At 49.7% G+C, this 89,679-nt stretch carries 86 protein-coding genes and 1 riboswitch; of the genes, 40 read left to right on the forward strand and 46 right to left on the reverse strand.

What is annotated here, in order from left to right; translation table 11 throughout:
* The first annotated feature begins 493 nt into the window (after positions 1-493).
* Complete coding sequence (locus tag ACEN2G_RS08575) at positions 494-961, forward strand: RNA recognition motif domain-containing protein (protein ID WP_442021069.1); 468 nt, start codon at positions 494-496, stop codon at positions 959-961.
* 9 nt (positions 962-970) lie between these two features.
* Here ACEN2G_RS08575 and murI read toward each other — a convergent pair whose 3' ends face one another.
* Both murI and ACEN2G_RS08585 read right to left on the reverse strand, forming a co-directional pair.
* The gene (gene murI, locus ACEN2G_RS08580; protein ID WP_442021070.1) at positions 971-1,786 is read right to left on the reverse strand and encodes a glutamate racemase; all 816 of its coding nucleotides are present in this window, start codon (positions 1,784-1,786) and stop codon (positions 971-973) included.
* A gap of 159 nt (positions 1,787-1,945) precedes the next feature.
* Positions 1,946-3,748, reverse strand: a complete 1,803-nt coding sequence (locus ACEN2G_RS08585) for a TonB-dependent receptor domain-containing protein (protein ID WP_442021071.1) — start codon at positions 3,746-3,748, stop codon at positions 1,946-1,948.
* Positions 3,749-3,784: 36 nt separating this feature from the next.
* A riboswitch (cobalamin riboswitch) is annotated at positions 3,785-3,981 on the reverse strand.
* 188 nt (positions 3,982-4,169) lie between these two features.
* Between ACEN2G_RS08585 and ACEN2G_RS08590 the strand changes: the two genes are divergently transcribed.
* Together ACEN2G_RS08590 and ACEN2G_RS08595 are read left to right on the forward strand one after the other, a co-directional pair.
* On the forward strand, positions 4,170-5,510 hold the full coding sequence (locus ACEN2G_RS08590; protein ID WP_442021072.1) for a sulfite oxidase: 1,341 nt from the start codon (positions 4,170-4,172) through the stop codon (positions 5,508-5,510).
* A gap of 12 nt (positions 5,511-5,522) precedes the next feature.
* Positions 5,523-5,885 carry a hypothetical protein gene (locus ACEN2G_RS08595; RefSeq protein WP_442021073.1) on the forward strand — a complete coding sequence of 121 codons (363 nt, stop codon included), beginning with the start codon at positions 5,523-5,525 and terminating at the stop codon, positions 5,883-5,885.
* Here the strand turns inward: ACEN2G_RS08595 and ACEN2G_RS08600 are convergent.
* On the reverse strand, positions 5,882-6,409 hold the full coding sequence (locus tag ACEN2G_RS08600; RefSeq protein WP_442021074.1) for an ATP--cob(I)alamin adenosyltransferase: 528 nt from the start codon (positions 6,407-6,409) through the stop codon (positions 5,882-5,884). The two genes, ACEN2G_RS08595 and ACEN2G_RS08600, sit on opposite strands and share 4 nt — an antisense overlap.
* A gap of 190 nt (positions 6,410-6,599) precedes the next feature.
* On the opposite strand from ACEN2G_RS08600, the gene trmA reads away from it, so the two are divergent.
* A complete protein-coding gene (gene trmA / locus ACEN2G_RS08605) occupies positions 6,600-7,706 on the forward strand; it encodes a tRNA (uridine(54)-C5)-methyltransferase TrmA (protein ID WP_442021075.1) in 1,107 nt (368 codons plus the stop codon).
* A gap of 116 nt (positions 7,707-7,822) precedes the next feature.
* On the opposite strand, the gene ACEN2G_RS08610 is transcribed toward trmA, so the two are convergent.
* Both ACEN2G_RS08610 and rpmE read right to left on the reverse strand, forming a co-directional pair.
* Positions 7,823-9,067 (reverse strand): malic enzyme-like NAD(P)-binding protein, encoded by a 1,245-nt coding sequence (locus ACEN2G_RS08610; protein ID WP_442021076.1) that lies wholly within the window; start codon positions 9,065-9,067, stop codon positions 7,823-7,825.
* 682 nt (positions 9,068-9,749) lie between these two features.
* A complete protein-coding gene (rpmE, locus tag ACEN2G_RS08615) occupies positions 9,750-9,965 on the reverse strand; it encodes a 50S ribosomal protein L31 (RefSeq protein ID WP_442021077.1) in 216 nt (71 codons plus the stop codon).
* 142 nt (positions 9,966-10,107) lie between these two features.
* On the opposite strand from rpmE, the gene priA reads away from it, so the two are divergent.
* The 6 genes from priA to rraA all read left to right on the forward strand — a co-directional run bounded on the left by priA (position 10,108) and on the right by rraA (position 17,600).
* The gene (gene priA, locus ACEN2G_RS08620) at positions 10,108-12,306 is read left to right on the forward strand and encodes a primosomal protein N' (RefSeq protein ID WP_442021078.1); all 2,199 of its coding nucleotides are present in this window, start codon (positions 10,108-10,110) and stop codon (positions 12,304-12,306) included.
* A 266-nt stretch (positions 12,307-12,572) separates the two neighbouring features.
* A complete protein-coding gene (gene argS / locus ACEN2G_RS08625; protein WP_442021079.1) occupies positions 12,573-14,330 on the forward strand; it encodes an arginine--tRNA ligase in 1,758 nt (585 codons plus the stop codon).
* A gap of 3 nt (positions 14,331-14,333) precedes the next feature.
* On the forward strand, positions 14,334-14,936 hold the full coding sequence (locus tag ACEN2G_RS08630; RefSeq protein ID WP_442021080.1) for an SPOR domain-containing protein: 603 nt from the start codon (positions 14,334-14,336) through the stop codon (positions 14,934-14,936).
* An 80-nt stretch (positions 14,937-15,016) separates the two neighbouring features.
* Complete coding sequence (gene hslV / locus ACEN2G_RS08635; RefSeq protein ID WP_442021081.1) at positions 15,017-15,547, forward strand: ATP-dependent protease subunit HslV; 531 nt, start codon at positions 15,017-15,019, stop codon at positions 15,545-15,547.
* Between the two features lie 45 nt (positions 15,548-15,592).
* The gene (hslU, locus tag ACEN2G_RS08640; RefSeq protein WP_442021082.1) at positions 15,593-16,924 is read left to right on the forward strand and encodes an ATP-dependent protease ATPase subunit HslU; all 1,332 of its coding nucleotides are present in this window, start codon (positions 15,593-15,595) and stop codon (positions 16,922-16,924) included.
* A 154-nt stretch (positions 16,925-17,078) separates the two neighbouring features.
* On the forward strand, positions 17,079-17,600 hold the full coding sequence (rraA, locus tag ACEN2G_RS08645) for a ribonuclease E activity regulator RraA (protein WP_442021083.1): 522 nt from the start codon (positions 17,079-17,081) through the stop codon (positions 17,598-17,600).
* 131 nt (positions 17,601-17,731) lie between these two features.
* Here the strand turns inward: rraA and zapB are convergent, their stop codons facing one another.
* From zapB to ACEN2G_RS08730, 17 genes are all read right to left on the reverse strand, one after another.
* Positions 17,732-17,983: a cell division protein ZapB gene (gene zapB, locus ACEN2G_RS08650; RefSeq protein ID WP_442021084.1), complete on the reverse strand. Its 252-nt coding sequence runs from the start codon at positions 17,981-17,983 to the stop codon at positions 17,732-17,734.
* Between the two features lie 156 nt (positions 17,984-18,139).
* Positions 18,140-18,922, reverse strand: coding sequence for a serine O-acetyltransferase (cysE, locus tag ACEN2G_RS08655; RefSeq protein ID WP_442021085.1), 783 nt, complete (start codon positions 18,920-18,922; stop codon positions 18,140-18,142).
* Between the two features lie 33 nt (positions 18,923-18,955).
* Positions 18,956-19,798, reverse strand: coding sequence for a cation diffusion facilitator family transporter (locus ACEN2G_RS08660; protein ID WP_442021149.1), 843 nt, complete (start codon positions 19,796-19,798; stop codon positions 18,956-18,958).
* A gap of 236 nt (positions 19,799-20,034) precedes the next feature.
* The gene (locus ACEN2G_RS08665; RefSeq protein WP_442021086.1) at positions 20,035-20,499 is read right to left on the reverse strand and encodes a tRNA (cytidine(34)-2'-O)-methyltransferase; all 465 of its coding nucleotides are present in this window, start codon (positions 20,497-20,499) and stop codon (positions 20,035-20,037) included.
* 227 nt (positions 20,500-20,726) lie between these two features.
* Positions 20,727-22,082: an MATE family efflux transporter DinF gene (gene dinF, locus ACEN2G_RS08670; RefSeq protein ID WP_442021087.1), complete on the reverse strand. Its 1,356-nt coding sequence runs from the start codon at positions 22,080-22,082 to the stop codon at positions 20,727-20,729.
* Between the two features lie 138 nt (positions 22,083-22,220).
* Complete coding sequence (locus ACEN2G_RS08675) at positions 22,221-22,868, reverse strand: SCO family protein (RefSeq protein ID WP_442021088.1); 648 nt, start codon at positions 22,866-22,868, stop codon at positions 22,221-22,223.
* Positions 22,855-23,820, reverse strand: a complete 966-nt coding sequence (gene cyoE / locus ACEN2G_RS08680; RefSeq protein ID WP_442021089.1) for a heme o synthase — start codon at positions 23,818-23,820, stop codon at positions 22,855-22,857. Before cyoE ends, ACEN2G_RS08675 begins: the two co-directional genes overlap by 14 nt.
* Positions 23,781-24,833, reverse strand: a complete 1,053-nt coding sequence (locus ACEN2G_RS08685) for a COX15/CtaA family protein (RefSeq protein WP_442021090.1) — start codon at positions 24,831-24,833, stop codon at positions 23,781-23,783. The genes cyoE and ACEN2G_RS08685 overlap by 40 nt, the downstream gene beginning before the upstream one ends.
* A gap of 9 nt (positions 24,834-24,842) precedes the next feature.
* Positions 24,843-25,364 (reverse strand): hypothetical protein, encoded by a 522-nt coding sequence (locus ACEN2G_RS08690; RefSeq protein WP_442021091.1) that lies wholly within the window; start codon positions 25,362-25,364, stop codon positions 24,843-24,845.
* Complete coding sequence (locus ACEN2G_RS08695) at positions 25,354-26,046, reverse strand: SURF1 family protein (RefSeq protein ID WP_442021092.1); 693 nt, start codon at positions 26,044-26,046, stop codon at positions 25,354-25,356. Before ACEN2G_RS08695 ends, ACEN2G_RS08690 begins: the two co-directional genes overlap by 11 nt.
* Positions 26,047-26,126: 80 nt before the next feature.
* The gene (locus ACEN2G_RS08700; protein ID WP_442021093.1) at positions 26,127-26,996 is read right to left on the reverse strand and encodes a cytochrome c oxidase subunit 3; all 870 of its coding nucleotides are present in this window, start codon (positions 26,994-26,996) and stop codon (positions 26,127-26,129) included.
* 15 nt (positions 26,997-27,011) lie between these two features.
* On the reverse strand, positions 27,012-27,536 hold the full coding sequence (locus ACEN2G_RS08705; RefSeq protein WP_442021094.1) for a cytochrome c oxidase assembly protein: 525 nt from the start codon (positions 27,534-27,536) through the stop codon (positions 27,012-27,014).
* Positions 27,520-29,142: a cytochrome c oxidase subunit I gene (gene ctaD, locus ACEN2G_RS08710; RefSeq protein ID WP_442021095.1), complete on the reverse strand. Its 1,623-nt coding sequence runs from the start codon at positions 29,140-29,142 to the stop codon at positions 27,520-27,522. The genes ACEN2G_RS08705 and ctaD overlap by 17 nt, the downstream gene beginning before the upstream one ends.
* Positions 29,143-29,151: 9 nt before the next feature.
* The gene (gene coxB / locus ACEN2G_RS08715; protein WP_442021096.1) at positions 29,152-30,273 is read right to left on the reverse strand and encodes a cytochrome c oxidase subunit II; all 1,122 of its coding nucleotides are present in this window, start codon (positions 30,271-30,273) and stop codon (positions 29,152-29,154) included.
* A gap of 301 nt (positions 30,274-30,574) precedes the next feature.
* A complete protein-coding gene (gene lexA, locus ACEN2G_RS08720) occupies positions 30,575-31,186 on the reverse strand; it encodes a transcriptional repressor LexA (protein WP_442021097.1) in 612 nt (203 codons plus the stop codon).
* Between the two features lie 132 nt (positions 31,187-31,318).
* Positions 31,319-32,182, reverse strand: coding sequence for a 4-hydroxybenzoate octaprenyltransferase (gene ubiA / locus ACEN2G_RS08725; RefSeq protein WP_442021150.1), 864 nt, complete (start codon positions 32,180-32,182; stop codon positions 31,319-31,321).
* Between the two features lie 34 nt (positions 32,183-32,216).
* Complete coding sequence (locus tag ACEN2G_RS08730; protein ID WP_442021098.1) at positions 32,217-32,762, reverse strand: chorismate--pyruvate lyase family protein; 546 nt, start codon at positions 32,760-32,762, stop codon at positions 32,217-32,219.
* 130 nt (positions 32,763-32,892) lie between these two features.
* Here ACEN2G_RS08730 and ACEN2G_RS08735 point away from each other — a divergent pair, with 130 nt between their 5' ends.
* On the forward strand, positions 32,893-33,288 hold the full coding sequence (locus ACEN2G_RS08735) for a flagellar basal body-associated FliL family protein (RefSeq protein WP_442021099.1): 396 nt from the start codon (positions 32,893-32,895) through the stop codon (positions 33,286-33,288).
* 6 nt (positions 33,289-33,294) lie between these two features.
* On the opposite strand, the gene glpG is transcribed toward ACEN2G_RS08735, so the two are convergent.
* The 10 genes from glpG to ACEN2G_RS08785 all read right to left on the reverse strand — a co-directional run bounded on the left by glpG (position 33,295) and on the right by ACEN2G_RS08785 (position 42,876).
* Entirely contained in the window at positions 33,295-34,128 is an 834-nt protein-coding gene (gene glpG / locus ACEN2G_RS08740) for a rhomboid family intramembrane serine protease GlpG (protein ID WP_442021100.1), read from the reverse strand.
* The gene (gene glpE, locus ACEN2G_RS08745; protein WP_442021101.1) at positions 34,128-34,445 is read right to left on the reverse strand and encodes a thiosulfate sulfurtransferase GlpE; all 318 of its coding nucleotides are present in this window, start codon (positions 34,443-34,445) and stop codon (positions 34,128-34,130) included. The genes glpG and glpE overlap by 1 nt, the downstream gene beginning before the upstream one ends.
* Positions 34,446-34,526: 81 nt before the next feature.
* Positions 34,527-35,231 carry an ABC transporter ATP-binding protein gene (locus ACEN2G_RS08750; RefSeq protein WP_442021102.1) on the reverse strand — a complete coding sequence of 235 codons (705 nt, stop codon included), beginning with the start codon at positions 35,229-35,231 and terminating at the stop codon, positions 34,527-34,529.
* A 102-nt stretch (positions 35,232-35,333) separates the two neighbouring features.
* Positions 35,334-36,098 (reverse strand): high-affinity branched-chain amino acid ABC transporter ATP-binding protein LivG, encoded by a 765-nt coding sequence (gene livG / locus ACEN2G_RS08755; protein WP_442021103.1) that lies wholly within the window; start codon positions 36,096-36,098, stop codon positions 35,334-35,336.
* Complete coding sequence (locus ACEN2G_RS08760; protein WP_442021104.1) at positions 36,095-37,336, reverse strand: high-affinity branched-chain amino acid ABC transporter permease LivM; 1,242 nt, start codon at positions 37,334-37,336, stop codon at positions 36,095-36,097. The genes livG and ACEN2G_RS08760 overlap by 4 nt, the downstream gene beginning before the upstream one ends.
* Positions 37,333-38,256, reverse strand: coding sequence for a high-affinity branched-chain amino acid ABC transporter permease LivH (gene livH, locus ACEN2G_RS08765; RefSeq protein WP_442021105.1), 924 nt, complete (start codon positions 38,254-38,256; stop codon positions 37,333-37,335). Before livH ends, ACEN2G_RS08760 begins: the two co-directional genes overlap by 4 nt.
* Before the next feature lie 148 nt (positions 38,257-38,404).
* Positions 38,405-39,532: a branched-chain amino acid ABC transporter substrate-binding protein gene (locus tag ACEN2G_RS08770; RefSeq protein ID WP_442021106.1), complete on the reverse strand. Its 1,128-nt coding sequence runs from the start codon at positions 39,530-39,532 to the stop codon at positions 38,405-38,407.
* 336 nt (positions 39,533-39,868) lie between these two features.
* Positions 39,869-40,894, reverse strand: coding sequence for an L-threonine 3-dehydrogenase (gene tdh, locus ACEN2G_RS08775; protein ID WP_442021107.1), 1,026 nt, complete (start codon positions 40,892-40,894; stop codon positions 39,869-39,871).
* 9 nt (positions 40,895-40,903) lie between these two features.
* Positions 40,904-42,106 (reverse strand): glycine C-acetyltransferase, encoded by a 1,203-nt coding sequence (locus tag ACEN2G_RS08780; RefSeq protein WP_442021108.1) that lies wholly within the window; start codon positions 42,104-42,106, stop codon positions 40,904-40,906.
* Between the two features lie 95 nt (positions 42,107-42,201).
* Positions 42,202-42,876, reverse strand: a complete 675-nt coding sequence (locus ACEN2G_RS08785) for a TetR/AcrR family transcriptional regulator (protein WP_442021109.1) — start codon at positions 42,874-42,876, stop codon at positions 42,202-42,204.
* Between the two features lie 142 nt (positions 42,877-43,018).
* Here ACEN2G_RS08785 and rfaD point away from each other — a divergent pair, with 142 nt between their 5' ends.
* On the forward strand, positions 43,019-43,972 hold the full coding sequence (rfaD, locus tag ACEN2G_RS08790; RefSeq protein WP_442021110.1) for an ADP-glyceromanno-heptose 6-epimerase: 954 nt from the start codon (positions 43,019-43,021) through the stop codon (positions 43,970-43,972).
* A 166-nt stretch (positions 43,973-44,138) separates the two neighbouring features.
* Complete coding sequence (locus ACEN2G_RS08795; RefSeq protein ID WP_442021111.1) at positions 44,139-45,902, forward strand: polysaccharide deacetylase family protein; 1,764 nt, start codon at positions 44,139-44,141, stop codon at positions 45,900-45,902.
* A 64-nt stretch (positions 45,903-45,966) separates the two neighbouring features.
* Here ACEN2G_RS08795 and ACEN2G_RS08800 read toward each other — a convergent pair whose 3' ends face one another.
* Positions 45,967-47,037: a glycosyltransferase family 9 protein gene (locus tag ACEN2G_RS08800; protein ID WP_442021112.1), complete on the reverse strand. Its 1,071-nt coding sequence runs from the start codon at positions 47,035-47,037 to the stop codon at positions 45,967-45,969.
* A 71-nt stretch (positions 47,038-47,108) separates the two neighbouring features.
* Between ACEN2G_RS08800 and waaF the strand changes: the two genes are divergently transcribed.
* The 3 genes from waaF to waaA are packed head-to-tail and all read left to right on the forward strand — an operon-like array spanning position 47,109 to position 50,444.
* Complete coding sequence (waaF, locus tag ACEN2G_RS08805; RefSeq protein ID WP_442021113.1) at positions 47,109-48,149, forward strand: lipopolysaccharide heptosyltransferase II; 1,041 nt, start codon at positions 47,109-47,111, stop codon at positions 48,147-48,149.
* 1 nt (position 48,150) lies between these two features.
* A complete protein-coding gene (locus tag ACEN2G_RS08810) occupies positions 48,151-49,191 on the forward strand; it encodes a glycosyltransferase family 9 protein (protein WP_442021114.1) in 1,041 nt (346 codons plus the stop codon).
* Positions 49,188-50,444 carry a lipid IV(A) 3-deoxy-D-manno-octulosonic acid transferase gene (waaA, locus tag ACEN2G_RS08815; protein WP_442021115.1) on the forward strand — a complete coding sequence of 419 codons (1,257 nt, stop codon included), beginning with the start codon at positions 49,188-49,190 and terminating at the stop codon, positions 50,442-50,444. Before ACEN2G_RS08810 ends, waaA begins: the two co-directional genes overlap by 4 nt.
* Positions 50,445-50,481: 37 nt before the next feature.
* On the opposite strand, the gene ACEN2G_RS08820 is transcribed toward waaA, so the two are convergent.
* A complete protein-coding gene (locus ACEN2G_RS08820) occupies positions 50,482-51,189 on the reverse strand; it encodes a 3-deoxy-D-manno-octulosonic acid kinase (protein ID WP_442021116.1) in 708 nt (235 codons plus the stop codon).
* Positions 51,190-51,276: 87 nt separating this feature from the next.
* Between ACEN2G_RS08820 and ACEN2G_RS08825 the strand changes: the two genes are divergently transcribed.
* The gene (locus ACEN2G_RS08825) at positions 51,277-52,338 is read left to right on the forward strand and encodes a glycosyltransferase family 9 protein (RefSeq protein WP_442021117.1); all 1,062 of its coding nucleotides are present in this window, start codon (positions 51,277-51,279) and stop codon (positions 52,336-52,338) included.
* A complete protein-coding gene (locus ACEN2G_RS08830; RefSeq protein ID WP_442021118.1) occupies positions 52,338-53,117 on the forward strand; it encodes a glycosyltransferase family 2 protein in 780 nt (259 codons plus the stop codon). Before ACEN2G_RS08825 ends, ACEN2G_RS08830 begins: the two co-directional genes overlap by 1 nt.
* Here ACEN2G_RS08830 and ACEN2G_RS08835 read toward each other — a convergent pair.
* Positions 53,086-54,120 (reverse strand): glycosyltransferase family 9 protein, encoded by a 1,035-nt coding sequence (locus ACEN2G_RS08835; protein WP_442021151.1) that lies wholly within the window; start codon positions 54,118-54,120, stop codon positions 53,086-53,088. The genes ACEN2G_RS08830 and ACEN2G_RS08835 overlap by 32 nt on opposite strands.
* Positions 54,121-54,198: 78 nt before the next feature.
* On the opposite strand from ACEN2G_RS08835, the gene coaD reads away from it, so the two are divergent.
* Entirely contained in the window at positions 54,199-54,681 is a 483-nt protein-coding gene (gene coaD, locus ACEN2G_RS08840; RefSeq protein WP_442021119.1) for a pantetheine-phosphate adenylyltransferase, read from the forward strand.
* A 534-nt stretch (positions 54,682-55,215) separates the two neighbouring features.
* Here coaD and mutM read toward each other — a convergent pair.
* The 4 genes from mutM to radC all read right to left on the reverse strand — a co-directional run bounded on the left by mutM (position 55,216) and on the right by radC (position 57,360).
* Positions 55,216-56,040 carry a bifunctional DNA-formamidopyrimidine glycosylase/DNA-(apurinic or apyrimidinic site) lyase gene (mutM, locus tag ACEN2G_RS08845; protein WP_442021120.1) on the reverse strand — a complete coding sequence of 275 codons (825 nt, stop codon included), beginning with the start codon at positions 56,038-56,040 and terminating at the stop codon, positions 55,216-55,218.
* 93 nt (positions 56,041-56,133) lie between these two features.
* On the reverse strand, positions 56,134-56,301 hold the full coding sequence (gene rpmG / locus ACEN2G_RS08850; RefSeq protein ID WP_071472289.1) for a 50S ribosomal protein L33: 168 nt from the start codon (positions 56,299-56,301) through the stop codon (positions 56,134-56,136).
* Between the two features lie 11 nt (positions 56,302-56,312).
* A complete protein-coding gene (gene rpmB, locus ACEN2G_RS08855; protein ID WP_087036287.1) occupies positions 56,313-56,549 on the reverse strand; it encodes a 50S ribosomal protein L28 in 237 nt (78 codons plus the stop codon).
* 136 nt (positions 56,550-56,685) lie between these two features.
* The gene (gene radC / locus ACEN2G_RS08860) at positions 56,686-57,360 is read right to left on the reverse strand and encodes a RadC family protein (protein ID WP_442021121.1); all 675 of its coding nucleotides are present in this window, start codon (positions 57,358-57,360) and stop codon (positions 56,686-56,688) included.
* Positions 57,361-57,525: 165 nt separating this feature from the next.
* On the opposite strand from radC, the gene coaBC reads away from it, so the two are divergent.
* From coaBC to ACEN2G_RS08890, 6 genes are all read left to right on the forward strand, one after another.
* On the forward strand, positions 57,526-58,767 hold the full coding sequence (gene coaBC, locus ACEN2G_RS08865) for a bifunctional phosphopantothenoylcysteine decarboxylase/phosphopantothenate--cysteine ligase CoaBC (protein WP_442021122.1): 1,242 nt from the start codon (positions 57,526-57,528) through the stop codon (positions 58,765-58,767).
* Positions 58,751-59,209 (forward strand): dUTP diphosphatase, encoded by a 459-nt coding sequence (gene dut / locus ACEN2G_RS08870; RefSeq protein ID WP_442021152.1) that lies wholly within the window; start codon positions 58,751-58,753, stop codon positions 59,207-59,209. Before coaBC ends, dut begins: the two co-directional genes overlap by 17 nt.
* 17 nt (positions 59,210-59,226) lie before the next feature.
* Positions 59,227-59,832, forward strand: a complete 606-nt coding sequence (gene slmA / locus ACEN2G_RS08875) for a nucleoid occlusion factor SlmA (RefSeq protein ID WP_442021123.1) — start codon at positions 59,227-59,229, stop codon at positions 59,830-59,832.
* A 29-nt stretch (positions 59,833-59,861) separates the two neighbouring features.
* Positions 59,862-60,716: a small-conductance mechanosensitive channel MscS gene (gene mscS, locus ACEN2G_RS08880; protein WP_442021124.1), complete on the forward strand. Its 855-nt coding sequence runs from the start codon at positions 59,862-59,864 to the stop codon at positions 60,714-60,716.
* 89 nt (positions 60,717-60,805) lie between these two features.
* Positions 60,806-62,794 (forward strand): LTA synthase family protein, encoded by a 1,989-nt coding sequence (locus ACEN2G_RS08885; RefSeq protein WP_442021125.1) that lies wholly within the window; start codon positions 60,806-60,808, stop codon positions 62,792-62,794.
* A gap of 325 nt (positions 62,795-63,119) precedes the next feature.
* On the forward strand, positions 63,120-64,025 hold the full coding sequence (locus ACEN2G_RS08890) for a chemotaxis protein (protein WP_442021126.1): 906 nt from the start codon (positions 63,120-63,122) through the stop codon (positions 64,023-64,025).
* Positions 64,026-64,155: 130 nt separating this feature from the next.
* Here the strand turns inward: ACEN2G_RS08890 and pyrE are convergent, their stop codons facing one another.
* A complete protein-coding gene (gene pyrE, locus ACEN2G_RS08895; RefSeq protein WP_442021127.1) occupies positions 64,156-64,797 on the reverse strand; it encodes an orotate phosphoribosyltransferase in 642 nt (213 codons plus the stop codon).
* Between the two features lie 189 nt (positions 64,798-64,986).
* Complete coding sequence (gene rph / locus ACEN2G_RS08900; RefSeq protein WP_442021128.1) at positions 64,987-65,709, reverse strand: ribonuclease PH; 723 nt, start codon at positions 65,707-65,709, stop codon at positions 64,987-64,989.
* Positions 65,710-65,890: 181 nt separating this feature from the next.
* Between rph and ACEN2G_RS08905 the strand changes: the two genes are divergently transcribed.
* The 7 genes from ACEN2G_RS08905 (at position 65,891) to murQ (ending at position 74,612) form a co-directional block, all read left to right on the forward strand.
* Entirely contained in the window at positions 65,891-66,754 is an 864-nt protein-coding gene (locus tag ACEN2G_RS08905; RefSeq protein WP_442021129.1) for a YicC/YloC family endoribonuclease, read from the forward strand.
* 694 nt (positions 66,755-67,448) lie between these two features.
* A complete protein-coding gene (gene gmk, locus ACEN2G_RS08910) occupies positions 67,449-68,078 on the forward strand; it encodes a guanylate kinase (protein ID WP_442021130.1) in 630 nt (209 codons plus the stop codon).
* A 48-nt stretch (positions 68,079-68,126) separates the two neighbouring features.
* A complete protein-coding gene (rpoZ, locus tag ACEN2G_RS08915) occupies positions 68,127-68,405 on the forward strand; it encodes a DNA-directed RNA polymerase subunit omega (RefSeq protein ID WP_442021131.1) in 279 nt (92 codons plus the stop codon).
* Between the two features lie 79 nt (positions 68,406-68,484).
* The gene (spoT, locus tag ACEN2G_RS08920; protein ID WP_442021132.1) at positions 68,485-70,602 is read left to right on the forward strand and encodes a bifunctional GTP diphosphokinase/guanosine-3',5'-bis pyrophosphate 3'-pyrophosphohydrolase; all 2,118 of its coding nucleotides are present in this window, start codon (positions 68,485-68,487) and stop codon (positions 70,600-70,602) included.
* 182 nt (positions 70,603-70,784) lie between these two features.
* On the forward strand, positions 70,785-71,849 hold the full coding sequence (locus ACEN2G_RS08925; protein ID WP_442021133.1) for an alpha/beta fold hydrolase: 1,065 nt from the start codon (positions 70,785-70,787) through the stop codon (positions 71,847-71,849).
* A gap of 431 nt (positions 71,850-72,280) precedes the next feature.
* Complete coding sequence (locus tag ACEN2G_RS08930; protein WP_442021134.1) at positions 72,281-73,417, forward strand: anhydro-N-acetylmuramic acid kinase; 1,137 nt, start codon at positions 72,281-72,283, stop codon at positions 73,415-73,417.
* A 259-nt stretch (positions 73,418-73,676) separates the two neighbouring features.
* On the forward strand, positions 73,677-74,612 hold the full coding sequence (murQ, locus tag ACEN2G_RS08935; RefSeq protein ID WP_442021135.1) for an N-acetylmuramic acid 6-phosphate etherase: 936 nt from the start codon (positions 73,677-73,679) through the stop codon (positions 74,610-74,612).
* 45 nt (positions 74,613-74,657) lie between these two features.
* Here the strand turns inward: murQ and ACEN2G_RS08940 are convergent, their stop codons facing one another.
* Positions 74,658-74,990: a hypothetical protein gene (locus tag ACEN2G_RS08940; protein WP_442021136.1), complete on the reverse strand. Its 333-nt coding sequence runs from the start codon at positions 74,988-74,990 to the stop codon at positions 74,658-74,660.
* A gap of 190 nt (positions 74,991-75,180) precedes the next feature.
* Between ACEN2G_RS08940 and ACEN2G_RS08945 the strand changes: the two genes are divergently transcribed.
* Positions 75,181-76,068: an aldo/keto reductase gene (locus tag ACEN2G_RS08945; RefSeq protein WP_442021137.1), complete on the forward strand. Its 888-nt coding sequence runs from the start codon at positions 75,181-75,183 to the stop codon at positions 76,066-76,068.
* Positions 76,069-76,333: 265 nt separating this feature from the next.
* Here ACEN2G_RS08945 and ACEN2G_RS08950 read toward each other — a convergent pair whose 3' ends face one another.
* A complete protein-coding gene (locus ACEN2G_RS08950; protein WP_442021138.1) occupies positions 76,334-77,551 on the reverse strand; it encodes an NAD(P)/FAD-dependent oxidoreductase in 1,218 nt (405 codons plus the stop codon).
* Between the two features lie 132 nt (positions 77,552-77,683).
* Here ACEN2G_RS08950 and ACEN2G_RS08955 point away from each other — a divergent pair, with 132 nt between their 5' ends.
* The 3 genes from ACEN2G_RS08955 (at position 77,684) to ACEN2G_RS08965 (ending at position 80,474) form a co-directional block, all read left to right on the forward strand.
* On the forward strand, positions 77,684-78,886 hold the full coding sequence (locus tag ACEN2G_RS08955) for a methyltransferase (RefSeq protein ID WP_442021139.1): 1,203 nt from the start codon (positions 77,684-77,686) through the stop codon (positions 78,884-78,886).
* A gap of 117 nt (positions 78,887-79,003) precedes the next feature.
* The gene (locus tag ACEN2G_RS08960) at positions 79,004-79,792 is read left to right on the forward strand and encodes a potassium channel family protein (protein ID WP_442021140.1); all 789 of its coding nucleotides are present in this window, start codon (positions 79,004-79,006) and stop codon (positions 79,790-79,792) included.
* A gap of 235 nt (positions 79,793-80,027) precedes the next feature.
* Positions 80,028-80,474 (forward strand): universal stress protein, encoded by a 447-nt coding sequence (locus ACEN2G_RS08965; RefSeq protein WP_442021141.1) that lies wholly within the window; start codon positions 80,028-80,030, stop codon positions 80,472-80,474.
* Positions 80,475-80,517: 43 nt separating this feature from the next.
* Here the strand turns inward: ACEN2G_RS08965 and ACEN2G_RS08970 are convergent, their stop codons facing one another.
* Entirely contained in the window at positions 80,518-81,441 is a 924-nt protein-coding gene (locus tag ACEN2G_RS08970) for a LysR family transcriptional regulator (RefSeq protein WP_442021142.1), read from the reverse strand.
* A gap of 760 nt (positions 81,442-82,201) precedes the next feature.
* Between ACEN2G_RS08970 and ACEN2G_RS08975 the strand changes: the two genes are divergently transcribed.
* From ACEN2G_RS08975 to ACEN2G_RS08990, 4 genes are all read left to right on the forward strand, one after another.
* Complete coding sequence (locus ACEN2G_RS08975) at positions 82,202-83,056, forward strand: carboxylate/amino acid/amine transporter (protein WP_442021143.1); 855 nt, start codon at positions 82,202-82,204, stop codon at positions 83,054-83,056.
* Between the two features lie 126 nt (positions 83,057-83,182).
* Positions 83,183-84,157, forward strand: a complete 975-nt coding sequence (acuI, locus tag ACEN2G_RS08980; protein WP_442021144.1) for an acrylyl-CoA reductase (NADPH) — start codon at positions 83,183-83,185, stop codon at positions 84,155-84,157.
* 211 nt (positions 84,158-84,368) lie between these two features.
* Positions 84,369-85,364, forward strand: coding sequence for a CobW family GTP-binding protein (locus ACEN2G_RS08985; RefSeq protein ID WP_442021145.1), 996 nt, complete (start codon positions 84,369-84,371; stop codon positions 85,362-85,364).
* A gap of 141 nt (positions 85,365-85,505) precedes the next feature.
* Positions 85,506-87,458 carry a methyl-accepting chemotaxis protein gene (locus ACEN2G_RS08990; protein ID WP_442021146.1) on the forward strand — a complete coding sequence of 651 codons (1,953 nt, stop codon included), beginning with the start codon at positions 85,506-85,508 and terminating at the stop codon, positions 87,456-87,458.
* Positions 87,459-87,719: 261 nt separating this feature from the next.
* On the opposite strand, the gene ACEN2G_RS08995 is transcribed toward ACEN2G_RS08990, so the two are convergent.
* Both ACEN2G_RS08995 and dps read right to left on the reverse strand, forming a co-directional pair.
* Positions 87,720-88,607, reverse strand: a complete 888-nt coding sequence (locus ACEN2G_RS08995) for an MBL fold metallo-hydrolase (protein WP_442021147.1) — start codon at positions 88,605-88,607, stop codon at positions 87,720-87,722.
* Between the two features lie 172 nt (positions 88,608-88,779).
* Complete coding sequence (gene dps / locus ACEN2G_RS09000; RefSeq protein WP_442021148.1) at positions 88,780-89,271, reverse strand: DNA starvation/stationary phase protection protein Dps; 492 nt, start codon at positions 89,269-89,271, stop codon at positions 88,780-88,782.
* Positions 89,272-89,679 lie beyond the last annotated feature (408 nt).

The following is an 89,679-nucleotide window of genomic DNA, read 5'->3' on the forward strand; positions in this document are numbered from 1 at the left end:
GAGATCTCAGCTTTTGGCGCAAGTCGTTTATGGCAATAAAATGACAATTCACGACTGACTGCTCAAACACCCAGCAACCGCACAACTTACTCACAGAGTTATGCACAAAGCCATAGTTTTAAGCCGTGCGCTTTACGCCATATACGGTAAGAATAATCGTGTGGAGTGAGTCGTAAACAGTAATGTGGGCAGGCTAAGCCAAAGCAATCCTGCTCCGCAAGACCAAAAACTAAGACATTGGGCTATAAAAGACGGTGTTTGTTTTTACACTTGGCAATCGCCGCTGTGCTTTGTTGTATACAAAGTTCCGGCACGGCAGGCAGGATTCGGTCTAGTATCTGCGTCGGAAAGTTATTTTAGATCACAATTATCACGCTTTGCGCTAACAAGCATTACTCCGTAGCTCAATTGAGGCTATGCTGTGATCGGTAGTGGCTAGCGCCCTACCATATTCATACTCTATACATTCATCCACTTTGAGATTGGACTGCCGATGAAGTTATCCCATTATCCTGTTTATATTCAGTCTGCCTTTTATGCAGTTGTATTGGCCGTGCTTGGTTATTTTGTTGTGAGCTGGGCTGCACCTGCGCTTTCTACTGCTAGCTTGTTTGCTATTGGCTTGTTGTTAGGAGGCTTTTTAATTCCCTTGTTGACTCGTCCACCGGTACCGGCGGCTATCCCTACTACTACCTTATATGTCGGTAATCTGCCTTATCGTGCCAACGAGGCTTCGGTACGTGCTTTGTTTGAAGAGTTTGGTCAGGTGTTATCGGTACGCTTAATGAAAGATAAGCACACCGGCAAGCGCCGCGGCTTTGGCTTTGTAGAAATGCCCAGTGACGCAGCACTTGCCGCGCAACAGGCATTGAACGATTCTGAGTTTCAACAGCGCACCTTAAAAGTGCGTGAAGCGAATGAACGTAAAGACGAAGAAGATGAAACCGAGCAATCAGCTTAATCATCTGACTTAAGGCACAAAGCAGTTAAGCTCGCCAAAGCCTTCCTTACTAAAAGCCCTCGCTTGTTGCAGGGCTTTTTTTGTGGCCGCCGTACAAAACAATCGGCCTTGCTGCTGTTTTGTTCTAGCCTGTTGTACATCAGGAAGAGCAAGTAATAAATGACTGACCCGTCGCGCTATAGCGGCTCCCGAATCGATTAGTTTTACCTGAGGTAAACATTGACCAATTTCGGCCGCTAACAGTGGAAAGTGAGTACAGCCCAATACCAAGGTATCGGGTCCCTGCTCGCTCGTCCAAGACGCCAGTATTTGTTGCAGTCTTTGTAGATCAACGGTTTGTCCTGCTAATTTATCTTCCGCCATCGTCACCAATTCGGTAGTACCCAACATAGAGACTTGCAAATCGGCGGCGAAGCTTTGGATAAGCTCGGCCGTATAGGCTCGAGATACGGTACCGGGTGTAGCCAATAATCCGATATGAGCAGGCTTGTCTGTTGTTTGCTGTTGCCTGCTGTATTCAGCGGCGGGTTTGATGGCGGGCACCACGCCCACTACGGGAATAGATAAACATTCACGCAAGGCGGGTAACACATGAGTGCTAGCGGTATTGCAGGCAATAACGGCGATATCTACCGAGTGTTGACTAACGAAAGAGCGAAACAACTCAACCACTCGCGCCACTAAGCACGATTCGCTTAGCTCGCCGTAAGGAAAATAGGCATTATCAAACAGATAGAGATACTGATGGCCGTCAAGGGTGTGGCTGAGTTCACGATACACAGACAAGCCGCCCATGCCGGAGTCAAAGATAAGAATGTTTGCCAACTTTTTGCCCTTCTATATAAGCGGCCCTTGTTGTTTAAAGGCTTACTTTTACTGAGCAAGGAACGCCCTCGCTGTGCAGGCTCACATCATAACGCTAAAGCTAAAAATGAAAAAGCCGACACTAGGCCGGCTTAAGATTGCTGATCAACGCTTAAGAACTTAGAAGCGGTAGTCGGCACCGACATAAAACTCCATGTCGGGTGCGTCGTAACCATCAATTACTTGATAGTCTTTATCGAACAGATTGTTAATCTTACCGTTCAGAGTTAATTGCTGCGTAAGAGGATAACGTGCACCTATGTTCCAGATGGTGTAAGAAAGCAGAGTTACATTACCTACATCGCCACGCTCTCCGACATACAGCACTTGTGCAAATAAGTTGGTATTAAATACATCAACATCGCCGGTCCAACTAGCTTTACGCTTAGCACGGCGAATCAACTGCTTTGCAGTCTTAATGTCTTTAGCATTTGTATAATCGTAGCTAAAGGTGTGGTGCAATAATCCGGTGTCCGCTTTTACTATAAATTCAGCACCTCTAATCAGAGAGTCTGTATTTTCAGTAGAGTTAACATAACCACCGTTATAAACAATAAGGTTATCAATGTTATTGCGATACAGATTGAGCTGCCAATCTAGCACATCATAGTCGCCGGCAAAGCCCAGCTCCCAGTTTTGGGATTCTTCTGGTTGTAATTCTATGCCTTTTTTGGCGTACGCAATATCTCCAAAGCTTGGGGCTTTAAAAGCAGTGCCGTAACTTAGCGTCGTTCTATGTTGTGCTGGCATGGCCAATGATAAAGCGCTCTGCCAAGTACCTTTACTCCCATATTGTTCGTTATCATCAATACGACCAGTTAACTCAAGAGTTAACGGCGACCATGTATGATAAATAGAGGTAAAAACACCAGTGTTGTCACGGCTAGATTGTACAGAACCGGTAGACTTTGAAAGTTGACGCTCTTGTTGCCAGTCCATACCCACTAACGTATAGCCTTGTTCAGAGTAATTATTCTGTACTAAGCCATCTAAGCGAGTAATAGAATTAGCAATATTGCTATATGACTTTGAGTTGCGGCCATCTTTTTTAACCCAATTTTCATTTTCAAATTCACCATAGCTAGCATTTAATTGACCAGCTAATTGCTCATCTTGATAGCTTAATCCGGTATCAACTTGATAGCTTTGAGTTGCGGATGTATCAGAATAGCTACCATCGTAATCGGTCTTGCTTTCCCAGCCGTTAGCGTTAGCGCCCCACGTCCACGCCTGATTTAGCTTATGCTCGATACCTAAGGTTAAATTTTTACTATCGAAACCATCGCGGTCAGTCTCAGTATTTCCTGGTTGAGGCTTTACATCATAACCACGGGTTTCCCGATAGCCGGTGGCCAATTGTAAGCGAGTCTCATCAGTTACCCACTGGTTGATGGATACGTCGCCGGCATAGTAATCATTGCTACCGGTAGTCACGCTCAGTTTGGTGTCGTTAATTGGAGAGCTAGTAATGATGTTAACCACACCACCGATTGCGCTTGAGCCATAAATAGCGGCACGTGGCCCACGAATATATTCGATGCGCTCGACGTTACTCACCGGCAACCGACTGAAATCAAAATTATTATTAACCATTTGCGCCTGAGGACGGCCATTAACCAGCACTAACACGTGGTCGGATTCAGTGCCGCGTACGAATAGACTAGTTGCTTGACCCAAACCGCCACTTTGGGTACCGAACTGCATACCCGGCAGGGTTTCGAGCAAGTCAACTAACGAGCGCGGCTGGCGACGTTCGATGTCGGCTTTGGTGATCACTTCCACAGGTGCGAGTGCACTGGTGAGCGGTTGTTTTACTTTGCTGTAAATGGTGATTTCAGTGGCATCGTCAGCGGGTGTGGCGAATGAATTTTGAGCAAATGCGGCCCATGGCAGCAAAACGGCTACCAACAACTTTTTGGACATGTGTTTCCCTAGTACGCGTAGTAATGGCCGGCTGGCCTTTATGTGATGACTTTGGCAGGTTTTCGGACTTGGAGGCTCGAGCGTTTGCTCACCTAAACGACGGCTTCCCACTCTATTGAGCAGTGCCTGGGTTTCCCCTTGTCGTGTCGTTCCTCGTTACCGCTGCGCGCCAGTTCCGGATTTACACCGGATTCCCGTTTATGCCATTTGGCACCAAAGCGCGGGCATTATAGGGAAAGCCAAGCCAGCTGTATATGCATATACAGTGGAAAAATATGCATGCTTCCTTATAAAAATGAATATGCGCTAGATCTCAAATTTGCTTTATTTACATATTAGCAACATCTGACTATTTGCTACGCTGCTTTAATCTATAGTTATGGCTAACGCTGCCGGTGCATGCGTAGCAAGGAGAGACAAGATGGCAAATGACTCAAAGAATAAAAATGAGCAGCCGAGCCGAGGTTTGCATGAGCTTTACGCAGAAGATCCGATCAAGGCCGATAAACTAGTATGGAATCGAGAAACTGATCAGGGGAGCAGACGTGGCTTTCTTAAGCGTGGTGGCCTATTCGCGATGGCCACCGCCATAGGAGCCAGTATTCCGTTCGCTAAAAATATGCCTGCGGGGCTCATTCCTGCCGCCTTTGCCCAATCTAACGAGCCTTTTGCCATTTCTGGTAAAGAAGGTTTGATTATTCTCAACGATCGGCCACTTAACGCCGAAACACCACCTCATTTATTAGACGATGAAATTACCCCCGCCAAGCATATGTTTGTGCGCAACAATGGACTGCTCCCCGATACCAGCGTGCTGGATCCGGCGAGCTGGACGCTGGAAATTGCCGGTGAGTCCTGTGAGAAACCCACCACCTTTACCTTAGCCGAGCTCAAGTCTCGTTTTAAACACCATAGTTACCAGCTGACGGTAGAATGTGGTGGTAATGGCCGCAGCGAATTCGCCCCTGCTGCCAGTGGCAACCAATGGACCACGGGTGCGGTCGCTAGCCCTAAATTTACGGGGGCAAGGCTGCGCGACGTATTGGAAGCCTGTGGCATTAAAAAGGACGCGGTTTATATCGGATATTATGGCGCAGACTTACACCCGAGTGGCGATGCGAGCAAAGCAGCTATCTCACGGGGCGTACCTATGTCTAAGGCATTAGAAGACGAAACCTTGATTGCGTGGGCCATGAACGACGAGGATCTTCCGGTGTTAAACGGTCATCCTTTACGTTTGGTGTGCGGCGGCTGGCCGGCTTCCACCTCTGGTAAGTGGCTGAAGAAGATAGTGGTCCGCGATAAGATACACGACGGCAACAAGATGGCCGCTCCTTCTTACAGCATGCCCAAATATCCGGTGGCACCCGGCACGCAAGTGCCCGATGAAGACATGGAAATTATTAGCTCCATGCCAGTGAGATCGCTGATCACCTTTCCAAAAACCGGTATCACTCATCAATTAGGCGAGCCTTTAGCTGTGCGTGGCCATGCTTGGGCGGGCGATCTGGAAGTCAGCGACTTTTATGTGTCGATTGATTTTGGTACCACTTGGCAAAAAGCGGAGCTAAGGGCACCGGCTAATCGACTCGCTTGGCAGCATTGGCACAGTGAGCTGACTTTTCCTAAAAAAGGCTATTACGAAGTATGGGCCAGAGCCGTAGACAATGAAGGGCAAGCACAACCCATGGTGGTTCCGGGTTGGAATCCTAAAGGTTATTTAAACAATGCTTGCCACCGTATTGCGGTACAAGTTGTATAAGAGGAGGACATAATGGCACACCCTTTTGCTATGAGTTTATTATTGCTGGGGCTGTCGGCCACTCCTGCTTTGGCCGCAGAGCAAGACCCTCAAACCGGCTTTATTATGGCGCCGGGTTGGGAAACGGTGCGCAATAATTGCATTGCTTGTCATTCGGCCAGTTTGGTCACCCAAAACAGTGGCAGCCGTGAACATTGGCTGTCTTTGATCCGTTGGATGCAGGAGTCTCAAGGATTATGGGCGTTTGATGCGGATACAGAAAAAACAATTCTGGAGTATCTAAGTAGCAATTATGGCCCCAAGCAAGACGCTAGGCGGCCATCGCTACGCGCCGACCAATTACCGGAAAACCCTTACCGCAAGAAACAGTCCTAATAATTAATGCTGATATAAGGCACTTCTTCGACGTTTAGCCGATGCTTGATGGCAACGGTAAGTACAAAGAAAAAGTTAGCCAGTACATTGGCAAATCGGGGCAGGGTTTCATCGAAACTCCTGCCCTCTTGCTCTAAGCGCACCAGCATGCGTACTATTTTTTTACCGGTACAACGGCATAAATGCAGCTGCGGCACGGGAGCCGGCCCTCTGGGGAGTACAAAGCCAGTCACTCGCCCTTCGCTCACTTGCTGATAATAGGTGTAGCGCGCTTTTAACCATTCGATATCTTGCTCGAAGATACCGTTCTTACCCCGTACCGAACCATTAAGATTGTAAATCAACGGCTGTAATTGCTCTAAGTCGGCACGGATATCGGCAAACTGTTCCGACAACATATCGAGCACCACGCCTATATGACAACACAACTCATCGGTGAGGATTTCGTAATCACAGGTGAGCCGGGTTTCATAGATAAAGGGATAACACCATTCACGAAGATCACTCGGTTTAGGGCGGCGCATGTTGGTTCCTTGGTCGGTAAACATAAAAGACTAAAGATTTTTCGCCACTGTATCCACACCTCTTTATTTATGAGGAACATAGAAACATAGCTTTAGTACTGGTTGGCTCGTCCTCTTATCCCATCACTCTTTACCCTTCACCTACGGGTACGTGCTAGAATTTGCGCTTCGTTTTTAAGAGAGGCACATCATGAGCACAGTGGTTAACCCGCACACCTATCAGGCACAGTTGGAGGCTAAAGTTAGCCAGCTGCAGCAGGCGTTTGCGCCTTTTAATCCACCGAGCCTAGATGTGTTCGCTTCAGAACCTGAGCATTATCGGATGCGCGCCGAGTTTCGAGTGTGGCATGAAGATGATGACTTGTATTACATCATGTTTGATCAGGAAACTAAGCAGCGATACCGCGTCGATCAGTTTCCTGCCGCCTCGTTAATCATTAATCAAGCCATGCCATTATTGCTGACGGCGTTAAAGCCGGATGCCGTGCTGCGCCGCAGTTTATTTCAGGTGGATTTTTTATCGTCTTTGAGCGGCGAGCTGGTGATCAGCCTTTTGTATCACCGTCAGTTAGACGATGCTTGGCAGCAAGCCATGCAAGGCGTACGCGAGCAATTACAACAAGCCGGTATTAATGCCAGCATTATTGGCCGAGCCAAGAAACAAAAGCGGGTTCTGGGCCAAGATTATGTGCTGGAGAAACTGCAGGTCGCAGACAAAGAATTAGTTTATCAGCAAGTAGAAAACAGCTTTACCCAGCCTAATGGTCGTATGAATGAGCAGATGCTAAGTTGGGCATTAGCCGTCACCCAAGGCGCCAGCGGCGATTTGCTGGAGTTGTATTGCGGTAACGGGAATTTCTCACTGGCCTTGGCGCCAAACTTTAACCGCGTGCTGGCTACCGAGATTGCCAGCTCCTCGGTGAAGTCGGCGCAATATAATATTGCCGCCAATAACATAGATAACGTGACAATTTTGCGGATGTCGGCGGAAGAGTTTACCCAAGCGATGCGTGGAGTACGCGAGTTTCGCCGTCTGCGCGGCATAGATCTCGGCAGCTACGACTGCAACACTATCTTAGTGGATCCACCACGTTCAGGGCTGGATGAAGAAACCGTGAAGCTGGTGCAAAAATACGACAACATTCTGTATATCTCTTGTAACCCTGAGACCTTGCAGCAGAATTTAGCCGTTTTAAGTCAAACGCACACCATTAGCCGTTTTGCGCTATTTGATCAGTTCCCGTACACCCATCATGTGGAAGCTGGAGTTTATCTTCAAAAGAAGCAGAAAGCTTGAAGCAGTAAGCCGGAAGTAATTGATAGAAACTAAAAAGCACGGCCAAGTGGCCGTGCTTTTTTATTTAGCTTATCGCTTACCGCTTCAGGCTTATAGCTGCCCGAAGGGTATGGAGATTAATCCAGCATGTAGTTTTCTGGCAACTCGATACGAGCTACGCCTGAAGCAACGGCCGCCAGTGCAACGGCACGAGCAACACGTGGCAACAAACGTGGGTCCATTGGCTTAGGAATTACGTAGTCTTTACCGAAGGTCAGACTTTCGTAACCTGAAGCATCTAATACTGCCTGTGGCACTGGCTCTTTAGCTAGACCGCGAATGGCGTCAACGGCGGCAACTTTCATCTCGTCGTTAATCTGTGAAGCACGAACGTCTAATGCGCCACGGAAGATGAACGGGAAGCACAATACGTTGTTTACTTGGTTAGGGTAGTCAGAACGACCGGTACCCATTACCAAATCTTGACGGATTGAGTGTGCCAATTCTGGTTTGATTTCTGGATCTGGGTTAGAACAAGCGAAGATAACTGGCTTGTCGGCCATCATAGCAACGGCTTCAGCTGGTAATACGTCTGGGCCAGAAACACCTACGAATACGTCGGCACCTTCCATTACATCTTCCAGCGTGCGCTTGTCGGTGTTATTCGCGAACAGTGCTTTATATTCGTTCAAGTCATCACGACGAGAGTGAATAACGCCATTACGGTCCAACATATAGATGTTTTCGCGCTGTGCGCCACACTTGATCAGCAGCTGCATACACGCAACGGCTGCAGCACCGGCACCCATACACACAATTTGTGCTTCTTCGATGTTCTTACCCTGCACTTCAAGTGAGTTGATAAGACCGGCTGCGGTAACGATTGCAGTACCGTGTTGGTCATCGTGGAACACAGGAATGTTACAACGCTCAATCAGCGCCTTTTCAATTTCAAAGCACTCAGGTGCCTTGATATCTTCTAGGTTGATACCACCAAAGGTGTCGGCGATCGCCGCCACAACTTGGATGAATTCTTCAGTAGTACGGTGCGTTACTTCGATATCAACAGAGTCGATATTAGCGAAGCGCTTAAACAGTAACGCTTTACCTTCCATTACTGGCTTAGAAGCCAATGGGCCTAAGTTACCCAGACCTAAAATGGCGGTGCCGTTGGTGATAACGGCAACTAAGTTACCTTTACCGGTATATTTGTAAGCGTTTTCTGGATCAGCGGCGATTTCGCGCACTGGCTCAGCCACACCTGGGCTGTAGGCTAAGGCGAGATCCTGAGCGGTTTCTGCCGGCTTACTGATTTCAACAGAGATCTTTCCTGGAGTAGGAAAGGCATGATAATCGAGCGCTTTTTGACGGAAGTCGGACATTCTACGAGTACCCTGATGTGATTGGAGACATTTAAAGGATTTATGTGTGAACAAGTTTATCATAATGTTTATACAATGTGATAGTAATCAACTTATTCGACACGACTAGCACACTTCATTGCTTTATCTGAAAAACGACCAGATACGAACTAGCTATAATGCAGATTGGCCACGGCGATTAGCCCTAGTTTAGCCCTAAGAATTTAGCCATCCGGAAACAGGAATAACGTATTTCCCGTTTCATCCCTGTTTCAACTCTGGCTTCAATCCCACTTTTAATTTCTATTGCTATTCGGTTGGCTACGATCGGCAAATTCACGGTCACCAGCACCTTCATCATTACGCCTTTTTATATTAAAAACCAGTTTCAATCGAGACCTTGTCGACATTTTATTCTGTCACGACTCTCTGGCAGCCTGAACGCAGGCTTTTGCTGATAAGGCTTAAGATTAATTACGATCGGGGATACAGTCATTTAAAGAGAGTATCAACCTAACAATTGGCAAATTTACAGCACAAATATCTACAATGAGATCCATGCTAGAAATTTCATCTGGACACGACAGTGAGTAAATGGTGAGCAGTTAGATTGGATTTAGAGGGGATAGAGACTACTGGGTATAAGTAAAAAAAATCAATAAAAAAGGCGCCCTTAGGCGCCCTATTGCAGCGATAGACTCGCTTACTTCTTGCTAGCCAAAGCACCGAAGCGCTTGGTGAAGCGATCCACACGGCCGCCGCTATCAACCATTTTCTGCTTGCCAGTGTAGAATGGGTGGCAAGCACCGCAAACGTCCAGGTTCAGGCTTTTGCCTAAAGTAGAACCGACTTTGATCTCATTACCGCAAGAACATTTAGCAGTAATTTCGTTGTACTCTGGGTGAATACCTTGTTTCATGGGATAACCTCTGAATTTGTAGGCCGTGTCGCTATCTGATCCTATGCCAGACACCACACGTAACGATTCACGTTTTGTGAAGGGTGCGAATAATATAGTATCGCTTTTTTACAGGCAAGGATAAACGGAGGTTAATTCATCAATGTCGTCATCGACAACACTTGCTTTGCTCAGGATAGTGCTGCCCGTGCCGCTGCGGCGAGAGTTTGATTATCTCTGTCCTTTACCATTACCCGTCCCCGGCTGTCGGGTGGCGGTGCTATTTGGTAACCGTGCCATGACCGGCCTAGTGTTGTCTCATCCCGATGATTCCAGCATAGACATAGCCAAGCTAAAACCCATTACGGCAGTGTTAGACCCAGATCCCTTACTCAACGAGCGCGAGCTAAAATTGCTGGCGTGGGCCGCCCAGTATTATTTATATGCCACCGGCGAAGTGTATTTTCAGGCGCTGCCCACATTACTGCGCAAGGGCGAAGCGGCCACTTATCGCAGTTCCAGTTTCTGGCACTTATTAGATAGCGAGGCCCAAATACCCGCGCGAGCCATTAAGCAACAGCAAGCACTCACGCTGCTACGCCAAGGGCCGTTAAGCGGCGGCGAGTTGCAAGTGCGCGGCGTAACTAGCGCCACCTTAAATACACTGGCGAAAAAGCAGCTGGCTGAAAAACGTGATCAAGTACCACAACCGCAAGATTGGCGAGCAAACCCGTGGCAGATTAGCGAACAAGACAAGCACAGACTCACTACCGAGCAAGCACTCGCGGTTAGCCTTATTCAAAGTGCCCAAGGGTTTAGCCCCTTCTTATTAGAAGGCATTACCGGCTCGGGCAAAACCGAAGTCTATCTGCAAGTAATGGAAGCCGTGCTAAAGGCCGGGCTGCAAGTGTTAGTGCTGGTGCCAGAAATTGGTTTAACGCCGCAAACCATAGCCCGCTTTCAGCAACGCTTTAGCTTGCCAATTTGCACGCTGCATTCGGCCATGAATGAGCGTGAGCGACTCGATGCTTGGTTGTCGTGTCGTGACGGCAGCTGCGCCATCGTCATCGGCACGCGCTCCGCCCTGCTCACGCCCTTTGCCCGTTTGGGGCTAATTATTATCGATGAAGAACACGATACCTCTTTCAAACAGCAAGAAGGGTTTCGCTATCACGCCCGCGACTTAGCGTTGCTGCGAGCCCATCAGCTGGATATTCCTATCGTTCTGGGCTCGGCCACGCCTTGTTTTGAAAGCCTGCACAATGCCGCCTGCGGTAAATATCAGCTATTAACCTTGAGCCAGCGCCCCGGCACCGCCACCGTGGCCGAGCATGTATTGCTAGATAGCAAAAACGTACAGATGCACGCCGGATTATCGCCGCAATTAATTACGCTACTCGGCCAAGAGCTGAGTAAAGGTAATCAGGTGATGCTGTTTTTAAATCGCCGCGGTTATGCCCCCGCACTGCTCTGTCACGGCTGTGGCTGGCTGGCCGACTGTGAACGCTGCGACGCCCACTTCACTTGGCACCAAAAGCCCTCAAGGCTGCATTGCCATCATTGCGATCACCAAAGACCGCTGCCGCCCACCTGCCCCAGCTGTGGTAGCACGCAATTGATGGGCACTGGCCTTGGCACTGAGCAAGTCGAGCAAGCGCTCACTGGTTTGTTTCCGCAATACGGCATTATTCGCATCGATCGCGATAATACGCGACGCAAAGGCAGCTTCGAGCAGCATCTGGAAGGCATTCGCAACGGTCAGTATCAGATCTTGATTGGCACGCAGATGCTGGCCAAGGGTCATCACTTTCCCGATGTGACATTAGTGGCGATGCTAGATGCCGACGGCGCCTTGTTTGCCAGTGACTTTCGCGCCACCGAGCGCTTTGCCCAGCTCTATATTCAGGTGGCGGGCCGCGCCGGCCGTGCCAGTAAGCCGGGCCGCGTGGTGCTGCAAACCCATCAGCCGGATCATGCGCTGTTACAAGACTTGGCTAATCAGGGTTATCGCCATTTTGCCCACAGCGCCTTAAAAGAGCGACAACTGGCAAACTTACCGCCCTTTAGCTTTCAGGCGTTGTTTCGGGCCAGAGCCACGGATGCGCGCCAAGTGCAGACTTTTTTACAACAATTAGTAGCGCAGCTGCAGCCGCATTTACCCGCAACTGTGCTCTGTTTAGGGCCGCTAAGCGCACAAATGGAGCGCAAAGCCGGCGAGTATCGTTATCAGCTGTTATTGCAATCGAGTCAGCGCCGCGAGCTGGCCTCGGCGTGTCGACTAGCGCTGGCCATTATCGACAAGCAGGCCTCGGCCCGTAAGGTGCGCTGGTCATTGGATATAGATCCTGTCGATCTTTTTTAAGCCTAAGCCTATATCTAGCTGTAGAGCATTGATTAAATAACAAATGAATAGCCAACAGCGGCTGACAACGCGAATAAACCCTAATATAAGCTGGCGGTTTTATATGCCATCCGCCACAACCTCTAACGCCAAGATATCTTAAGCGATGATTTTTGCTGGCTATTGCAGGCCTCACTTGGCCTTGGCGGTGGTTTTCTGCCCTCGATTTGCGTAGAATTTCCCATCCGGGTTATCTGTGACCTTGTCTTTAATTTGGTGAATTGATTATGAAAGAACATATTCAGGCTCTACTTGAGCAGACGGTAGCGACGCTACAACAGCAAGGCAAGCTGCCTGCCGATCTCGAACTTCGCGTCCAAGTAGACAGAACCAAAGACAAGAGTCACGGCGACTTGGCCACTAACCTAGCCCTGTTGTTGGCCAAGCCTGCAGGGCAAAACCCGCGCGTTTTAGCCCAACTGTTGGTGGATAACTTGCCTGCCTCTGAGCTGGTGGCCAAGACCGAATTAGCCGGACCTGGCTTTATTAACTTCTTTCTAGATGGCGCTTGGTTAGCCCGCCAGATTGACGCCATGGTGGCGGACGATCGCGCCAATATTCCGGTGACCGAGCATACCCAAACCGTAGTGGTGGATTACTCTGCACCGAACGTGGCCAAAGAAATGCACGTCGGCCATTTACGCTCCAGCGTGATCGGTGATGCTGTGGTGCGCACCTTAGAATTTTTAGGCCACAAGGTGATCCGCGCCAACCACATTGGCGACTGGGGCACTCAGTTCGGCATGTTGATTGCCCACCTAGAAGCGTTGGAAAAAGTGAATCCCGATGTGGCCGACTCAGGCTTGGCGGATTTAGAGCAGTTCTATCGCGAGTCTAAGCAAAAGTACGATGCAGATCCTGAGTTTGCCGAGCGCGCCCGTGGCTACGTGGTGAAGTTACAAGGCGGAGATAGCTATTGCCTTGCCATGTGGCAAAAGCTAGTCAACATCACGCTGCACCACAACCAAGCTATCTATGATCGCCTCAATGTGTCATTGACACCTGAGCATGTGATGGGTGAGAGCATGTACAACCCCATGCTGGCGGACATAGTCGCCGACTTGCAAGCCAAAGGGCTGGCGGTGGAAAGCGAAGGCGCGATAGTGGTGTACTTGGATGAGTACAAGAATAAAGACGGCGATGCTATGGGCGTAATAGTGCGCAAAAAAGATGGTGGCTTCTTGTATACCACCACCGACATCGCCTGCGCCAAATATCGTTATGAGCAGCTGCATGCAGATCGCGTGTTGTACTTTATCGACTCCCGTCAGCATCAGCATCTGATGCAAGCCTGGAGCATAGTGCACAAGGCCGGTTACGTACCTGAGTCGGTGAGCCTAGAGCACCACGCCTTTGGCATGATGCTGGGCAAAGACGGTCGCCCTTTCAAGACGCGCACCGGCGGTACCGTACGCTTGGTAGACTTGCTGGATGAGGCACAAGAAAGAGCCACGGCGTTACTGGCGAAAAGAGACACAGATTTTAGCGAAGACGAAAAAGCCGATATCGCCCGTCGAGTGGCCATGGGTGCCGTGAAGTATGCTGATTTATCGAAAAGCCGCACCACTGACTACATCTTCGACTGGGACAACATGCTGTCTTTTGAGGGCAATACCGCGCCTTATCTTCAGTATGCCTACACTCGCGTGCAGTCTATCTTCCGTAAATCTGGCATCTTGAGCAATGCCAACTTGCAGGGTCAGGTGCTGTTAAATGCACCGGCTGAAGAAGCACTGGCGCAAAAATTGGTGCAGTTTAACGACACCATTAAATCCGTGGCCGATAAAGGCCTGCCGCATTTAATGTGCCTCTATCTTTATGAATTATCTGGCGCCTTTATGAGCTTTTATGAAGCCTGCCCCATTAACAAAGAAGGCGTTACGGTCGAAGAACGTGACAGCCGCCTGCGCTTATGTGCCGCCACCGCTAAGGTGCTGAGTCTGGGCTTATCTTTACTGGGCATCGAAACTTTGGAGCGTATGTGATCCATGGCTAAGGATTACGTACGACGCACTAAACCAAAAAGCAAAACCACGACGCGGGCTAAAAAAAGTACGGGTAGCGGCCGTGGGCGCGCGCCTGCGCCCCGTCGTTTACCTATCTTGCCGGTGCTATTACTGGTGATGGTGGCCAGTGCCTTAGGCTATTTGATCCACATTATTAAGGGTGCCGCCGACCAGCGCCCGGTTACGCCTGCGGCGGTCGTCTCCACCCAAAAAACTGCCTCTGGCGCAGCCAAGCCCAACCCGGCGCCGGTTAACCCTATCGACCAAAAACCGGTCGAGAAGTGGACCTACATCCAGCAGCTGGAAAATAAAGAAGTGGTGGTGAAGTTACCCGAAGCTCAACAATCGACGCAGCGTTATTTGCTGCAGTGTGGCTCTTTTAAATCGGCTGGTCAGGCCGAGCAGGTAAAAGCTAAAATTGCCTTCCAAGGGTTGAGCTCTCAAGTACGCCATTCCAGTGGCAGCGTTTGGTACCGCGTGGTGTTAGGCCCCTACGACAGCCAGCGGGTGGCGGAGCAAGACAAGCACAAGTTGATCAAGGCCAGAGCCGTGGGCGATTGCGCTATCGCAAACTGGCAGGGTTGATCTTAAGGCCCTGCGTCCCCATTTCTGTGTAGATGACATTTTTGCCGCTGTTGCGGCTACACAGTCAAGTGAGGTTTTTAGTGACAACAATCGTTTCAGTCCGCCGTAATGGCAAAGTAGTTATTGGCGGCGATGGCCAAGTTTCCCTTGGTAACACCGTAATGAAGGGCAACGCCCGCAAGGTACATCGCCTCTATAACGGTAAGGTACTGGCAGGCTTTGCCGGCGGCACCGCCGATGCCTTTACTCTGCTGGAACGCTTTGAAGCCAAGCTGCAGGCCCATCAAGGTAACCTTGAGCGCGCTGCCGTGGAGCTAGCCAAAGACTGGCGCACCGATCGCGCGCTGCGCAAATTAGAAGCTCTGTTGGCGGTCGCCGACGCAAAAAACTCCTTTATCATTACTGGTAACGGTGATGTGGTGCAGCCCGAAGATGACCTGATCGCCATCGGCTCAGGCGGTGCCTTTGCGCAGTCTGCTGCCCGCGCCTTATTAGACAACACCGAGTTATCAGCCAAAGACATTGTCGAAAAATCCCTGACTATTGCCGGTAACATCTGCGTCTTCACTAATGGTCATCACACCATAGAAGAGCTGGCTTACGATAACTAATTTACTTAGGCCAGATAACGCTTGGCCCGCATTAAGGATTTGAACATGTCTGACATGACTCCCAGAGAAATCGTACACGAGTTGGACCAGCATATCGTTGGCCAATCTGATGCTAAACGCGCCGTGGCCATTGCGTTGCGCAACCGCTGGCGTCGTATGCAGCTGCCACCTGAGCTGCGCCAAGAGGTCTCGCCAAAAAATATTCTGATGATAGGCCCAACCGGTGTCGGTAAAACCGAAATTGCCCGCCGACTAGCGAGGCTTGCCAATGCGCCTTTTATTAAGGTGGAAGCCACTAAGTTCACCGAGGTGGGTTATGTGGGCAAGGAAGTGGACAGCATCATCCGCGATCTCACCGATATCGCCATGAAGATGACCCGCGAGCAACAGATGAAAAAATATCAGTTCCGCGCCGAAGAAGCGGCAGAAGAGCGGGTATTAGATGCGCTGCTGCCTAACCCGCGTAACAGCCGCGGCGAAGAAGAAAAAGCCGACAACAGCAACAGTCGGCAGATTTTTCGTAAAAAACTGCGCGAAGGTCAGCTCGACGATAAAGAAATTGAAATCGACGTGGCCGCACCGCAGATGGGCGTAGAAATCATGGCGCCGCCGGGCATGGAAGAAATGACCAATCAGCTGCAAGGCATGTTTCAAAACCTCGCCGCCGGCCACACCAGCAAACCGCGCAAGATGAAAATCAAAGAAGCGCTGAAGTTATTGATAGAAGAAGAAGCCGCTAAACAGCTGAATCCGGAAGAGCTAAAAGCACAAGCCATTCATGCGGTCGAAAACCACGGCATCGTCTTTATCGATGAATTCGACAAAATTTGTAAACGCGGTGAAACCTCAGGCCCCGATGTGTCCCGTGAAGGCGTACAGCGTGACTTGCTGCCCTTGATTGAAGGCAGCTCGGTAAACACCAAACACGGCATGGTGCGCACCGATCATATGCTGTTTATCGCCTCTGGCGCCTTTCAGGTGGCCAAGCCGTCGGATCTGATCCCTGAATTGCAGGGGCGCTTGCCAATTCGCGTGGAATTAAGCTCGCTTAATACCGATGACTTTGAGCGCATCTTAACCGAGCCTAATGCTTCACTCACCGAGCAATATAAAGCGCTGCTAGCCACAGAAAATGTGACTATCGACTTTACCAAGGCCGGTATTCGCCGCTTGGCGGAAGCCGCATGGCGGGTGAACGAGCGCACCGAAAATATCGGTGCTCGCCGCTTGCACACTATTATGGAGCGCTTGCTCGACGAGTTGTCGTTTGAGGCTTCTGACAAGTCTGGAGAAAGTATTCTGATCGACGAGCATTATGTGGATCGCTACCTCGAAGACCTAATAGAAGACGAAGATTTGAGCCGTTATATTCTCTAATTTTCAGCACCCAGTTGCGGCTACTACCAGACAATAAGCGGCAACTGCCCTAGGCATTAAGCAAGGAGCGGCGCACTGTCACACGATTGTGATTGAAAACTGCGCACGCCCCTTTATACTTGATGTCACCTTGTTTCCAAATGTGGCTGACTTCATGGAATACAATACTTCAGAATTGTGCGATACCTATATTGATATGGTGGACGTGGTTGAACCCATGTTCTCCAGTTTTGGCGGCCGAAATTCTTTTGGCGGCTCTATCACCACTATCAAGTGTTTCGAGTCTAACGGCTTGATTAGCGAGACCGTAAAAGAAGACGGCCAAGGTCGGGTGCTGCTGATCGACGGTGGCGGTTCTTTACGACGCGCGCTGCTTGATGCAGAGATTGCCGAAACCGCGGCCGAAAATGGCTGGGAAGGCATTATTTGCTACGGCTGTGTGCGTGAAGTAGATGCACTTGATGAGCTGGATATCGGTATTCAAGCCTTGGCGTCTATTCCGGTCGGTGCCGATGCCAACGATATCGGTGAGCTGCAAGTGCCGGTTAACTTTGGCGGCGTGACCTTCTTACCCGCAGACTATGTGTATGCGGACACCACGGGTGTGATTTTATCGCCGGAACCGCTAGATATTGAAGATGAAGGCGACTACGACGGCGAAGAAGACCAAGCCTAAAAATAGCCGTAAGCCATCAGCGTTAAGCTGTCAGTTAGCGATACAGACAAAGCGCTAAAACAAAAGGCCAACCCCATGGGGTTGGCCTTTTTTGTTCCACTTATCTGACAGCTGATAGCTTACCGCTGCTGTTAGGCGTTTTCTTCTACCTGATCGATTTTTCCTAACAGTACGCGCAAGCGGTCTTGCCAAGCTTCATGCTGCTGCTTGAGCTGCTGGTTATCTTGATCGAGCTGAGTGTGGTTTTGTTTGAGCTGCTGATTCTCTTCGCCCAACTGGCTGTTTAGCTCTTTTAACTCTTCAACTTCCATTTGCAGTAAAGCAATAGTGTCTACGGCCGACAGTATTTTGGCTTCCAGCTTTTCTAATACATCAAAAGACATGCACTCACCCCTAACATCACGGTTGTTCGGCCGGCTGGCCGCTAATAGCAAAGAGGATACAGCGCCAGTTGTTTGACAACAAGTGGCCACCGCGTTTGCAAGACAGATTAGCCTATATTTATCCGCTCTACGTCAATAACCGGCGTCGATAAAGTCCTAAATATTCTGATTCATATCAAAAGACGGCATGTCGGAGCATGGTCTGCCCACAATACGCGCCGGCACACCGGCCACTGTGGTGTGCGGCGGTACCGCATCTAGCACCACACTACCGGAACCGACTTTGGCACCTGCGCCCACTTCAATATTGCCTAAAATTTTCGCGCCCGCGCCTATCATCACCCCTTGGCGAATTTTAGGGTGTCGATCGCCTCCAGCTTTGCCGGTACCGCCCAGCGTGACGCTTTGTAAAATAGAGACATCGTCTTCAATCACGGCGGTTTCACCCACTACTATGCCAGTGGCATGGTCAAACATGATGCCTTTGCCAATGCGCGCCGCTGGGTGCACATCCACGCCAAACACGACCGAAATTTGATTTTGCAAATAGGTAGCTAAGGCGCGACGGCCATGGCGCCACAGCCAGTTAGCAATGCGATAACCTTGCAGCGCATGAAAACCTTTCAGATACAAAAGCGGCGTAGAAAATAAGTCCACCGCCGGATCCCGCTCTTGTACCGCGCAAATATCCGTGGCGGCGATATCAAGAATGCAGGGCTCTGCATCCATCACCGACTCTATCACTTCACGCAGGCTAATGGCCGGCATAACAGAGCTCTCTAACTTATTAGCCAGAATAAAGCTCAGCGAGCACTTTAACGTGTCATGGTTAAGAATGGTTGAATAATAAAAGCTGCCTAACATGGGCTCTTCTGCAATCATCCGACGAGCTTCCTCGCGGATGTGCAACCAAGTACTAGCTTGAATGCCGTCTTCCATGGGTTAAACCTTGTTTACTGTAAAAAGAGGTGTTCATATCCCAGTTGCTGGGGACAGGACCGATAATGGGTCCATATGAATAATAATGTCGGTATCAGGAAATAACCGCTCCAACTCCTGCTCGGCGTTAAGGGCAATTTGATGCGCCTGCACTAAGGGTAAATGATCATCCAGCTCAAGATGCAATTGAATAAAACGGGTTGCCCCAGACTGACGAGTCCGCAAGTCGTGCAAACCGTGTACTCCTGCTACCGCCAAACACGCGTCAATAATGCGCCTTTGCTCGGTATCCGGCAACTGATGATCTAAAAGCATCTGTACCGCATCATACCCAATTTTTAATGCACCTTTAAGAATATAGCCGCCAATTAATAGCGCAAACAAGCCGTCCGCCCAATGAAAACCCTGCCACGCCAGCCCTATGGCCAGCAACACGCCTATGTTCAATAAGATATCGGATCGGTAATGCAGCTGGTCGGCACGGATAGCCAGTGACTGGGTTTTTCTGATCACATAGCCTTGGTAGAGCACTAAGCTCAAAGTGACCAAAATTGAGAATAGGATAACACTTACGCCAATACCTGCATGGCTGACGGATTGACTATTGAGCAGCCGCGAGATACCGGTGATCATCAAAAAAATAGCCGAGGCACTGATAAACGCCGACTGCGCCAAGCCCGCTAATGACTCCGCCTTGCCATGACCAAAACTGTGCTCTTTGTCGGCCGGCATCAAGGCGTAACGAATGGCCATCAAGTTAATAAAAGAGGCGCTGATATCTAACAAAGAATCTGTGAGTGAGGCCAGCATACTGGCGGAGTCCGTATAGAACCACGCCAGCAGCTTAGTCACTATCATAAGACCTGCCGCCACCATGGCCGCCTTGGCCGCCCCCGTCACTAGCTTCTGGTAGGTCGCAGACTCAGAAATTACTTCATCAAGATGATTCACAACTAGCACCCTTATCGTCCTTAAACATCGCCTTACGACATACGCTGTACGCTTTAAGTTAAAATCAGCTGTAAAGAGACTGTGCTAAATCCACGTCTCAAAGGGCTGTGTTTATCTTTAACTTACGGCTTACAGCGTAAAGCTTACCGCTGCTCTACGAACTATTTACCGCCGATAAAGTCATGTTGGCGCCAAGCTTCGTAGCTGATGATGGCCACCGCATTCGATAAATTTAAACTGCGGCTATCGGCTTGCATGGGAATACGAATGCGAAATTCAGGCTCAATATCTGCCAATACCGACTCCGGCAGACCGCGGGTTTCGGGTCCGAATAACAATACATCATTCGCCTGATAACTGGCCTTATGATGGGGCTGACTGCCTTTGGTGGTGCAGGCAAAAATACGTTTTCCACTCACAGCTAGCAAGAAAGCGGCGTAGTTTTTATGAATGGAAATACGGCCGAAATCCGCGTAATCCAAACCCGCACGGCGTAAGCGCTTTTCTTCCAGTTGAAAACCCATGGGCTCAATAAGATGTAAGTGGCAGCCATTATTACGCGCCAAGCGCATAATATTGCCGGTATTAGGTGCGATTTCGGGTTCATAGAGCGCAATTTCAAACATATTTTTTCTCTTAATGATTTTTGCCACGGAATCCACAGAAAAATAAAGATAAAGGCGAAAAGTAACTGTAATGGTAAGAGCGACACCATATCCGATGAGGGTTTGGTGTTTAGACCTTCCCCATTAATAGTCTTATCTCGGCTTTGAATTTTTCAGATCTGATCACTATTTTTCCGTGTTCTTCCGTGACTCTCGTAACAAAGAGGCGTGGCAAAGGTATGGATCAGTTAGTTTTCGGCTCCGCCGCTGATAAATCCTTGGCCTCGTTCTAATCGCCACCAAGCCCAGCCCAAGGTAAGGCCTCGCGCCAACATAAAACACAGCATGGCTAACCAAAGCCCATGATTTCCCAATTCTTGGCTGAAATACCACACTGGGAAGAAGACCCCGAGCGTGGAGAGCAACATCATATCGCGCATCTCGGTGCCACGCGTAGTGCCGATGAAAATACCGTCCAAAATAAAGCACCAACAAGCGGCTAATGGCATTAATACTAACCAAGGTAAATAGCGCACCGCTTGGTCTCGTACCTCATTAATAGTGGTGATTAAGCCAATAAGCTGCGGGCCCGCTAGGGCGAACACCAACACAAACAAGAGTGCGATCAGCGCGCCCCAAAATAGGTTTAAGCCGCAGGCTAAGCGAAACTCGAGCCGATTGCGTGCACCCACCGCCCTGCCCACCATGGCTTCTACCGCATAGGCAAAGCCATCTAAGCCAAAAGAGATAAACATCAAGAAGTTCATTAATACCGCATTGGCGGCCAGCACCTCATCGCCGAGGCGTGCGCCTTGAAAGGTCATAAAGGCGAAGGTGAGCTGCAAACACAGGGCTCGGATAAAGATGTCTCGATTGAGGCCTAACAACTGCTTGAAAGCACCGAGCGTTAAGCAATCCGACCAAAACCCGGCCGCGGGCCAAAAGCCGCGTTTTTGCAAAGTACGCCACACCAACCAAGCACCCAGAATCGTGGCTAAATAGTCCGCCAACACGGAAGCTGCCGCAGCACCCTTAACTTGCCAACCTAGTCCTAAGACAAACCACACATCGAATACGATATTCACGCCATTACCCAAGATCAATAACAGCATGGGCGCGCGGGCATTTTGGTTACCCAGCAGCCAGCCCAGCAATACTAAGTTGGTTAAGGCCGCCGGAGCACTCCAAATTCGCACCGATACATAGTCACGGCCATAATGCTGTACCAAGTCGCTGCCGCCCATCAGCCAAAATGCCACGTCTATAATGGGCTTTTGTAGTAACAAAATAAGCAGTGCCAGCCCCCAGGCCAACACCAAACCACGCACCAACACTTGTAATAATCTATGGTGATCACCGGCGCCAAACGCCTGAGCCGCTAAGCCGGTAGTCGACATGCGCAGGAAACCCAACAGCCAAAAAATCAGGCTAATAATAGTAGCACCCACGGCCACGCCGCCGAGGTAATAGGCTTTATCCAGATGACCGATAACTATGGTATCCACTAGGCCTAATAAGGGCACCGTAATATTGGACAGCACCATAGGCAGCGCCAGCATAAACACCTGACGGTGGCGAGCGGCACAAAAAAAAGAGGGGGGCATAATTAATTCTTACTTAAATACGGTGAGGGGTGAAGGATAAAGAGTGAAGTGGACAACACCCAGTGTTCAGATGCTGCACTTTCTGAGGTCTTGGTATTATGTCGTCCTCTTTCCACTTCACCCTTAACTCTTTACGAGTTAACCGCGCCAGCGAGCCAAAATACTGGAAAAATTTTTCACCAACTCAGGGCCATTCACTAATGGCATTTCGGTTTTCTCATCAAAATCCGGCCGAAACGAGGCATGCAGCTCACCCTTAGGATTAACCAGCGCGATAGACGCCGAATGATCCACTAGGTAGTTATCGTCTTCACGATCGAAGATGCCATAAATTAGGCCCAGTTGCTGTACGGCAGGCATCAGTTGCTCATGCTCGGCTGTCACGGCAATAAAGTGGGGGTTAAAATACTCGGTATAGGCTTTTAGCCGCTCAGGCGTGTCACGCGCTGGATCCGCCGACACAAACACTACCTGCACCTTGTCGCTGAGCGCGGTTAACTCAGGATAAATACGCGATAAGTCCGATAAAGTGGTAGGGCAAATATCGGGGCAAAAAGTATAGCCGACAAACACCAGACTCCAATGACCTTTAAAATTTTCTTCGGTAAACGGCTCGCCAGTGCCAGCGGTTAAGGCAAAAGCGGTTAAGGCTTGAGCCTTGGGATAGACAACGACCGCATCGGTCAGGCTATTTTTTTTATCTGCATACCAAACGCCACCACTCAAGGTGCCGATCAACAGCACTATTATTGCCAGTACCCATATCCATCGATTAGCTGTAGCCATAATTTATCCAGTGATCCGCCAATATCAGCACAAACAGCCACATCAGGTGACTAATTGAAAAGTGGAAACAGTGTAATGCGGTTTGAGCAGAAGGTCTAAACTTCAGCCGCCAAGCCCACTGTATGAAGCGCAAATTCAGCAAAGTAGCCCCGAATAGATATAGCAAACCCGACATACCCACAGCCCAAGGTAACACGCACACCAAAGTTAACAACAAGGTATAAAGCAAGATGCAGATTTTGGTGAACTCAATACCGTGAGTCACCGGCAGCATAGGAACGCCAGCCTTGGCATAGTCGTCGCGCCTATGGATTGCTAACGCCCAAAAATGCGGCGGCGTCCAAACGAAAATAATCATCACTAATAGCAGCGCATGGCCATGAAACTCGCCGGTAATGGCGGTCCAACCGAGTAATGGCGGCATGGCGCCCGCCAGCCCACCGATCACAATATTTTGTGGCGTGGCTCGTTTTAACCACACCGTATACACAACCGCATAGCCCAACAAAGAAGCCAAGGTGAGCCAAGCGGTCAAGGCATTCACCCACACCAATAAGATGGCAAAGCCCATGGCTGATAACGTAAGCGCAAAGGCCAAGGCCGCGCCACTGCTCACCCGCCCTTGGGCCACCGGCCTGTGATAGGTGCGCGCCATTTGAATATCTATACGTCTGTCTAGCACATGATTAATAGCCGCAGCACCTCCAGCCATTAAGCCAATACCGAGCGTGGCCACGGCGACCTGTAGTAAGCTCGGCACTATCTCGGTTAAATACATGCCCACCACAGCGGTGAGCAAAATCAGCGCCACCACCTTAGGTTTGGTCAGCGCCCAATAGTCGGCCCAGCTTGCGGCCTTACGGATGCTATTTACTGTTTGGTTGCTAGCCTCTACTTCCGCCTTGCTAGCCCCTACTGTCTCGTTACTAATAGACACTGAGTTCCTAGCCATGTCGCCTCCCTTACTCGCCAGAGTCGCTCACCTAAACCGGTGACGATCAACAATAACAAAGCCGCTCCCCCATTGTGTGCCACCGCCAGCGGCAAAGGTAATCGCCACCAAACATTGGCCACACCCAAAGCCACCTGTAGCACCACAGCCATTGCCAGCAAGATCCCCCAAGGTTGCAACTCACGAGTCTGGCCACATCGCCAAGCCAGTGCTAATAACACTATTGCCGTCACCATGGCCCACAGCCGATGAGCCACATGAATAGTGATCCGCTCATCAGCGCTTAATACTCCATATTGATAACTGGCGGCGGGCATACCGTGGGGATGAAAGGCGCTCCACTGCCATTGGCTTAGCCACTCTCCTTGGCACACCGGTAGCTCAACACAGGCGAGCGCCGCATAGTTAGCGGCAGTCCAACCACCGAGCGCAATTTGTATTATTAGCACCAAGAGCGCCACCGACCATAACGCCAGTAAGTGTTGACCAGAATGTGGCCGAGCGCTCACTTCAGAGTTCAGGCCTAAGTTTAAAACAGAGCGGTTAGGCGCCATTGGCCGAGTACGGCGCAATAATAAAAACAGCAGTGCCAAAATGCTAAAGCCCCCCAGCAAATGGCCGAGCACGATAAAGGGCAGCAAATTCAGGGTTACGGTCAGCATGCCTAAGCTGGCTTGCATAATAACCAAGGCCAGTAACAGCCAAGCCCCAGTGCGATATGCTCGATGGCGTGCCCGCAATGAGCAAAGCGCCAACACTAAGATGCTTAACCCTAAGCTACCCGCCGCATAACGATGCAGCATTTCATTGCTTGCCTTATTAATATCCAGTGGTTGTTCTGGGAAACGGCTGGCCGCCAGCTGCTGCTCGGCGATGGTCTGGGGCACAGCATTAAAGCCATAACAGCCAGGCCAATCTGGGCAGCCAAGGCCTGCATCGGTTAAGCGCGTATAAGCACCCAGCAGCACCACTAGCAGCGTCAACGCAAAGGCAAACAAGCAAAGCAGGCGCATGGCAACTCCTTATCCTGCGCGAGAATACGTCAGTAAACGGCGTAAATCTTTAAGCAGCGCTTTGGTCATAATGGGCGCTTGCGGTGGTTGACCTTGTAATAGCGGCTCTGGTGATGGCGAGTCAGATAACGGATAGCGCATAACCAGCGAGCCGGGCGGATCCGCGATATAAACGAAGCCGGTGCTGAGCTCACTCGTGGCCGGCGTAAACAGCAGCCGTACTCTCTGGCCGTCTCGGCCCAAGGCCAGTAAAACCGGCGCCAATAACGGCTCGGCTTGCGAGCAAGGCACACAGTGAGCGCCTTGGGGCACGATTAAGCGCCACTGAGTATCGGCCGCTACCTGCCCCGTTACCCATTGACCATGGTTGTTTACCCCTGCCGTAAACCAACCCAACTGCAAGGTCAGCCAAGCCAAGGCCACAGGCAATGAAAATACCAAACCCAAGGCGATAAGGGTGTAATAACGGGGTCGAGAATGACGCCGCTGGCTCTGGTTAGATTGAGGCTGGGGCTGGAAGTTAGCTGGCATCTTGCCTCCGGTAGTAACAAAACGCGGCAATACACACAGCTAGCGCCATCAGCAACCATTGCACCGCGTAGCCAATATGTTTCTCTGGCCCCATCACCACCGGCTGCCAGTGTTTATCTTCAGCACCCTGTTCGTCACTCGATAGTTTTAAGACGAAGGGCAGCACAGGCTCGCCCCAGATTTGTGCTAATAAAGCAGGCGTTAAACTGGGTACTAAAGGATAGCTGGCAATAAAGGTGAACTGGCCTAACGAGAGTGGCGGCTGATACGGTCGAACTAGATGCCCAGAGAGCGACAGGGACGTAGTGATGGCAGGAATTGCGGGCAACTGACGCCTGTCCACGTCTGCGGGCCACCAACCGGTATCAACCATCAGCAAACCCTGCGGCGTGAGCAAGGCGCGAATTAATCGATAACCCACCCGCCCTGCTTGTATTTGGTTATCGAGAAAGACCTCACGCCCAGATAAGTAGTGCCCCTGAGTCGCCAGTCGATAACCAAAAGGGGAATCCATGGCACTGGCTTGGTTTAAGCTAATATCACTGTTGCGACGCTGCTGCCACTCGACTATTAACTGGCGTTTTTCTTCGGCACGGGATAATTGCCAACCCGCCATGCCCAGCATCACTAGGCTGAGCAGTGCGGTTAGCATTAACAAACCGACGTCCTTTCTTCTGCTCAATATTCAATCTCCCTGTCTCATGCTGTAAGGGCGAAAGGTGAGGGACGCGAAATTAAACCGCCCACCTCACGCTTCAAGCTTCACAGCACGTACACCGTCATAAACAGCACCAGCCACACCAAGTCCACGAAGTGCCAATACCAAGCCGCGGCCTGAAAACCAAAATGCTGCGCCTGAGTAAAATCACCTCTTTGTACCCTGAGCCACATAGTCACCAGCAACAGCGTGCCCAAGATCACGTGCGCACCATGAAAACCGGTTAATAAAAAGAAGGTGTTACCATAGATGCCAGAATCAAGTTTAAGCCCTAACTCCTGATAGGCATGGCTGTATTCCCACGTTTGTAAGACTAAGAAAGTGATGCCTAGCAGCGCTGTGCACCCCAACCACAACGCCAGACTGTTACGCCGGTTATGCAGTAACGCCCGATGCGCAACATACAAGGTAAACGATGAGCTGATCAGCACTAGGGTGTTAATCAGCGGCAAGCCAAACCAACCCATGGCAGTGGTCTTAGTGCCTCCCGGTGTCAGCAGCATAGGCCAGTCGGGGACGAAGTTTGGCCAGAGCACCGCATGGGTCATCGCATTATTGCTGGCTCCACCCAACCAAGGCACCACTAAAATGCGGATGTAAAATAGCACGCCAAAAAGAGCCGCAAAAAACATCACCTCAGAGAAAATGAACCAGCTCATACCGAGACGAAAAGAACGGTGCATCTGCGTACTATATAAGCCAGACTTTGACTCTTGGATGACGTTGCCAAACCAGCCAAATAACATCACCACCATCACCAACACGCCCAAACTAAAGACGATATGCCCAGCAAAGGTAGCTAACCCCGACACCCAAAGTCCGGCGCCAGCAGCTAATAGAAACAACCCCAGCGCGCCCATTAGCGGCCAAGGACTTTGACTCGGGACATAATACGGCTGACATTTAACCGGCATTGTTGCCTCCTTGGCTTAGCTACGGTTGGCCCTATCACTGATGTCATACAAGGTGTATGACAGTGTAAATACTTCTATGTCTGCCGGCAGCATACGATCCACGTAAAAACGCATCGGCAGCACAGCCGTGCCCTGTGCCGTCAGAGGCTGCTCTTGAAAACAAAAACACTCAGTTTTGTGCAAGTAACTGGCGGCGCGACCGGGTGACACCGAGGGAATTGCCCGCAGTACTTTGTCTTTGCCACTGGGATTAGTCACCGTAAAATCAACTTGATGCATAGCCCCAAGCTGCACCTGTAAATGCTGTACCGACGCGCTAAATTCGCCCTGCAGCCCTGTGCTTTGATAAGTCACAAACTCCACAGTCACGTGACGATTGGGGTCTATCTCTTGCGACTCCACCACCGCTTGGGTGGCGGTTTTACCATTCAGACCCGTGATATCGCAGAACACGTCATATAAAGGCACCAACAAAAAACCAAAGCCAAACATGACCACGGCTAATAACGCCAGTTGGAGTGCCTTACGATCGCGCATCATAATCCGTAACCTCAGGTGGCGTGCTAAAGGTGTGATAGGGCGCGGGTGACGGCACAGTCCATTCCATGCCATGGGCACCTTCCCATACTCGGGCCGGCGCCGGTGTACCACCGCGAATACATTTGATGACTAGCACCACAAACAGCAGTTGCGATAAACCAAAGGCAAAGCCGCCAATGCTGACTAAGGCGTTAATATCGGCAAATTGCAGCGCATAGTCGGGGATGCGCCGTGGCATACCGGCGAGACCCAAAAAGTGCATCGGAAAAAACAGCACGTTGACGGAAATAACCGAACACCAAAAATGCCACTTGCCCAAGCGCTCGTTAAACATGTGACCTGTCCACTTGGGCAGCCAGTAATACACGGCAGCAAACACCGACAATACGGCACCCGTCACTAGCACATAGTGAAAGTGAGCGACCACAAAATAGGTATCGTGATACTGAAAATCCGCGGGGGTGATGGCCAGCATTAAGCCGCTAAAGCCGCCAATTGTGAACAGCACGATAAAGGCGATAGAAAACAGCATGGGCACTTCAAAGCTCAATGAGCCACGCCACATAGTGGCTACCCAGTTAAAGACCTTAACGCCAGTGGGTACCGAGATCAGCATGGTGCAATACATGAAGAACAATTCTGCCGCCACCGGCATGCCCACGGTAAACATATGGTGTGCCCACACGAGAAAACTCAAACCAGCAATGGCCACGGTGGCCGCCACCATAGACCGATAACCAAACAAAGGTTTGCGACTAAAGGCAGGAATAGTGGCCGAGATGATGCCAAAGCTCGGCAAGATCATAATGTAGACCTCGGGGTGGCCGAAAAACCAAAAGATATGCTGAAACAATATAGGGTCGCCGCCACCTGCCGCATTAAAGAAGCTGGTGCCAAAATATTTATCGGTTAATACCATAGTGACGGCACCGGCTAGCACCGGCATTACGGCGATCAGCAAAAACGCCGTAATCAACCAAGTCCAACAAAACATTGGTAGCTTCAGCCAAGTCATGCCCGGTGCGCGCAAATTACAGATGGTCACTATGACGTTAATCGCGCCCATGATGGAGCTGATGCCCATAATATGAATGGCAAACACAAACAAGGCGGTGCTATCTGGTGAGTAAGTGGTAGATAAGGGTGCGTAGAAGGTCCAGCCAAAGTTTGGGCCGCCACCTGGCATAAATAAGGTTGATAACATCAGCACGAAGGCAAAGGGTAGTATCCAAAAACTCCAGTTGTTCATGCGCGGCAGGGCCATATCTGGCGCACCTATCATCAGCGGTATCATCCAGTTAGCCAACCCCACGAACGAGGGCATAACGGCACCAAAAATCATGATCAAACCGTGCATGGTCGTCATCTGATTAAAGAAAGCTGGATCCACTAGTTGCAGACCCGGTTGAAACAATTCGGCACGGATCAACATTGCCATACCGCCGCCGACAAAAAACATGGTCAGGCTAAACAAAAGATACAGGGTGCCTATGTCTTTGTGATTGGTAGTAAATAGCCAGCGCTTAAGGCCTTTAGTTGGGCCATGAGCTGCCACAGGTAAGTGCGCAGGATCTTCTACTATGTCGACTTTATTTAGCGATACCATCCTAGCCCCCTACTGTCCGTTTCTGGCCTGCTCAATATCGCTGGGTTGCACCAAATCTTTGGTATCGTTCCCCCAAGCGTTACGCTCATAAGTGATCACGGCCGCCAATTCTTTGGCCGATAGCTGCTTATCAAAGCTTTGCATGGCCGTGCCCGCTTTACCAAACAGCACAATATGCAGGTGAGCCGCCTTATCCTTTAAAATCAACTGGCTGCCTTTAAGTGGCGGAAAAGCGCCGGGCAAACCTTCACCATTAGCTTGGTGACAAGCGGCACAAATGCGTTGATACACCTGCTCGCCGGTTGTCATCAGCTCATCCATGGTCATTTGTGTGGCCAATTGCGCTTGTTCGTCGGCTTTGGCTTGCAACTGCTTAGCTTTAGCGTCGGCCAGCCAAGTATCGAATTCGGCACCGCTTTTCGCTTCCACCACTATCGGCATAAAGCCATGGTTTTTGCCGCATAGCTCAGCGCATTGGCCACGGTAAATACCCGGCTCGTTAATACGCGTCCAAGCTTCATTAATAAAGCCCGGCACCGCGTCCTTTTTAATGGCAAACGCCGGTACCCACCAAGAGTGGATCACATCATCAGAAGTAATTAAGAAGCGGATTTTACGATCTGTGGGTAGCACTAAGGGCCAATCTACTTCCAGCAGGTAATTCTCACCTTTAGCAACTTGCCCTTGAATTTGCTCTGGTAAAGTACCAATCAAGCTATAAAAGCCGACATCTTGTTCAAAGTAGCTGTAATGCCATTTCCACTGCGAACCCGTCACTTGCACTGTCAGATCCGATTGGCTGGCATCTTCCATGGCAATTAAGGTACGAGTGGCCGGAATGGCCATAATAATCAAGATAACGAAGGGGATCAGAGTCCAGAGAATTTCTACTTTGGTACTTTCATGAAACTGAGCAGCCTGTGCGCCCTTGTCTTTACGATGATGAATAATAGCCCAAAGCATAATGCCGAATACAATGACGCCAATGGCCACGCAGATCAGGAATATGGTCATGTGTAAGCCATACACTTTTTGGCTGATGTCGGTCACGCCAGTCGTCATATTCAAACGCGTTTGCGCTTGCGTCGGCAGGGCTATGAGTAAAGGCAATAACAACGGATTTAGCTTCACCACCCACCCCCAAGTTAATCTTGAATATTGGCGTACTAACGTTGAATGATGGTGCTATTCGGATCTACGTGGCGGCATTCGACGTTAACAGTAAGTAAAGCATCGAAAGCGAAAAAGGAAAGAAAATAATGATGCTACGCTGATGAACCGCGTGCTAAGACAAGGGGTTACAATATGCTAGAACGAAGTAGAGACGGACAATCGAAGGTTAAAAAAGAGAAAATAAAAATACTGGCAGGCTGCGTGAGGCGGCTAATTTCCTCACGCGAATTGGCCAAAACCCGTTAAGAATCGACGTCAGTTAAAAATCAGAGTTACGGATCACACCTACGGCGAGGCCTTCTATGATCAACTCTTGACTGCGCAAGTCCACTTCTATGGGGCTAAGCTCTTCGTTTTCCGGTAATAAACTGACCTTATTACCCTTACGCTGAAAACGCTTCACCGTGACTTCGTCGTCTAGGCGCGCCACTACCACTTGGCCATTGCGTACTTCTTGCGTCTTGTGTACCGCTAACAAATCGCCATCCATGATGCCGATGTTTTTCATGCTCATGCCTTTAACGCGCAATAAGAAGTCGGCAGCCGGATGAAACAGGGCGGGATCCAACTGATAATGACTTTCTATGTGCTGCTGGGCCAAAATCGGCTCGCCGGCGGCCACGCGACCAATCAGCGGCAAACCCATTTCTTCTGGCTCTTCTTCAATTAAGCGTATACCTCTAGAGGTACCCGGCATCATGGTAATAACGCCTTTTTTGGCCAGCGCCTTAAGGTGTTCTTCTGCCGCATTCGCGGATTTAAACCCCAAGATGTTGGCAATTTCGGCACGCGTCGGTGGCATACCGGTTTGCTGGATCTGATCTTTAATGATGTCCAGTACCTGAGACTGGCGAAGCGTAAGCGCTTTCATAGGGCACCTGTTTTTTTATACAGTTAACTGTCAGTATATCCAGTATACGCGCCGGAGCAAGTATAAAATATCAGACCCACTCTTTAGGGCTAGATAACAGCCTTAATTTCGCCAAACTGCAGCCATAACCGCCTAGAATAGCGTCAGCACTAAGCCAATAAACACCAGCATGCCCACGTAGTTATTATTCAAAAAAGCACGAAAACACAACTCACGTTCTCGGTCGCGGATCTGGCGTTGCTGATACACAAATAAGCCCGCCGCGCCTAATAAGCTCCAATAAAACCAAGCCCCTAAGGCAAAGGCTTGCCCAGCCGCCACCAAGAGAATGAGCGTCACTAACTGCAAGATGCCGATGATGAGCTTATCTCGGCGACCAAACAAGATGGCGGTAGATTTAACACCTATCTGCAAATCATCGTCACGATCCACCATGGCGTACATAGTGTCATAGGCGACAGTCCAGGTCAGATTGGCGGCAAACAATAACCACAGCCCCAGCGGCAAGCTATTACTTTGGGCGGCAAAGGCCATGGGGATCGCCCACGAAAAGGCAATGCCTAAAAATAGCTGCGGCAAGTGAGTGTAGCGCTTCATAAAAGGATACAGCGCAGCCCAACCTAGGCCGGCCACCGACAACAAAATAGTCAGCTTGTTGGTAGTCAGCACTAGCAAGAAAGACACGCCGACCAAGAATGTAAAAAAACCTAACGCTTGGCGCTCGGTCAGCTCCCCCGTCACCAAAGGCCGCCCATTGGTGCGCTTTACATGACCATCAATATGCCGGTCCGCATAATCATTGATCACACATCCCGCCGATCGCATCGAGAACACGCCCACGATAAACACCAACAATAACCACCAAGACGGGCGGCCCTCACCGGCAATCCATAAGGCCCATAAAGTAGGCCAAAGCAATAACAAGGTGCCTATGGGTTTATCGAGCCGAGCCAGCGCCATGTAAGCGCGCCATTTAGGTCGCGTGAGTGTGGGCATATTAGGGTTAGGCGAAGTGAGGCTGGTCATAACATTACTCTCTAGTAAACGCAGGCGGCAGACAAAATAACTCACTGACTAAGACCCTTGCCTCGGGAATAGCCAACACAGAGCGGCGCGCCCATGGCGATGAGGTAGTGGAGGCTGGCAAATGAGGATGAACTTGCAAGACTAGTTGCTGAGACTCGGCTGCCGTTAACTGAGCAAACTCAAACCGACTGCGCACTAATTGCGGATGTTCGAACAGTAGTTCGCCTAAGGCTTTTTGGCCTAAGCCGCCGAGCGCGGGTAGGGCCTCAAGTGCGGCGCTGGAATACAGTGAGCTGGCATAAACCCATGGCTGTTCGTCACATAACAGCAAGACTTCACGACAATAAGCGTGAGTTTCACCCAACCAGTGTGCTTGACTCTGCGTGAGCGACACGCCCTGAGTGCTCAAAAGTTGCACCCGAAATTGCTTACAATGCAGGCGTAAACGAGCGGTTAATGAACCCGTATCTTGCAGCCAATCATTAAGACTTGGCAGCGCGAGCGGAACTGCGGATTGCCAGCGCCAATGTGCATCGGCGGTAATCTTCACGGGTATTTCCTAGCTTTGAGGGGGGAAGGCATAGACATTAATAAGAGTTTAAATCCTGAAAAACACGTATTCACTTGACCGGCTCACACTTTGTTTAAACAATAGCCATCTTATTCCGTTAGAAAGGCTCATGATGTTTCGCATAATTGCACTGTGTATTCTGTTTACCGCGGCATCGCTGCAGGCTCAAGAAGCAGCCCCAGAAGGCCCTTTATATTACACCATAGAGCCCGACATTATTACCAACTACCACAACTCGGGCCAGACCTTGGGTTATGTGCGGGTAACGGTGGATTTAATGCTAGAAAGCGCCGACAAGATGCCATTAGTGGAGCTGCATATTCCGCTGTTGCGTGATGCAATCAATAGCCTATTGGCCGAACAAGACCAGCAACAAATTCGCTCGCTGACGATGCGCGACCAACTGTCGGCACAAGGCTTACAGCGCCTCAACGATCTCTTGTTAAAAGAGACAGGTGAAACGCCGATCCGTCGCCTGTTGTTTACCAAGTTTTTATATCAGTAATACGAACTAAGGTGACACCCGCTGACGATCCAACATAGCTTGTACTAGCCCAATTAGGCCTCCGCCCAAGTGAGCTAAGTTGGCCACAGGCCCCAAAACGCCCGTAAAACCCAGCACCAGCCACACCAACATCAATACTGCCATGCCATCGGGCAAGCTAATGCCACCGGTAGGATTTAAGCGACCCGACAGCCAGACATAGGCAAACAAGGCATACACAACGCCCGATAAACCGCCAAAATAGGGACCACTGGCAAAAAATTGCATCACGTTAGGCAGTGCCGCTGCCACCAGCACGATTAACAGCAAGCGGCCCGAGCCGCGCTCACGCTCCACCATGCAGGCGAGATACCACCACCAAAACAGGTTAAACACCAGATGCATCAAACTGAAGTGCAATAAGGCAGGCGTAAAAACGCGCCAAAAATTGATGCCCAGTAATTGACTTAGCTGCGGCGGGAAAGACAAGGCAGCTAACACGGGCGCACCCAGTGTGGCCAATATATAAATCAGCACACACGCTATTAATACGCTTACGTTAACCGGCCCCGTGCGGCTCAATAACTGAGCCAGACTATTGTTACTGCGCTTACTCGGTGCAAACTGCACCTGTGTATCCCCATGCAGCCAAGCGGCTTCTTGATAACGCGGATGCAAAGGCTCGGCGATAAAGCGCAGCACCTCAGGCTCAGCCTTGGGCCACAAGTCTTCATCTACCAGCCAAATACTGACCCGATGCGCATCGTCGAGGGTTTGTTCACATTGCAACCCCATGGCTGCTAAGTAATCGACAAATGACTGGGCAAGTCTGGGGTCTGGCACCACCAACAACAATTTCATTACGCAGCAACCACAGGCTGAGTGCGGCGCCACGCCTCAAAGCCTCCATCTAAGCTGTACACTTCTTCAAAGCCTTGTTCGATTAAATACTGAGCCGCCCCTTGGCTGCTCACGCCGTGATAACACATCACTATGATGGGCGTCTCATAATCCACTTCATTGGTAAAGGCCACTAAGGTGTCGTTGGTCAGATGATAAGACGACGCTACACGGGCGAGTGCAAACGACTGGGGATCACGGGTGTCAACTAACCGAGCCTGACCTTGGGCCAGTAAGCTTTGCGCTTCATCGACAGAAATATGGGCAAACTGCTCCATGGTAAACTCCTTAAATAAATTTCAGCCAGTTTACCCAATCTCAACTTTATTGGCATTAGCTGCTTTAATCTGCACTGGGCTCTAACCGCCTAAATACGCTTGGCGCACTTGCTCATTAACCAGCAACGCCTGCCCTGAGTCGGCCAAGATAATACGACCGTTTTCCAACACATAGCCGCGATCGGCCAGATGCAGCGCTTGATTAGCATTTTGCTCAACTAAAAAAATAGTCATGCCTTGCTCATCACGCAGTCGCGCTATGGTGGCAAAAATTTGGGTAATGATAATGGACGCCAGCCCCAGCGAAGGTTCATCGAGCAATAATAAGCGCGGTTTACTCATTAAGGCCCGGCCTATGGCCAGCATTTGTTGCTCACCGCCCGACATAGTGCCCGCCCTTTGATGCATACGCTCTTTCAGCCGTGGAAACATCTCGTACACCTCGGCTAACAGGCCAGTATGTTCGTGCTTATCGACGAAAAACGCCCCCATATAGAGATTTTCTTCCACCGTTAGCCGCGCAAAGATCCGCCGCCCTTCCGGCACTATGGCGATGTCGTGGCGCATTATGCTGGCGGTATCGAGACCGGTAATATCTTGGCCTTCAAACACCACTCGCCCTTGACTCGGTTTAGGATCGCCACATATGGTCATCATTAAGGTGGTTTTGCCGGCGCCATTGGCGCCAATCAGGGTGACGATTTCGCCCTGCTCTATGTGCACAGTCACATCATGTAGCGCCTGAATCTTGCCATAGCCCGCATTGATATTCTCCACATGCAGCATGTTCAGCTGTCTCCCTGTTCAGTTTTCATCCACGTTTAGCTTTCGCACATGTTTAGCTCTCACCCCAGCCTAACTTTCATCCATGTTCACTTTCACCCATATTTAACTTTCACCTAAGTAGGCTTTGATTACTTCGGCATTATTGCGCACTTGCTCAGGTGTGCCTTCGGCCAAGGGCCGACCTTGATTCACCACATAGATATAATCAGAAATACCCATTACCAGTTTCATATCGTGCTCAATTAATAAGATGCTCACCCCCTCGTTATCACGCAAGTCGCGGATCAAATGGTTGAGTTCGTGCGTTTCATTCGGATTGAGGCCAGCAGCCGGCTCGTCTAGCATCAGCAACTGCGGTCGCGCCGCCATGCAACGAGCAATTTCTAAGCGTCGCTGCTGGCCATAAGACAAATTATCTGCACTGCGGTTAGCAAACTCAGTGAGTCGTACTTTTTCTAACCAGTAATGCGCTAACGCAAGCCCTTCTCGTTCGGAACGACGAAACGCCGGCGTTTTAAACAATCCGGCTAAAAAATGGGTATTGAGATGCAGATGTTGCGCCACTAATAGATTTTCTAATACCGTCATTTCTTTAAATAAACGTACATGTTGAAAGGTACGCACCATGCCGAGGCGGGCAATTTTAAAGCCCGGCATGCCACAAATAGCCAGACCTTTAAATTGCACACTGCCGCCGCTGGGCCGATAAAAGCCCGATAAGCAGTTAAAGATGGTGGTTTTACCGGCACCATTGGGCCCGATAATAGACACGATTTGTTGTGCTTCTATGTTGAGCGCCACCTGGTCGACGGCCACCAAGCCGCCAAAGCGCATGCTCAGTTCACTGACACTTAATAAGGCCGTCATGGTTTTAACTCCAAATGGGGCCTGTGCATCGGCAACAAACCTTGGGGCCGCCAGATCATCATCAGCACCATTAGCAAGCCAAATAACAACATTCGATACTCGTTAAATTCCCGGGTGAGCTCTGGCAATATGGTCATCACGACAGCCGCTAATACCACACCGATTTGTGAACCCATGCCACCCAACACCACAATCGCCAAGATAATAGCCGACTCAATAAACACGAACGACTCTGGGCTAATAAAGCCTTGGCGGGCGGCAAAGAAGCTGCCGGCAAAACCGGCAAAGGTCGCGCCTAAGGTAAAAGCACTCAGTTTGATTAGCGTCGGATTTAAGCCCAGCGAACGACAGGCAATTTCATCTTCGCGCAGCGCTTCCCAAGCGCGGCCTATGGGCATACGCAACAGGCGATTGATCACGAAAATGGTGAATATCACCAAGATCAGCGCCAATAAATAGAGAAAAATCACCTTATGATTGGAGTTATAGGCAATATTAAAGAAGTCGTGAAAGGTGTTATCGCCGCGACGATCAAATTGCAGACCAAACAAGGTAGGCTTAGGAATACCGGCTATGCCGTTAGGGCCGCCGGTAATGCCCGTCATATTGTTCAGCAAAATCCGAATAATCTCGCCAAAACCTAAGGTTACGATTGCCAGATAATCACCGCGCAAACGCAACACCGGAAAGCCGAGTAAGAAACCAAATAATGCCGCCATGGCGCCAGAGATCAACAAGCAGATCCAAAAATCTAGCCCAAAATAGGCATTCAGCAGCGCATAGCTGTAAGCGCCCACCGCATAAAAGGCCACGTAACCTAGATCCAGCAAGCCTGCTAAGCCCACCACTACGTTTAGCCCTAAGCCCAGCATCACATAAATCAGCGTTAAGGTGGCCAAATCCACGGCACCGCGTGAGCCCATAAAAGGCCAGACCAATAAGGTGATCAACACTAATACGGTGAGCATGCGATACAGGCCTGGTCGCTCTTGTGGCGCCGGCAGTGCAAAATTGCCTTTGCGGCCTAACAGGCCAGAGAGCCATTGCCGTAACTTGTTATGAAACAACTGAGCCAAAAACACTAATCCCACACCTAGCGCCAGCCACTGCCAGGTGCTATCTAAGCGATTGGTCACCACAAGTTGCGTGCCGACGGTTTCGAGTCTAAAACCCAGTAACCAGCCCGCCAGCACCAAAAATAATAGGCTGGCCAGCATTGCAGATTTAATCGTATTCATACTTTTTCTACCTCCGGCTTACCTAAGATGCCGGTTGGCATAAATAGTAGTACGGCTATCAGTAGGCCAAATGAGACTACGTCTTTGTATTCGGTACTGAAATACGCGCCCGTCATGGCTTCGGTCACTCCTAATAACACGCCGCCAATGACGGCGCCGGGAATGCTACCTATACCGCCCAACACCGCGGCGGTAAAAGCTTTGAGCCCCGCCATAAAACCTATGTAGGGATTAATCACGCCATAATAAGACCCCAATAACACGCCCGCTACTGCGGCCAATGCCGCGCCAATCACGAAGGTCAGCGAAATCACCGTATTACTGTTGATGCCGAGTAGGTTGGCCATCTGCAAATCTTCGGCGCAGGCACGGCATGCCCGGCCCATGCGCGAGCGCGAGATAAACCACGACAAGAGCGCCATGGTGACTAAGGTAATAACGAAGATAATCAGTTGCATATAAGACAAAGACGCCTGAAAGTCGCCTTCACCAAAATTCCAGCCGCCGGAGATCAGGCGCGGCATGGCGATATCGCGCGAACCTTGAAACAGTCGCATCATATTTTGTAGAAATATCGACATGCCGATGGCGGAGATCAGCGCTATTAATCGTTTACTGCCACGCAGCGGTCGATACGCTACCCGTTCGATGGAGTAGCCGTAGACGCTGGTTAAAATAATGCTTGCCAAGAAGGCACAGGTTAATAGCAGCAAGGTGCTGTCTATGCCCAACATCAGCAGGCCAGTCATCACCATAAAAGACGCGTAGGCACCTATCATATATACCTCGCCGTGGGCGAAGTTGATCATGCCGATAATGCCATAGACCATGGTGTAGCCGATGGCGATCAGGGCATAGGTGCTGCCTATGGTGAGACCGTTGAGGAGTTGTTGAGTAAAATACAACAGAGGCTCAGACATACCAGAGTTCCTTGTCGTAAGTGCAGGTTGCAGGCAGGTGTTAGCTGCAAACGAGCGCTTAAACACAGACTGTCCCGCTCGGCTGAATTAAGAGGCGATTTAGTCGAGTGGCAGATCAAAAAAGCTCGCCCTAAGGCGAGCTGATGATTTACATCTGTGTCGAGGTGCCGTCTTTATGCCACTCAAACACCCCAAATTCGAAACCGACTAAGTCGCCTTTTTCGTCCCAAGATAAGGGCCCCATTACCGTATTCACCGGCTCGGCGCGTAACGCCTTCGCCACGGCTTCTGGATCTGGGCCCGCTCGTTTCACGCCCTCGGCTATGGCTTCTACAGCGGCATAAGTAGTCCACACAAAAGGACCACTGGCGTCTAAGCCTTTCGCCTCAATCGCCTTCACTATCTCGGCGTTTGCCGAGTCCAGATCGTATTTTTTCGGCAAGGTAACCAGCAAGCCTTCCGACGCATCACCGGCAATGGAGGTAATGTCTTTATGGCCCACGCCTTCTGGCCCCATAAAGCGCGCCTTAAAGCCTCGCTCTGCCGCTTGCCGCAAGATAAGCCCAAGTTCAGGGTGATAACCGCCATAATAGACAAAGTCCACCTTATCTCTTTGCAGTTTGGCCACCAAAGTAGAGAAGTCTTTATCTCCTGAAGTCACGCCTTCGTAGGCAACTACCTCAACGCCCGCCGCTTTGAGTTCGTCCCGTACGCTGGCGGCTAAGCCTTCACCGTATTGTTTTTTATCGTGAATAATGGCGATACGCTCAGGTTTGGCTTTCTCTAGAATATATTTTGCCGCCGTCGGACCCTGATCACTGTCCAGACCTATGGTGCGCATGACTAGCGGCAAGTCGCGCTCCGTGATCACCGGGTTAGTGGAGGCGGGCGTGATCATCATAATGCCTTCATCGTCGTATACATCTGAAGCCGGCAAGGTACTGTCGGAGCACAAGTGGCCCACTACAAAGAGGATATTGTCATTGACCACTTTATTGGCCACCGCCACCGCCTGCTTAGGGTCGCAAGCATCATCGTATTCTGTAGCCTCTAAGGTGTAATCCCCCAAAGTGCCGGACTTATTTAGCAGCTCCACCGCCATGCGACCACCGGTAAATTCCATATCACCGTATTGCGCCACCGCCCCCGTAACAGGGCCGGCAATGGCTATTTTCACCGTCTCGGCCGCCACCGCAAATACGGCACCACCACCTAAGGCTACCGTGGTCGCCATAGATATGGCCGTGGCCAGTGTTTTTTTATTCCATGTGCTCATCTCGCTTCCCTCTGTCCATTGAGTGACTGCGCCGGAATGAGTCCGGACTGTTCTTTTTCTAACCCGAGCTTGGCTATTTCACAAGCGAAATGCGTCAAGCAACGCCCAAGGGCTGACACAAATACAAAAGTTGTGAGGTAAGCCGCCGTTTACGGCCTATTTTTTACTGCCTAATTTTTGCTGCCTGAGCTTTGTCGCCCAAATAAGAATAGACCCATTCGAGCAATGTGTGTGTGAGCAACAAGCATAAAAAACCAAGACCTATAAGATAAAGTCTTGGTTTTAATGGCGTTAAGTAGCAAGAATAACTAGCGCCGCCCTATTTAATAATGCAATTTAGCTCCAGTCGAGGATCACCTTGCCAGACTGGCCGGAGCGCATGGCGTCGAAACCTTGCTGAAAATCATCCACCTTAAAGTGATGGGTGATCATGGGGCTTAAATCCAAACCCGATTGAATAAGGCTGGCCATCTTGTACCAAGTTTCAAACATCTCGCGGCCATAAATACCCTTCAGCACTAAGCCTTTGAAGATAACTTGGGTCCAGTCGATGGCCATCTCGCTGGGCGGTATGCCCAGCATGGCAATTTTGCCGCCGTGGTTCATCTTATCCAGCATGTCTCTGAAAGCTGCGGGCACGCCGGACATTTCCAGCCCCACATCGAAACCTTCGGTCATGCCTAACTCATGCATGACAGTATCAAGCGCCTCTTCAGCTACGTTTACCGCTCGAGTGACGCCCATCTGGCGCGCCAGACTCAATCGGTATTCATTTACATCCGTGATCACCACGTGTCGCGCGCCCACATGCCGCGCCACGGCGGCGGCCATAATACCTATGGGCCCAGCTCCCGTGATCAGCACATCTTCGCCCACTAAATCAAACGACAGAGCGGTATGCACCGCATTACCGAAAGGGTCGAAAATAGCCGCTAAATCGTCGGTCACTTCATCGGGTAATTTAAAGGCGTTAAAAGCGGGGATCACTAAGTATTCGGCGAAGGCACCTTGGCGATTGACGCCTACGCCCACGGTATTACGGCACAAATGAGTGCGACCGGCACGGCAATTTCGACAATGGCCGCAGGTGATATGACCTTCGCCCGATACTCTGTCGCCCACCGCAAAGCCACGTACCTCTTGGCCCATGGCCACTACTTCACCTACGTATTCATGGCCCACCACCATGGGCACGGGAATGGTGTTTTGCGACCAAGCATCCCAGTTATAAATATGAATATCGGTGCCGCAAATGGCGGTCTTGCGAATTTTAATTAACAAGTCGTTATGGCCGACCTCAGGCTCGGGCACGTCTGTCATCCAGATACCGGGTTCGGCTTTTAATTTGGCTAAGGCTTTCATGGGCGCTCCTTACACTCTTTGTTCGATAACGTTTAGTTCACGGCCCACGGTAATAAAGGCAGTAATGGCTTTATCCAGCTGTTCGCGACTGTGCGCCGCCGACATCTGAGTACGAATTCGCGCCTGACCGTTCGGCACCACAGGAAAGGAAAAACCAATCACGTAAATACCTGACGCCAATAAACGCGTCGACATCTCACTCGCTAAGGCCGCATCACCCAGCATCACCGGAATAATGGCGTGATCCTTGCCGGCCAAGGTAAAGCCGGCGGCCGTCATGTGCTGGCGAAAATACGCACTGTTCTCGCGTACTTTTTCGCGCAGCGCAGCGCCCTCTTTTAGCATCTCCAGCACCTTAATGGAGGCTGCTACTATGGCCGGCGCCACCGAATTGGAGAAAAGATAAGGCCGTGAGCGTTGGCGCAACCAGTCGATCACTTCTTGCTTGCCCGAGGTATAGCCGCCCGAGGCGCCGCCTAAAGCCTTGCCCAGAGTGCCGGTAATTAAATCCACCCGCCCCATCACTTGGCAATATTCAGGGGTGCCGCGACCGTGTTCACCGACGAACCCCACGGCATGAGAGTCATCCACCATCACCATGGCGCCATATTGCTCGGCCAAGTCACAGATAGCAGACAAGTTCGCAATCACGCCGTCCATCGAGAACACGCCATCGGTGGCAATCAGCGTAAAACGTGCGCCATCCGCTTTTGCCTGTTTTAGCTGGGCTTCCAAGTCGTGCATGTCGTTATTTGCATAGCGATAACGTTTAGCCTTGCACAGCCGCACGCCATCGATAATGGAAGCGTGATTGAGGGCATCGGAAATAATGGCGTCTTCGGGGCCGAGCAGGGTTTCAAATAAACCCGTGTTGGCATCAAAGCAGGAGGTATAGAGAATGGTGTCTTCCATGCCGAGAAAGGCAGAAAGGTCGGCTTCTAACCGTTTATGCAAGTCTTGGGTACCGCAGATAAAGCGCACCGAGGCCATGCCAAAGCCGTGACTATCGAGCCCAAGTTTTGCGGCTTTAATCAGCTCAGGATGATTGGCCAGCCCTAGATAATTGTTGGCGCAAAAGTTAATGACCTCTTGGTCGCCCACCTCTATGGCTGCACTTTGTGGCGAGCTAATGATGCGTTCTTGCTTAAACAGACCCTCGGCTTGGGTTTGTGCAAGCTGTGCGGATAAATGAGCATAAAATGCCGCTGACATAGGGAACTCCTGGGATCAAGCTGACGACTTAGGGTTATTTATCTCACTTTACTCCTCAAGCTTAGATTTACCACAGAGTATTCCACTGACCTGCATTACTTGTGAAAGGGATCACTGGGTTTGGCCGCCAGCGCCTGATAATGTGCCATCAAACCCGCCAATTCCAGACCAAGCTCTGGGTGAAAATACGGCTTCAGCAGTAACAACACCCGCGACACGCCCCCATACAATACGGCTTGACTAATGTGCGGCGTGAGTGATTGCGCCGTTTGATAACTCACCCAGAACGACGCCAGCATTTTCAGCACATCGGTAAGCGGCGCTATCTCAGCATCGGGAATGGCTAACACTTGCTGTCGGTTAAGCTCACGCAGCAAGGCCTGCAAGTTCACGGTCAGCGCTTGCTGCACCGCCAAGTATTGCTGATGCAGTTCGGGGTCACGGCGTAAAATATCGTTGAGGTTGGCGTAGAAAAAGCGAAATTCCCACATCACATAGAAAGTGGCATCCAAATAGTGAAACCACAGCGCCGGACTCGCCGGATTACTATTTTCAAGCGCCATTTGCGGCGTAAAGCTTTTGCGTAAATGCGCACTGTATTGCAAGAAAATGCCGGCGATAATGTGGTTTTTATTACGAAAATGGTAATACAGGTTGCCAGGGCTCATGCCCAAGTGCGCCGCTATGTGATTGGTGGTGACATTCGCTTCGCCTTGCTCATTGAATAACTGTAAGGCAGCCGTCAAGATCCGTTCTTTGGTTTTTATCATAGGCACCAAACGCTCAAGGTTAGTTGACTCAAATATAACACAGGCCGCCGAGTTGGTTTTCTAGCGACCAAGCGTGATAAACTGACATTAATTTTACTTTATGCGTGATGCCGGACTCTCCGGCCAACCAGAGGCAAATCTGATGATCATAGTAACTGGCGGCGCCGGCTTTATCGGCAGTAACCTAGTAAAAACCCTCAATGACCAAGGCCGCACCGATGTTGTGGTCATCGATGACCTCACAGATGGCACCAAGTTCGTCAATCTTGTGGACTTAACCATCGCCGACTACCTCGACAAAGACGAGTTTATTCAGCGCATTTTCTCCGGTGACGACTTTGAAGAATGGGGCGGCATCGAAGCCATTTTTCATGAAGGCGCCTGTTCAGCCACTACCGAGTGGGACGGCAAGTTTATGATGGAAAATAACTATCAGTATTCAAAAGACTTGCTGCATTACTGTGTCGAGCGCGAAATTCCATTTATTTATGCCTCCTCTGCCGCCACCTATGGCGGGCGCAACGACAACTTCATCGAAGAGCCGCAATATGAACAGCCGCTCAACGTCTATGGCTATTCTAAGCAATTGTTCGACCAATACGTGCGTCGCTTGATGCCAGAAATAAACTCACAAGTAGTGGGCTTAAAGTACTTCAACGTGTATGGCCCGCGCGAGCAGCATAAAGGCGGCATGTCCAGCGTAGCGTTTCACCTCAACACTCAACTGCATAAAGGCGAAAATCCTAAGTTATTCGCCGGTTGCGATGGTTTCCCCGATGGCGGCCAAATGCGCGACTTCATCTATGTAGAAGACGTATGCAAGGTCAACCTGTGGTTCTGGGAAAATCCAGCAGTCAGCGGCATCTTTAACTGCGGTACCGGCCAAGCCGAGCCCTTCCAAAACGTCGCCGAAGCCGTGATCAAGCACCACAACAAGGGCGAGATTGAATACATTCCTTTCCCTGAGCAGTTAAAAGGCCGCTACCAGAGCTTTACCCAAGCGGATCTTACCAAACTGCGCGCCGCCGGTTATCCGCACAGCTTTAAAACTGTGGCCGAAGGGACTGGCGAATATTTGGCTTGGCTGAATCGGTAATACATAGCGGTCAGTTAAGAGCAACAACAAAACATCTCGGCTAACACCAAGCCAGACTACAAAAATGGCGTGTTCTGTAGTGTGCCAATTTATTTGGCACGGTTTTGGGATTTGTTTGTTGAAGACTGAAGTTATTTAATGAATGGGTAAGGAGTAACACCACAGCATGAACATCTTGATGGCACTATCACAATTAGAAGTGACGGGTGCCGAAGTCTATGCCACTACGGTTGGCGATGAGCTCACGCGACGTGGTCACAAGGTGTGTTATGTCTCCGACACCCTCACCAAGCCACATCAGGGTACGTTTTTTAAGCTGCGCTTTAATAAGCGCAGCATACCGCGCCGTTTTTGGCATGTGGGTTATTTAGTTTATTTAATTAAAAAGCATCGTATTCAACTGGTACATGCCCACAGTCGCGCCTCTAGCTGGAGCTGCTATCTGGCTTGCAAGCTCACGGGCACGCCTATGATCACCAGCGTCCATGGCCGCCAGCCGGTGCACGCTTCGCGCAAGAAATTTCATGCGCTAGGAGACAAGGCATTAGCGGTCTGTGAAGCGGTGCGCGAACAGCTTATTAGCAGTTTAGGCGTGGCGCCTGAGCTAATTAGCATTGGCCGTAACGGCATTAATACCGAGCAATATCAGCCCAGCCCAGTACCTAACAATGCTAAGCCTGTGATCAGCATTATCGGTCGGCTAACCGGTCCTAAGGGTGAGCTTTGCTACCGTTTGCTCGATGAATGCTTGGATCTAGATAATTACCAAGTTCAAATTGCCTCCGGCTCTGTGCTGCCGGAACGGTTTGAGCGTTTTAAAACGAAAGCCCAGTTTCTCGGTTACGTACAAGATGTGCCAAGCCTTATCGCCCAATCGGATTTGGTGATAGGTGCCGGCCGCGTGGCCATGGAAGCCATATTGATGCAGCGCCCTATCTTTGCCATTGGCGAAGCCATGGCACCGGGACTAATTAGTGCAGAAAATTTACCTGCCGCTATGAGTAGCAACTTCGGCGATATAGGGCCCAAAGATCTAGATATTGATTTTGTAGCTTTGCCTGAGCGCATTGCTCATGCATTAACGAAAACACAGCCCGAAGCCGACCTGATTAAACAAGTTAAGGCGAGTTACGACTTACAAGCCGTGGTTAGTCAGTTGGAACAAGATTACCAAAGCGTGTACGTACATACGCTGCGTCGTGAAATGCCCATCATTATGTATCACCGCTTTATTAAAGATGACAGCGAAAAAGGCGTACATGGCACCTATATGCACGTGGATATGCTAGAAAAGCACTTTAAATTGCTAAAGCACTTAGGCTATCAAACACTGACTTTTTCTGACTTGGCCGAACAAGGATTTGCCGAGCGCTTAAATCCCACTAAAAAGTACATTATGCTCACCGTCGACGACGGCTATAAAGATAACTACGAGCTACTATTTCCGCTGCTTAAGAAATACAATTTTAAAGCGGTGATCTATGCGGTAACCGGTGAACAATTCAACCGCTGGGACGTAGAGCAGCCAAATAATCCTGAAAAGCGCGTCGAGCTTATGAGCTCGGCACAAATTAAAGAAATGGCGGACTCTGGATTAGTCGAGTTTGGGGGGCACACCCTGACCCACCCGCACTTAGATACACTCGACAAAGCAGCACAACAAATTGAGATTAGCGATAACAAAGCGCAGCTCGAACAATTAATCGGTAAACCATTACTGTCGTTCGCTTACCCGTTCGGCAGCCACAACCAAGACAGTAAAGATCTTGCTCTCGAGTTGGGTTATCCCTTTGCCGTCGCCACCAACAGCGGCCCCCTCGCCATGCACGAAGACCATTATCAGATCCGACGCATCGCCATCTTCCCCCGCACCGACGTATTCGGCCTGTGGAGAAAGATAAGAGGGAATTATGTGTTTAGAAAGAATTAGTTTTCAGGATAAAATATCAAGATAGACTGCTTAATATTTTATCTACACGCCATTACAATAATAATTAACATAAAAATAAGTTAGACACTTTTTCTTTAAAAATGGACTGCCCGATACAGTTAATATTTGGTGGGTTATTTTCTTGTGCAAAAACACTTTTTGCACAATTATTATTTGGATGCCATTCTTTATAGTTTTCTTCATCTGGATTATATAATGCCAACAATGGCTTTTGCAGCCCTGTTGCTATATGTACGGTTGCAGTATCCACTGAAATAATGTGATCCGCTTGCCGCATAATCTCAATAGAATCATAAATAGATTGACTGCCACCGTAAAAGTATACGTTATTGTATTTTTCGCAGATCAAGGCTACTTCATCTTTCTTATCCGGCATGGTTAATAAAACTATATTAACGGCACTTCGCTCAGAGCTTATCGCTTCAATAAAATCAGATATAGTATCTTTACTTAGTTGTCTGGAACTACCACTACCATAAGGATTAAAAACCAGCAAAGGACCGGCGATTGAAGAAAGAAACTGATTAATATTTATAGCCGATAATTTATTTTCAGGGACAATATAATCTGTACACACCTGCTGAACACCCGTACTTTCAAGTAACATTTTATATTTATCTGAGAAATGCTTGTTTTTTGTTAGTCGCCCTAACTTTAGGTTGATAAGCTTTACTTGATCATCAAGACCCGCAACAGCGTTAGCCTTAACTTTATTCATAAAATAAAGGTCTTTCATTTTTAATGCTTTGCTTAAGTGTACCAGTAAATCAATGTCACCTATTTCAGATGCTAATTTTTTCAGCTCACTATAGCCTGGGCGCTTCTTTACCTCATAAACATGGTCAGCGCCAAAGTGATCGTTGAATAACCCTGACATATTAGGCGTCGTAATCACATCTATTTTTATGCCCGGATATGCTTTTCTCCATTCTCGAAAAACAAATGATGACACAATAGAATCGCCCCATTTAGCATCCCAGCGCACTAACACGACTCGTTTAAGACTATCATTTAATTCAAATTTTTCAGCCGCTCTATCAAATAAAAACAAGCCCAGCTTTCGTCGCCAAATATCACGAGCAAGCTGTATTGATGAAATCCATTTTTTGAGCATAACTGCATTAATCCGAGTTAATAATTTACGGGTATTGTATAATGTTTCGCTGTCAAAGAGGAACATTCTCAATGTCTCAAAAAATTCTAGTGATAGGCCCTTCATGGGTTGGCGACATGGTGATGTCGCAAAGTTTGTACATATCCCTTAAGCAAGAACACCCAGAAGCGGAACTGCATGTGATGGCACCGGCTTGGTGCTGCGCGCTGCTGGAGCGTATGCCTGAAGTGGACAAGGCTGTCGTGATGCCCTTAGGGCATGGCGACTTCAAACTGACAGCGCGCTTTCGTCTTGGGCGACAGCTAGCAAGCGAGGGTTACGACTGGGCCATAGTGCAGCCTAATTCCTTGAAATCGGCGCTAATCCCACTATTTGCCGGTATTAAGAAGCGCACCGGCTGGAAAGGTGAGTCTCGCTATGGCCTGCTCAACGACTTACGGAGCAATAAGCGCAGTTTTCCGCTTATGGTAGAGCGCTATAACGCCTTGGCCTATCCTAAAACCCAAATGATTGACAGCCAGAGCCTGCCCAATCTGCCATGGCCTTCGCTCGCTGTAGATAAAAAAAATCAACGGCTCGCCTTGAGTGAATTGTCGTTAGATATAAGTAGACCAGTATTAAGTCTGTGCCCAGGTGCCGAGTTTGGCCCTTCTAAGCGTTGGCCAGAACAACACTATGCTGAAGTCGCGAAACACCAAATCGAACAAGGTAAACAAGTATGGATTTTTGGCTCAGCCAAAGATATTCCCGTAGCCGAAACCATACGTCACTCTTTGCCCAGTCAACTGCAAGCACACTGCCACATTCTTGCTGGCAAAACATCCCTGCACCAAGCCATTGATTTGATGGCATTAAGCACTATGGTAGTGTCTAACGACTCGGGTTTAATGCACATTGCCGCCGCACTGCAGCGCCCACTGGTTGCCGTTTATGGCTCTACTTCGCCTAAATACACACCGCCTTTGGCTGAACGTGTAGCTGTAGTACATACAGATATTGAATGCAGACCCTGCTTTAAACGAGAATGCCCATTAGGTCATTTAAAATGCTTAAAAGACTTAGCACCACAGCGGGTGATCAAGGCTATTAATAAATTACAAGAACGAGAATAAAATGAAATATAACATGAAGCATTTATGGTTTGAAAAAGGCGCCTATGCGAATAACAAAGCACGCGCTTTTTTAGCTAATGAATTTAATCCGAAAGAAATTAAAAATATAGCGATCATTCGTCACGCGGCTTTAGGTGACCAAGTTATTACGCGGCCTTTTTTAGTTGAAGCAAGAAAGTTTTTCCCAAATGCGCATATTACACTTTGTGCTGTATCTAACTATCAGTATGGTATGCCCAGTGACCTTGCTGATACGGTACATATAATGCATGGCGCCGATAAAAAATCAGAAATAAACTTCTCTGAAAAAATATCTAACATTAAAGAATTACCTGAACAAGATATCATTTTTGATTTAGCTGCAACCAATAGGTCCTATTGGATGATTGCAGTTTCAAAGGCCACATTAAAAGTAGGCTTCCCCTATAGATCTATTCTAAATCGATTATTATATGACGTAGGAGTGTTTCGTTCGGATTTTAGTTCCGAAATAGAAGCTATGTTGGATATGTTAAGAATACTAGGGCACAACCCAGAATATCCATTAAACTTCGCCTACCCTAATAATAAAGAACATAAAAATATTACGGCTCCTTTTATAATTTACTTTAATGGCGCATCGCAAGAGTCAAAAATGTATCCCATCGCAGAGCAAGCCGAGCTATTAGCAAAAGCGGTACAAGCATTACCCGATTATCAGCATATATTTCTAGAAGGTTTAAACAGCAAGGAAAAAGGCGAATCACTGCGAGATTTAGAAAAATATAATAACTTTTCTATTCAACCTAGCGTAGATTTAAAAAATATTACTCAACTTCTGGCTGAAGCTACCCTAGTGGTAAGTACCGATACCGGCATTCGCAATATGGCCATAGCAACTCACACGCCTACTGTAGGTATTTTTTATTCAACCGTACCTTTTCGATACACTCCATCCTATGAGTATCATCACATTGTGATGAATGCTGATGCCAGCCTACCCTCACCAGAACAAGTATTATCTGGCATAAAAACGACCTTAGAGCATATTACGCCATCATGATCGCTGCGTTATACAACGTCTTAATTCATCTCTTTAGCCCAATACTCTTGGCCATGTTGTATTGGCCAAAAAAGGGTAAACCTAGTTTTGGTAAGCGTTGGCCTGAGCACTTAGGCTTAGTGCCTAGGTCTTCGCAACAAAATCCGGTTTGGTTACATGCGGTCAGCGTTGGCGAAATGATTGCAGCTACGCCATTGATAAAGGCCATTAAAGCTGAATATCCAGAGCTGCCTATCTTAGTCACCACCACCACGCGCACCGGCGCGGATTTAGCGGCCAAATTGAGTGATTTAGTTGAGCATCGCTATGCGCCGTTGGACTTCCCTTGGGCGGTGGCGCTATTTTTACATCGTATAAAACCGCGAGCACTGTTGATCATGGAAACTGAGCTCTGGCCTAATTGGCTCAGTGCCTGTGCTAAACGCGATTTACCGGTGATGGTATTAAATGCGCGTCTTTCGGCACGTTCAGCGGCTCGATATAAGAAGTTTCACAGTGTTTTTCGACTGTTATCAAATAACATCTGCCATATCGCCTGCCAATATCCCGCCGATGCTCAGCGATTTATCAACTTAGGCGTGAAAAAAGATAAGCTGAGTATTACAGGCTCTATTAAATTTGATATTACTTACGGTGCGGAAATTTATGAAAAAGGGCAGCAACTGCGTATACAGCTCGGGCATAAACGCCCTATTTGGATAGCAGCCTCAACTCATGAAGGCGAAGATGAACAGATACTGGCAGCCCATAAGCTGCTATTAACTATATTACCGGATGCTCTGCTGATACTAGTACCCCGTCACCCTCAGCGCTTTAACCAAGTAGCGGAGTTAGTAAAACAGCAAAAATTAACATTACGTCGTCGCATTCAATCAGATATGGCAATGAGTACCCAAGTTTATCTCGGTGATACTATGGGCGAGCTACCTTTGATGTTAGCGGCTGCCGATATCACTTTCGTGGGAGGTAGTTTAATAGCGCGCGGCGGTCATAATTTATTAGAGCCTGCAACTTTAGGTAAAGCCATACTTACCGGCCCTTCAATATTTAATTTTACTGATATTTACCAACGATTACTTGAACAAGAAGCACTGATCACAGTCAATGACTCAACTGAGTTAGCCGATACATTAATTATTTTATTTTCTGATAAAGCAACCAGATTACAACTGGGGGAAAATGCGTTAGCTGTGGTGAATAATAATAAAGGCGCTATTCATAAGACATTACAGCAGATACAGCCATTCCTCTAATAAAATAGAGCCATTACATGACTCTATTTTATTTTAATTACTTGGCCTTATAACTATTGAGCAAGATGCGCCAATCGGACTCTTGCCAATGAAAATCTGGGTGTAAGCCTTTTTCTTTGCGAAAAGATCTCAATAGGCGGTCCATATTCTCGCGGGTCCACGTATTGGGCTCACGAAAATGGCACTTATCGAAATCAATTAGCCAGATTTTGCCGTCGGTATCGAGCAATATATTATGGCTATTTAAATCGGCGTGATAAAGACCCGCATCATGAAAACGACGAATAGTCTTGCCGACGCTTTGCCACTCTTCTTGGGTTAGGGCGCGATCTTTTAATACCGCGACTAAATCAAGGGAGTTGGCGACCAAGCTTAAAATAATATCGGCTCGATACACTAAATTAGAGCGCACCATACGTGCAGCACAGGGTCGGGGGACGGGTAAACCACGGCGATATAATTTAGCTAATACGGTAAACTCACTCATGGCACGGCTTTTAGACTCGGCGACGTGCAAGAAGGTGTCTTCCATTACTCGGCCTATCATGCCGCCGCGGTAATAATGGCGCAGTACCTTGTCGCACACCGCATCTTTTACAAACCAGGTAGTGTTACGGCCAACCGCTTTACCACTAATGGCATCTTGTTCTCGCCAGTAGTCAATCTCAAAAAAATCACGCTGAAATGAGTCGAAACACTCTGGATCATACCAGATAATTTCTGAACCGTGCTCAATGCGCTCCACTGTTCTGTCCCCCAAGCCGAAAACACAGATTTTACATGGCGAGCCCGCCTTTGCATAATGCCTGACTCAAATTCTGGAGATTTACCTATGGCCTTGTTCGATTCGCCCCCAAATAGTCTCTGTTTATTACGCTTATCGGCCATTGGTGACTGCTGCCATGCCATTGCCTTAGTGCAGGCAATACAAAGACAATGGCCAACCACCAAAATCACCTGGATAACCGGAAAAATTGAGGCAAATTTGCTGCAGTTGCTGCCAAATGTCGAGATTATCGTATTTGATAAGTCGGCGGGATGGCGTGCCTATATGCAGTTATGGCGAGCACTCAAGGGCCGCAAATTTGATGCGCTGCTGCATATGCAAGCGGCCCTGCGTGCCAGTATTGCCAGCTTAGGGATACGCGCCAAATATAGACTCGGCTTCGACAAATCTCGGGCTAAAGATGGCCAATGGATATTTACTAACTATAAGGTGACCGCCGAGGCCGAACATGTGGTTGATGGTTTCATGGCCTTTGGCCAAGCTCTCGGCTTAACCGAGGTCACAGCGCGCTGGTCATTCGCGCTGCCAGAGGCAGACCAGCAGTGGGCTCAGCTCTATCAAGCGCAGCAGCCGTTATTATTGATTTGCCCGGCTGCCAGTAAGGCCTATAAAAACTGGACCAGTGAGGGCTACGCCCAGCTTGCCGAGTACGCCCATCACCAAGGCATGAAGGTAATACTGATAGGTAGCCCAGCACGGCAAGAACGCGAGCTAGCCGCGAAGATCGAACAATTAACGCCATATATCGCCGAAAATCTGGTAGGAAAGACCAGCTTGTCGCAGCTTTTGGCGTTAATTAAGGTGGCCCGCTTAGTAGTGGCGCCGGATACGGGCCCTGCTCACATGGCGACCCTAGTCGGCACACCCGTGCTGGGTTTATACGCCCATCACAATCCCGCACGCACCGGCCCCTATTATTGCCGCGATTATGTGGTGAGTGTTTATGAAGAAGCCCTGTTGGCCGAGACAGGTAAAACTTCAGACCAGCTGCCATGGCGCACCCGTGTCAAAGACGCCCAGGCCATGCAGCTTATCGAGATTGAGCAAGTTACCGCGCAGTTTGAGCGCATCATCCATGATTTTAATCTATTGCAGGAGCCTGTTTAATGAGTAATCGCCCGACCCTGGCCGCGGTATTAATCGTCAAAAATGAAGCCGACAATCTCGCCGACTGTTTAGCGACCCTAGATTGGGTAGATGAAATTGTGGTGTTGGACTCTGGCAGCACGGATGCCACGCAGGCGGTGAGTGAGGCGGCCGGCGCCCGTTTTTTTGTCAATAGCGACTGGCCGGGCTTTGGCAAGCAGCGCCAACTTGCCCAAAGTCATGTGCAATCAGACTGGGTGTTGTGGGTGGATGCAGATGAGCGCATCACACCTGAGCTAAAAAACAACATAGCAGCCGTGCTGGCTAAGCCAAAAGCCAATACCGTATATTCAATACCGCGTTTATCTTGGGTGTTTGGTCGCTTTATCCGCCATTGTGGTTGGTATCCGGACCGCGTGCTGAGGCTCTATCCTAAGGCATTAACCGGCTACAACGATGCCTTAGTGCATGAGAAAGTGCATATCAATAAAGGCGTTAAGGTGATAAAACTCAAGGGCGATCTGCTGCATTACACCTATCGCGACTTAGAGCATTATCTGGTGAAGTCCGCAGGCTACGCGAGTGCGTGGGCCGAACAACGCCAACTTAGAGGTAAGAAAGGCTCTCTTGGCCAAGGCGTGTTGCACGGTTTGGGCTGCTTTATCAAGATGTACGTGATTAAGGCGGGCTTTCTCGATGGCAAGCAAGGCTTCTTGTTGAGTGTGCTGTCTGCACACTCAACATTCGTGAAATACGCAGATTTATGGATTAAGACACAAACTCAACAGCCCAAGGCGTAACTGCTGCGGCCACCTCAGCCATGTCCACTTGACTCATGTCTTCCACTTGGGCATTGGCCGGTGGATGAAAAGCCAAGTGGCGACCTTCGCTATTCAGGGGTCGCCAACGCAGTGGCGTGGCCGAACGGCGTAGTGGAAAAAAGCCTACCGTTGGTACATCTAATGCGGCGGCTATGTGCAGCGGGCCTGTGCTGCCCGCAATAAACAGACTGCCACAGGCGATGAGTCGGCAAAAATCTGGTAAGGGTAAGTCGTGAGCCAGCACTACTCCCTTATTAATGGCGCCTTGGCCAACTAAATCTACCACCTGTTGCGCCAAGGCTTGCTCGCCAGGGCCGGCGGTCAACACGGCCTGCAGTTGCGGATAAGCGGCTTGTAGACGACGCGTTAAATCCGCGTATTGGGATATGGATACGTTATTAGCCGAACCGCCACTGCCGGCATGCACCAAGAGCCAAGGCTTATCAGCCGCTATGCCGAGTTGTCGGGCTTGTTCGGCCTTGAAAGCCGCTAATTCGGCGGCATCAAAGTTCAGATAAGGCGCTTGAGGCTCTACAATATTGAGCTGATTATGCTGTAAAAACGCGCGCACTAAATCTAAGTTATATTCGTACTCGGGCTTGGCGGATTGCGAGCGGCGCTGTTTAACCCTGTGGTTATAAAGCAATTGCGCCAGCTTAGTAGCCGGCGCCCAACGCTGTTTAATACCGGCTTGCCACATTAGCTTGGCGTTGCGAAAATTCGAAAATAAGCAGATAACAGCGTCGAAATGATGTGTTTTAAGCTGACTTAATAGGATGTGTTGCTCAGCAGCTGCCGCCTCTTTTCCCGAGTCGATAATCACGTCGTCAATACTGGGGCACAGCTCAGCGAGTTGGCGAGTATAAGCGGGGACCAAAGCGGTAACGTGGCAGCCAGTCGATGCTTTTAACATGGCAAACGCCGGCCAAGCTAGCATAAAATCGCCGATTTTATCATTACGCACTACTAAGACTCGTTTTATCACTTGGCTCTCCCACAGGCTATTATGCGGTACTATTCTACCTTAATCTTTGTTGTGGCGTAATTATAAGGACCCCCTATGAGCACCCGAGTTATTTACCCTGGCACCTTCGATCCCATCACTAATGGGCACTTAGATTTAATTGAGCGCGCCTCACAGCTGTTTGGTGAGGTTATTGTCGGTGTGGCGTTTAGTCCCAGCAAACGACCCTTATTCGATTTAGCAGAAAGAGTGAGCTTAATTCAAACTGTGACTCAAGCATTGCCTAATGTGACTGTGGTGGGCTTTTCTGGTCTGTTGATCGACCTCGCCAAAGACCATAATGCCAAGGTGCTGGTGCGCGGCTTACGCGCCGTGTCCGACTTTGAATATGAGTTTCAGCTGGCCAATATGAATCGCCGCCTGATGCCTGAATTAGAAAGTGTTTTTTTAACGCCCGCTGAAGAGAATTCCTTTATTTCTTCTTCCTTAGTGAAAGAAGTCGCCATTCACGGCGGCGACATCAGCCAATTTGTCCCCGCCGCAGTGGCTCAAGCCGTTACTTTGAAGTTAGGCGTCTAGCTAAGAAAATAAATCAGACCCCAAACCATTTTTTGCAACGGAAGAACACGCAACCTGCGGAAAAATTAAGCTGAGATAAGATCGAAAAGTGCCGTACGTTTTTTGTAGTAGTCGCCACTTTTCTTAAACAGATAGCTTGGTCTTACCAATTAAATCTCTTTCAGATCTGACCTCTATTTTTCCGTGCTTCTTATACATGAAGAGGCGCGGGTTCCGTTGCAAATAGATCTTTAGTCTTTCCTGATTACCCATAATGATCAGCCATATCTAAATGATTTTTAATAAATAAATTCAATAGGTTACAGAGTCTCGCACGCCTGTTCTCTTGTAGGAGCCAATTTATTCGGCTCGGTTTTATGTTTTGGTTTAAATCTACACCTCAGTAACAGCCAGCAAAGCTGGCCAGCCGAATGAATTGGCTGCTACAAAAGAACAAACTGAAACAGGGCGCATAATGGCTGAGGTTCATAAGTAATCAGGTAGTCTGTTTTCGGCTGGGCGCAGGCGCTATGTTTATCTCTTGTCCCTCACACTTCACGGCTTTAGTCTCGGCTGACAACGCGGGCAAAATACCGTGCTGCGTCCGCCCATGCGCACTTCTTTTAATAGTCCACCACAGGCAGAGCAAGGCTGTTCGGCACGACCATATACCTGCAGCTCTTGCACGAAATAGCCGGGCTTGCCGTCACTGCCGGTAAAATCTTTCAGCGTGGTGCCACCCTGCTTAATGGCGCGCGCTAATACCAGTTTGATCTCTGTGGTGAGTGCCGCATATTGCGGCTGCGTCACTTCATTAGCAGGCTGTTCGGGGTTAATGCCGGCGCTAAACAAAGACTCATTAGCGTAAATATTGCCCACGCCCACCACCACATGGTTATCCATGATGAATTGTTTTACGGCAATTTTTCGCTTACGACTGCGCTGATATAAATATTCATCACTAAAATCATCGGTCAGGGGTTCAGGCCCGAGCTTTGCCAGTAGGGCATGCTGCTCTGCCGGATCTCGAGTCCATAACACGCAGCCAAAACGGCGCGTGTCGTTAAAGCGCAGCAGCTTGCCATTACCCAATTCAATGTCCACGTGATCGTGTTTGCTAGGCTGCGTGCCGTGGTCGAGGATGCGCAAGTTTCCCGACATGCCTAAGTGCAAAATAACAGTGCCCCAGTCGGTTTCCAGCAATAAATACTTAGCCCGCCGGCGCACGCTGGTAATGGTTAACCCCACCATCTCTTGCAGCTCGCTTGGCACAGGCCAACGCAGACTGGGATTGCGCACCACTATGCGCATCACGGTTTCACCCAACATAAAGGGGGTGATGCCTTGGCGGCTGACTTCTACTTCGGGCAATTCAGGCATTGAGGGCTCCTTATCAACACTCGCCAGTATATCCAAGATCACAGGCATAAAAAAACCCAGCCGAAGCTGGGTTCTTTTTAAAGAGAGCAAAATCTATTTGATTTTGCCTTCTTTGTAGATCACATGCTGACGTACAACGGGATCAAATTTCTTGATTTCCATTTTTTCAGGCATGTTGCGCTTGTTCTTGGTCGTAGTGTAGAAATGACCAGTACCAGCACTTGAGTTCAGGCGGATCTTCTCGCGAATACCTTTAGCCATTGGTTAACTCCTTAAACTTTTACGCCATTGGCACGCAGGTCAGCTAAGACACTGTCGATACCTTTTTTGTCGATAATACGCATACCTTTAGTGGTAATACGCAGTTTTACAAAACGCTTCTCGCTCTCAACCCAAAAGCGATGGCTTTGCAGGTTAGGCAGGAAACGACGCTTGGTCGCGTTGTTGGCGTGCGAGCGGTTGTTACCAACAGCTGGTCGCTTACCTGTAACTTGGCATACTTTAGACATGTCAGTCTTCTCCAGATCTTACTAATTTGCTCGAGCAATTAATCACCCCGTTGGCCGTCTATCGGGGCAAAATAAGGCGGCAATTTATACAGTATACCGAGCCTAAGATCAACAAAAAGGCAAAAAACGCAGCAATTTATAGCCAACCGCGCTCGGCAAACGAGACAGTTTCGCCGTCTCCCACCACTAAATGATCTAATACACGAATATCCAGCAACCCAAGAGCGGCTTGAATACGTTCAGTAATTAAACGATCGGCATGACTGGGCTCGGCGACACCGGACGGATGATTATGCACCAAAATCACCGCCGCGGCACCCCGTTTCAATACCAAAGCGACGATTTCTCGCGGATAGACAGCTGCCGCGTCCAAAGTACCAAAAAACAGCTCATTAAATTCAATTACTCTGTGCTGGTTATCGAGCAGTAATAGGGCAAATACCTCACGGTTCTGATCGCGCAATCGCGATTGTAAAAACATGCGGGTCAGCTCGGGATTGGTTAAGGCATTGGCGCGCATGAGCTTTTCATCTAAAAAGCGACGCATTAATTCTTGGCTCGCCTGCAACTGCACGTATTTGGCCAAACCCAAACCTGGCTTTTCACAAAAACTTTGTTGATCCGCTAACAGTAATTGTCTGAGCGAGCCAAATTGCTCCAGTAACGCTCGAGCCAAACTGACCGCATCCATGCCTTGAGTACCGGTGCGTAAGAATATCGCCAGCAATTCCGCATCCGATAAGCTGTCCGGCCCGCGACTTAATAATTTTTCTCGCGGTCGCTCCCCCGCAGGCCAATTTTTTATGCTCATCACCACCTCCCTGTCGTAATGAATCTGCGACTGTACAGCGGTGTGCGCTTCACTTTATGGTCGCTGTAGCCGATTAACTATTAAGCCTAGCCTAAAGCCTGGCAGACACCGCCAAAGCACATTTTTTATGATAATCTTGCCGCTCAACAGCAGAGGGAAGCAGTGATGTCATTAACGGGAAAGCGTATTTTAATCGGCGTGACAGGCGGCATAGCGGCCTATAAAAGCGCCGAGCTAGTGCGTCGTCTTAAAGAGCGCCAAGCAGAAGTGAGAGTGGTGATGACCGACTCCGCCAAAGCCTTTATCACGCCACTTACCCTGCAAGCCGTATCCGGCGAGCCCGTTTCTGATACTTTGCTCGATCCCGCCGCCGAGGCCGGCATGGGCCATATTGAGTTGGCCAAGTGGGCTGATTTAATCGTCATAGCACCGGCTAGTGCTAATACGCTGGCCAAACTTACTGCCGGTTTGGCGGATGATTTACTGACTACCTTATGCTTAGCTACACCGGCGCCACTTGCGATAGCTCCGGCCATGAACCAGCAGATGTATCGTCATGGCGCGACCCAAGATAACTTACATATATTGGCCGCTCGCCAAGTCATGATTTGGGGCCCAGCTCAAGGAGCCCAAGCCTGTGGCGATGTGGGCCCGGGCCGTATGTTAGAGCCCATGGAGCTGGTGGCCTTAGTTGAGCGCCACTTTATTGAAACCAAAGTTCAAGCTCAGGTCACGACTCACATTAAAGCCCAGCCCTTAGCCGGTCTTAAGTTAATGCTGACCGCAGGCCCCACCCGCGAGGCGCTGGATCCGGTACGCTTTTTATCTAATCACAGCTCAGGAAAAATGGGGTTCGCATTAGCCGAAGCCGCCGTAGCCTTGGGCGCCGAGGTAACCTTAGTCGCCGGGCCTGTGGCGTTAAGCACGCCGCTGGGTGTGACGCGCATTGATGTTGAAAGCGCCAAGCAAATGCAGGCCGCCGTGATGGGCGCTATCGCCCAGCAGCAGATTTTTATCGCCTGCGCCGCCGTGGCCGACTACGCACCTAAAGTGGTAGCCGAGCATAAAATTAAAAAGACAGCGGCGGACTCCTTGATCATAGAATTGACCAAAAATCCCGATATAGTTGCAGAAGTGGCCGCTTTGGCCGATAACCCTTTTACCGTGGGTTTTGCCGCCGAAACCCAAGATATTGAAATCTACGCCCGCGATAAGCTGCAGCGTAAAAAATTAGATATGATAGCGGCGAATAACGTGGCGCTGGCCGGACAAGGATTTAACAGTGATGACAATGCGCTCAGCGTATTCTGGTCCAACGGCCATGTTGACCTACCCCTAGCCAATAAATCCCAATTAGCTCACCATCTTCTTACCCTGATAGCAGAACGATATTATGACACCCATTGAACTGAAAATTATTGATCCTCGAGTCGGCACCGACTTCCCCCTGCCCACCTACGCCACCCCAGGTTCTGCAGGCCTAGACTTGCGCGCCTGTTTAGATGCGCCCTTGACGCTGGCACCCGGTGAAACTCAGCTATTGCCGACCGGCATGGCTATTCATATTAAAGATCCAGGTTTGTGCGCCACTATCTTGCCACGTTCCGGCTTGGGCCATAAACATGGCATAGTGCTGGGCAATTTAGTGGGACTGATTGACTCTGATTATCAAGGTCAGCTAATGGTATCTTGCTGGAATAGAAGTGCTGCCTCCTTCACCATAGAGCCCGGTGAGCGCATCGCACAACTGGTTATTTTACCGGTAGTGCAAGCCCAATTTACACTCGTTAGCGAGTTCGACCAAAGCGAACGAGGAGAAGGCGGTTTCGGTTCTTCTGGTCGCCAATAACTAAAGAAGGCGCAGCCATGACTACACCTCAACCTAAAGTAAATCGTCGCGAGCAAATTTTGCAGGCGCTGGCACACATGCTGGAAGCAAGCCCTGGCCAGCGCATCACTACCGCTAAATTAGCCGCCGAAGTCGGCGTATCTGAGGCGGCCTTATATCGGCACTTTCCCAGCAAGGCGCGAATGTTTGAGGGCTTAATCGACTTTATCGAAGAAACTCTGTTCTCGCGCATTAATTTGATCTTGCACGATGAAAAAGACAGCGCGTTACGGCTACGCTACATAATGCAATTAATATTGGGCTTTTGTGAGCGCAACCCCGGCATTACCCGCTTACTGAATGGCGATGCCCTGCAAGGTGAGCACGAACGTTTACTCGCCCGTATTAACCAATTATTTGAACGGCTCGATACCCAGTTCAAACAAGTCATGCGTGAGCGTAAATTATACGAAGGTGAAGGCTTTGGTGAGGAGGATAAAGTATTGTCTAACTTACTGCTGTCCTATATTGAAGGCCGCATTAATCAATATGTACGTAGCCAGTTTCGTATTAAGCCCACGCTCTACTTCGAAAAGCACTGGCAACTCTTGCTGCTGCAATTAACCACCACGGCCAACGCTTAATAACTTAGTTAACCGAACAAGAGACGTTTATGGATACAGATTTGCTTACCCCAGAGATGATTACTCAGGCTCAAAGTTGGCTACTTAACAATCAAAGTTTGCTCATTGGCTATGGCGTTAATATTGCTGCGGCCATCATTATCCTCACCATTGGCTTTATCGTGGTTCGGATAATGACCAATGGCATGAATTCATTACTACAAAAGCGCAACATTGATAATACCATTGTTGATTTTGTAACTAGCATGATCAAGTACGCCATGCTGGCCTTTGTTATTATTGCCGCCTTGGGCAGAGTCGGCGTACAAACCGCCTCTTTTGTGGCTATTATTGGTGCCGCCGGTTTGGCCGTTGGCTTGGCATTACAAGGTTCTTTATCCAACTTCGCCGCCGGCGTTATGCTGATTGGTTTTCGGTTTTTTAAAGCCGGTGACTATATAGAAGCGGCAGGCACCGCAGGTACTGTGCGCTCGGTACAAATTTTTACCACTATTTTAATGACCGCCGATAACCGCATGATAGTGGTGCCCAATGCCAAAATCTTAAATGATAAAATCATTAATGTTTCCAGAGAGCCAACCCGCCGTCTCGACTTAGAAATAGGCGTAGCTTACAGTGCCGATTTAAAGTTAACTAAAGAGGTATTGGAGCGCATTATTAACGAAGACCCACGCGTACTGCCAGAGCCCGCACCGCGCATTGCGGTCAGTAACCTAGGCGCGTCTTCGGTCGATATTATTGTGCGCCCTTGGGTAAATGCCACCGATTACTGGGCCTTGAAATTCGATTTACTCGAGAAGATTAAAAACGAGTTAGATGCCAACAACATAGGTATCCCCTTCCCACAAATGGATGTGCACCTTATCAAAGACAAGGTTGCATAGTGTTTTAGTGCTGAGATAAAGCCGCTAAAAGCGGCTTTATTGCTGATAATGCCTCTATAAACACTTAATCTTCTTTGCCTAGGTTCATCATGACTGCATTACGTATCCGTCTCGTCTTTCGCCTCACTTGGCTCACCATGCTGTGGCTGACACTGATCTTACTCAGTGCACGCTATGCCATGTTTAGTCAATTTACGACCCCAGCGGCCTTGGCCGATTATGGTCAAGACGTACGGCGCATGTGGTTTATCGGTGTTCGTTACGACTTGCGTATCGCTGGCATGGCTTTGGCGCCTTTGCTACTCAGCGGCTTATTGCTAGCCTACTGGCAGAGAGGCTGGCAGCTATGGCGACGCTGTGCGCCATTTTTCATTGGCTTGGTCAGCCTGATTACCGCAGCCGCCGCTATTGGTAATTTTTATTATTACCAGACGTATCATCAGCATTTTAATGTGTTTGCTTTTGGCTTATTTGAAGATGACACTCAGGCCGTCTTGGCCAACATAGGCCAAGACTATCCAGTGGTTGCTGCCAGTTTATTCGCCCTGTTATTGACCATTATTCCCAGTCTGCTTGCTTACTTGCAGCTGCGCGCCCCAAAAGCTAAACGCCCTTGGCCTTGGCCAGCGCTGGCGGTGTATATCTTAATTGGCATCAGCTTAGTGTTTATCTTGGCGCGCGGCAGCTTGGGCACCTTTCCGCTGCGGCGCAGCAACGCTCAAGTTTCCGAGCTGACGGTGCTCAATCAACTGGCGCCCAACGCTGTCATGGCGCTCAATTGGGCTTGGAAAGACAAGGCAGAAGATGTGGGCTTTATTCCTGCCAGCTCCTTGCTGGGGGCGCAACTCCTAACAACCTTAAATTTCTCCTCACTCGAGGAGCACACCCCACCTAATGACTATCTGGCAGAGCATCCACCCCATGTAGTATTGGCCTTGATGGAAAGTTTAGGCACTAATATGCTGGCGTTTGATGAGCCTCAAGACAATGATTTATTGGGCCGATTGCGGCCGCACTTTAATGAGGACTTCTTGTTTACGCGTTTCTTATCTCAAGATAACGGCACAGCACCCTCATTAGCGGCGCTGTTTTTTAATAGCCCAGTACAGAGCATCAGCCATTCTTCGGCACAACATGTTGATCTCGATACCCCCTTTGATATCTATAAAAAAGCCGGTTATCGCAATATCTTTATTTCTTCTGGCAATATGATGTGGCGCAACTTAGTGAATTATCTGCCGCTACAGGGAGTGGATCAGGTGTTTGATCAAAACGCCTTATTAGCGCGTTATCCTGAAGCCGAGCAATATATGACCGACTGGGGGTTACCGGATGAATATGCCTATCGCTTAGCTGAAGCCTTACTCGAAGAGTCAGAACAACCGTTATTTATTAGTATCTTAAGCGTCACCAATCATCCGCCTTATATTACGCCCAATACCTATCAGCCAAGGCCCATTAGAGTGTCACCGCAATATAAACAGCATGCGGAGGACGGAGCCATTGAACAGCATAATATTTTAACCACCTTTCAATATGCCACCGATGCCTTAGGCGGCTTTATAGACCATATTAAAGGCTCTCAACTCGGCGAACGCACTCTTATTGCCGCCACCGGCGATCATCAAATGCGCAGGATTAAAGCGTTTAATCCTCAGGAGCAAGCTTTAGAAAGAGCTGTGCCATTTTATTTGTATGTACCTAAACCTATTATGGCTCAGACCGCATGGCACTTTGATAACCAAAGAGTGGGATCCCATAAAGATATTATGCCGACCTTGTATCATTACAGCCTGTCTGAACAAAATTATCTAACCTTAGGTGGTCGTAATATGTTGGCTCCCATAGATGATGCCAACCGCGCTTTTGGTTACAACGTATTACTGTGGATTGATGAACAAGGAGCCTATGTTTTAAATAACAGCCCTATTTTTTATCCTTGGCAAACCGACCAACCGCTGCACTTAAATAAAGAAAAAGGTCGACCGGCTGCTGCGGCCCAAGCAGCTAAACTGGTCGCATATCCTAAGTTGTGGCGCTGGCACATTAATCAGCAAGTAAAAGGTAATACGCCTTGAGAGAAAGCCATGGCGTAACCGCTAACTTGTTCGGCGGCCGTGGCAGCAGATAAAAAGCCAGCTCGGCTGGCAGTTTTCAAATAAAACACAAAACCGTGTCGAACAAGTTGACACCTACAAGAGCGAAACATAAAACCGTGGCGAAGCCCTCTTCGCCGAAGAGACGGCCATCTACAGCGGCGAGCCATGCTATTTGTGGTTCCTGCTAACTTGCTCACCCTTTTGGCTGGACTTACGCGGTTCGCACTTCATATAATCACGCAGCTCAAGACCGCCGTACTCCATGCTAGGTGTCCATTTTGCAAATTAAACGAGTACACACTCTATGAATAAACAACCCAAACAGCTGCAAAAACTGTTACTTTTTCAGTTAGCGGGCTCACGTTTATTTGGCTTAGGCACGCTAAAAATTCGCGAAATCATGCCCCTACCGCACCTGACTAAGCTACCCAGCAGCCAAAGTACAGTCATAGGTACGGCGACGTTTCGCGGTGCCGCCTTGCCGGTGATTGATATGGCCGCCGCCATCGGTTACAAGCCACTTACGGCGGAAGAACGCGCTACCGCGTCCGTCATCGTCACCGATGTGAATCGTAAAGAGATTGGCTTTATGGTGCGCAAGGTGCAGCGGATCGTGGAAACAGACTGGAAAGATGTGTCCCCGCCGCCCAAAGCCCTAGGCAAGAATGCTTTTATTACCGGCTTAGTGACTATCAATGAAGAATTGATCCAGTTGCTGGATTTAGAGCTGTTATTGGCAAAAGTTTATCCGGAGTCATTAAGCAGCAAAGATGTGTTGCTCAACGACATGGAAGTGGAAACATTACGCGGCTTATCAATCTTGCTGGTGGATGACTCCATAGTGGCGCGCAAGCAATTGAGTGATGTGCTAGACCGTAAAAATATCGGCTATCAGGTAACTCACGATGGCAGTGATGCCATGGTGCGTATCTTAGAGGCGCAAACCAGCGGCAGGCCGGTAGATATTCTGGTGAGCGACATAGAAATGCCCGGACTTGACGGTTACGAGCTGGCTTTTCAAATTCGCAACAATCCTAGCCTAGCTCAACCTTGGATTATTTTGCACTCGTCATTGAGCAGCGAGATGAGCCTCAGTTATGCGGAGCAAGTAGGCGCCGATAGAGCCTTAACTAAATTCGATGCCCACGAGCTATTACACACCATGCTTATCGCCGCCGCCGAACGAAAAAAGCGGCAAAGTAACCTGTGAATAGCAAAAGGGAAAGAGTGAAGAGGACGACATAAGACTGACACATTTCTTTGAAGTAACTTTTTGAAGCCACTGTGTCCTAGTTTGTTCCCTTCACCCTTTACCCATCCCCCTTCACAGTATTTGCTTGTTAGATGCCGTACTGCTGGCGATATGCTTGCACGCGCACTAGGTGCTCGGCCATGGCCGGTTGCTCGCTTAAGTACTCGACCAAGTCGGCCAGCGAAATAATGGCGGTGACTTGTGCATTATAATCACGCTCAACTTCTTGAATGGCCGATAACTCGCCTTTGCCTTTTTCTTGGCGATCTAGGGCGATCAGCACACCGGCTAAACTCGCGCCATTAGCAGCTATGATGTCCATCGACTCACGAATCGCAGTGCCTGCCGTGATCACGTCATCCACCAACATAATGCGCCCTTGCAGCGGACTACCCACTAAGTTGCCACCTTCGCCGTGAGTTTTGGCTTCTTTACGGTTAAAGCAGTAAGGCACGTCTTGGTCGTGTATTTCTGCTAACTGTACGGCGGTGGCGCTGGCGATGGGAATACCTTTGTAGGCGGGGCCAAACAGCACGTCATATTGAATCTTAGCATCCACCAAGGCCGCCGCGTAAAAACGACCTAAACGGGCCAGGTCGCGGCCGCTATTAAACAAGCCCGCATTAAAGAAGTAAGGGCTAATACGACCGGATTTCAGGGTGAATTCGCCGAACTTAAGCACATCTTTGCTCATGGCGAACTCAATAAACTCACGCTGATAAGCTTTCATCGATTTTCTCTCAATATTTTATTTAATTCGTGATACATATGTTTATCACTGACATTACAGAACATTTTTCACGCCAAGCACGGGTGAAAAGTGAGGTGTGAAACGTAAGGAGTGAGGGGTAAACACACAGCCTGATGACGAGGTCTTATGGGTAACTCCTCACACTTCACGACTTACCCCTTACGGTTTTTAACCCGCAATAGCCTGACGCTGAATCGCCACCAGCTCATCAATCGACTTACGTGCCAAGGCCAGCATTGCCAACAACTGCTCATGGGTAAAAGGTGCGCCTTCGGCGGTGCCCTGCACTTCAATCATGTTACCTTCGGCGGTCATCACCACGTTCATATCGGTTTCGGCCGCCGAGTCTTCAGTGTATTCCAAATCCGACACCGCTTGGCCGTCAACCATGCCTACCGAAATGGCCGCTACCAGCGTTTTCATCGGATCTGTGGTGATCATGCCTTTCGCCTTCATCCACGCCAGCGCTTGGGCCAATGCCACACAAGCGCCGGTAATAGCGGCGGTGCGGGTGCCGCCGTCCGCTTGGATCACATCACAATCCACCACTATGGTGTATTCGCCTAACTTATTGAGATCCATGGCGGCACGCAGTGAGCGACCAATCAGGCGCTGAATTTCCATGGTGCGGCCGCCTTGCTTGCCGCTGGCGGCTTCGCGGTTCATGCGGCTGTGGGTCGAGCGCGGCAGCATGCCATATTCTGCCGTTACCCAACCTTGGCCTTTGCCACGTAAGAAACGTGGCACGCCTTTTTCGACTGAGGCGGTGCACAGTACCTTGGTGTGACCAAACTCTACCAGCACAGAGCCTTCCGCATGGCGGGTATAATTAGAAGTGATGGTAACGGCGCGCATTTCATCAACCGCGCGGCCGCAGGCTCGTGTAGACATGGTATTCTCCAATGAGGATAAATCGCGCGCACTGAGGCGTTAGCGATTTTTATAAAGACGCCATTATAAAGAAACTACCTGCGCATTGCATGTGCCCACCATTGCCGCCGGTCGGTGGCGGTGTCACACTTAAGCGCTTCACGTGCAACTAGCTTTACATACCACTAATAATGAGAGCCACATGATCCACAGTATGACCGCCTATGCGCGACAAGAATTCAAACAAGATTGGGGCACCGCCGCTTGGGAGATCCGCTCCGTTAACCAACGCTACCTAGAAACCTATACTCGCCTACCCGAGCAGTTTCGTAGTCTAGAGCCGCTAGTACGCGAGAAGCTGCGCGCCCGTTTACAGCGTGGCAAGGTAGAATGCGGCCTACGCTTTGAGTCTAATTTGGCTAACCAAGGCCAACTGCAAATGAATAAAGCACTGGCCAAACAACTGATTGAAGGCGCCGACTGGGTAATGGAAGAAGCCGGCCAAGGCGCCTTAAATCCGGTGGATATTTTACGTTGGCCCGGCGTGATGGAAGCGCAAACCCAAGATATGGACGCGCTAAGCAATGAGCTGATCGCCTGCCTAGATAAAGTGGTCGATGACTTTCTCGATGCTCGCGCCAGCGAAGGCGACAAGCTGAAAGAGCTGATTGAGCTGCGCTTAAGCGGCATAGAGCAAGAAGTGGATAAAGTGAAAACGCAAATGCCTGCCATCATGGCTTGGCAGCGTCAACGCCTACAAGACCGCTTTGAAGAAGCCAAGATTGAGCTAGACCCGCAGCGTGTCGAGCAAGAAATGGTGTTATTGGCACAAAAAGTGGATGTCGCCGAAGAGCTAGATCGCTTAGTGACCCACATCGGCGAAACGCGAAAAATCTTAAAAAAAGGCGGCGCCTGCGGCCGTCGTTTGGACTTTATGATGCAAGAGTTCAACCGCGAGTCTAATACGCTGGGCTCAAAGTCGATCAGCACCGATATCACTAATTCCGCAGTAGAAATGAAAGTATTAATCGAGCAAATGCGCGAGCAAATTCAAAATATCGAGTAATAGCCTGCGCATTATCGGCCTATTACTCAACCAGACTAAGCCCCTATGCTGGGGCTTTTTTATGCGCATAGCAAAGCGACTGCGTGAGAGCATTAAAGTAATACAGATGTTAATTTAGTATCCTTTATTCTGTAAGTAGAACGGCATAACAGATGTAGAATCGAAAAAGATATTTTTTTCATTTCCACATCTGTTATACCGATCTACTTAAGATGACACCTGTACAAGCGACTCACTTAGGAGAGTGTTAATAAAAGAAGCACAGATCAGCCTGCGCAACCCAGCGTTTTACCCCGCAATATATGTATATTGAAGATTTTATGCTGCGCCATATTGAAAAAAGACAGTTTTATATACCAACCTTACCGTTTTATACAAGAGCACACTAAGCCTCAGCAGGCCTTAATGAAAAGGCTTCGTATGTATCTCATCATGGTTATCGAACCACCGTTTTCGTTTAATAACTCGGTTTAACCGAGCTTTTAGGCAGGAAAAAACTGATAGAACCGAAGCTAGCACCCGATCATAATGCAATTTGCGTGGAGGGCACTTCCGCAGCAAGCTATAGTTATTTTTGATTGGCCGTTGTCTTTACAACGGCCATTTTTTTTAGGCTCGCATTCTGGTAAACTTTGCCGCCCTTGGTTCCAGCCCCGCTCGGCGCTGGCAGATAATCCCGAACGGGCATAACACTATGGCGCACTGTGGTACCTTATTTATTCTTTCTTCTCCTAGTGGCGCAGGCAAATCCAGCCTGATCCGCGGCCTGCTCGATCGCCCCAGTGTCGATGGCATGTTGCAGGTTTCCGTCTCTCATACCACGCGCGCGGCGCGGCCCGGTGAAGTAGACGGCATTCATTATCACTTTATCGATCAGTCGGCCTTTAAAGAGCTGATTGAACGTGGTGCTTTTTATGAGTGGGCCCAAGTATTTGATAACTACTATGGCACCTCACGGGAGTGGATAGATGAACAGCTAGAAAAAGGTATCGACATCTTGCTCGATATCGACTGGCAAGGTGCGCGACAAATTCGCGCCCAATCGCCCAGTGCCAAGTCTATTTTTGTCTTGCCACCGAGCCGAGTTGAGCTGGAACGACGCTTAAATGCGCGCCAGCAAGATACGGCCGAGGTAATAAAGGGTAGAATGGACAAGGCGGTGTCAGAAATGTCACATTACGACGAATATGACTACTTGCTGGTTAACGATAACTTTGACCATGCACTGGATCGCCTAAGTGCCATTATTGAGGCCGAACGGGCCAGTACTGAGAAACAAGCCATACGTTTTCAGCACTTGCTTAACGGCCTGCTGGCAGAATAAGCTAAGAACCATTAGAATTTGCACCTTTTTTAATCATTGGAGTCCATTATGGCACGCGTTACCGTTGAAGATGCTGTTGAGCAGGTAGGCAATCGCTTTGATTTAGTGTTAGTTGCTTCCCGTCGCGCTCGCCAACTGGCCACCCAGGGCAAAGACGCACTGGTACCACTAGAGAATGACAAGCCCACCGTTGTGGCACTGCGTGAAATTGAGCTGGGCTTAGTGAACCATGCGATGATGGATATGCAAGATCGCCAAGAGCAGCAAGAAACAGATGCCGCCGAATTGGCCGCCGTAGCGGCGATCGCCGAAGGTCGTTTGCTGTAAGCTAACGTCAAGCGCCCGTTTACTAAAACGGGCCTTACTTTTAGCTAGCATCTTTATCGCTTAATGATCGGGGTATGCATTGTATCTATTTGAATCTCTCAAAGAGCTTGCCTCCAGCTATCTCCCCACCGAGCAGATAGAGCAGCTTACCGCCGCTTATGTGGTGGCCAGAGATGCGCACCAGGGGCAAACTCGCTCTAGCGGCGAGCCTTACATCACCCATCCGGTGGCAGTGGCGCGCATTCTGGCAGAGATGCATCTCGATCATGAAACCCTGATGGCCGCTTTGTTGCACGATGTCATCGAAGACACAACCACCACCAAAATCGCGCTCGCCGAGCAGTTTGGCGAAGCTGTTGCTGAGTTGGTAGAAGGTGTCTCTAAACTCGATAAAATCAAGTTTAGAGATCACAAAGAAGCCCAAACAGAAAACTTCCGCAAGATGGTGTTGGCCATGACCCAAGATATTCGGGTTATCCTCATCAAGCTGGCCGACCGCACCCATAACATGCGGACCCTCGGCTCACTGCGACCAGATAAGCGCCGGCGCATCGCCCGCGAAACTCTTGAAATTCATGCTCCCATCGCTAACCGACTCGGCATTCACAGCATCAAGAATGAGCTGGAAGAATTAGGGCTAGAAGCCTTATATCCGATGCGTACTCGCGTGTTACGCGAGTCAGTACGCCGCGCCCGAGGTAATAGACGCGAAATAATTCAATCTATCTTCGAAGAAGTCAGTGGCCGGATCCAAGATTCGAACATTGACGCCACCGTCTTGGGTCGTGAAAAAAACATGTTCTCCATCTATCACAAGATGGTAAAGAAAGAACTGCAGTTTCACGAGGTCATGGATATCTACGCTTTTCGCGTCATCGTTAAGGATATCGACACCTGTTATCGGGTGTTAGGCCAAATGCATACCTTGTATAAACCAAGGCCTGGTCGTTTCAAAGATTACATCGCCATTCCCAAAACCAACGGTTATCAGTCGTTACATACCTCTTTGGTGGGCCCTCATGGCTTGCCGGTAGAAGTGCAGATCCGTACCGAAGACATGGATCAAATGGCCGATAAAGGCGTGGCGGCACATTGGGCATATAAGCTCGATACCGAGCGTTCGAATACCACGGCACAGGTTCGCGCCGATCGCTGGATGCAAAGCTTATTGGAGTTGCAGCAGAGTGCCGGCTCTTCGTTTGAGTTTATCGAGGGCGTTAAAACCGACCTCTTCCCCGACGAAATCTATGTGTTCACCCCAGAAGGCCGCATCTTAGAGTTACCGTCTGGCGCGACCGCCGTCGACTTCGCCTATGCGGTGCACACCGATATTGGCCATGCCTGCGTGGGTGCTCGCGTCGATCGCCAGCCTTACTCGCTGAGCCAGCGCTTGCACTCAGGCCAAACCATAGAAATTATTACCGCCCCCAGCGCGCGTCCTAATGCGGCTTGGTTGAACTTTGTGGTCACCTCACGGGCACGCACAAAAATTCGCCAGTTCTTGAAGAACTTGCGTACCGAAGAGTCCGTACTACTCGGTAAGCGGTTGCTAAATCACGCCTTGGGCGCGAAAAACATCGAAGACATACCGACTGAGCGCGTTGAGCAAGTATTAAAAGACACCAAGCACGGCTCACTTAACAGCCTGATGGCCGATATTGGTCTTGGCAACGCCATGAGTGTGGTGGTGGCACGCCGTCTGCTGGCTGATGAGAATAAAACACGGAGCGAGCCGAGCAAGACCTTCAAGAAGATGCCCATTCGCGGTGCAGATGACATGTTGCTGACGTTTGCTAACTGTTGCCGCCCTATTCCGGGTGATCCTATAGTGGCGCACATCAGCCCCGGTCGAGGACTAGTGGTGCATCTTGAGTCTTGTAAAAACGTGCGCAGTTACAGTAAAGAGCAAGACAAGTATCTGCCGGTGCAATGGGATATGGAGCAAGATTTCGACTTTGAATTTAAAACCGAAATCGGTATCGAGCTCATTAATCAGCACGGCGCCTTGGCGGCGCTGGCCAACGTTATTGCGGCCACCGGCGCCAATATTCACAATATTGCCACCGAAGAAAAAGACGGCCGTGTCTACTTAGTGGAATTGTTAATTACCACCAAGAGCCGCGTGCACTTGGCCAATATTATGCGCAAAATTCGCGTGACGCCCAACGTGCTAAAAGTATTTCGACTACGTAAATAGCGCTAAACCCGCGGCTGGCCTAAGATAGCCGCACTGGTCAGCCATGAAGTTTTGGCTCTAAAGTTCGTGTTATCAACCTATTACTGCACTTCTTTCCCGTATTTTCCGCACCATAAGTATGCATTTACCGCTAGGAGCCTGTTATGCTCAGTCGTATGTTGTTGCTCGGGGCTTGCCTATTTATGAATTCTCTATTTATAAATACTCTACTGATGAATCAGGCTCTGGCTAGCCCCGTCTTAACTACCAGCAGCCAACTTAAAGAATGGGGCTTGGCGGGCTTAACTGACCGTTTTCAACAACAGGTGAAAACGGGTCAGTTTATGACTAACGATGGCCTCAGTTTACCCTATGGCAAATTAGTTAACCCCCTCCATCAAAAAGCCATTCTCTTGGTTAACGGTCGCACCGAAAGCTACTTGAAGTACCACGAACTCGCGCTCGATTTATTTAATAACGGCTATAACGTCTATTTGTATGATCATCGTGGCCAAGGCTTAGCGCCACGCCTGTTATCAAACCCAGATATGGGCTATGTGGCAAACTTTGACGACTATGTGCAAGATCTCGAGCAATTTGTGCAACAAGTAGTGCTTAATGAACCGGTCGAGCAACTTTATTTATTGTCGCACTCTATGGGCGGCACTATAGCGGCACTTTGGCTTAGCCAAACTCAGGTGCGGTTGCAGGCCGCTGCACTCTCTTCGCCCATGATCGGCATTTACTTAAAACCCCTGCCCCGTTGGCTAGTGACTGGCCTGCTCGCTACCTTAAAGCAGGGCTGTCAGTGGCTAGGCCATGAGGCCTGTTACGCGCCGGGCCAAGGGGATTACCAAGCAAAGCCCTTTAAAGATAATGTGCTCACGCATAGCGAAGCGCGCTATCAGCTGCAGGCCGAGCAATTGCAACTCACGCCCAAGGTCAAACTCGGCGGCGCCACCCTGCATTGGTTGCAACAAGCCTTGAGCGCCGGTGACCAAGCGATCGCCCGAGCAGGCCGCATCACCACACCTATTTTAGTGGTGCAAGCGGGTAACGATAGGGTGGTGGACAATAACGCCCAAGCGCGTTTTTGCCAAGCGCTGCCCGCCTGTTCGGGCGGACAACCTCTCGTGATTAAAAAAGCCGCTCATGAATTATTTTTTGAACGCGACAATCAACGCCGCCAAGCGCTAGAAGCCATCTTCTCTTTCTTTGAGCAATACCCGCCCCCTGCGGGGAGCTCTCAGCCAAGCGCTCAGCGATAAGTAAAAGACCAATCCAAAAACCCACGTTTTAGAGCCATACGCTTTATGCGGCCCGTTAGAGACAAATATCCGCTCTACGAACGTAAGACGTAAGACGTAAGACGTAAGACGTATTTTGGTTTTAATGCGTTTAGATTTTGATATTTTGTCGCAGACAGTTTACAACTGTGCGTTATTAACCATGGTCGCCATATTAGCGACTGCTTGTTCTGTTATGGAGTCATTCCGGTGTCGCATTTATTACGCAATTCTTTGCTTTGCTTGAGCCTATCTTTTGCCCTAAGCGCCTGTCACACGCCCCCTCCAAAGCCGGCACCAGTCAAACCGATAGCGGCGGTAAAAAAGCCTAAACCCGCAGGCCCCCAGCCCTATGAAAACGGCGTGATCAGCGTCCCCGTGAGCCCAGTACAAGCCGTACCGAGCACCTGGTAATGTCCAAGCCGCTTGAGCTGTTTATCGGCATCATGTCTGGCACCAGTCTAGATGGCATAGATGCGGTGCTAATGGCGACCAATGGCACACAGGCCGAGCTAAAAGCCAGCACCCGTAGTCCGTTTGCGCACGATTTGCGCCAGCGCCTGCTGGCGGTCGCCAAAGGGGCGGCCATTAGCGCCAAACACTGGGGTGAATTAGATGCCGAGCTCGGTCAAGCCTATGCAGAAATCGCGCGGCAACTACTACAAGATTCGGACACGGATGCCAGCCAAGTGCGCGCCATCGGCTGCCATGGGCAAACGGTGTGGCATCAACCCTTTGGTGAATTGCCCTTTTCGTTGCAACTCGGCGATGGCAATCGCTTAGCAGCCCTCACCGGCATTATCACCATTAACGATTTTCGCCGTAAAGACATGGCATTTGGCGGCCAAGGAGCACCCTTAGTACCGGCCTTTCACCAACAGGTGTTAGCCGATGCCAAGCGAGTGCGCATAGTGGTGAATATTGGCGGCATCGCCAATATTACCTTGCTCGACCCCGCGCAAGCTGTCATCGGATATGATGTGGGCCCCGGCAATATGCTGCTGGACGTTTGGTGCCAACAGCAATGGGGCCAGCCGTTTGATAAAGACGCCGCCTTTGGCCTGCAGGGCCAAGTAAACACCGACTTATTAACCCGCTTGCTGGCTGAACCTTGGTTGGCGCTACCCGCGCCGAAAAGCACAGGCCGTGAGCTGTTTAGCCCACGCTGGCTGGCCGCTCATTTACAAGAGCACCAGACGCAGTTCTGCGCAATTAATGCGCTAGACGTGCAAGCCACACTGGCAGAATTTAGCGTTCGCGCCATCGTCGACCAAGTGCAAAAGTACTCAATTCACACAGACCTGCCAAGCCAGCTGTTAGTCTGCGGCGGCGGCGGCCATAATCCGTTATTGATGCAGCGTTTAAGTGCGTTATTACCTAATTGGCAGGTAACCACCACCAACAGCGCCGGGGTAGATATGGATGCGATGGAAGCCATGGCCTTCGCTTGGTTGGCTCATCAAACCTTAAACGGTTTGCCGGGTAACTTACCGGCGGTGACGGGAGCCAGCCGACCGGCGATTTTAGGCGCGATTCATTTACCGGGTTAAAGACGGTGAAGGGTGAGATGTAAGGCGTGATGGGCTAATTAAGGGCCACAGCTAGCATCTAAGAAGAGCATTTTTGCCACGGAATACACGGAAAAATAGCGATAATATCTGAAATATTGATGAGCGAGACCTTAGTAGTCTGACGCTTTAGTAGTCAGTCACGCTTGGCGGGATGAAAATTCTCTTCTCGTTATTATATATCTTAATTTTCGTGGATTCTGTGGCGAAAAAGTCTTTAGTTTTTTATGGAGAATTTATTATGGGAACGACTCAAACGTCGACTTCAGATCTGCTCAAAGACTTAGCCAAACTGGCCTCTGAGGGGCGTAATCCAGACACCTTAAATATCGATAAGCTGGGTACGCTCGAGTTGCTCACCACTATTAACACCCAAGACCAGCAAGTACCGCTGGCCGTGGCTCAAGTACTACCCGCCATCACCCAAGCCGTGGATGCGATTGTTGCAGCTTTCCAGCAAGGCGGTCGATTGATTTACATGGGTGCCGGCACCAGTGGTCGCTTAGGCGTGCTGGATGCCTCCGAGTGCCCGCCTACCTTTAGCGTGCCCGCCGATATGGTGATCGGCCTGATTGCCGGAGGCCCAGAGGCCATGTTTCGTGCCCAAGAAGGCGCGGAAGATAATAGGGATCTAGGTGCTGATGACTTGCGCCAGCTCGCGCTAACCAATAAAGACGTAGTAGTAGGCATAGCCGCCAGCGGGCGTACGCCTTACGTATTGGGCGGGCTTGAGTATGCACGCCAGCTTGGTGCCACTACAGTAGCGTTAGCTTGTAATACCGGCTCTGCCATTGGGCAGGCGGCCGACATCGCCATAGAGCCAAACGTGGGCCCCGAGGTAATCACCGGCTCTACGCGTTTAAAGTCGGGTACCGCACAAAAATTGGTGCTGAATATGCTGAGTACAGCCAGCATGATCCGCATCGGCAAGGTGTATCAAAATCTGATGGTCGACTTACATGCCAGCAACTTTAAGTTAGAAGCTCGCGCGCTACGCATCGTAATGCAGGCCACAGCGGCGAGTGAAGATCAGGCGGCGGCGGCACTTAAAGCCGCAGATAATCAGGTGAAACTCGCGATCTTAATGCTGCTTTCTGGCTTAAATAAAGCAGATGCTCAAGCACAATTAACGCAACATAATGGGGTATTAAACAAAGCCATAAGCTTTAAGCTTTAAGCTTTAAGCAATCAGTTAAACATAACCATCGCTTTCACCTTTGGCTTACGGCTTGACGGCTGGCTTCTCTTCTTCCGCTTGGGCTCGCAGTTTTTGCTCACGTTTTTGATACCAGCTGGTCTTAAGGCTAGTCCACCAATCGGCTGACAACTCACCGCCATAGGCTTCAAGCAGCGCTATCACGCGTTCTAGCGTTAAGATGCTGACATCGTACTCGATATCGAGCCAATGCTTACTCACCACCACCTTGGTTACGCCCACTTCTTCATTAAACTCTTTAGCCAGCAGTTCAATTTGTAACTGGTTTAAATTTTCCAGCCGCAGTCGACGACGCACCTGTGTCAGATCTGTGGTGACATCTTTATCGTCAGTATTCATATCCGCTCCTGCAGTGCTTTTAATATCATAAGATAAATCGTTAACGATTAGACCCATACTTACCTGTTAGGCCGTTGCATTGGCCTGCATGCTCAGTCAACATATTGGCTCAGCATTAATAAAAAGCACAGTATAAAATCACTTAAAGCATGCCCACGCTATTCTCAGCCACATCAGCCAAGAGGTCATAATGGACACAACCGTTACCCTAAAAGCCACCACTCACCAGCCTGCTATTGCGCTACCCGCCATCGGCCAAGGCACTTGGTATATGGGTGAAGGCCTAGTCCCGCGCCAAGACGAAGTGCGTGCCCTGCAACAGGGTTTAGATTTAGGCTTAACACTCATTGATACCGCAGAAATGTATGGCGATGGCGGTGCCGAAGAAGTGGTCGGGCAAGCACTTAAAGGTCGCCGCGAACAGGCGTTTTTAGTGTCTAAGGTATATCCGTGGAATGCGGGCAAGCGCAGCGCCATTGCCGCCTGCGAAGCCAGTTTACAACGCTTGAACACCGACTATCTCGACTTATATTTGTTGCATTGGCCGGGCAGCATCCCACTTGAAGAAACTCTTGAAGCATTTGAACAACTGCGGATTGATGGCAAGATCAAGCGCTTTGGCATTTCTAACTTTGACTTAAGCGAAGCTCAGGAGTGGCATGCTTTAAGTGGTTCCTTGACCGGCCAAAGTACAGCCGTTAACCAAGTGCTGTATCACTTAGGCTCGCGCGGCATTGAGCACTCGTTGCGCCCTTGGCAGCGTCAGCAGCAGATACCGACTATGGGTTATTGCCCACTGGCCCAAGGTGGCAGTTTACGCCGCGATTTATTATCTAATAGCGAGCTGCAAGCCGTGGCCAAAGAGCTGAATATCAGCGTACCGCAATTATTATTGGCTTGGGCGATACGCCCGATCGACGGCCAGCGTGATTTAATTGCCATCCCCAAAGCCGTACAGCCCCAGCATGTGCAACAAAATGCCGAAGCCCTTAATATTCAATTGAGTAATGAGGTATTGGCTCGCTTAGATAATGCCTTTCCAGCACCGAATCGCAAGACTTCATTGGATATTGTTTAAGAGCTAGTGAGGAGTGAAGGGTAAAGAGTGAGATGGCAAACACCGAGCAAGACACCCACTTTTTAGGATCTGTTGACCTTTCGAGATGATTTTTTGCAGTAGAAGAACACGGAGCCCACGGAAAAATTAAAGTTAGCACTAAATGCAAAACTTTATGGGCAACACCTTATGGCTATGATGGGTTATCGCTATTTCCGTGTGCTTCCGTGCTTATCTGTAACAGAAAGGTGTAACAGAGATGTGTGACAAACATAGCGTTAAAAAGTTAAACCGCTTGCCCCGCGCACCAACCCGCACTCCAGGCCCATTGAAAGTTATAGCCGCCTAACCAACCTGTTACGTCGACAACTTCGCCGATAAAATACAAATTAGGCACTTTTTTGGCCATCATTGTCTTAGACGACAGCTCATCGGTATCTACGCCGCCTAAGGTCACTTCGGCGGTGCGATAGCCTTCGGTGCCACCGGGCTTAATAGCCCAGCTACTTAGCAAGGCTTCGATGACGGCAATGTCTTTGGGCACATATTGCTTTAGCGGCTTGCTGATGATCTTGGCTTGCGCCCATTCTTCTCTCAAGAATAAAGCCTCTACCAGCCGTTTAGGTAACTGATGCCCCAGCCAAGTTTTCAGCTCTTGATTCGGATGATCCTTGATGCCTTGTGCCAGTGAACCTTTCGGCAACAGCTCAAACAACACGGGCTCGCCAGCTTGCCAGTAAGAAGATATTTGCAATACCGCAGGGCCCGATAGACCTCGGTGCGTAAACAGCAGGTTTTCGCTAAAGTGAGTGCCATCGGCACTGGTCGCCACTACCGGTAATGACACACCGGCTAACGGCTCAAGGGTGGTTTTATCTTCTGGCTGTAAAGTAAAAGGCACTAAGCCGGCACGGGTAGGCAAGACTTTTAAACCAAATTGCTCGGCTAGCTGATAACCAAAAGGCGTGGCGCCAATTTTAGGCATAGATAAGCCGCCGGTAGCCACCACTAATGACTGACAAGTATATGTGTCGCTGACGGTCGCCACGCTAAAGCCTTCGCCCTGATCTGCGTCCTTGCCTTCGCCCGCCGCCAAACGCGTAACCGCACTCACTTGGGCGCGTGAGCTAATGGTCACACCGGCGTCTTTACACTCTTTTAGCAACATATCTATGATATCTTGCGCCGTTTCATCGCAAAATAGCTGACCAAGCGTTTTCTCGTGATAGGGAATGCCATGCTTTTCCACCATGCCTATAAAATCCCACTGGGTGTAGCGGGCTAACGCAGATTTAACGAAGTGCGGATTTTGGCAAAGATAAGCCTTGGGTTCGATATGGTAATTGGTAAAGTTACAGCGCCCGCCGCCGGACATTAAAATTTTGCCGCCAATGCGCTTGGCATGATCCAGCAGCAAGACACGGCGCCCGCGCTTAGCCGCCTCGGCAGCACACATTAATCCGGCAGCACCGGCTCCCAGTACTATCACATCCCAGCTTTTCATATTTTTCCACGCACACTTTGGCAAAGGCGCTATTCTAGCGCCCACACGGCGCGGCGGCTATGCCGACGTCTTATAGCTACAAGCTATACCGACAAACTATGCCCCACTTTCTCACAAGGTTATAATCCGCCCATGAGTAACTATACCTCACCCCATGCCGATACCTTTCTCCAACTGAGCCAACTGCTACGGCTCTCTCGCCACGATTGGCAACAGACACCCTTCAGCTGTACTGAGCTGCCTTGGCCTGAATTAGCCTCGGCCTTGCAGGCACTGGATGAAGATAGGCTGGACAGGCTTGATGAAAACGACCAAGCCGCACTCGCTTGGCTAAGCCAATGGCGACCCCAGCTATTAAACGCCCAGCGGCTGCAATTGCCCGAGCTTACGCGGGCAACCGATTACGCCACGCCGCGTTGGAGTAATGGCATAGGCGGTCGAAAATGGGCACAAATCAAAGATTTTGCCGCCAATATCGGCGCCTCTTCGCTTACCAAGGCAGTACCGATTTTAGAATGGTGTGCCGGTAAAGGGCATTTAGGCAGACTACTTGCCCAGCAAGGGGCATCTCAGGTAACTAGCCTAGAATGGGCAGCCGAGCTGTGCTCTCAGGGCGAAGAGCTAGCCCACCAATTGCAATTGCCCCATAAGTTCGTGTGCGCCGATGCACTAAGCCAAGAGGCGGCTGTGTTATTTAAGCCCCAACAAGTGGCGGTGGCCTTGCATGCCTGCGGCGAATTGCACTTGCGCTTTCTTAACCACGCTGCCGCCGCCGGCACCCGGCAGGTAGCGCTATCGCCCTGCTGCTATCACCTGATTGCCGGTGAGTATTACCAGCCGCTATCCCAGCGAGGCAAAGCGCAAAATTTAAACTTGGACCGCCACAGCTTACGCCTGCCCTTGCAGCAACAAATCACCGGTGGCGAGCGAGTACGCCGCTTGCGCCAGCTTGAGCTCACTTGGCGCTTGGCCTTCGATGAGCTGCAACAAAGTCTCACTGGCAACACCCGTTATCTGCCTTTGCCTAGTTTTCCTAAGCGCTTACTCAGCGCTACTTTTAGCGACTTCGCGGCTTGGGCCTGTAACCAAAAAAATCTACCTATGCCAGCTGTAATAGACGAAGAGCATTGGTTAACCTTGGCCTCCAAGCGACGGCTATTGGTAAAACGCATCGAGTTTGTACGCCACCGTTATCGCTATTTACTGGAATTATGGCTGCTGTTAGATAAGGCCTTATTTTTGGAAGAACAAGGCTATCAAGTGAAACTTGGCCTGTTTACCGACTTGACGCATACGCCGCGCCGTTATCTCTTACAAGCCAACTTACCGGCCTAGTAGTCACCCCAGATGCAATCGCGCTTTATGGTCGTCACGCACAAGAGACGCACGTAATAGTCTTATCTGGATTTAATTATCATTAGCAAACTCGTGATGCAAAATACAGGATTGCCCGTGGATAAAAACGTACGCATATTGCCCCCCAGCGCCTTTGATATAGTAATGATGGTGCTGTCCATCATTTCGGTAGTGCTTATAGTTCTGCATCAGTTTGGCCCCTTTGATGTCGATGAAAAAGAGCTGCTGCTAACGCTAGATACCGGCATTTGCGTGGTGTTACTGAGTCACTTCTTTTACGGTTTATTTAGCTCCCGCAACAAGAAACAATTTTTAGCGATCCACTGGATTGATTTTATCGCTTCTATTCCGGCCATCGATATCTTCCGTTATGGCCGAATTTTCCAAGTGTTACGGGTGCTGCGCATGCTGCGGGTGGCCAATCAGGTGATCCGCTATTTATTAAAAAATAGCGGCAGCACTATGCTAGCATCTATGTTATTGATTTTGCTGGTGGTACTTGGCGGCAGTGCCATTGCTATCTTGATGACTGAAGCAGGCAATCCTGGCTCTAATATCGAAACCGCAGAGGATGCCATCTGGTGGGCCTTGGTGACCATTTCTACCGTGGGCTACGGGGATTATTATCCGGTCACCACAGCGGGGCGAGTGATTTCGGCGTTGGTAATTTTAACCGGCGTTTCTATTTTTGCCGGTATCTCGGGTCTGGTCGCATCCAGCTTATTAACGCCTAGGGCCGAAGAGTCGGATCGCCAGCAACACGCCAACGACACTCAACAGCATCAACAAGTAAAAGAGCATCTTTACAGCTTGCAGCAAGAAGTCTCTCAATTAAGAGTGGAAATAGGCGCATTAACGGAAATGCTTAACAAACGTGAAGGGTAAGGGGGTAAGGGATGAAGCGTTAGGCGCAAAGCAAAGCGGATGCGGCGTATTTGGCTCCTCACACCTTACGCCTCACTCTTCACGATAAGACTATTGGACTAGCCGCTCGCCCTTGTGCTAGAGCCAATGTTTAGCCTATGCTGCCAAAGGTGTGAAATTCCAAGGTGTGAAATTTTAAGTAACTCACGTTTTATCTACTAACGGATTGATAGAGTTATGAAAAAGGAGAACAGCCATGACAGAACCCTATAAGTATAAGCACATACTGGCAGCGGTCGACATGACCGAAAGCAACCGTAAGGTCATCGCCAAAGCCGTGGATCGGGCGCGCGCCAATAACGCCCGGCTGTCGGTTATCCACGTCGACGTGGACTTGAAAGACCTCTATACCGAGATGATCGATATCGACATCGACAATATTCAAGACCAAGTGGTGGCAGACGCCAAGCAGCGGCTTGAGGAATATATAGGTGCTATCGATTATCCGATAGAGAAAAAGCTAGTGATTTGCGGCGATCTGGCTCTCAAAGTCAACGAAGCCGTAGACGTGCACGGCATAGATCTGCTGATTTGCGGCCATGAGCAGAGTTTTTGGAGCCTGCTCACTTCTTCTGCTCGCCAGCTGATGAACACAGTGCCTTGTGATCTGTTGGTGGTGCCCCTGCCGAAGAATAAAAAATAACCCGCACTATTAATCGTACTATCGATAGTACTATCAACCGCACTTAAGGCGATGGCCGCAAGCTGTCGCCTACTTCTGTTAATAACTGCCTAAACCAAATCAATGCCGGATCAAATTCAGTTAACGGATGCTGAGCCAGTACATAGGTGCTGAGCAGTGGCTCGCTTAATTGATGCTGTTGCAGCGGATAAAAATGGCAAAAATCCCGGGCGATTAATTCCGGCACCATAGCCAAATAGCGCCCCGTCGCCAACAGCTTAGGTAGCGCTTCAAAGCTTGGTACCCACACCGCAATCGGCCGCTCTAAGCCTTTTTTCTTCAGCCAGTTTTCTACTAAGGTCTGATTATGACCCCAGGTAGACGTAGACACGTGGCTCCAGCTCACCAGCTGCTCGGCGCTTAATCGCGCGGGTAAATCACTGCCCTGCGCCGACAAACACACCATGGCATTATCAAACCAAGGTTCAATTTTTAGTCGGCTTGATAAATGTTCACCACTGGCAAAAGCCACCACAAAATCCATACCGCCGCGAGATAGGTTATCTTCATAATCTGAATGTACTAACTCTGTCACCGCCAAACGACACGCAGGCGCGCGCTGATTTAATAACTCCACCAACAAAGGAACGGCGCCGTGTTCAATAGATGAAGGCACGGCAATACGAAAGGTGCGCGCCGACACTGCCGGATCAAAGCTGGCGGATTGGCGAATACCTTGTTCCAGCAACATCAAGGATTGGCGCACCGGTGCCGCCAACGCCAGTGCTCTTTGGGTGGGACGCATTTCTTTGCGCGTCATCACAAACAAGGGATCGTCTAGGGCTTGGCGCAAGCGGCCCAGCGCATGGCTAACCGTAGACTGAGATAAGTTGAGCTGTTCGGCGGCACGCGTCACATTACGGCTGTGCATCAGCACATCAAATACCCGCAATAAATTGAGATCTAGCCGTTGATATAGGTTATCCATCGATATTGACCATAGCTTTATGATGATAATTCATTTTTTACATGGGCTATCTGACCATAGAATGCGCCCCAGAAACAAGTTTATCGTCGGTGTGATGAAGTAATTCATACGCCCGTCAGACGACCAAGGTTCTGGGCACGGTGGCATCATGGGGGGTACTGCCTGTCTATTGCGGTTAGCGAATTATTCGAGGTAATTCGATAAGCGTAATAACAACAGAATAATGACTGTCTGACGGCGTAAGTAATCACGCTGACAACCTATTTGGGCTTAAGCCCTACCGTTCTGCGTGTGGTATTAACCACCTTATTTAGGGACGTCATACCTTTTATGACACACCTTTCATGGTTCCCTGGCCGATGCATTGCATCGGCTTTTTTTATGCCTTTTTTTAACTAGCACCAGATAAAGACTAAAAATTTTTTTGCCACGGAAGAACACGGAACGCACGGAAGAGGTCAAAATCGGTAAATGACAAGAGCTTTAGATTTGTAAGATCTAAGATCAGGGTTCGATATTTTTTAGCCGAATACTGGCGGCTTAACGCTGATAGCCGCCCAGCGTCGAAGTTTTGGCCTTAACCATAAAATCACTTTTCGCTCTTATCTCTATTTTTCCGTGGATTTCGTGGATTCTGTGGCAAAAATGCCTTTATATTTTATCTTGTGGGTTTTGTCGTTGTCCTTTAACTGACAGCTGACCGCTTACCGCTGTTTCTTTGCTATTATCGCGCCTATCTTTATCAACTTCCGGCTAATTTATGCCTTATCTCGTTGCCGTTACCCTATTGTGGGCCTTCTCGTTTAGCTTAATTGGCGTTTATCTGGCCGGTCACGTAGACAGCTATTTCTCGGTCGTTAGCCGCGTGTTCTTAGCCACTTTGCTATTTTTACCGTTTTTATCTTGGCGCCAGCCGCCTCGCTTGGCATTAGGCATTATGGGCTGCGGCGCACTGCAGCTGGGGGTGATGTATTTGTTTTACTACCAGTCTTTTTTGCTACTCAGCGTACCAGAAGTGCTGATTTTCACCGTGCTCACGCCTATCTATGTCACCCTCATTTACGACCTGCTACACAAGCGCTTTAATCCCGGCTACTTACTTACCGCTGCACTCGCCGTATTAGGCGCGCTGGTGATCCGCTTCGATGCGTTAAGCAAGGATTACTGGCTGGGTTTTGCGGTAGTACAAGGAGCGAATCTGTGCTTTGCACTCGGGCAGGTGGGCTACAAGGTACTGTTGGAGCGCTATCAACCTGCTGCACCGCAACACAAACTTTTTGGCTACTTCTATCTGGGAGCCTTAAGCGTAGCGTTGCCCGCTTGGTGGCTGTTAGGTAGCACACTTTATCCCAGCACTAACCTGCAATGGGGTATCTTGCTGTGGCTAGGCTTGGGCGCCTCGGGTTTGGGATATTTTTTGTGGAATAAAGGCGCGACTTTAGTCAATGCTGGCGCACTGGCGATCATGAACAACGCCTTAGTGCCCGCAGGTTTGTTGGTCAACTTGCTGCTCTGGAGCCAAGAAGCCGATTTACTGCGCTTAAGTTTAGGCGGCGCCATCTTGCTAGCTTCATTAACACTCAATCAAGGTTTACTTAAACTCAGGCGGTATTAAACCTAAGATCCAGATCACGGTCTGAGCTTATCAAACTTACAAAATCACAACCTTGTGCACTGCAGCATGGAAATAGTGCTGCTGCGCCCTACACTGTTCGATAAGAAGTATTACTAGGAGAAGATCATGTTTAATGCACTGCTGTTAGAACAATCCGGTAAAGACACACTTGCTCGCGTACAGCGTCTTAACGAAAATCAGCTCACCCAAGGCGACGTACTGGTAAGGGTCGACTATTCCAGCCTCAACTATAAAGATGCTTTGGCCATTACCGGCAAAGGGAAAATCGTTCGCCAATGGCCCATGGTGCCCGGTATCGATTTTGCCGGCACAGTGTTGACCTCGGATCATCCAGACCACAGCATTGGCGATGAAGTTATTCTCACCGGCTGGGGCGTGGGCGAGCAACATTGGGGCGGCATGGCAGAAAAAGCCTGCGTGAAAGGGGAATGGCTGGTGCCACTGCCCGGCACCATGAGCGCCAAACGTGCCATGGCCATCGGCACCGCCGGCTTAACTGCCATGCTATCTCTGATGGCACTGGAGCATGCTGGCATTAAACCCGGCCAAGGCCCTATTCTGGTCACCGGCGCCACCGGTGGCGTGGGATCTGTCGCCGTACGGCTGCTGGCCAAAGCCGGCTTTGAAGTACATGCCGAAACTGGCCGCCGACAGCACAGCGACTGGCTGAAAGAGCTGGGTGCCAGCGAGGTTATCGAGCGCGCCGAGTTTGATAAAGAGCCTGCCGCATTAGAATCTCAGCGCTGGGCCGGTGCCATAGATGCGGTAGGCGGTCGCACTCTGGCCAGAATTTTGAGCCAAACCAAAATGCACGGCGCCGTTGCCGCCTGCGGCTTGGCAGGTGGCGTGGCGTTAAATACCACCGTTATGCCGTTTATTTTACGCGGCGTGCAACTGCTGGGTATCGATTCGGTATATATCTCGAAAGAGCAGCGTATTAACGCATGGCAGCGACTACAGATCAGCCTACCGCAGGACTTTGAAGAGCAGTCAACGGTTTACACTCTAGAGCAAAGTATTACTGCCGCGCACGATCTACTAAACGGCAAACTCAAGGGGCGAGCGCTGATACAGCCTTAACTACAGCTATCAGCGGTAAGCTTTCAGCCATCGGCTTTTAACCATCAGTCAAAGACAAAGCAAACAACCGTCGTGCAGATTGCCCATACGCTGGCAGCCTGCACGGCTTACTGACAGCTGATGGCTTATCGCTTGGCTTAAGTTTGTATAACAAACTCAAGTCAACCGTTATAAGATAACAAAATTATTGCGGACATTAGCGGACATCATAATGAGCACTGCTGTTACCACCCACCTCGTCATGGGCTTCCTCGGCACCGGAAAAACCACACTGCTGCGTCATTTATTAGCCAACAAACCTGAGCATGAGCGTTGGGCAATTTTAGTAAACGAGTTTGGTGAAGTGGGCATAGATGGCGCCTTATTGACCGAACAAGGCGCCACTATCAAAGAAGTTCCCGGTGGCTGCTTATGCTGCGTGTCTGGCCTGCCCTTTCAAATTGGCCTGAATGCACTGCTGCACAAGGCCAAACCAGATCGCTTGTTTATCGAACCCAGCGGCTTAGGCCACCCCAGTCAGATCTTAAAAACCCTCACCAATGAGCATTATCAAAACGTACTGCAACTGGGTGCTACCTTCTGCGTGGTCGACCCACGCCAATGGGCGAATACCCGCTACCAAGAGCACGAGACCTATCAAGATCAGCTAGCGCTGGCAGATGTACTGGTGCTTAACAAAACCGACCTCAGCGCGCCAGAGCTTGTGGCTAACTTAGAGGCCGCCATCGGCAAAGGTTTGTTTGCCGGCCAAGCGCCGCAGCAGTGCGTTACCGTGAGCCAAGGCCAGCTAGATCCAGCATGGCTGCAAGCGCCCCACCATAGCGAACGCAAAGCCGCCAGCCCTCAAGCTCATGCCAGTAACAGCCCTCGCCCGCTGGTCGCCAGCCCAGAGCCGCGCTTAAGTCGCGCTCAGCCGTGGCGGCGTTACAGCAACCTAGGTCAAGATCATTATTCGGTGGGCTGGCGCTTTCTCGATGAAGTCTGTTTTGATTTGCACAAAGTAGAGCACTTTTGCCGCTCACTTAACGTCACGCGCTTAAAAGCCGTGCTAAACACCGCAGACGGTTGGTGGGCCTTTAATAAGGTGGATGACCAGCTCAGCGTATATCGCATAGCCCCGCAAAAAGAAGGTCGCCTTGAGCTTATTGACCTCGATCCCTTGCCCGCCCAACAGCTGCAAAAAACGCTACTGGCGACCTTAGACTGACCGCTATGCGCTTTACGCCGTACGTCACAGAAAAAAACAGCCGTTAGTTTTTAGGCTGACAGCTTACGGCTGTGCTTATCATAAAACTGTCACTTCTATCACTTACCTTAGCCAACAACTTCGCTTATTAAGGTCTAGCTGATGAAAGTGTCGGTGTTCTCTTGGGTGTCCTCATTATTACTGACTGCACTGGCGCTGATGTTTGCCGCCAGCTTATATTTGGCCGATCACAGATTACGCCAAGGTGAAGAGCTAAGAGCCGAGGTAGAGCAGTTAAGCCGCATTGCTAATATCGACTTGTATCGCACCATTAGTCGTTATTTAACCACAGGCGATAACAGTTTACTGACTACGGCCGGTCTTCAAGTAGACGCCATTAGCACTGAGCTAGAAAAATACCCCAACGCCCAAGCGGCACAACAGGCGGTCGCGCTCTTAGCACAACAACTGGATCAAGACTTTAGGGCGGCGGGCAAATTATCCGCTAATAGCCAGCAGCTACTGCAACACGCAGAACAAGAATTAGCCGACCAACTGAGAGCCCTGCTACGCTACGCCAGCCAAGCAGACTCATCTGATAACGACACTAACCAGAGATTGGCTGCCCAATATGAAAGCCACGCCACGGCCATGCTGGCAGCTCTGCCTAAGCTTATCCATTTGCGGCAAGGCTACATAAATAATCCAAGTGAGCCTCTTAAGGCCGCACTCGATTTTCAACTCAATGAACTCAATCAAGCCGCCAGCAAACTGGCAGCCCTGCCCTTGATCGGCATGTATCAGGCAGTTGAAACTGACGAGTTTGCCCTGCGTAAACCTAAGCCCATAGAAATAGGCGAAGCACCCAAGCGAGAAGCGCTAAGCCTACTGAAGCGCTATCCCAAAGAACTGCACAACACCAGCGAAAACCTAGCGCTACACGCCCAAGCCACCACCACATTGAACGCCAGCTTGAGTGCCATAGAGCAAGAGCTAGATCTGCTGGTTGATGCCCAAGAAAGCGCCCGTCTTAATCAGTATCACCAGCTGAGCCTATTATTATTTGGCCTGTGTGTGGCACTGCTGTTATTTGCACTGCTCAGCTATGGTTTTCAACGCCAATTAGTGGTGCAGCGGCTGCATCAACTGAGTGACGCCTTTGCCCGTTTGCTGCACACCGGCCAATTAACACCCCTCATCGTTAGCCACCCTAACAGCGAATTAGGTCAAATTGCCGACAGCTTTAATGGCTTGATCAGCCAACTGCAAGCCCAGCAACATGCCAGAGCCGAGCAACTGCGCCATGTGTCCGGCGCCTTAGAGCACATGGTAAAAGAGGTGCAAGATATTCAGCAACATACCCAAACGACCGATCACACCATGAGTGGCAGCGTGCAAATGGTGGATGAACTGAATCGTCTTGCCCAACAAATGCGCCAAGCCAGCGATCAGATAGCCATGACGGCGCGAGATAATCTGAAGGCCATGAGCGTGAGTAAAGACAAAGTGGAGCAACTGGTGCACACCGCCCAACAAAGCCAAGATGCCGCTCACAGTGGCCAACAAGCGATAGACTCATTAACGCACTCTGTGAATGATGCGGCGGCCATTATTGGCGTGATCCAACAGATTGCCGAGCAAACTAACTTACTGGCTTTGAATGCGGCGATTGAGGCCGCACGAGCCGGCGCACATGGCCGTGGCTTTGCGGTGGTCGCCGATGAAGTGCGTAAATTATCTGGCAACACCCAAGGATCTTTAAGTGAAATCAGCGCGATTTTGGAGCGCTTACGTTTGGCCAGCAATCAGCTCAATCACACCATCAGCAACATGATGCAAGGGGCGCAAACTCAACATCAGCAAGCCCAAGCCTTGATGGCCGTAACCGAGCAAGTGCGCACCACCTCACACGCCACCACACTCGTTGCCGAGCAAGGCGCCGGCCACGCAGATAGCCAAGCCGCCGAGCTGAGTCGTTTTATGGGGCTGATGGATGAACTTAAGCTGCAATCTACCCAGGTGTCCCAGCGGGCCGGCCAAGTGGTAGATCGCATTCGCGGCCAGGCCAGCACCATTACCGAGATGCTGACCCCTTCGGGGAGCTATAAGCCATAAGCGGGAAGCGGGAAGCGGGAAGCGGGAAGCGGGAAGCGGGAAGCGGGAAGCGGGAAGCGTATTTTAAAGACTCAAGACTTCTTCGCCACGACTCTTTGCTACGATAAGCACTGAACCCACAGAAAAATTAAGACGCTTAAAATAGACCCTTCTTTGGTAAGACCTTATAAGAACTATAAGTGCGAGATACCGGGGCAAGGCTGCAGAGGACGGTGTGTGATTTTTAGCTGGGCGCCGGGCGCTTAGCGCTCGGCGCTGCTATTAAAGCTTATTAATAGGGATTTTCAAAAAGGTATTACCTTGCTCATCTGCAGGCGGCAATTCGCCGGCGCGAATGTTCACTTGAATGGCCGGTAATATTAAGCGCGGCATGCTCAGAGTAGCATCGCGCTTGTCTCGCATGGCCATAAAGTTGGCTTCATCTATACCGTCGTGCACATGAATATTCTCCGCTTTTTGCTTAGCGACTGTGGTCAGATATTCATGCCCACGGCCCTCTTTGGGATAATCGTGACACACGTAAATATCAGTCTCTGGCGGCAAGGCTAACAAACGCTGAATCGACTGATACAGCTGCTGACTGCTGCCACCGGGAAAGTCACAGCGTGCCGTGCCTAAATCTGGCATAAACAAGGTATCACCGACAAACAGCGCCTGCTCGTTCACCAAATAAGCTAAATCTGCCGGCGTATGGCCTGGGCTATGCAGCACACGAATGTGTAACTGACCCACGTTAAATAATTGCTCGTTGGCAAACAGGCCATCAAACTGGCGACCATCGGCGTTAAATTCTGACTCTAAGGCAAACACCTCGCGAAAGATGCTTTGCACCTGAGTGATGTTCTCGCCTATGCCAATTTTGGCATTAAGCTGGTCACGCAAGAAAGGCGCTGCCGATAGGTGATCGGCATGAGCGTGCGTTTCGAGCACCCAGTCTATAGCGAGCTGTTGTTCGCGCACAAAGTCCAGCTGCTGCTGGGCCAACTTAGTGCTGGTGCGGCCTGCTGCATAATCAAAATTTAATACCGAGTCGATGATTACCCCGTGGCCACCGGCTTGGTCGTACACCACATAGCTAAAGGTCTCGCTGTCTTTTTCTAAGAATGCTTTTACCTTTGGCGCCAGCATCTTAGTTACGTGTGTCATCATGTTCCCTCTGCGTCTTTGCCATTCAGTGTCACCCATCAAACATTAGCATAAGCTAATTTAAAAGAGAGTGATAGCTTACCGTTGCCCGAAAGGCTCAAACAAAAATGCCAAAGCATGAGCTTTGGCATTGTTTGACAGAACACTGACGGTTTAAGACCAACAGCCCTTCAGTTTATTTCTTGCTGGTCACGGCCACGTTAGCACCGATAAACCAAGCGTCTTTATCAATAATGCGACTGGCTTCGGTAAACAAGTCGGCGGTATCTTCATCGCCGGCTTTGCCTGCCAGCTTGATAGCCTCACGCAGGGTTTCGGCCACCACTTTATAGCGCTCGGTTAGGGCTTGAACATGGTCAACAACGGAAGTAATGCCGGTAGGATAAGGAGCCAAAATACTGTCTTTGGCAACGCGTGCCGCCAAACCATTGGGCTCGCCACCCAAGATAACCACGCGCTCGGCAATGTTGTCTGAAATCTCGAGAATACGCACCGTAGTTTCATCGAGCAGTTGATGTACGCCAATAAAACCGGCGCCTTGTAGGTTCCAATGACACTGCTTGCCGGCCAAGGTCAGATCGATAACGTTAGCCAGATTGGCATTGAGAAGTTCGATCATTTTATTGGCAGTCTTGTCGTCTAGTCCGCTTGCGTAACGTTCTCTCATTTTTACACTCCGTATCGAATAATGGTGATTAACCTTGAGTTAGCTTTTCTACCTTTACTGTAAATCGTGAGTTTTAATCTTTTGAGTCTGTTGTATATAGCAAATTGCGTAAAGCTAATTGAGTACGACTGATTTGACACACATTTATACTAGCAGCTTAAAAACGCCTGTTAACCCCTGACAGGAAAATAGTGTGATCGCCCCGTCAGACTCGGTCGCAGCCGATTAACACATAGCGGTACGCCTTACGTTATACGTTATACGTTATACGTTATACGCCGTAAGTTAAGGGCAAAACCGCTAGGGCCTGTGTTTTACGTACCGCGTAAGGCTGGAATGGCCCCGAATAAGTAGACACTTCTTCAGAGTGAGGAAGTGTATGCAATACCGAACCAAGCGTAAATTTAG

Source organism: Oceanisphaera sp. W20_SRM_FM3 (assembly GCF_052119705.1).
Classification (GTDB): domain Bacteria; phylum Pseudomonadota; class Gammaproteobacteria; order Enterobacterales; family Aeromonadaceae; genus Oceanimonas.

Coding starts and splice junctions, on each gene's coding strand:
- ACEN2G_RS08575 (WP_442021069.1), top strand. CDS start 494: ATGAAGTTATCCCATTATCCTGTTTATATTCAGTCTGCCTTTTATGCA.
- ACEN2G_RS08585 (WP_442021071.1), bottom strand. CDS start 3,748: ATGTCCAAAAAGTTGTTGGTAGCCGTTTTGCTGCCATGGGCCGCATTT.
- ACEN2G_RS08590 (WP_442021072.1), top strand. CDS start 4,170: ATGGCAAATGACTCAAAGAATAAAAATGAGCAGCCGAGCCGAGGTTTG.
- ACEN2G_RS08595 (WP_442021073.1), top strand. CDS start 5,523: ATGGCACACCCTTTTGCTATGAGTTTATTATTGCTGGGGCTGTCGGCC.
- ACEN2G_RS08600 (WP_442021074.1), bottom strand. CDS start 6,409: ATGCGCCGCCCTAAACCGAGTGATCTTCGTGAATGGTGTTATCCCTTT.
- trmA (WP_442021075.1), top strand. CDS start 6,600: ATGAGCACAGTGGTTAACCCGCACACCTATCAGGCACAGTTGGAGGCT.
- ACEN2G_RS08610 (WP_442021076.1), bottom strand. CDS start 9,067: ATGTCCGACTTCCGTCAAAAAGCGCTCGATTATCATGCCTTTCCTACT.
- rpmE (WP_442021077.1), bottom strand. CDS start 9,965: ATGAAACAAGGTATTCACCCAGAGTACAACGAAATTACTGCTAAATGT.
- priA (WP_442021078.1), top strand. CDS start 10,108: ATGTCGTCATCGACAACACTTGCTTTGCTCAGGATAGTGCTGCCCGTG.
- argS (WP_442021079.1), top strand. CDS start 12,573: ATGAAAGAACATATTCAGGCTCTACTTGAGCAGACGGTAGCGACGCTA.
- ACEN2G_RS08630 (WP_442021080.1), top strand. CDS start 14,334: ATGGCTAAGGATTACGTACGACGCACTAAACCAAAAAGCAAAACCACG.
- hslU (WP_442021082.1), top strand. CDS start 15,593: ATGTCTGACATGACTCCCAGAGAAATCGTACACGAGTTGGACCAGCAT.
- rraA (WP_442021083.1), top strand. CDS start 17,079: ATGGAATACAATACTTCAGAATTGTGCGATACCTATATTGATATGGTG.
- zapB (WP_442021084.1), bottom strand. CDS start 17,983: ATGTCTTTTGATGTATTAGAAAAGCTGGAAGCCAAAATACTGTCGGCC.
- cysE (WP_442021085.1), bottom strand. CDS start 18,922: ATGGAAGACGGCATTCAAGCTAGTACTTGGTTGCACATCCGCGAGGAA.
- ACEN2G_RS08660 (WP_442021149.1), bottom strand. CDS start 19,798: ATGGTGGCGGCAGGTCTTATGATAGTGACTAAGCTGCTGGCGTGGTTC.
- ACEN2G_RS08665 (WP_442021086.1), bottom strand. CDS start 20,499: ATGTTTGAAATTGCGCTCTATGAACCCGAAATCGCACCTAATACCGGC.
- dinF (WP_442021087.1), bottom strand. CDS start 22,082: ATGCCCCCCTCTTTTTTTTGTGCCGCTCGCCACCGTCAGGTGTTTATG.
- ACEN2G_RS08675 (WP_442021088.1), bottom strand. CDS start 22,868: ATGGCTACAGCTAATCGATGGATATGGGTACTGGCAATAATAGTGCTG.
- cyoE (WP_442021089.1), bottom strand. CDS start 23,820: ATGGCTAGGAACTCAGTGTCTATTAGTAACGAGACAGTAGGGGCTAGC.
- ACEN2G_RS08685 (WP_442021090.1), bottom strand. CDS start 24,833: ATGCGCCTGCTTTGCTTGTTTGCCTTTGCGTTGACGCTGCTAGTGGTG.
- ACEN2G_RS08690 (WP_442021091.1), bottom strand. CDS start 25,364: ATGCCAGCTAACTTCCAGCCCCAGCCTCAATCTAACCAGAGCCAGCGG.
- ACEN2G_RS08700 (WP_442021093.1), bottom strand. CDS start 26,996: ATGCCGGTTAAATGTCAGCCGTATTATGTCCCGAGTCAAAGTCCTTGG.
- ACEN2G_RS08705 (WP_442021094.1), bottom strand. CDS start 27,536: ATGATGCGCGATCGTAAGGCACTCCAACTGGCGTTATTAGCCGTGGTC.
- ctaD (WP_442021095.1), bottom strand. CDS start 29,142: ATGGTATCGCTAAATAAAGTCGACATAGTAGAAGATCCTGCGCACTTA.
- lexA (WP_442021097.1), bottom strand. CDS start 31,186: ATGAAAGCGCTTACGCTTCGCCAGTCTCAGGTACTGGACATCATTAAA.
- ubiA (WP_442021150.1), bottom strand. CDS start 32,182: ATGCCCACACTCACGCGACCTAAATGGCGCGCTTACATGGCGCTGGCT.
- ACEN2G_RS08735 (WP_442021099.1), top strand. CDS start 32,893: ATGATGTTTCGCATAATTGCACTGTGTATTCTGTTTACCGCGGCATCG.
- glpG (WP_442021100.1), bottom strand. CDS start 34,128: ATGAAATTGTTGTTGGTGGTGCCAGACCCCAGACTTGCCCAGTCATTT.
- glpE (WP_442021101.1), bottom strand. CDS start 34,445: ATGGAGCAGTTTGCCCATATTTCTGTCGATGAAGCGCAAAGCTTACTG.
- ACEN2G_RS08750 (WP_442021102.1), bottom strand. CDS start 35,231: ATGCTGCATGTGGAGAATATCAATGCGGGCTATGGCAAGATTCAGGCG.
- livG (WP_442021103.1), bottom strand. CDS start 36,098: ATGACGGCCTTATTAAGTGTCAGTGAACTGAGCATGCGCTTTGGCGGC.
- ACEN2G_RS08760 (WP_442021104.1), bottom strand. CDS start 37,336: ATGAATACGATTAAATCTGCAATGCTGGCCAGCCTATTATTTTTGGTG.
- livH (WP_442021105.1), bottom strand. CDS start 38,256: ATGTCTGAGCCTCTGTTGTATTTTACTCAACAACTCCTCAACGGTCTC.
- ACEN2G_RS08770 (WP_442021106.1), bottom strand. CDS start 39,532: ATGAGCACATGGAATAAAAAAACACTGGCCACGGCCATATCTATGGCG.
- tdh (WP_442021107.1), bottom strand. CDS start 40,894: ATGAAAGCCTTAGCCAAATTAAAAGCCGAACCCGGTATCTGGATGACA.
- ACEN2G_RS08780 (WP_442021108.1), bottom strand. CDS start 42,106: ATGTCAGCGGCATTTTATGCTCATTTATCCGCACAGCTTGCACAAACC.
- ACEN2G_RS08785 (WP_442021109.1), bottom strand. CDS start 42,876: ATGATAAAAACCAAAGAACGGATCTTGACGGCTGCCTTACAGTTATTC.
- rfaD (WP_442021110.1), top strand. CDS start 43,019: ATGATCATAGTAACTGGCGGCGCCGGCTTTATCGGCAGTAACCTAGTA.
- ACEN2G_RS08795 (WP_442021111.1), top strand. CDS start 44,139: ATGAACATCTTGATGGCACTATCACAATTAGAAGTGACGGGTGCCGAA.
- ACEN2G_RS08800 (WP_442021112.1), bottom strand. CDS start 47,037: ATGCTCAAAAAATGGATTTCATCAATACAGCTTGCTCGTGATATTTGG.
- waaF (WP_442021113.1), top strand. CDS start 47,109: ATGTCTCAAAAAATTCTAGTGATAGGCCCTTCATGGGTTGGCGACATG.
- ACEN2G_RS08810 (WP_442021114.1), top strand. CDS start 48,151: ATGAAATATAACATGAAGCATTTATGGTTTGAAAAAGGCGCCTATGCG.
- waaA (WP_442021115.1), top strand. CDS start 49,188: ATGATCGCTGCGTTATACAACGTCTTAATTCATCTCTTTAGCCCAATA.
- ACEN2G_RS08825 (WP_442021117.1), top strand. CDS start 51,277: ATGGCCTTGTTCGATTCGCCCCCAAATAGTCTCTGTTTATTACGCTTA.
- ACEN2G_RS08830 (WP_442021118.1), top strand. CDS start 52,338: ATGAGTAATCGCCCGACCCTGGCCGCGGTATTAATCGTCAAAAATGAA.
- coaD (WP_442021119.1), top strand. CDS start 54,199: ATGAGCACCCGAGTTATTTACCCTGGCACCTTCGATCCCATCACTAAT.
- mutM (WP_442021120.1), bottom strand. CDS start 56,040: ATGCCTGAATTGCCCGAAGTAGAAGTCAGCCGCCAAGGCATCACCCCC.
- rpmG (WP_071472289.1), bottom strand. CDS start 56,301: ATGGCTAAAGGTATTCGCGAGAAGATCCGCCTGAACTCAAGTGCTGGT.
- rpmB (WP_087036287.1), bottom strand. CDS start 56,549: ATGTCTAAAGTATGCCAAGTTACAGGTAAGCGACCAGCTGTTGGTAAC.
- radC (WP_442021121.1), bottom strand. CDS start 57,360: ATGAGCATAAAAAATTGGCCTGCGGGGGAGCGACCGCGAGAAAAATTA.
- coaBC (WP_442021122.1), top strand. CDS start 57,526: ATGTCATTAACGGGAAAGCGTATTTTAATCGGCGTGACAGGCGGCATA.
- slmA (WP_442021123.1), top strand. CDS start 59,227: ATGACTACACCTCAACCTAAAGTAAATCGTCGCGAGCAAATTTTGCAG.
- mscS (WP_442021124.1), top strand. CDS start 59,862: ATGGATACAGATTTGCTTACCCCAGAGATGATTACTCAGGCTCAAAGT.
- ACEN2G_RS08885 (WP_442021125.1), top strand. CDS start 60,806: ATGACTGCATTACGTATCCGTCTCGTCTTTCGCCTCACTTGGCTCACC.
- ACEN2G_RS08890 (WP_442021126.1), top strand. CDS start 63,120: ATGAATAAACAACCCAAACAGCTGCAAAAACTGTTACTTTTTCAGTTA.
- pyrE (WP_442021127.1), bottom strand. CDS start 64,797: ATGAAAGCTTATCAGCGTGAGTTTATTGAGTTCGCCATGAGCAAAGAT.
- rph (WP_442021128.1), bottom strand. CDS start 65,709: ATGTCTACACGAGCCTGCGGCCGCGCGGTTGATGAAATGCGCGCCGTT.
- ACEN2G_RS08905 (WP_442021129.1), top strand. CDS start 65,891: ATGATCCACAGTATGACCGCCTATGCGCGACAAGAATTCAAACAAGAT.
- gmk (WP_442021130.1), top strand. CDS start 67,449: ATGGCGCACTGTGGTACCTTATTTATTCTTTCTTCTCCTAGTGGCGCA.
- rpoZ (WP_442021131.1), top strand. CDS start 68,127: ATGGCACGCGTTACCGTTGAAGATGCTGTTGAGCAGGTAGGCAATCGC.
- ACEN2G_RS08925 (WP_442021133.1), top strand. CDS start 70,785: ATGAATTCTCTATTTATAAATACTCTACTGATGAATCAGGCTCTGGCT.
- ACEN2G_RS08930 (WP_442021134.1), top strand. CDS start 72,281: ATGTCCAAGCCGCTTGAGCTGTTTATCGGCATCATGTCTGGCACCAGT.
- murQ (WP_442021135.1), top strand. CDS start 73,677: ATGGGAACGACTCAAACGTCGACTTCAGATCTGCTCAAAGACTTAGCC.
- ACEN2G_RS08940 (WP_442021136.1), bottom strand. CDS start 74,990: ATGAATACTGACGATAAAGATGTCACCACAGATCTGACACAGGTGCGT.
- ACEN2G_RS08945 (WP_442021137.1), top strand. CDS start 75,181: ATGGACACAACCGTTACCCTAAAAGCCACCACTCACCAGCCTGCTATT.
- ACEN2G_RS08950 (WP_442021138.1), bottom strand. CDS start 77,551: ATGAAAAGCTGGGATGTGATAGTACTGGGAGCCGGTGCTGCCGGATTA.
- ACEN2G_RS08955 (WP_442021139.1), top strand. CDS start 77,684: ATGAGTAACTATACCTCACCCCATGCCGATACCTTTCTCCAACTGAGC.
- ACEN2G_RS08965 (WP_442021141.1), top strand. CDS start 80,028: ATGACAGAACCCTATAAGTATAAGCACATACTGGCAGCGGTCGACATG.
- ACEN2G_RS08970 (WP_442021142.1), bottom strand. CDS start 81,441: ATGGATAACCTATATCAACGGCTAGATCTCAATTTATTGCGGGTATTT.
- ACEN2G_RS08975 (WP_442021143.1), top strand. CDS start 82,202: ATGCCTTATCTCGTTGCCGTTACCCTATTGTGGGCCTTCTCGTTTAGC.
- acuI (WP_442021144.1), top strand. CDS start 83,183: ATGTTTAATGCACTGCTGTTAGAACAATCCGGTAAAGACACACTTGCT.
- ACEN2G_RS08985 (WP_442021145.1), top strand. CDS start 84,369: ATGAGCACTGCTGTTACCACCCACCTCGTCATGGGCTTCCTCGGCACC.
- ACEN2G_RS08990 (WP_442021146.1), top strand. CDS start 85,506: ATGAAAGTGTCGGTGTTCTCTTGGGTGTCCTCATTATTACTGACTGCA.
- ACEN2G_RS08995 (WP_442021147.1), bottom strand. CDS start 88,607: ATGATGACACACGTAACTAAGATGCTGGCGCCAAAGGTAAAAGCATTC.
- dps (WP_442021148.1), bottom strand. CDS start 89,271: ATGAGAGAACGTTACGCAAGCGGACTAGACGACAAGACTGCCAATAAA.